The organism is Chryseobacterium ureilyticum, from assembly GCF_900156735.1.
Classification (GTDB): domain Bacteria; phylum Bacteroidota; class Bacteroidia; order Flavobacteriales; family Weeksellaceae; genus Chryseobacterium; species Chryseobacterium ureilyticum.
In genome coordinates, this window is the sequence record NZ_FTOL01000002.1 from 230,687 (window position 1) to 346,029 (window position 115,343).

Annotated in this window: 102 protein-coding genes and 1 tRNA gene (2 of these 103 running past the window's edge); 61 read left to right on the forward strand and 42 right to left on the reverse strand. The window is 34.6% G+C overall.

Features of this window, described 5'->3' with window-relative positions; genetic code table 11:
• From BW983_RS07270 to BW983_RS07280, 3 genes are all read right to left on the reverse strand, one after another.
• A protein-coding gene (locus tag BW983_RS07270) for a DUF1801 domain-containing protein (protein ID WP_076551220.1) crosses the window boundary here: on the reverse strand, positions 1-35 show its 5' portion. 421 nt of this gene lie to the left of the window's left edge; the window shows 35 of its 456 coding nt (coding positions 1-35); its start codon is at positions 33-35; its stop codon lies off the left edge, out of view.
• A 159-nt stretch (positions 36-194) separates the two neighbouring features.
• Positions 195-650, reverse strand: a complete 456-nt coding sequence (locus tag BW983_RS07275; RefSeq protein ID WP_076551222.1) for a T9SS type A sorting domain-containing protein — start codon at positions 648-650, stop codon at positions 195-197.
• Positions 607-1,917, reverse strand: a complete 1,311-nt coding sequence (locus BW983_RS07280) for a fibronectin type III domain-containing protein (protein ID WP_167369970.1) — start codon at positions 1,915-1,917, stop codon at positions 607-609. The genes BW983_RS07275 and BW983_RS07280 overlap by 44 nt, the downstream gene beginning before the upstream one ends.
• A gap of 310 nt (positions 1,918-2,227) precedes the next feature.
• Here BW983_RS07280 and BW983_RS07285 point away from each other — a divergent pair, with 310 nt between their 5' ends.
• From BW983_RS07285 to proC, 8 genes are all read left to right on the forward strand, one after another.
• Positions 2,228-3,433, forward strand: a complete 1,206-nt coding sequence (locus BW983_RS07285) for a pyridoxal phosphate-dependent aminotransferase (RefSeq protein WP_076551226.1) — start codon at positions 2,228-2,230, stop codon at positions 3,431-3,433.
• Between the two features lie 14 nt (positions 3,434-3,447).
• Positions 3,448-3,930: a hypothetical protein gene (locus BW983_RS07290; protein WP_076551228.1), complete on the forward strand. Its 483-nt coding sequence runs from the start codon at positions 3,448-3,450 to the stop codon at positions 3,928-3,930.
• Between the two features lie 4 nt (positions 3,931-3,934).
• Positions 3,935-4,948, forward strand: a complete 1,014-nt coding sequence (gene murB, locus BW983_RS07295) for a UDP-N-acetylmuramate dehydrogenase (RefSeq protein ID WP_076551229.1) — start codon at positions 3,935-3,937, stop codon at positions 4,946-4,948.
• Between the two features lie 139 nt (positions 4,949-5,087).
• Positions 5,088-7,841: a TonB-dependent receptor gene (locus BW983_RS07300; protein ID WP_076551231.1), complete on the forward strand. Its 2,754-nt coding sequence runs from the start codon at positions 5,088-5,090 to the stop codon at positions 7,839-7,841.
• A gap of 21 nt (positions 7,842-7,862) precedes the next feature.
• Positions 7,863-9,092: a DUF4876 domain-containing protein gene (locus BW983_RS07305; protein ID WP_076551232.1), complete on the forward strand. Its 1,230-nt coding sequence runs from the start codon at positions 7,863-7,865 to the stop codon at positions 9,090-9,092.
• A 21-nt stretch (positions 9,093-9,113) separates the two neighbouring features.
• The gene (locus BW983_RS07310; RefSeq protein WP_076551234.1) at positions 9,114-10,646 is read left to right on the forward strand and encodes a DUF6850 family outer membrane beta-barrel protein; all 1,533 of its coding nucleotides are present in this window, start codon (positions 9,114-9,116) and stop codon (positions 10,644-10,646) included.
• 2 nt (positions 10,647-10,648) lie between these two features.
• The gene (locus tag BW983_RS07315) at positions 10,649-11,797 is read left to right on the forward strand and encodes a cytochrome-c peroxidase (protein ID WP_076551235.1); all 1,149 of its coding nucleotides are present in this window, start codon (positions 10,649-10,651) and stop codon (positions 11,795-11,797) included.
• A 207-nt stretch (positions 11,798-12,004) separates the two neighbouring features.
• Positions 12,005-12,808, forward strand: coding sequence for a pyrroline-5-carboxylate reductase (gene proC / locus BW983_RS07320; protein WP_076551237.1), 804 nt, complete (start codon positions 12,005-12,007; stop codon positions 12,806-12,808).
• On the opposite strand, the gene BW983_RS07325 is transcribed toward proC, so the two are convergent.
• Positions 12,789-13,211, reverse strand: a complete 423-nt coding sequence (locus BW983_RS07325; RefSeq protein WP_076551238.1) for a VanZ family protein — start codon at positions 13,209-13,211, stop codon at positions 12,789-12,791. The two genes, proC and BW983_RS07325, sit on opposite strands and share 20 nt — an antisense overlap.
• 55 nt (positions 13,212-13,266) lie before the next feature.
• Here BW983_RS07325 and lnt point away from each other — a divergent pair, with 55 nt between their 5' ends.
• Complete coding sequence (gene lnt / locus BW983_RS07330) at positions 13,267-14,901, forward strand: apolipoprotein N-acyltransferase (protein ID WP_076551240.1); 1,635 nt, start codon at positions 13,267-13,269, stop codon at positions 14,899-14,901.
• A 280-nt stretch (positions 14,902-15,181) separates the two neighbouring features.
• Here the strand turns inward: lnt and BW983_RS07335 are convergent, their stop codons facing one another.
• Positions 15,182-16,900 (reverse strand): T9SS type A sorting domain-containing protein, encoded by a 1,719-nt coding sequence (locus BW983_RS07335; RefSeq protein WP_076551241.1) that lies wholly within the window; start codon positions 16,898-16,900, stop codon positions 15,182-15,184.
• A gap of 242 nt (positions 16,901-17,142) precedes the next feature.
• Between BW983_RS07335 and rpmB the strand changes: the two genes are divergently transcribed.
• The 6 genes from rpmB (at position 17,143) to BW983_RS07365 (ending at position 19,608) form a co-directional block, all read left to right on the forward strand.
• Positions 17,143-17,385: a 50S ribosomal protein L28 gene (rpmB, locus tag BW983_RS07340; RefSeq protein WP_002976757.1), complete on the forward strand. Its 243-nt coding sequence runs from the start codon at positions 17,143-17,145 to the stop codon at positions 17,383-17,385.
• A gap of 6 nt (positions 17,386-17,391) precedes the next feature.
• Positions 17,392-17,574, forward strand: coding sequence for a 50S ribosomal protein L33 (gene rpmG / locus BW983_RS07345; RefSeq protein WP_027373683.1), 183 nt, complete (start codon positions 17,392-17,394; stop codon positions 17,572-17,574).
• A 20-nt stretch (positions 17,575-17,594) separates the two neighbouring features.
• The gene (locus tag BW983_RS07350; RefSeq protein WP_065722020.1) at positions 17,595-17,744 is read left to right on the forward strand and encodes a DUF4295 family protein; all 150 of its coding nucleotides are present in this window, start codon (positions 17,595-17,597) and stop codon (positions 17,742-17,744) included.
• A 153-nt stretch (positions 17,745-17,897) separates the two neighbouring features.
• Positions 17,898-18,305 (forward strand): RidA family protein, encoded by a 408-nt coding sequence (locus tag BW983_RS07355; protein ID WP_228408981.1) that lies wholly within the window; start codon positions 17,898-17,900, stop codon positions 18,303-18,305.
• 15 nt (positions 18,306-18,320) lie between these two features.
• Positions 18,321-19,274, forward strand: coding sequence for a signal recognition particle-docking protein FtsY (gene ftsY / locus BW983_RS07360; RefSeq protein ID WP_076551244.1), 954 nt, complete (start codon positions 18,321-18,323; stop codon positions 19,272-19,274).
• Between the two features lie 73 nt (positions 19,275-19,347).
• Positions 19,348-19,608, forward strand: a complete 261-nt coding sequence (locus tag BW983_RS07365) for a GlsB/YeaQ/YmgE family stress response membrane protein (protein WP_076551246.1) — start codon at positions 19,348-19,350, stop codon at positions 19,606-19,608.
• Between the two features lie 71 nt (positions 19,609-19,679).
• Here the strand turns inward: BW983_RS07365 and sppA are convergent, their stop codons facing one another.
• The gene (sppA, locus tag BW983_RS07370) at positions 19,680-21,443 is read right to left on the reverse strand and encodes a signal peptide peptidase SppA (protein WP_076551247.1); all 1,764 of its coding nucleotides are present in this window, start codon (positions 21,441-21,443) and stop codon (positions 19,680-19,682) included.
• A gap of 20 nt (positions 21,444-21,463) precedes the next feature.
• Between sppA and folK the strand changes: the two genes are divergently transcribed.
• The 6 genes from folK to fmt all read left to right on the forward strand — a co-directional run bounded on the left by folK (position 21,464) and on the right by fmt (position 29,273).
• Entirely contained in the window at positions 21,464-21,880 is a 417-nt protein-coding gene (folK, locus tag BW983_RS07375) for a 2-amino-4-hydroxy-6-hydroxymethyldihydropteridine diphosphokinase (protein ID WP_076551249.1), read from the forward strand.
• A 12-nt stretch (positions 21,881-21,892) separates the two neighbouring features.
• Positions 21,893-23,008 carry a flagellar motor protein MotB gene (locus tag BW983_RS07380; protein ID WP_076551250.1) on the forward strand — a complete coding sequence of 372 codons (1,116 nt, stop codon included), beginning with the start codon at positions 21,893-21,895 and terminating at the stop codon, positions 23,006-23,008.
• 45 nt (positions 23,009-23,053) lie between these two features.
• A complete protein-coding gene (locus BW983_RS07385; RefSeq protein ID WP_076551252.1) occupies positions 23,054-24,577 on the forward strand; it encodes an OmpA family protein in 1,524 nt (507 codons plus the stop codon).
• Positions 24,578-24,792: 215 nt separating this feature from the next.
• On the forward strand, positions 24,793-26,229 hold the full coding sequence (locus BW983_RS07390) for an OmpA family protein (protein WP_076551253.1): 1,437 nt from the start codon (positions 24,793-24,795) through the stop codon (positions 26,227-26,229).
• Positions 26,230-26,306: 77 nt separating this feature from the next.
• On the forward strand, positions 26,307-28,214 hold the full coding sequence (locus BW983_RS07395; protein WP_076551255.1) for a RecQ family ATP-dependent DNA helicase: 1,908 nt from the start codon (positions 26,307-26,309) through the stop codon (positions 28,212-28,214).
• 105 nt (positions 28,215-28,319) lie between these two features.
• Positions 28,320-29,273, forward strand: a complete 954-nt coding sequence (gene fmt / locus BW983_RS07400) for a methionyl-tRNA formyltransferase (RefSeq protein WP_076551256.1) — start codon at positions 28,320-28,322, stop codon at positions 29,271-29,273.
• 64 nt (positions 29,274-29,337) lie between these two features.
• Here the strand turns inward: fmt and BW983_RS07405 are convergent, their stop codons facing one another.
• From BW983_RS07405 to BW983_RS07420, 4 genes are all read right to left on the reverse strand, one after another.
• Entirely contained in the window at positions 29,338-29,919 is a 582-nt protein-coding gene (locus BW983_RS07405) for a Crp/Fnr family transcriptional regulator (protein WP_076551258.1), read from the reverse strand.
• A gap of 61 nt (positions 29,920-29,980) precedes the next feature.
• Positions 29,981-30,529: a hypothetical protein gene (locus BW983_RS07410; RefSeq protein ID WP_076551259.1), complete on the reverse strand. Its 549-nt coding sequence runs from the start codon at positions 30,527-30,529 to the stop codon at positions 29,981-29,983.
• Between the two features lie 244 nt (positions 30,530-30,773).
• Positions 30,774-31,895 (reverse strand): 3,4-dihydroxy-2-butanone-4-phosphate synthase, encoded by a 1,122-nt coding sequence (gene ribB / locus BW983_RS07415; RefSeq protein WP_076551261.1) that lies wholly within the window; start codon positions 31,893-31,895, stop codon positions 30,774-30,776.
• A 69-nt stretch (positions 31,896-31,964) separates the two neighbouring features.
• Entirely contained in the window at positions 31,965-32,969 is a 1,005-nt protein-coding gene (locus BW983_RS07420) for an LLM class flavin-dependent oxidoreductase (protein ID WP_076551761.1), read from the reverse strand.
• A 324-nt stretch (positions 32,970-33,293) separates the two neighbouring features.
• Here BW983_RS07420 and BW983_RS07425 point away from each other — a divergent pair, with 324 nt between their 5' ends.
• Positions 33,294-34,142 (forward strand): M12 family metallopeptidase, encoded by an 849-nt coding sequence (locus BW983_RS07425; protein ID WP_076551262.1) that lies wholly within the window; start codon positions 33,294-33,296, stop codon positions 34,140-34,142.
• Between the two features lie 36 nt (positions 34,143-34,178).
• Here the strand turns inward: BW983_RS07425 and BW983_RS07430 are convergent, their stop codons facing one another.
• The gene (locus BW983_RS07430) at positions 34,179-36,305 is read right to left on the reverse strand and encodes a helix-turn-helix domain-containing protein (protein ID WP_076551264.1); all 2,127 of its coding nucleotides are present in this window, start codon (positions 36,303-36,305) and stop codon (positions 34,179-34,181) included.
• A gap of 82 nt (positions 36,306-36,387) precedes the next feature.
• Here BW983_RS07430 and BW983_RS07435 point away from each other — a divergent pair, with 82 nt between their 5' ends.
• Entirely contained in the window at positions 36,388-36,840 is a 453-nt protein-coding gene (locus tag BW983_RS07435; RefSeq protein WP_076551265.1) for a hypothetical protein, read from the forward strand.
• Between the two features lie 103 nt (positions 36,841-36,943).
• Here BW983_RS07435 and BW983_RS07440 read toward each other — a convergent pair whose 3' ends face one another.
• On the reverse strand, positions 36,944-37,480 hold the full coding sequence (locus BW983_RS07440; protein ID WP_065395062.1) for a gamma carbonic anhydrase family protein: 537 nt from the start codon (positions 37,478-37,480) through the stop codon (positions 36,944-36,946).
• Between the two features lie 165 nt (positions 37,481-37,645).
• On the opposite strand from BW983_RS07440, the gene BW983_RS07445 reads away from it, so the two are divergent.
• Genes BW983_RS07445 through hemH form a run of 3 tightly spaced genes read left to right on the forward strand, consistent with a single transcriptional unit; the run spans position 37,646 to position 40,112 of the window.
• Positions 37,646-38,524, forward strand: a complete 879-nt coding sequence (locus BW983_RS07445) for a NifU family protein (protein WP_076551267.1) — start codon at positions 37,646-37,648, stop codon at positions 38,522-38,524.
• A gap of 10 nt (positions 38,525-38,534) precedes the next feature.
• Positions 38,535-39,071 (forward strand): NADPH-dependent FMN reductase, encoded by a 537-nt coding sequence (locus BW983_RS07450; protein ID WP_076551268.1) that lies wholly within the window; start codon positions 38,535-38,537, stop codon positions 39,069-39,071.
• 6 nt (positions 39,072-39,077) lie between these two features.
• A complete protein-coding gene (gene hemH, locus BW983_RS07455) occupies positions 39,078-40,112 on the forward strand; it encodes a ferrochelatase (protein ID WP_076551762.1) in 1,035 nt (344 codons plus the stop codon).
• A gap of 73 nt (positions 40,113-40,185) precedes the next feature.
• On the opposite strand, the gene BW983_RS07460 is transcribed toward hemH, so the two are convergent.
• Together BW983_RS07460 and BW983_RS07465 are read right to left on the reverse strand one after the other, a co-directional pair.
• Positions 40,186-42,141, reverse strand: a complete 1,956-nt coding sequence (locus tag BW983_RS07460; RefSeq protein ID WP_076551270.1) for a M4 family metallopeptidase — start codon at positions 42,139-42,141, stop codon at positions 40,186-40,188.
• 330 nt (positions 42,142-42,471) lie between these two features.
• The gene (locus BW983_RS07465; RefSeq protein WP_065395066.1) at positions 42,472-43,686 is read right to left on the reverse strand and encodes a type IX secretion system plug protein; all 1,215 of its coding nucleotides are present in this window, start codon (positions 43,684-43,686) and stop codon (positions 42,472-42,474) included.
• A 71-nt stretch (positions 43,687-43,757) separates the two neighbouring features.
• Between BW983_RS07465 and BW983_RS07470 the strand changes: the two genes are divergently transcribed.
• Positions 43,758-44,396, forward strand: a complete 639-nt coding sequence (locus BW983_RS07470; RefSeq protein ID WP_076551271.1) for an MBL fold metallo-hydrolase — start codon at positions 43,758-43,760, stop codon at positions 44,394-44,396.
• 228 nt (positions 44,397-44,624) lie between these two features.
• On the opposite strand, the gene BW983_RS07475 is transcribed toward BW983_RS07470, so the two are convergent.
• Genes BW983_RS07475 through BW983_RS07485 form a run of 3 tightly spaced genes read right to left on the reverse strand, consistent with a single transcriptional unit; the run spans position 44,625 to position 49,818 of the window.
• Entirely contained in the window at positions 44,625-47,081 is a 2,457-nt protein-coding gene (locus tag BW983_RS07475) for a TonB-dependent receptor (protein WP_076551273.1), read from the reverse strand.
• 23 nt (positions 47,082-47,104) lie between these two features.
• Positions 47,105-48,586 carry a trehalase family glycosidase gene (locus tag BW983_RS07480; RefSeq protein ID WP_076551274.1) on the reverse strand — a complete coding sequence of 494 codons (1,482 nt, stop codon included), beginning with the start codon at positions 48,584-48,586 and terminating at the stop codon, positions 47,105-47,107.
• A 2-nt stretch (positions 48,587-48,588) separates the two neighbouring features.
• The gene (locus BW983_RS07485; protein ID WP_076551276.1) at positions 48,589-49,818 is read right to left on the reverse strand and encodes an MFS transporter; all 1,230 of its coding nucleotides are present in this window, start codon (positions 49,816-49,818) and stop codon (positions 48,589-48,591) included.
• A gap of 123 nt (positions 49,819-49,941) precedes the next feature.
• Between BW983_RS07485 and BW983_RS07490 the strand changes: the two genes are divergently transcribed.
• Positions 49,942-50,805 carry an AraC family transcriptional regulator gene (locus BW983_RS07490; protein WP_076551278.1) on the forward strand — a complete coding sequence of 288 codons (864 nt, stop codon included), beginning with the start codon at positions 49,942-49,944 and terminating at the stop codon, positions 50,803-50,805.
• A gap of 259 nt (positions 50,806-51,064) precedes the next feature.
• Here BW983_RS07490 and BW983_RS07495 read toward each other — a convergent pair whose 3' ends face one another.
• Complete coding sequence (locus tag BW983_RS07495; protein WP_076551279.1) at positions 51,065-51,619, reverse strand: thioredoxin family protein; 555 nt, start codon at positions 51,617-51,619, stop codon at positions 51,065-51,067.
• A 290-nt stretch (positions 51,620-51,909) separates the two neighbouring features.
• Here BW983_RS07495 and BW983_RS07500 point away from each other — a divergent pair, with 290 nt between their 5' ends.
• The 4 genes from BW983_RS07500 (at position 51,910) to BW983_RS07515 (ending at position 58,910) form a co-directional block, all read left to right on the forward strand.
• On the forward strand, positions 51,910-52,506 hold the full coding sequence (locus BW983_RS07500; protein ID WP_076551281.1) for a TetR/AcrR family transcriptional regulator: 597 nt from the start codon (positions 51,910-51,912) through the stop codon (positions 52,504-52,506).
• A 368-nt stretch (positions 52,507-52,874) separates the two neighbouring features.
• A complete protein-coding gene (locus BW983_RS07505; protein WP_076551282.1) occupies positions 52,875-54,035 on the forward strand; it encodes an efflux RND transporter periplasmic adaptor subunit in 1,161 nt (386 codons plus the stop codon).
• Between the two features lie 141 nt (positions 54,036-54,176).
• Positions 54,177-57,362: an efflux RND transporter permease subunit gene (locus BW983_RS07510; protein ID WP_076551284.1), complete on the forward strand. Its 3,186-nt coding sequence runs from the start codon at positions 54,177-54,179 to the stop codon at positions 57,360-57,362.
• Between the two features lie 135 nt (positions 57,363-57,497).
• Positions 57,498-58,910 carry an efflux transporter outer membrane subunit gene (locus BW983_RS07515; RefSeq protein ID WP_076551285.1) on the forward strand — a complete coding sequence of 471 codons (1,413 nt, stop codon included), beginning with the start codon at positions 57,498-57,500 and terminating at the stop codon, positions 58,908-58,910.
• A gap of 32 nt (positions 58,911-58,942) precedes the next feature.
• On the opposite strand, the gene BW983_RS07520 is transcribed toward BW983_RS07515, so the two are convergent.
• Positions 58,943-59,572 (reverse strand): LbetaH domain-containing protein, encoded by a 630-nt coding sequence (locus BW983_RS07520; RefSeq protein ID WP_076551287.1) that lies wholly within the window; start codon positions 59,570-59,572, stop codon positions 58,943-58,945.
• Between the two features lie 4 nt (positions 59,573-59,576).
• Positions 59,577-60,506, reverse strand: coding sequence for a tRNA (adenosine(37)-N6)-dimethylallyltransferase MiaA (miaA, locus tag BW983_RS07525; protein WP_076551288.1), 930 nt, complete (start codon positions 60,504-60,506; stop codon positions 59,577-59,579).
• A 287-nt stretch (positions 60,507-60,793) separates the two neighbouring features.
• Here miaA and BW983_RS07530 point away from each other — a divergent pair, with 287 nt between their 5' ends.
• The 4 genes from BW983_RS07530 (at position 60,794) to BW983_RS24600 (ending at position 63,635) form a co-directional block, all read left to right on the forward strand.
• Positions 60,794-61,651 carry a YicC family protein gene (locus tag BW983_RS07530; RefSeq protein ID WP_076551290.1) on the forward strand — a complete coding sequence of 286 codons (858 nt, stop codon included), beginning with the start codon at positions 60,794-60,796 and terminating at the stop codon, positions 61,649-61,651.
• Positions 61,652-61,732: 81 nt separating this feature from the next.
• Entirely contained in the window at positions 61,733-62,296 is a 564-nt protein-coding gene (gene gmk, locus BW983_RS07535) for a guanylate kinase (protein WP_076551292.1), read from the forward strand.
• A gap of 104 nt (positions 62,297-62,400) precedes the next feature.
• Positions 62,401-63,420: a quinolinate synthase NadA gene (gene nadA, locus BW983_RS07540; RefSeq protein ID WP_076551293.1), complete on the forward strand. Its 1,020-nt coding sequence runs from the start codon at positions 62,401-62,403 to the stop codon at positions 63,418-63,420.
• A gap of 56 nt (positions 63,421-63,476) precedes the next feature.
• The gene (locus BW983_RS24600; protein WP_438561440.1) at positions 63,477-63,635 is read left to right on the forward strand and encodes a bacteriocin-like protein; all 159 of its coding nucleotides are present in this window, start codon (positions 63,477-63,479) and stop codon (positions 63,633-63,635) included.
• A gap of 54 nt (positions 63,636-63,689) precedes the next feature.
• On the opposite strand, the gene BW983_RS07545 is transcribed toward BW983_RS24600, so the two are convergent.
• The 4 genes from BW983_RS07545 to BW983_RS07560 form a co-directional block, all read right to left on the reverse strand.
• Positions 63,690-63,893: a bacteriocin-like protein gene (locus BW983_RS07545; RefSeq protein WP_065395080.1), complete on the reverse strand. Its 204-nt coding sequence runs from the start codon at positions 63,891-63,893 to the stop codon at positions 63,690-63,692.
• Positions 63,894-63,923: 30 nt separating this feature from the next.
• The gene (locus BW983_RS07550; RefSeq protein ID WP_076551295.1) at positions 63,924-64,136 is read right to left on the reverse strand and encodes a hypothetical protein; all 213 of its coding nucleotides are present in this window, start codon (positions 64,134-64,136) and stop codon (positions 63,924-63,926) included.
• 47 nt (positions 64,137-64,183) lie between these two features.
• The gene (locus tag BW983_RS07555) at positions 64,184-64,363 is read right to left on the reverse strand and encodes a bacteriocin-like protein (RefSeq protein ID WP_076551297.1); all 180 of its coding nucleotides are present in this window, start codon (positions 64,361-64,363) and stop codon (positions 64,184-64,186) included.
• Between the two features lie 63 nt (positions 64,364-64,426).
• On the reverse strand, positions 64,427-64,621 hold the full coding sequence (locus BW983_RS07560) for a bacteriocin-like protein (protein WP_076551298.1): 195 nt from the start codon (positions 64,619-64,621) through the stop codon (positions 64,427-64,429).
• Positions 64,622-64,955: 334 nt separating this feature from the next.
• Between BW983_RS07560 and thrA the strand changes: the two genes are divergently transcribed.
• From thrA to BW983_RS07610, 9 genes are all read left to right on the forward strand, one after another.
• On the forward strand, positions 64,956-67,406 hold the full coding sequence (gene thrA / locus BW983_RS07565; protein ID WP_076551300.1) for a bifunctional aspartate kinase/homoserine dehydrogenase I: 2,451 nt from the start codon (positions 64,956-64,958) through the stop codon (positions 67,404-67,406).
• A 10-nt stretch (positions 67,407-67,416) separates the two neighbouring features.
• Complete coding sequence (locus BW983_RS07570; RefSeq protein WP_076551301.1) at positions 67,417-68,337, forward strand: homoserine kinase; 921 nt, start codon at positions 67,417-67,419, stop codon at positions 68,335-68,337.
• A gap of 19 nt (positions 68,338-68,356) precedes the next feature.
• Positions 68,357-69,661: a threonine synthase gene (gene thrC, locus BW983_RS07575; protein WP_076551763.1), complete on the forward strand. Its 1,305-nt coding sequence runs from the start codon at positions 68,357-68,359 to the stop codon at positions 69,659-69,661.
• A gap of 5 nt (positions 69,662-69,666) precedes the next feature.
• Positions 69,667-70,035, forward strand: a complete 369-nt coding sequence (gene folB, locus BW983_RS07580; protein WP_076551303.1) for a dihydroneopterin aldolase — start codon at positions 69,667-69,669, stop codon at positions 70,033-70,035.
• Between the two features lie 33 nt (positions 70,036-70,068).
• A complete protein-coding gene (locus BW983_RS07585) occupies positions 70,069-71,433 on the forward strand; it encodes a DUF4403 family protein (RefSeq protein ID WP_076551304.1) in 1,365 nt (454 codons plus the stop codon).
• Positions 71,434-71,474: 41 nt separating this feature from the next.
• The gene (locus tag BW983_RS07590) at positions 71,475-71,972 is read left to right on the forward strand and encodes an RDD family protein (RefSeq protein WP_076551306.1); all 498 of its coding nucleotides are present in this window, start codon (positions 71,475-71,477) and stop codon (positions 71,970-71,972) included.
• A 59-nt stretch (positions 71,973-72,031) separates the two neighbouring features.
• Positions 72,032-72,102, forward strand: a tRNA-Cys gene (locus tag BW983_RS07595).
• Between the two features lie 865 nt (positions 72,103-72,967).
• A complete protein-coding gene (locus BW983_RS07605; RefSeq protein WP_076551309.1) occupies positions 72,968-73,195 on the forward strand; it encodes a glutathione synthase in 228 nt (75 codons plus the stop codon).
• A gap of 276 nt (positions 73,196-73,471) precedes the next feature.
• The gene (locus tag BW983_RS07610) at positions 73,472-74,302 is read left to right on the forward strand and encodes a glycosyltransferase family 2 protein (RefSeq protein ID WP_228408982.1); all 831 of its coding nucleotides are present in this window, start codon (positions 73,472-73,474) and stop codon (positions 74,300-74,302) included.
• A gap of 390 nt (positions 74,303-74,692) precedes the next feature.
• Here the strand turns inward: BW983_RS07610 and BW983_RS07615 are convergent, their stop codons facing one another.
• On the reverse strand, positions 74,693-75,136 hold the full coding sequence (locus tag BW983_RS07615) for a hypothetical protein (RefSeq protein WP_076551312.1): 444 nt from the start codon (positions 75,134-75,136) through the stop codon (positions 74,693-74,695).
• 338 nt (positions 75,137-75,474) lie between these two features.
• Between BW983_RS07615 and BW983_RS07620 the strand changes: the two genes are divergently transcribed.
• From BW983_RS07620 to BW983_RS07655, 8 genes are all read left to right on the forward strand, one after another.
• Positions 75,475-76,032, forward strand: a complete 558-nt coding sequence (locus tag BW983_RS07620; protein ID WP_076551313.1) for a glycine zipper domain-containing protein — start codon at positions 75,475-75,477, stop codon at positions 76,030-76,032.
• Between the two features lie 53 nt (positions 76,033-76,085).
• A complete protein-coding gene (locus tag BW983_RS07625; RefSeq protein WP_076551315.1) occupies positions 76,086-77,720 on the forward strand; it encodes an LIC_10190 family membrane protein in 1,635 nt (544 codons plus the stop codon).
• 50 nt (positions 77,721-77,770) lie between these two features.
• Complete coding sequence (gene aroC / locus BW983_RS07630; RefSeq protein WP_065395093.1) at positions 77,771-78,841, forward strand: chorismate synthase; 1,071 nt, start codon at positions 77,771-77,773, stop codon at positions 78,839-78,841.
• A gap of 17 nt (positions 78,842-78,858) precedes the next feature.
• On the forward strand, positions 78,859-79,422 hold the full coding sequence (locus BW983_RS07635) for a thioredoxin family protein (RefSeq protein WP_076551316.1): 564 nt from the start codon (positions 78,859-78,861) through the stop codon (positions 79,420-79,422).
• Between the two features lie 10 nt (positions 79,423-79,432).
• The gene (locus tag BW983_RS07640; RefSeq protein ID WP_076551318.1) at positions 79,433-79,972 is read left to right on the forward strand and encodes a TlpA family protein disulfide reductase; all 540 of its coding nucleotides are present in this window, start codon (positions 79,433-79,435) and stop codon (positions 79,970-79,972) included.
• A gap of 83 nt (positions 79,973-80,055) precedes the next feature.
• Positions 80,056-80,397: a YkvA family protein gene (locus BW983_RS07645; protein ID WP_076551320.1), complete on the forward strand. Its 342-nt coding sequence runs from the start codon at positions 80,056-80,058 to the stop codon at positions 80,395-80,397.
• Positions 80,398-80,519: 122 nt separating this feature from the next.
• Positions 80,520-81,899: an orotidine-5'-phosphate decarboxylase gene (gene pyrF / locus BW983_RS07650; RefSeq protein ID WP_076551321.1), complete on the forward strand. Its 1,380-nt coding sequence runs from the start codon at positions 80,520-80,522 to the stop codon at positions 81,897-81,899.
• A gap of 53 nt (positions 81,900-81,952) precedes the next feature.
• Positions 81,953-84,775 (forward strand): gluzincin family metallopeptidase, encoded by a 2,823-nt coding sequence (locus tag BW983_RS07655; protein WP_076551323.1) that lies wholly within the window; start codon positions 81,953-81,955, stop codon positions 84,773-84,775.
• A 57-nt stretch (positions 84,776-84,832) separates the two neighbouring features.
• Here the strand turns inward: BW983_RS07655 and BW983_RS07660 are convergent, their stop codons facing one another.
• From BW983_RS07660 to BW983_RS07670, 3 genes are all read right to left on the reverse strand, one after another.
• The gene (locus tag BW983_RS07660) at positions 84,833-85,642 is read right to left on the reverse strand and encodes a lamin tail domain-containing protein (RefSeq protein ID WP_076551325.1); all 810 of its coding nucleotides are present in this window, start codon (positions 85,640-85,642) and stop codon (positions 84,833-84,835) included.
• Between the two features lie 169 nt (positions 85,643-85,811).
• Positions 85,812-86,768 carry a T9SS type A sorting domain-containing protein gene (locus tag BW983_RS07665; RefSeq protein ID WP_076551326.1) on the reverse strand — a complete coding sequence of 319 codons (957 nt, stop codon included), beginning with the start codon at positions 86,766-86,768 and terminating at the stop codon, positions 85,812-85,814.
• 92 nt (positions 86,769-86,860) lie between these two features.
• Positions 86,861-87,643 carry a T9SS type A sorting domain-containing protein gene (locus tag BW983_RS07670; RefSeq protein ID WP_076551328.1) on the reverse strand — a complete coding sequence of 261 codons (783 nt, stop codon included), beginning with the start codon at positions 87,641-87,643 and terminating at the stop codon, positions 86,861-86,863.
• A gap of 151 nt (positions 87,644-87,794) precedes the next feature.
• Here BW983_RS07670 and BW983_RS07675 point away from each other — a divergent pair, with 151 nt between their 5' ends.
• The gene (locus BW983_RS07675; RefSeq protein WP_084184378.1) at positions 87,795-91,022 is read left to right on the forward strand and encodes a hypothetical protein; all 3,228 of its coding nucleotides are present in this window, start codon (positions 87,795-87,797) and stop codon (positions 91,020-91,022) included.
• 78 nt (positions 91,023-91,100) lie between these two features.
• On the opposite strand, the gene BW983_RS07680 is transcribed toward BW983_RS07675, so the two are convergent.
• The gene (locus BW983_RS07680) at positions 91,101-92,876 is read right to left on the reverse strand and encodes a T9SS type A sorting domain-containing protein (protein ID WP_076551329.1); all 1,776 of its coding nucleotides are present in this window, start codon (positions 92,874-92,876) and stop codon (positions 91,101-91,103) included.
• Between the two features lie 196 nt (positions 92,877-93,072).
• On the opposite strand from BW983_RS07680, the gene dusB reads away from it, so the two are divergent.
• Positions 93,073-94,068, forward strand: coding sequence for a tRNA dihydrouridine synthase DusB (gene dusB, locus BW983_RS07685; protein ID WP_076551331.1), 996 nt, complete (start codon positions 93,073-93,075; stop codon positions 94,066-94,068).
• A 54-nt stretch (positions 94,069-94,122) separates the two neighbouring features.
• Here the strand turns inward: dusB and deoC are convergent, their stop codons facing one another.
• From deoC to BW983_RS07710, 5 genes are all read right to left on the reverse strand, one after another.
• Positions 94,123-94,866 carry a deoxyribose-phosphate aldolase gene (deoC, locus tag BW983_RS07690; RefSeq protein ID WP_076551333.1) on the reverse strand — a complete coding sequence of 248 codons (744 nt, stop codon included), beginning with the start codon at positions 94,864-94,866 and terminating at the stop codon, positions 94,123-94,125.
• A gap of 4 nt (positions 94,867-94,870) precedes the next feature.
• Positions 94,871-95,341 carry an Lrp/AsnC ligand binding domain-containing protein gene (locus BW983_RS07695; RefSeq protein ID WP_002976659.1) on the reverse strand — a complete coding sequence of 157 codons (471 nt, stop codon included), beginning with the start codon at positions 95,339-95,341 and terminating at the stop codon, positions 94,871-94,873.
• A 28-nt stretch (positions 95,342-95,369) separates the two neighbouring features.
• The gene (locus tag BW983_RS07700; RefSeq protein WP_076551334.1) at positions 95,370-96,305 is read right to left on the reverse strand and encodes an endonuclease/exonuclease/phosphatase family protein; all 936 of its coding nucleotides are present in this window, start codon (positions 96,303-96,305) and stop codon (positions 95,370-95,372) included.
• A gap of 377 nt (positions 96,306-96,682) precedes the next feature.
• Complete coding sequence (gene trmD, locus BW983_RS07705) at positions 96,683-97,354, reverse strand: tRNA (guanosine(37)-N1)-methyltransferase TrmD (protein ID WP_065395107.1); 672 nt, start codon at positions 97,352-97,354, stop codon at positions 96,683-96,685.
• On the reverse strand, positions 97,351-98,613 hold the full coding sequence (locus BW983_RS07710; protein WP_076551336.1) for an NAD(P)/FAD-dependent oxidoreductase: 1,263 nt from the start codon (positions 98,611-98,613) through the stop codon (positions 97,351-97,353). Before BW983_RS07710 ends, trmD begins: the two co-directional genes overlap by 4 nt.
• 65 nt (positions 98,614-98,678) lie before the next feature.
• Between BW983_RS07710 and BW983_RS07715 the strand changes: the two genes are divergently transcribed.
• The gene (locus tag BW983_RS07715) at positions 98,679-99,542 is read left to right on the forward strand and encodes a glycoside hydrolase family 25 protein (RefSeq protein WP_076551338.1); all 864 of its coding nucleotides are present in this window, start codon (positions 98,679-98,681) and stop codon (positions 99,540-99,542) included.
• Between the two features lie 156 nt (positions 99,543-99,698).
• Here BW983_RS07715 and BW983_RS23705 read toward each other — a convergent pair whose 3' ends face one another.
• Together BW983_RS23705 and BW983_RS07730 are read right to left on the reverse strand one after the other, a co-directional pair.
• Positions 99,699-101,354, reverse strand: a complete 1,656-nt coding sequence (locus BW983_RS23705; RefSeq protein ID WP_084184380.1) for an alpha/beta fold hydrolase — start codon at positions 101,352-101,354, stop codon at positions 99,699-99,701.
• A 135-nt stretch (positions 101,355-101,489) separates the two neighbouring features.
• Entirely contained in the window at positions 101,490-102,002 is a 513-nt protein-coding gene (locus tag BW983_RS07730; RefSeq protein WP_065395110.1) for a 5' nucleotidase, NT5C type, read from the reverse strand.
• A 304-nt stretch (positions 102,003-102,306) separates the two neighbouring features.
• Between BW983_RS07730 and BW983_RS07735 the strand changes: the two genes are divergently transcribed.
• Entirely contained in the window at positions 102,307-104,202 is a 1,896-nt protein-coding gene (locus tag BW983_RS07735) for an ABC-F family ATP-binding cassette domain-containing protein (protein ID WP_076551341.1), read from the forward strand.
• Positions 104,203-104,267: 65 nt separating this feature from the next.
• Here BW983_RS07735 and BW983_RS07740 read toward each other — a convergent pair whose 3' ends face one another.
• Positions 104,268-105,323, reverse strand: a complete 1,056-nt coding sequence (locus BW983_RS07740) for a Gfo/Idh/MocA family oxidoreductase (RefSeq protein WP_076551343.1) — start codon at positions 105,321-105,323, stop codon at positions 104,268-104,270.
• A 184-nt stretch (positions 105,324-105,507) separates the two neighbouring features.
• Between BW983_RS07740 and BW983_RS07745 the strand changes: the two genes are divergently transcribed.
• The 3 genes from BW983_RS07745 (at position 105,508) to BW983_RS07755 (ending at position 109,226) form a co-directional block, all read left to right on the forward strand.
• Complete coding sequence (locus BW983_RS07745; protein ID WP_076551345.1) at positions 105,508-107,784, forward strand: TonB-dependent siderophore receptor; 2,277 nt, start codon at positions 105,508-105,510, stop codon at positions 107,782-107,784.
• Between the two features lie 90 nt (positions 107,785-107,874).
• Positions 107,875-108,390 (forward strand): hypothetical protein, encoded by a 516-nt coding sequence (locus tag BW983_RS07750; protein ID WP_076551347.1) that lies wholly within the window; start codon positions 107,875-107,877, stop codon positions 108,388-108,390.
• 245 nt (positions 108,391-108,635) lie between these two features.
• Complete coding sequence (locus BW983_RS07755) at positions 108,636-109,226, forward strand: outer membrane beta-barrel protein (protein WP_076551349.1); 591 nt, start codon at positions 108,636-108,638, stop codon at positions 109,224-109,226.
• A 103-nt stretch (positions 109,227-109,329) separates the two neighbouring features.
• Here BW983_RS07755 and BW983_RS07760 read toward each other — a convergent pair whose 3' ends face one another.
• Positions 109,330-109,965 (reverse strand): peroxiredoxin, encoded by a 636-nt coding sequence (locus BW983_RS07760; RefSeq protein WP_076551351.1) that lies wholly within the window; start codon positions 109,963-109,965, stop codon positions 109,330-109,332.
• Between the two features lie 98 nt (positions 109,966-110,063).
• Here BW983_RS07760 and BW983_RS07765 point away from each other — a divergent pair, with 98 nt between their 5' ends.
• Positions 110,064-110,954, forward strand: a complete 891-nt coding sequence (locus BW983_RS07765; RefSeq protein WP_076551352.1) for a mechanosensitive ion channel family protein — start codon at positions 110,064-110,066, stop codon at positions 110,952-110,954.
• Positions 110,955-111,377: 423 nt separating this feature from the next.
• On the opposite strand, the gene sucC is transcribed toward BW983_RS07765, so the two are convergent.
• The 4 genes from sucC to BW983_RS07785 all read right to left on the reverse strand — a co-directional run.
• Positions 111,378-112,568 (reverse strand): ADP-forming succinate--CoA ligase subunit beta, encoded by a 1,191-nt coding sequence (gene sucC / locus BW983_RS07770; RefSeq protein ID WP_034694875.1) that lies wholly within the window; start codon positions 112,566-112,568, stop codon positions 111,378-111,380.
• Between the two features lie 167 nt (positions 112,569-112,735).
• Positions 112,736-113,611 carry an aspartyl protease family protein gene (locus BW983_RS07775; protein WP_076551354.1) on the reverse strand — a complete coding sequence of 292 codons (876 nt, stop codon included), beginning with the start codon at positions 113,609-113,611 and terminating at the stop codon, positions 112,736-112,738.
• A 142-nt stretch (positions 113,612-113,753) separates the two neighbouring features.
• A complete protein-coding gene (locus BW983_RS07780) occupies positions 113,754-115,031 on the reverse strand; it encodes a chloride channel protein (protein WP_076551356.1) in 1,278 nt (425 codons plus the stop codon).
• A 2-nt stretch (positions 115,032-115,033) separates the two neighbouring features.
• Positions 115,034-115,343 carry the 3' portion of a DUF423 domain-containing protein gene (locus BW983_RS07785; protein WP_076551358.1) on the reverse strand. 77 nt of this gene lie beyond the right edge of the window, so the window shows 310 of its 387 coding nt (coding positions 78-387); its start codon lies off the right edge, out of view; its stop codon occupies positions 115,034-115,036.

A 115,343-nucleotide genomic window follows, 5' to 3' on the forward strand; every position in this document is an offset into this window, starting at 1 on the left:
AGATAATCTTCTAATGAGGTTGATAAAATTTGCATTTTCAGTAAGTTTTTAGATTTTAAAATTAAAAAAATTATTAATTACTTGTTTTTTTAAAAGAATAAAAATTGATATTCACCATGTATAACCGCCCTATATCATAAAAAAGCGGCAATACAAAAATGTACTGCCGCCCAACTTTACTTACACTAAAAAAATTATTTCTTTATTGTTTTTACAGTAGATTGAGAGCCATCCTTAAAATAAAGGGTAACAAAATACAATCCTGAATTCAGTTTACTTAAATCTAGTTCTTTCACAGCTCCTTCAACAGTTGACACTACTCTTCCTGAAGTATCAGCTACCATTACAGACTTTACATCTTTCGCATCTGTTATATACAGAATATCTTTAAAAGGATTAGGATGAACTTCTGCCTTCTTTGCTTGGCGATTTACCTCTGAAGTACTTAACTGGGCTGTTTCTACAGTAAAATCATCTACATAGAAATTATAATCTAAACTGTTATTTACAGCACCTGAAGTTCCATAGAATGCAAATATTGTATTCGCACCTGTATTAGCTGTCAGATTATAAACAAATTCAGTGGCAGTATTAGACGGAGCATTATTAGGTCCCCCATGATTCCAATATTGTCCATGTAGTTCCTCCATCTTCTGAAGCCATAAAATGGACAAGATCATCATCGCCCATCGCTGAAGCAGCAGTTCCTGAATAAGTGGAAACAGCATATTTAAATTTCACTCTATATCCTCCTGCTGAAAGATTAAAAGGTACCGTTTTAAGCCAGCCGATTCTGTTGTTGGAATAAATATTCATGTGTGCGGAAGGTCCGTTAGCTGCTACATTTAAGAAATTACGCGATGCCCAAAGTGGTTGAGAAGTAGTACCTGTAGGTCCTGTATCCGGGCTTCCTCCTGTTAAATTGTTTACCCAACAATTTCCAGGGAAGGAACTAAAATCATTAGTATATGAAGGAACAATAGATCCACACATTGTTGTAAATGATTTTGGGAATGACCATGCACTCTTACTTGTAGCACCTGTACAATTTGTTCTTACCCAATAATAATAAGTAGTACTTGGAGATAAATTGGTAAGAGTATAAGATGTTCCCTGAACATCAAAATGATTTGGAACTGTTGCAGCCGTAGGAGAAGTAGAACTTGTGCTATAATAAATATCATGACTTACCCCCGGATTTCCTGCAGGCATTGTCCATGAAATTTCAGCTGAATTTGAAGTTACAGCGCCGGTTGGTGACAAGGTTGGTGCAAGGCAGCTCGTATAGGCATCTGCTGAAAAAGCAAACACATTCATTACCCCTGCAGTATTTGTTTTTGTTACTGTTACACTTTGAATAGGTTTTGTCTGATTAGCAGCATCAATCGTTAAAGCGGTCTGATATAATCTTGGATTTGTACTACTGGATTCCAAAACATTTGTAGTTCTGAGAATCCTTCCAATTCCCTGAATGGCAAAACCACTCCCATCATACCAGTCTGAAATACTCTGCCCTGTAAAAGTCTGCGTTGTATTATCCGTAAAATTTACAGTAATATTTACGGTAGACGCTCCACTACCGCTGGTAGAAAGCATATAAAGCTTAAAAGCTGCTATAGGAGTCGTAAATGTAATTGTTCCCGAATTACTCCCTGCTGCAGAACTACTAATTTTCAAAGAATTATTTCCAAAATAATCTCCCAACTGAAAACTTAATCCCGCTGTAGATGCCACCACCGAATTAACGATTCCATTCGAAGGAAGACCATAAGTAAGTGGTGTACTGCTTGATGTCAACTGAAAATCTCTCGATACAAAAGCATAAGAAACCCCATCTACATCAGTTGTTGTAGAGGTCATAGCTGAACCTACTCCATTAGCAATTACATCTTGGGTGTATCCCGAACTAATCGGCATGGTTTGAAAATTTTGTGCTATCAAAGATGAAGCTGAAAGAAGAGCAATCGCGGGAATTACTCTAGAAAATAAATTTATTGTCATTTTATTCACATTTGTGGTGAAAATTAAGAAAAATATCAATATAAAAATATATTTTTTAATAAATATTCAAATAATTATCAAAAATTAACTTAACATATACATTAATAAATTAAAATTATTCACTTTGGAAAAAGGTTTTTACAGCATAATTAAGAATGATCTTCCTTCTCTTAATTTTATTATTGAGAAATTAAATCCTATTTTTGTCATACAAATTTTTTGAACAATGCCGAATATTTCAAACAGAGCACTTCATATGCCGCCATCGCCGGTAAGAAAACTGGTTCCCTTTGCGTTACAAGCAAAACAAAAAGGAATAAAAGTATATCACCTAAATATCGGGCAGCCTGATATTGAAACTCCGGAAACTGCTTTAAATGCTTTAAAGAATATTGATCTTAAAGTATTGGAATATGCGCTTTCTGAAGGGAATATCGAATACAGAAAAGCCCTTACAGAATATTACCATTCATTAGGTTTTTCAGATTTAACACCGGATAGCTTTATTGTTACTAATGGTGGATCTGAAGCACTGAACTTTGCCATCTCTACACTATGTGACGAAGGTGATGAGGTGATCATTCCAGAACCTTATTATGCAAACTATAATGGTTTCACAAGTACATTTGACGTAAATGTAGTAGCGGTACCTTCTACTATTGATACAGGTTTTGCATTACCTCCAATTGAAGAATTCGAGAAAAAAATCACTGAAAAAACAAGAGCAATTGTAATCTGTAACCCAGGAAACCCTACAGGATACCTTTACACTCGTGAAGAGCTTCAAAAACTTTCCGAAATTGCTTTAAAATACGACATTGTAATCATCTCTGACGAAGTATACAGAGAATATGTATATGACGGAAAACAGCAGATCTCAATGCTGGATTTCCCTGAATTAAGCGAAAACTGCATCATTATCGACTCAGAATCCAAGCGTTATTCTATGTGTGGAGTAAGAATCGGATGTATGGTTACCCGTTCTCAAAAAATCCGTAATGCAGCAATGCTTTTTGCTCAGGCAAGATTAAGCCCTGTTCTTTTAGGACAGATTGCAGCGACTGCAGCACATCAGAATGATGGTCCTTACATCAGAGCAGTAAGAGAAGAATACACTCACAGAAGAAATGTTTTAGTAGACCTTTTAAATGCTATTCCTGGGGTAATCTGCCCTAAGCCAAGAGGTGCTTTCTATTGTGTTGCTGAACTTCCGGTAGATGATACTGAGAAATTCGCACAATGGTTGTTAGAGAAATACTCTCTGAACAATGAAACCATCATGGTAGCTCCGGCAGGTGGATTCTACAGCAACCCTGAACTGGGTAAAAAGCAGGTAAGAATTGCTTACGTTCTAAAAGAAGAAGATTTAAAGAAAAGTGCCGAAATTCTGAAAGAAGCTTTAAAAAAGTATAGAGAAGAATTCAGCCTATAAAAAATTATATTTAAATGCCGACAACAAAAAATACTTATCTGAAAATATTTTTTTCGATTCTTTTGCTGTCGGCATTTTTTTCTTGTGATCAGCCCAAGCCCCAAAAAAAGGTCAGCAAGAACCCAAACGAGATCAACTTTATCAGTTTATCCAATGTAGGAGGGCAACTTGGCAATTACAGGATTATAAAAGTCACCAAAGACTCCATCAGTGCTGAAATGGGATTGACAGCCAATCAGACTCATAAAAAATGGGTATCTACAATCAGTCCTGAAGCATGGAAAAAACTGACCTCATCCATCAATATCAAAGATCTGGATTATATCAAAAGTTCTCCAAGTGTACAACCTGTAGACGGAGTTGATGAAACCTTCCAGATCCGTACTCCAAAAAAATCGCACCTGTACGTAAATTCCTATGTGGATACGGTACGTTACAAGCAACTTCAGCAGATTAAAGAGCAATTAGACCAAATTCTTCCAAAAGAATACAAATAAAAACATGCAAGAAAATTTTTCCTTAAAACCTTACAATACATTCGGCGTAGATGCCAAAGCAAAATTCTTCATTAAAATCCATAACATTGAAGAATTAAAAGACGCTCTCAACTTTTCAAAAGAGAAATCTCTGTCACTTTTATTTTTAGGAGGCGGAAGTAATATTCTTCTGACAAAGGATTTTGATGGTCTTGCTATTAAGCTTAATTTAAGAGGTATTTCCGAGGAAAATCTTAACGACAATGAAGTTCTGGTTACGGCAAAAGCAGGAGAAAACTGGCATGAATTCGTGATGTTTTGCCTGAGTAAAAACTATGGTGGACTGGAAAATCTTTCTTTGATTCCTGGAAATGTGGGGACTTCTCCTATGCAGAATATCGGAGCTTATGGAATCGAAATTAAAGATGTATTTGTAAACTGTCAGGTATTAGATTTAGAAAATCAGACTGTAGAAACTTTTGATCTTGAAAAATGCAGATTCGGATACAGAGATTCTATTTTCAAGCAGGAAGGAAAAGGAAAATACATCATCCTGGAAGTTACCTTTAAGCTTACCAAAGAAAATCATCATATTAAAACTGAATATGGCGCTATCACTTCTGAACTACAGAATCTGGGCATTGAAAAACCTACGATTCAGGATGTTTCTCAAGCGGTAATCAATATCCGACAAAGCAAACTACCTGATCCTAAGCAAATAGGAAATGCGGGAAGCTTCTTTAAAAATCCTACGATTCCTTTGGTCCAATTTGAAGCTTTACAGCAAAAGTTTGAAAATATTCAAGGGTATCCTAACGGAGCGATGGTAAAAGTTCCTGCCGGATGGCTGATTGAGCAATGTGGATGGAAAGGAAAACAAATAGGGAATGTAGCTTCACATAAACTTCAGTCTTTAGTAATCATCAATGCTACTGGTACCGCTACCGGAAAAGAAATCTTTGATTTTTCCACTGAAATCATCAATTCTGTAAAAGAAAAATTCGGAATAGAACTCGAAAGGGAAGTGAATATTATATAACTTCCACATCAGATTATATAACATTATCCGGATTATATTTCTGATTTTTGTCTTATTATTTTAATTTATTCTAAATAACTATTGGTCAGCATTATTATATTTAATAATTTTGCCACCTGCTTATTTAGAATAAATAAAAATGAATAGATCTTTATTTTTTGTTTTCATTTTGCTTTTCAGCATACAGTTTGTACAGGCTCAAAGTGAAAAATCACAATTGAACATCACTGTTTTTGACGAAAACAATAAAGAATTGGGAGGCGCTTCTGTTACGATTGACCAAATCTCTCTAACCACCGATAAAAATGGTAGCACCGGAATTTCCATATCTAATGGTAAATATCACGTAAAAGTTCTTCACCCAAGTTTCCAGGAAAAGGAACTGAACATCACCCTTACTTCATCTCAAAATATCACAATTAAGCTTCAACCGATTAATAAATTGGAAGAAGTAGTTGTATTTTCTAAAGAGAGTAAAGGCTTAACAACGAAGTCTGTTATTGACAAACAGGCAATGCAGCATTTACAACCTTCAAGTTTCACAGATTTAATGGAACTTCTTCCGGGAGGGCTTGCCAAAACACCTGTCTTAAGTTCTACCAACAGAGCCACTTTAAGAGAAAATACAGGGACATATTCAGGAAATGACTACAATACCTCATCGCTGGGAATTCAGTTTATGATTGATGACAATATCATCAATTCTAATGCAGATATGCAGGTTTCACTGGATAAAAGTCAGTTTTTGGAAGCTCCTAAAAGCAGAGAAACAACGACTTCAGGAGTGGATATGAGAACAATTTCCACCAATGACATTGAAAAAGTGGAAGTTATCCGAGGTATTCCTTCAGCAGCCTATGGAGATTTGACTTCCGGACTGATCAAAATAGAACGTAAAATAAACGCTTCTCCTTTACAGGCGAGGTTCAAGGCGGATGGCTTCAGCAAGCAATATTATGTGAGCAAAGGTTTTAAGATCAATGATAAATGGAATATAACTGCCAGTACAGATTTCCTGGATTCTAAATCTAATCCTACCGATGATTTTGAAAATTACCAGCGTATCACGGCTTCCATTCGTTCAAAGAAGATTTCCACATTATGGTCAAGACCTTTGGAATGGAGATCAACTATTGATTTTTCCACGAATATTGACAATAAAAAGTATGATCCTGATAACGGATATCCTTCTACAGACAAGTATGAGTCCAACAATAAAAGAATCAGCTTAACAAATAACTTCATCTACCAGCTGGATAAAAGTTCTTTTTTCAATAAATTAACTTTGAACACAGCGATTCGTCAAGGCTTTGAAAAGATAGAACAGGTAAAACTGGTTCAATTATCTGGTCCCCGTGCTTTTTCACTTGCAACTGAACAGGGTGAAAACGTAGGCTATTTTCCAGACCTCCGATATATTGCTGAATTTTCCACAGAAGGAAAACCTTTAGATATAACGGCTTTTTTACAGGCAAACGGAACAAAGAAAACATTCGGAATTACTCACCAGTATGAAGCGGGACTTGATTGGAGATATTCAAAGAACAATGGTAGAGGTCTTCAATACGACATGAGAACACCCCCTTCTGCAGGCACAGGAATTACAAGACCCAGACCTTATAATGATATTCCGGCATCTAGTCTTTTGGCAGCATTTATGGGTGATCAGATGAGCTATGCCGTTGATCAGCATAAATTTACATTGTATGCAGGTTTGAGATTATCTAAAAATCTGGGAATCGATAATTCTTTTGCCATCAGTAAAAAGATTTTTGCGGAACCTAGATTGAATTTCCAGTACAGCCTTCCTCACCTGATGATCAATAATTATCCTTTAAAAACAGATGTTACATTAGGATACGGTCTTTTCTATAAACAACCTACTCTATTGATGCTTTACCCAAATAATGAATATTGGGATTATACTCAGCTGAATTATTACCACAATGATGCACAATACCGATATGTCAACTTCATGACTTATATTCAGTCAAGAGAGAACAAGGAAATTGAGGCAGCAAAAAGTATTAAGAAAGAAATCCGTTTAGATCTTGCCTATAGAAATCATGAGTTCTTTTTGACCTATTTTAAAGAAAATATGACCAATGGATTCCGTGCTATGGATGAAACAACCGTTCATCACTATAAACAATATGATGCTACAAAAGTAGATCCTTCTCTATGGACTTCTAACGGACCTGATTTAACGGGTGTACCTTATGAAATGAGAAGAATTTTCGGAGTTTTTTCTACAACAAGAAATGGTAGTGAAACCTTAAAGCAAGGGATTGAGTTTGGCTATACTTCACCAAGAATCAAGGCAATCAATACGAGATTCACTTTCACGGGGGCATGGTTTAAAACACAATACAGAAATTCCACTCCTTTTATCTGGAAACCTACGGTAAGTATTGGTGCAGATGGCTATCCATATTACGGTATTTATAAGAATGATTTTGGATATGTGAATTCCAATTTAAATTACAACCTGCTTATAGACACCTATCTTCCAAGTCTGGATATGATTGTATCAGCTTCTATACAGGGAAGTTTGTATGATCATCAGCGAAACGACAGAAGAATTGCTGAACCTATTTCTTATTATGGATTGGATGGCGTGGCACATCCTTTTGTAGAGGCGGACAAAACAGATATTTATAAACAATGGCTGGTAAGAAATGTTTCCGTTTCAGATAATTTGGACAGGCTTACCACCTTTACAATAGCAGGAAACATAAAAGTTACCAAAAGTATTTATAAAGCTCTTCGTACTTCTCTATTTGTCAACAGACTTTTTAACTATGGTGCTCCTTATACCTTCAACAATGTAAAAGTTTACAGAAAAAGAATGAATACACCATACTTCGGAATGGAATTAAACTACAATTTTTAAACATATCAAAAGTTAAGTAACATGAAAAAAAGAATTTTACTATTAAGTTTTGTAGCCATGATGGGTACTGCATTTACAGTGACATCATGTACTGATGATGATTTCGGGGTACAAACCGGACAAAACGGGGTGTTAACTTTATCTTTTACAGGAGAAAATATTGCCTCTTATGAAAATCTGGATATTGAAGTAAGAGAAGTAAATACAGGTATTGTTATTGCTGAAAAAAGCCAAAAAGCTAGTTCTGTTTCTATAGAAGTTCCGCATGGTTCTTACAAAATTATGGTAAATGGTAAGGTAGTAACCAACCAAATGGAAACTACTGATGCAGCTGGTTCATCCAGTGTAGATATTACCAAACTTGTGACTAATGTTACAGTTCCTTTATACTTTAAGGCATTTCATGAAGACTTTATCATCGAAGAGGTATTCTTTACAGGAATCAAAACTCCGGATGGTAAAAACTACAACTCAAGCCGTTATTTTAAAATTGTAAACAACACGGATAAAGTTTTATATGCAGATAACCTGATCATCGGACAATCACAGTTCATGACAACGGAAGATGATAATCCTACACCGTACGATTCTAACCAGTATTTTCCTGTAAAAGGAGTCTTAGTTTTACCAACCCAACCAGGAGGATATGCTGTACAACCAGGAGATTTTATTGTAGTAGCAGACAATGCTATCAATCATAAAGCACAGACAAGTACAGCTTTTGATCTTCACAATGCAGACTTTGAATATCCTTCAAAAGCTCCGGCACTTGGACAAGTTGACAATCCTGCTGTACCTAATGCAGAAGTTGTTTTTACTACAGCAAAAGATATGTTCATCATGCATAACAGAGGATTTGAAAGTTATGTTATTGCCCGTTTTCCAGCAGGAGAATCAAAAACAACATTCCTTCAAAACCGTAAATATGATTTCAGCTATATCAATTCAGCCGGAAACGTTACCAAAAGAAGTGTTTATTCAATCCCGAATTCATGGATCATAGACGGTGTAAATAACAGTGTTCCTACCAAGTTTGTACATACATTAACTTCTCCTAGTATTGATGCAGGATGGACTTCTGCCGGTACAATAGATAGCGACCCGAACCGTTTCGGAAAATCTGTAAGACGTAAAATCATCGGAAAAATGGGTGCTGGCAAAAACCTTTATATGGACACCAACAATTCATCCAATGATTTTGTGAAAGATTCCGAAGCAAGTTTAAAAAACGGTATTGTTCATCCGGAATAATACAATCCTTTTCAATACATTATGCTAAATATAAAAACATCTTTCTTTCTGTTACTTACCAATATGTGTTTTCTTTCTGTGAAGGCACAGGACAGCATCAGTCTTTTTAAGACGATCAACAATCAGTATGATACGGAAAGAGATTTTAAAGATAATTTCTTCTCAAACCCGGCTTCAATGTCGGGTTATAGCCCATCTTCATTTTCAGAATTCAGTGTCGGATATCATAAAAACGATAAAAAAGTTTATCGTCAACAATTGGGAAATGGCGATAAAGGGTTGACTTTTGAAGCAAAATCATTTCAAAAATTAAAACCCAACCGATATGTCTGGGGAAATGCAAGCTACCAGAACCTGAAAACCGGACTTGTAAGATGGAATGAATCATTAGACTACGATCGTGTAACTCCTTACATCATCGCCGATTCTGCCGGTGGAAAATTGAACGTTGAACGTTATCAATTTACGGGTGGATATTTACAAAAATTCAAAAAATGGACTGTTGCTGGGCAGGTAAGCTATCTTGCTCAAATGGGGTATCGCGCAAAGGACCCGAGAATGAAAAGTACAACTTCTGATCTGCGTATAAAAGCCGGGCTGAATTATAATATTTTCAGAGAATATGAAATAGGAGTTTTTGGAGAATTTAATAAATATACCCAAAACAATTCTATAACTTTCCAAAGCTTACTGGGAAGACCTTATACTTATCAAATGACGAGTTTCGGGTTTTCGAATTATCTTTTTAACGGAAGTAGTAATCCCAATACTGTTTTTGAAGAGTTTGCTTATAAAGGAGGTTTACAGATCATGAATAAACAGGGAAAAGATTTCTATCTTCAGGCTGCTTTAGGCAGATCCAACAATATTAAAAGCTATGTCAACAGCCTTTCTTCCAACATATTTTTTGATCTTTCCGATCTGGAAAATAAAACTATTGAAGTAGAAGGCGCCAAATTTTTCAGCATTAATGAAAAAAACAGATTTGGATTTTTGGCAAACTTTTCCTCTTCTGTAAAGACAGGTTCCGAGTACGGTTATTCGTTAAATACAGCAAGTCTCCAACAGATCCTAAAAAGAAAATCATATCGAAAGGAAGATTACATTACTTCTGTAAAAGGATTTTATCAATACAATCAGGAAACCTATTCTATTACAGCAACTCCTTTTTTCGCCTATGAAGAGATCAAAGAAAGAAGACTTTACCCTTCTGCAGGACAGAAATTTGTATACTCCTATTTCGGAATCAATGCGGATTATAAACAACAGATCAAGGAAAATCAAATCCTGACAATACAACCCTACTTCTCACAAAGAACAGTGGGTAAAACAGTGAATGCTTTCACCTCTGCCGGAAATGCTGCTGTGGATGCGTGGATTCTTGAAGACTATATTTTTCAGGCAAGTGATATTACGACTTTCGGTGCTTCGGCAAGATATGATTTTAAATTACAGAAACTTCCTGCGTTCTTTGTATGTGCTCAATATCAGTCTCAGAAGATTCAGAAAAAAAATAATAATTTTGTGGGTGCAAGCATAGGGATAACGTTTTAAACATGAAAAAACTAATATACTGGGGATTAGGTGGAATATCAATGATTTTATTGAGCTTTACACCTAAAGTAAACCAGGATTTACTGGACCTTCAGGATCCTACCATTGAAGATATTGTTAAAAGCTATAAAAAGGCAATTTCAGAATGGCCAAAACCAACTATTGATTATGGTGTAAAATGGCAGGAATTTGCTCCTATTAAAACAGATTCCACATTTTTTGAGGAACAGGACAAACCAAATGTTATTCTTGGAAAAACATTATTCTTTGATCCGAAATTATCCCAATCCAACCAGATTTCGTGCAGTTCATGCCATGACCCGGAAATGGGTTGGTCAGATAGACGACATGTAGCATTAGGAAACAATCACCTTCAAGGTAACAGAAATACAATATCATTGTACAACATCTCAGAAAGACAGTTATTTTTCTGGGACGGAAGAGCAAAAACTCTTGAAGAACAGGCAGCTGGTCCATTGGGAGCACATCACGAAATGGCAATGGATGTGAAGACCTTACCAGCTAAAATTCAGGCATTAAAAGGATATAAACCTCTTTTCAAAAATGCATACGGTGATGAAAAAGTCACTTATGACAGAATCGTAAAAGCAATAGCAGATTTTCAGAAAACGATTAAAAGCCAGCCAAGTCGTTTTGATAAATTCCTTGAAGGAAAATACAACGCGATGTCTGATGAAGAAATCTACGGGATGCATATTTTCAGAACAAAAGCGCGCTGTATGAACTGTCACAGCGGGCAATACCTTACAGACGAATCTTTTCATAATATTGGTTTAACGTATTATAAAAGAAAATATGAAGATCTTGGACTGTATAATATTACCAAGAAAGCTGAAGATGTAGGTAAATTCAAAACACCTCAGCTGAGAGATCTTCTGCTTACACAGCCTTGGATGCACAACGGATTATTCGGCGAACTGGAAGGAGTAGTCAATATGTACAACAGTGGAATGCACATGATAGATCCTTCTCCTGAAGCCAAACAGCAGGACCCGCTTTATCCTGTAACGGATCCTTTACTGAAGCCATTAAAACTTACCAAAGAAGAAAAAAAAGCTTTAGTCTCTTTCCTGGAAGCTCTTTCCGGAACAAAATATAAAATGAGGAGACCAGAATTTCCTGTAGAATAAAAAAGGTCCGGCAAATGCCGGACCTTTTTGCATGGAAACTGGAGGATGGAAGTGAGGAATACATTACACGTTCAATAACTCAATTACTTTTGATACATACTTTAACATCAAAATGATTTCCATACTACAATAAACTCCATCTTCCTAGCTCAGCCCTCTTTCCTATCACAATAAAAAACATTATTTTCGTTAAAAAATCAGCACAGCATGAAAATAGCTATTTTGGGAGCCGGAAATATGGGATTGTCCTTTTCAAAATCATTTTTGAAATACGAGCTCATCAAACCGGAAAATCTTCATCTTATTACCAGAAGCAAATCTAAGATCTCCAAAATAGCGGAAGAATTCCCCAAATCCAAAACATCCACTTTTGATGAGGTAACAGAATTAGATGCCGACTTAATCATCATTGCTGTAAAACCTCCGGATTTTCAAAATGTTGTCCAAAATATTCAGTTTAGATTAAAGGAAAATCAGATGGTATTATCCATCATGGCAGGGATCAATATTGAAAAAATTCAAAAATCATTAAACCATCCCTTAGTTGTAAGAGCTATGCCTAACTCTCCTACTCTTTTAGGAATGGGAATCACGGGTTATACAGCAGCAGAAGGAATTTCTTTCAGCCAGCTTATCAATATAGAACGATTACTGAACAGCACAGGAAGATCAGTGTATCTGGAGGACGAAAATTTATTGGATGGTGTTACTGCACTTTCAGGAAGTGGTCCTGCCTATTTCTACTACATCATTGATGCAATGATCAAAGCCGGAATCGAAATGGGAATTGAAGAAAACCTTTCAAAACTTCTTGTAAAGCAGACGATGCTTGGAGCTTATCATCTGATCAATAATTCGGAAAAGAATCTTGAAGAGCTTATTAAAGATGTGGCATCCAAAGGCGGAACTACTGAAGCGGCATTAAAAACTTTCGAGGAAAATCATTTCAAAGAAATTTTAAAACAAGGAATCCTAAATGCTGAAAAACGAGCTAAAGAACTAAATTCCTAAACTTTTTTTCAATAAATCTGCAAAGTAACCAACCTAAATATACCCCAAAAGTATTCAGGATGATATCGTCTATCTCAAATATTCCCATCCTTGTAAAATATTGAAGTGCTTCTACAATGGTAATGGCTGGAATAAAATTAAGAACAAGAGTCTTTAAATCTCTCAGTTTGGGAAAAATCCATCCAAGAAAACCAAAGGGAATAAACATTACTATATTTCCAAGAACAATCATTACAATTTCCTTCCAGTCTCTTACTCCCTGTATAAAATTGATGGTAGAAAATATAGGTTCTACTGTAATCAGGTTATCATCATACTGAAATCTGCCCATCCCGAGAAACATCAGGTACAGCAAAAACAATGTATACGGAACGATAACAGTTTTATATATTTTCTTTAACATCAGATGCTAATATATTCATTTCAAAAACATTAAATTTGTATGTTAAAATAATTTAATGAAATACGTTCTACTTACACTTATTTCAGCAATGCTGCTGTCGGTCTCTTGGCCTACTTATGGAGTTCCGTTTTTTATATTTTTTGCTCTTGTTCCTCTTCTAATGATGGAACATGGAATTTCAAAATTTTCAAGTTATAAAAGAAAAGGCTGGGTCGTTTTCGGACTCTCTTACCTTTGTTTTATCATCTGGAATATTGTCACTACCGGATGGTTGTACGGTTCCAAAAACCCGGATGGAAGCCATTCTATGATGGCAGTTGTCTTTCCGGTGCTTGTAAACTCCCTTTTGTACTCGTTGGTTTTCCAGTGTTATCATTGGTATAAAAATGCACAGGGAACCTATTGGGGACTTGGATTCTTTATCGCTATTTGGATGAGTTTTGAAAAATTTCACCTGAATTGGGAACTTACATGGCCATGGCTGAACTTAGGAAATGTATTTTCAGATTATCCTAAATTGATTCAATGGTACGATACTTTAGGAGCAACTGGTGGAAGCTTCTGGATTCTATTAATCAATGTTTTAATTTTCTACACTGTAAGAACGTGGGAAGCCGGAAGGAAGAAAAAAGATCTGATCAAAAACTCTTCTATCATTGCCGCTTTAATTGCAATTCCGATGATCATTTCAGTGATTAAATACAATAGCTTTAATGACAAGCCAATAGGACAGGTCAATGTACTGATGCTACAACCCGATCTTGATCCTTACGCTGAAAAATATTCCAAAGACAGTTTAACGATTGAGCAGGATCTCCTTGCCCTTGCAGGAAAGAATTCTACCACAAAGATTGATTATTATATCGCTCCGGAGACTGCACTTCCGGGCAGAGGCTCAATTTCTGAAACAGGCTTTGAAAAAAGTTTACTGATCAACAATGTAAAAGAATTTTTATCCCAACATCCGGGGTCCGTTTTCGCGACGGGAATATCTTCACACCGTTTGTACTTTAACCCTGCGGCATTGCCTAAGGAAGCTTATCAGATCAATTCCGGTGTGTGGGCAGAAAGTTATAATACAGCAATCCAAATTGCACCACAGCAAAAAGTTCAGGTATATCATAAAGGTAAACTGGTTCCGGGCGTTGAAATTTTCCCTTATATGAGTGTTTTAAAACCTATTCTGGGAGATGCAATGCTTAATCTGGGAGGAACAGTAGCTTCTCTGGGAACCGATAAAGAAAGACTGGCATTTTCTAACCCTTACAACAAAGGAAAAATGGCTCCTATTATTTGCTACGAAAGTATTTATGGAGAATTTGTAACTGATTATGTAAGAAAAGGCGCCAATTTCCTTGGAATTATGACCAACGACTCATGGTGGGGCGTTACAGAAGGACATAAACAGCTTTTATCTTATGCAAAACTGAGAGCCATTGAGACACGAAGAGAAATTGCCCGTGCTGCAAACAGTGGTATTTCAGCGCACATCAATGCAAAAGGTGAGGTAGTAGCTGACACTTTCTATGGTGACCAAACAGCATTATTTGCAAAAGTGAATCTCTATGAAGACTTGACATTCTACTCAAGAGCAGGAGACCTTCTTTCAAGATTTTCAATGTTTGCTTTGGGATTCTTATTGTTCTATTATCTGATTAAATGGTTTCAGGCAAAAACAAAGAAAGCTTAATTTTTAAGTAAATTATACCAATAAATATAGTCTGCGTTATCTGCAAGATCTGAGAACATATATTCTCGCTGATTAAGCTGATAACGCAGATTTTTTATTAAACACTAATTGCAATTGCACAAATTTCTACCCAAATAACCACAAACATCTGTGCAGATCTGTGAAATCTGTGGGAAATATTTAACGATATTTTCATGAAGCTCCCCCAACAGCTTATCACAATAAAAAAGAGAAGCCAGCTGGACGTCTGACTTCTCTCAAGATAGAATAAATGATTCAGTTATTTAATAGTAAGTTTTTTGGTAGTTATTTCATTTTTTATCTTCAGTTTTAAAAGATATACTCCTTTTGGTAAATGAGAAACATTAATAGACTGATCTCCGTTTAATGTTGTATTTAGTTTTCTTCCATCCATTGAATAAATTTCAGCCTCCGAAACTTTATCGCCTTTGATGTAAACCTTATCAGAGGTTGGGTTTGGATAGATAACAAGTTGCTGTTTTGCAAAACTACTGGTAGATTCTTTCGTTGATAATGTACCTAATGTAGAAGCGTCCGAATATACTTTTGAAGCATCTATAGACCTTACACTCCAGTAAACATTCTCAACTGACGGATCTAAATCCAGGAACCATGAAGGTGTTGTTACTACATACTTAGCAATATCCTGTGCTCCTTGAGTTGATCCTACTTTTATTTCATAACGTAATGCATTTGTTGGAGTTTTATCATCCGTTGCACCACTCCATGTAAAATTAAATCTGCTTCCGTTCTTAGACACGTTAAGCTGAGTAGGAGCTGTTGGTTTTGCATTCGTAGTCTGAGCATTATTTTTAAAAAGCTTAGTAAGAGAAGGCATATCCTGACTTGACCAATCAAACCCTGACAACAATACATCCAGATGATGATCATTATTAAAATCAAACAATTGTACCACTCCTGGACCGCCAAGATTATACAATCCTGATGTTGTTCCTTCAGTGAATGTCTGACTAGCCACATTATATAAATAAGTTTTTACAACCGCATTAAAATTAACGTCTCCTGAAATTATAAAATCATAATATCCATCATTGTTTAAATCACCTACGCTTACAGAAGCTTCTGAAATATCAAATGAATTCATCTGCTGAGTCACAAGATTTCCTGTTCCATCATTCATTAAAACAGCCATATAAGGATCATCATTAGGGTCTTTTCCTACAACAACAAGATCCTGAAAACCATCCGCATTAAAATCTGCTACCTCCAGTTTACCGGAAATCAGAGAATCAAGACTCTGAGTATGAACCAATGTTCCACCCTGATTCATATATACTTTAGACACCGGATCTCCATTGATATCTGAACCTATGACAACAACATCCAAAAGCTGATCATTATTAAGGTCTACTACCTTAAAATTTCCGTTCTGAGTACCATCCACCCAGTTTTCAGTCATATCAAACCCAAGTCCTGTATTTTTATAAAAATCGATGGTATTTCTAAATCCTCCTCCATGGGCAGATTGAGTTCCATTCAAGGCGTAATCAGATTTTCCATCATGATTAAAATCAAAAACCTCTATAGAGCCGTAAATTTTCCCGGGAAGTTCCGTTTCTTTAATAAAGCCTACTCCCGTATTTTTAAATCGATATTGTTTATAATTCACAATATCCATATAGCTCTGCCCTGCAGAAATAATATCCATCAACCCATCATTATTGTAATCAATGAACTTTACATCTCCCAGGTGCGTCACATCCCCTCCAAAATCAGTATAAGGCTGTAATGTTGTACCATTATTCTGATATACCTCATTATAGGTAGCATCCGGCTGTCCGTCCCCATCAGAATCTATGGCACCATTGACTACAATATCCAGCGTACCGTTATTATCAACATCAGCAATATCAGCCGCAGAAAAATAAAAGTTATTCATTCCGGTTTGTACCTCAGTAAAACTCTGAGCATACAGACCAACTGGAAGCATAGACAATAGAATATAAATTCTCTTCATATTGTTTTTATTTAGATTAATTAAAAACAAAGATAGAATATTAAATTCTCTGTTTGAAAAAAAGCCTGCATGAAATATATCAGCACTGATTTTCTGCTATATCCCGGAAATTCGGGTATTTTAAAAAATCAATATTATTAATCAGCCACTTATTTACAAATATTTTCCAAAAGATTTGTCTATCTAAAAAATTCTTCGTTATTTTGCACTCTCAAATATTATACAAATAAGAACATCGAGATATGTCAAGAATTTGCCAAATAACAGGAAAGCGTGCAATGGTTGGTAACAACGTTTCTCACGCTAATAACAAAACGAAGCGTCGTTTTGAAATTAACTTATTAGAGAAGAAGTTTTACCTTCCAGAGCAAGATAAGCACGTTACACTGAAAGTATCAGCTCATGGATTGAGAGTGATTAACAAGATTGGAATCGAGGAAGCTATTGAAAGAGCTACTAGAAACGGATTGATTAAAAAGAATTAATAGATCATGGCAAAAAAAGGAAATAGAGTTCAAGTAATCCTTGAATGTACAGAGCACAAAGAAAGCGGTATGCCAGGAATGTCTAGATACATTTCTACAAAAAATAAAAAGAACACTACAGAGAGATTAGAGCTTAAAAAGTATAATCCTGTTCTTAAGAGATCTACCCTTCACAAAGAAATTAAGTAATTTTTAAATAATAACTTACCATGGCAAAGAAAGTAGTAGCAACCCTACAAACCGGGTCAAAAAAAATGACTAAAGTGGTGAAAATGGTGAAGTCTTCTAAATCAGGAGCTTACGTTTTCGAAGAAAAAGTAATGAATGCTGATGAAGTAGATGGTTATTTGAAAAAATAATTAATACTTTGTTTACAATATAAAAAAACTACTCATATTTTGGGTAGTTTTTTTGTTATCTTTGTTCACCAGATTATTAATCAGTGAAATATGAAGAAGATTTTCGTTTTAATATGTATAATCAGCTTTCAGCTTTCATTCAGCCAGAAAACAATGAACACAATAGAATATAAAAGTTCTTCAAAGGTTTTCAGCATTCCCGGATTATCACAATCAGTAAGTATTGATTGTGGAAACTCCAAAATGATTTTATTATCTGGTCAGGTTCCTTTAAATTCAGAAGGAATCTTGGTGGGAAATAATGTAGAGGAACAAACACATCAGATTTTCAAAAACATTGAAAACATTTTGAAAGAATATGGAGGTACAGGAAAAGATGTTGTCAAACTTGGAATCTTCATTACAGACATCTCAAAAACTCCTGACTTCAGAAAAGTTAGAGATCTGTATGTCAATCTTCAAAATCCTCCTGTAAGCAGCCTTGTAGAAGTAAGTAAGCTTTTCAGAAATGATGTGTTGATAGAAGTAGAAGCCACAGCAGTGATTAACAACAAAAAATAAGAATAAACTAAAACTATGAGTTGGTTTAAAAATATTTTCAAAAAGGAAGAAAAAGAAACTCTGGATAAAGGATTGGAAAAATCCAGCCAGGGATTCTTTGAAAAAATGACGAAGGCCGTAGTCGGTAAAAGCAAAGTAGATGACGAAGTTCTGGATGATCTGGAAGAAGTACTGATTGCATCTGACGTAGGCGCCTCCACAACCATCAAAATCATAGAAAGAATTGAAGAACGCGTTGCCCGTGATAAATATGTTGGGGTAAGCGAACTGGACAATATTCTTCGTGAAGAAATTTCAGGACTACTGCTTGAAAATCCTCATGCAGGGACAGGAAATATCGATACTACAAAAAAGCCATATGTAATTATGGTAGTTGGGGTAAACGGGGTTGGAAAAACAACCACTATTGGAAAACTTTCTCACCAGTTCAAATCTGAAGGGAAGAAAGTGGTTCTTGGAGCTGCGGATACCTTCAGAGCTGCAGCAGTTGATCAGCTTGTTATCTGGAGTGAAAGAGTGGGTGTTCCTATCGTAAAACAGGAAATGGGGTCCGATCCTGCTTCTGTAGCTTTTGATACCGTACAAAGTGCTGTTGCTCAAAATGCAGACGTTGTTATCATTGATACCGCAGGAAGACTTCACAACAAGATCAACCTGATGAATGAGCTTTCAAAAATCAAAAGAGTAATGCAAAAGGTAATTCCTGATGCACCTCATGAGATTCTATTAGTTCTTGATGGTTCTACAGGACAAAATGCATTTGAACAGGCAAAACAGTTTACAGCAGCTACAGAAGTAAATGCTTTAGCAGTAACAAAACTTGATGGAACAGCAAAAGGAGGTGTTGTAATCGGTATCTCAGATCAGTTCCAAATTCCGGTAAAATATATTGGGGTAGGTGAAAAAATGCAAGATCTGCAACTTTTCAATGGTACGGAATTTGTAGACTCATTCTTCAAGAAAAGATGATTTATATCATGTTTTCCCTTATCTTAGTATAACAAATCAATTTTAAATATTAACAGTTAAAAAATTTGCAACTATGGGAATTATAACATGGATTTTATTCGGTCTTATTGCAGGTGCAATTGCTAAACTTATCATGCCTGGAAGTCAGGGAGGAGGTTGGTTAATTACCATTATCCTTGGAATTGTTGGAGCATTTGTAGGAGGAGCTATAGGAGTTTACATTTTACATTGGGGAGACGTCACCTCATTCTGGAATCCAAGAAGCTGGATTCTCGCTATCGGAGGAGCTTTAATTGTGCTCTGGATTTACGGAATGGCAACAAAGAAAAGTTGATGTAACATTAATAAAAAATAAAATCCCGGATCTGAAATTCAGATCCGGGATTTTTGTACAATATAATTTAGTTAGTTGTTGATTCTAATCTGGTAAGGCATTTCCATTTTTACCTCAGACTGTAATTTCTTATCAGTGATCTGCTGTAAGATCTCATAGTTTGATTTACCAATCTTATTCTTGATAATTCTTGCAGAAACATCCTCTTCGTTCAGATCTTTAAATAACTGTTCAAAAGGCGACATTTTCTTAGGGAAAGATTCTACGTGGTAAGATTTCACTCCAGCTTTCTGTGCAGCGAATTTCACAGCATCATTTAATGTTCCAAGCTCGTCTACAAGACCGATTTGCTTAGCACGAACTCCGCTCCATACTCTACCTCCACCTACATTATCAATCTGTTCAAATGTTTTCTTTCTGTTTTGCGTAACAAAATGTACAAATCTTTTATAAGTACCTTCCACACTTCTTGTCATCATATTTACTCCATAAGGTGTCACACCGTTTAACCCTGAATAATACATAGAATTTGCATTGGTTGCTACAACATCCGCACGGATTCCGTTTTTGCTTGCAATATCTTTATAATAAGGCATCACACCGAATACTCCAATAGAACCTGTAAGTGTATTGGGTTCAGAATAAATTTTATCAGCCGCCATTGCTACATAATATCCTCCAGATGCAGCATAATCACCAAATGACACTACCAAAGGTTTTTTCTTTTTCAATTGTTGAAGTTCAAATAAAATTTCATCTGAAGCATTAGCACTTCCTCCAGGTGAATTAATTCTCAAAACAACCGCCTTTACTTTATCATCTTCCTGAAGCTTTTTAATATACTTCACATATTTTTCAGAATGAATATCATTATACTGATCCCCATTATTGATAGATCCTGAAGCATATAAAACAGCTACCTTCTCTCCTGTCGTATCTTCTCCTGCATAAGAGCTGATATAATTAGCTAAAGAAATTTTATTCAGCTTTTCTTTATTATCTTTTATGCTCAGCTTAGTCTTAAGCATATCTTCATACTCTGTTTTCTGAACCAGTTTATCTGCCAGTTTATATTTTAATCCCTGCTCAGGAATCATTCCGTATAAGCTGTCTACAATTGTTTTGAACTGAAGTGTATCAATTTTTCTTGATGCAGCCATTTTATTGGATGTATTTTTCCAAAGGTCATTCAAAAGAGTACTCAACTGCTCTTTATTTTCAGGAGAAATATCATTTCTTAAAAAAGGCTCTACTGCCGATTTGAATTTACCATGACGGATTACTTCAATACCAATACCATATTTATCTGCAAAATCTTTGAAGAAAGTCACCTCAGTAGCAAGTCCTTTTAACTCTATCCCACCTGCCGGGTGAAGATAATACTGATCAGCAACAGATCCTAAATAATAAGCAGATTGTGAAACTCCATTTCCGTAAGCATACACAAACTTTCCACTTTTCTTGAAATCTTCAATAGCATTTCTAAGATCATCAATTTGGGTCAGACCTGCATTAAGCTCATCTGCCTCAATACTGATTCCTTTAATATTATCATCAGTTTTAGCCTTATTGATCGCCTCCAACGCATCATATAAAAGAATATTTTTATTCTGCTGTCCGCTTATTCCAAATAATCCCATCTCCTCTTCCGTAGGACTATCAATTATGCTGGTCTTTAAATTAATGGTTAGAATCGAATTCTTTTTCACTGTAACAGACTTATCACTTCCCATAGAACTGAACACAAGCATCATAATGAAAAAGACGAAAAATACAGCAAAAAGTATAATTATTGCCACTATATTTGCCAAAACATTTTTAAAGAAACTTCTCATAAATCAATCAATTTTCTAATATGTCGCAGCAAAGGGTCGTTTTGTTACTAGGAAGTAACCTTGGAGAGCAAAAAAAAAATATTGAGCTTGCTTTACAGAAAATAAGGGATGCAGGAAACCACATTTCACAGATTAGCGAATTTTTAATGTCTGATCCTGTAGAGTTTGCCAGTTCTAATATTTTTTGTAATATTGCAACAATAATATTAACGCATCTTTCACCAATTCAACTGCTTGATTGTATTAAAGATATTGAAGTTGAAATGGGAAGAATTAATGATTCAAAAGTAACAGGTGGTTACACAGACAGAGTTATAGATATTGATATCATTAAGTACAATGAATTAATTTTTAAATCAGAAAGATTAGAAATCCCTCATAAAAAACATCTTTTTGAAAGGGATTTTTCGAGAATATTATTAAAGGATTTTATTTAAAACATAAAACATATGAAATTAGGTTTATTATTATTGGCTACAACTTTGCCAATTGCAGCTTTCGCTCAGAACAGCAGTACTACAGTAAACTCTTCTACTGAGTATCCTAATACATTCTCTTCAGGTTCCGCAAATGTACAGCCTTTTGACAATAAAGCCAGACGTTTCAGAGACTGGTCTATTTCAGTTGGAGGAGGTCCTGCATTTATGGTTCACTCAGATCTTAAATCTCTTCGTGGCGATAAGACTAACTGGGGATACAATGCTTACGTAAGTGTAGATAAACAAATTTCTCACGCTTTCGGTGTAAGCTTAATGTATACAAGAGGAGAAACTAAACAGACAGGTCAACTGCCAGGAGCTGCTGGTGTAACTGCCGGAGTAGCTACTGCAACAACGCAATTTGACCAGTTTTCTTTATTGGGAGATATTAACTTCTCTAACCTCTTCAGAAGAACAGATAATCATTCTCCTTACAGATGGGCTTTCCATGGATATATGGGAATTGGTGTTCAGGGTTACAGAACCTCATTGCATGACAATGATGAAAACAGATGGAGCAACAATCCGAAAAGAGTTCCTTTATTCATTAAACAAGATATTGATATTAACTCAATCTTCTATCAGGGAGGTATCGGTTTGAAATATAATGTTTCAAAACTTATTGATGTTGAAGCCAGAACAATGTACATCATCAGTGGTGATGACGAGTTCGATGGTGGTGGATGGGCTGATCCAAATGATTACGAGCCTTCTACACCAGGTTCAAAATACAATATGCTTAACGCAAGAAGATCTGATAATGCATGGACAGTAAGCTTAGGTGTTTCTTTCAAATTAGGAAAGCAACTTTCTCACCTTGCTTGGCATGATCCGCTTCAGGAAGCATACTACAGAACAAATGTTTTAGAAAATGCTACTACTGACCTGGTTGTTTGCGAAAAAGGAGATGCTGATAATGACGGAGTATGTGATGATTGGGACAGACAGCTGGATACTCCTGCAGGAGCAAGAGTAGACGGTGCCGGAGTTGCTTTAGATATGGACCTTGACGGAGTTATTGACCTTTATGACAAGTGTGTAACTGTTCCAGGACCTGTGGAAAACAACGGATGCCCTATCAAATAGTTAAAAATTGTTGTAAGAGAACAAAATCAAAATAAATAATACACGATGAAATTAAGTTTAGCAATTGTTGCATTTGCTCTAGCAATCCCTGCTGCCAGCTATGCACAAGACTCAACTGCAGCTACCAGCGGAGAATATCCTAACACGTTTTCTTCCGGATCTGCCAATGTTTCCCCATTTACCAACCAATCCAAAAGATTTAACGATTGGTCTATCTCAGTAGGTGCAGGTGTTCCACTAATGCAGTCATCTGATTTAACCTCTATCAAGAATGGTAATGGTAAAAACCTTTTTGGATATTCAGCATATGTAAGTATTGATAAAGCGATCACTCATGCATTTGGGATCAATTTACAATACGACAGAGGTGAAACCAGACAAGGATGGTTCAACACTAAAGATGCTGCACCTGATGCTGCAGCTGTAGGAGCAAGAACTCAATATGATGCAATCTCAATCTTAGGAGATGTTAACTTCTCTAACCTTTTGAGAAGAGTTGACAATCATTCTACGTACAGATGGGCTTTTCACGGTTATGCAGGTGTTGGTACAATTGCCTACAGAGCTTACCAGAAAGACATCAAGGGACAGAGATTAATGACTGAAATTAAACCTTTCCAATTAGGATCTATGTTTATGCAAGCCGGTGCAGGTTTGAAATTTAAAGTAAACAGAAGAATCGATATTGAAGGTAGATTAATGTATGTAGTAACAGGTGATGATGAATTCGATGGTGGTGGTGATGCATACAGCGCTATCAACAAACGTTCGGAGCAAGTTTCTGACAATTTCTTCAATGCAACTTTAGGTCTGTCTTTCAAATTAGGAAAACATGACTCTCATGTAATGTGGCATGACCCACTTCAGGAAATCTATTACAAACTTGATGTTTTGGCTAACAAAAACCAGGATATTGAAGTATGTAAAAAAGGAGACGCTGATAATGACGGAGTATGTGACGATTGGGACAGACAACTTGATACTCCTGCAGGTGCAAGAGTGGATGGTGCCGGAGTTGCTCTTGATACAGACTTAGATGGTGTTATTGATCTTTACGATAAATGTGTAACGGTTCCGGGACCTGTGGAAAACAATGGTTGTCCTGTAAAAAAAGATAACAATCAAACTGCAGTAGAAGTAGAAAAAACTCTAAAAGATATTTACTTCAACTTCAATAAAGCTACAATCAGACCGGAGTCTAACAGCAAACTTGATCTTGCAGCTTCCATTATCAAAGAAAACGGTGGTAATTATTTACTAACGGGACACACTGATATTAAAGGAAATGCAGCATACAATCTAAAGTTGTCTAAAGAAAGAGCTGCTGCTGTAGTAGGAGCATTAGAAACCAGAGGCATCAGTGAAAATGTACTGAAATCAAGAGGTGTAGGTTCTGCAGAAGCTACAATTCCTGCTTCAGCTTCAGATGCCGAAAGATTAGCAGACAGAAAAGTAACAGTGAGATTTATAGAAAGCTCTGAATGGAATTCTATTAAAAAGAAAGACTATGAAGATGCTCCTGTAAAAAAGCCAGTAAAAAAAGCAACAGCTAAGAAAAAGAGAAAGTAATTTCTTACTATAACAGATCTAAACCGAAAAGAATCCTTCTTTTCGGTTTATTTTTTTTCTACTACGATTTTTTTTAACTACCTTTATATCATTTTCGGGGCAATAGGTACTGAATGAGCAACATACAGACCATATTATTCTGAAAAAAATTAATACAAAATCACATTTCAACGTAAAAAATCATTTAAAATAACTTAACTTAAAAAAATAACACTATGAAATTAAGTTTAGCAATTGTTGCATTTGCATTGGCTATTCCTACCGCCAGCTATGCACAAGACTCAACGGCAGTTTCAAATGGGACCTACCCTAATACGTTCTCGTCCGGGTCTGCCAATGTTTCCCCATTCACCAGTCAATCCAAAAGATTTAATGACTGGTCTATTTCTGCTGGGGTTGGAGTTCCACTGATGCAATCATCAGATTTAACCTCTATCAAGAATGGTAACGGTAAAAACCTTTTTGGATATTCGGCTTATGTAAGTATTGATAAAGCAATCACTCATGCATTTGGGATCAATTTACAATACGACAGAGGTGAAACCAGACAAGGATGGTTCAATACTAAAGATGCTGCACCTGATGCTACGGCTGTAGGAGCAAGAACTCAGTATGATGCTATCTCACTTTTAGGAGATGTTAACTTCTCTAACCTTTTGAGAAGAGTTGACAATCATTCTACGTACAGATGGGCTCTTCACGGTTATGCAGGTGTTGGTACAATTGCCTACAGAGCTTACCAGAAAGACATCAAGGGACAGAGATTAATGACTGAAGTTAAACCTTTCCAGTTAGGATCTATGTTTATGCAGGCTGGTGCAGGTTTGAAATTTAAAGTAAACAGAAGAATCGATATTGAAGGTAGATTAATGTATGTTGTAACCGGGGATGATGAATTCGATGGTGGTGGTGATGCATACAGCGCTATCAACAAGCGTTCGGAGCAGGTTTCTGACAATTTCTTCAATGCAACTTTAGGTCTTTCCTTAAAACTAGGAAAACATGAATCTCATGTAATGTGGCATGATCCACTTCAGGAAATCTATTACAAACTTGATGTTTTGGCTAACAAAAATCAGGATATTGAAGTATGTAAAAAAGGAGACGCTGATAATGACGGAGTATGTGATGATTGGGACAGACAACTTGATACTCCTGCAGGTGCAAGAGTGGATGGTGCCGGAGTTGCTCTTGATACAGACTTAGATGGTGTTATTGATCTTTACGATAAATGTGTAACGGTTCCAGGACCTGTGGAAAACAATGGTTGTCCTACTACAACTACAGGACCTGTAGTGGAAACAGAAACTAAATTGGAAGGAATTGAATTTGATTTAAATTCAGACAGAATTTTACCATCAAACACTCCAATTCTAAACAACGCTGTAAATTACATCAATTCTTCAAACGGAGCTTATAACGTAATTGGTGCTACTGATACAAGAGGTACTGATGCTTATAACCAAAAGCTATCTCAAAGAAGAGCAAACAATGTTAAAAATTATCTAATTAAAAATGGTGTTCAATCTGGTAAATTAAACGCAGTAGGTAAAGGTGAAAAAGACCTTAAATACCCAGAGTGTGAGCCAGCAACTAAATGCCCTGAATGGAAAAACAGAGCAAACAGAAGAGTTTACTTTGAAGCTAAATAATAAGCTAATTAATTTATTATATAAAAGTCACGCATTGCGTGGCTTTTTTTGTCATAATACTTTCTTATTTTTACAGCATGATTTCTCCACAGGATTTTCAAAAGCTAAAATATGATACTCTTAAGTATTTCTGGGGTTATAGTGACTTCAGAGATTCTCAGGAAGAAATTATCAATGCTGTTATCAATGAAAAAGATACCTTAGTACTTTTACCTACAGGTGCCGGAAAATCTCTATGCTATCAGCTCCCCGCTTTACTGAAAGAAGGAACGTGCCTTGTCATTTCACCACTTCTTGCATTAATGAAAGATCAGGTAAATCAGCTTAAATTCCGTGGAATAGAAGCAGAATATTTGTCTTCAGAATTGGATGAATATGATGCTGAAACTATTTATAACCGTTGTAAGGAAGGTTTAACAAAGTTACTTTATGTGTCTCCTGAACGATTAACAAATATCCAGTTTCTTCAGAATATTGAGGAAATTGAATTATCATTTATCGCTGTAGATGAAGCACACTGTATTTCTGAATGGGGACAGGATTTCCGTCCGAGTTATCAGAATATTAAAAATTTCAGAAGCAATAATCCTGAAATCCCATGTCTTGCATTAACTGCTACAGCAACACCGAAAGTTCTTGAGGAGATCAAGAATAAGCTTGAACTGAGAAAACCTTCTGTCTTTCAGAAAAGTTTTAAAAGAGATAATATCAAGATCTTTACAGAAGAAGTTGCTGATAAATTTCAGCGTGTTCTTGATATTCTAAGGTACAATACAGACTCTGGAATTGTATACGTAAGAACCCGAAAAGAAGCCGAACTACTTGCTGAATTTCTGAAGAAAAACCAGCTGAAAAATGTAGATTATTTTCATGCGGGATTAACTACAAAAGAAAAAAACACAAGACAAAATACCTGGAACAATAGTGATAATCATGTCCTAATATCCACCAATGCATTTGGAATGGGAATAGACAAAGACAATGTAAGATTTGTTCTTCATTACTCTCCTGCTGCTTCTATAGAAAACTATTACCAGGAAATTGGTAGAGCAGGAAGAGATGGAAAAGAAAGTTTTGCGTTCATGCTTTGGAACCAGCAGGAATTACTGAACTTTGATCAGGTTTTAAAAAATCAAACACCAAATAAAGCTGAGTTTTTAAAGATCATCAGCTACCTCTACTCCATTTTTCAGGTAGCAGAATTTGAATTACCAGAAAGAGTCTTTCAGTTGAATTCTGTCGGAATACAAAACTTCACAAGGCTTTCAAAAGCAAAGATCAATAATGTCCTTAATTTCCTTCATAATCAGGAAATTATTTATTACAATGATAATAAAAGCCTGTCTTCACTTGAATTATTTATCAAGGCAGATGAAATAGATCAATTACCACAAAAAGATGCCTATTTCTTAGAACTCTTACTCCGTACAATGTCCGGAATCACTACTCACAAAGTAATGTTCAGCGAGCAACAGGTAAGTAATAAAATCGGAGTAAGTATTCCTTTGATAAAAGAACGATTAAAAGAGCTTCAACAGAAAAGTTATCTTGAATATATTGACGGAGCCCTATCAAGCATAAGATTTCTAAAGCCGCGTGATGAGAGAGCCCTAAATAATGCCTACTGGAAACTCTTTGAGCATATTCAGCGAAATAAGATCCAGAAATGGGAAGAAATGAAATTTTACGTACAAGATAAAGACTATTGTAAAATGAAACTCATCCTAGCTTATTTTGGTGAAAAAAATTCAAAAAACTGTGGACAATGTTCTGTTTGTGAAAAGAATAAACAGTCTATTTTCGGGAAGAATATTTCTCAGCAGATCATCAATTTGCTGGCAAAAAAATCATCAACCATTGAAGAACTTTCTGTACAATTAAGTTATCACTCTAAAGAAAGTATTCTGGAAAACCTTATTTTCCTTTTAGATTCTGGAAAAGTAAGAATGCTCAATTTCAGAACTTATGCACTAAATCATGAGTAATAAGCAGTAAACAATGGGGTAATAAGATGACAATTTCACCTCCTATTTCCTCGAATCACACCCCTCAAACCTCGTAGATCGACTACAAAAACTTATCTTTGTAGTATGAAATCATTGAAAGTCGTTTTTTTAGGTACTCCTGAGTTTGCAAAAACTTCTTTGGAGGCTATTCATCAATCTCATCACCAGGTAGTAGGTGTAGTAACTGTTGCTGATAAAGCAAGTGGACGTGGACAAAAAATCAATCAGTCACCGGTAAAAATATATGCTTCAGAAAATAATCTTCCAGTTTTTCAGCCAGAAAAATTGAGAAATCCTGAGTTTTTAGAAGAGCTTAGAAAATTAGAGGCAGATGTTTTTGTTGTAGTAGCTTTCAGAATGATGCCTAAAGTACTTTTTGAAATGCCAAAAATGGGTACATTCAACCTTCATGCTTCTTTACTTCCTGATTACCGAGGAGCTGCTCCTATCAACTATGCTGTAATCAATGGTGAGGAAACAACCGGAGCTACAACATTCTTTATTAATGAAAAAATTGATGAAGGAAATATTCTTCTTCAGGAAGAACTGGTCATCTTACAGGATGAAAATGCAGGAAGCCTTCACGACAGATTAATGGGAATGGGTTCAGAATTAGTTGTAAAAACATTGGATGGATTAGCTGAAAATGCCATCGAAGAAAAACCCCAACCACAGGTTGAAAATCCTAAAAATGCATATAAAATTTTCAAAGAAGATACCAAAATCAATTGGGATGCTCCTTCAAAAACAGTTCATCAGTTTATCCTTGGAATGTCGCCTTATCCGGCTGCTTTCACAACTTTAAAAATCGAAGATGAAGAGAAAGGATTGAAAATATTCAATGGTAGATTTGAACTTTCCGATCACGGAAAATATTCTTCAACGCTTGAAATTTCAAAACATGAATTCAAAATCTATACGGAAGACGGAATTTATTATCCTTTGGAACTTCAGTTAGAAGGCAAAAAGAGAATGATGGTGAAAGATTTCCTGAATGGTTTCCGAAACTTCGAAGACATTTCTTTAAAAGACGATTAATACATCAACATATGCAATCCCAAAAGCTTTCAATACTTTTGGGATTTTTTATGCTTAAATTTTCTTAGCTTTTATTAACAATTTTCCTTCGTATTCTACTAATAAACTCAGGAGTCACACCTAAATAAGCAGCTATCTGAATATTACTTAGACGATGAGCTATCTGTGGGTAATCCTGTAAAAATTCTGTATAACGCTCCTCTGAAAGTTTGCTTAAATTATCAATAATTCTACGTTGTAATGCTATAATCCACATTTGAAACTTCACTCTCATCAATCTTTCAATTTCCGGCATTTCATCATAGATTTTTTCCTTATCTTCTCTTGCAATCAAAAGAATTTCACTGTCTTCCAGCGCTTGAATATTAAGTTTTGAAGGTATCTTATTAATGAAACTGTCAATATCAGAAATCCACCAATTTTCGATACCGAAATAAACTATTTGCTCACCGGCATTTCGATCAGTATGGAAAATTTTAAAACATCCACTCACTACAAACCCTTCAAATTCACAGATATTTCCCTCCTTTAAAAGAAATTCTTTTTTCTTTAATTTCCGATACTGAAAAGCATTGCAATATTTCTCAAGCTTTTCATCTGAAATATCAATATATTCTCTAATGTGTTTTTTTAAAGACTCTGTCATGATTTAAAAATAAAAAAAGGTTTAGAAAAATCCAAACCTTGTATTGTTCTTTAATTTTATTCTATCTATTCTGTTTTCTTTTTATAGCTAGGGCTATCAACTCATTTCCCATGATATTTAAAAATAGAAAACAACCTCCGTAATAGATACAAACTAGTAAAAAATACAAAAGAAATCCATTTAAATTTTTAATATAATCAGCAAAATAAGAAAATAATATAAGTCCAAAAAACATCATTCCAATCATAAAAATAAGATAGCTTTTAATAAAAATTTCTTGGCTTTTACTAACGGCAACATACAGTTTACCTTCTTCATCTTCTTTTAAAAAATTGGTGATTCTATATAATTGTTTATCTGTTACATTACCACCTAATCTATTTTTAAATTCCTGAATCTTCATCGCAAAGTTTACTGTCACATTCTTTCCTGTTACAAGCATTAGCTGACCTTCGACGACTAGATTCTTAAATGGCTCAGGAAGATCATGTTCTTTAATCATCGTAAACAGCTTATTATTATAATCAGTTTCTTTCTCTTTTTTATTGGTAGACATTAAAAATAATTTGTCTAAAAAGTTCATTACCCATTGAAAAACTTCTTTTTTCATATTAATTTATTGTTAAATATTATTACTACCTAATTTAAAATAAAAAACAGAATCTCATCAAAAACAACTATAAATCAATTAATTAAAATAAAATACACAATATTTTAAATATAAAATAGCCGATATTTATAGAAATATTAATTAAACAAAAAAAATGACTTGAAATATTTCAAGTCATTTTTATCATAATGAACAATAATAATGCTTTATTGCTAAGCAATTTCACTATTAACCTTTCATTTTATTATAGTTGTACCAACTCAGTAACTTCTACATCATAGCCTCCAACCTGAGGTTTGATACTAGGGTTTTGAGTGATTACTTTAAACTTATTGATTCCTAAATTCTTTAATATCTGCGTTCCAATACCATAATCTCTGTAGTTGTACGCTAAAGTAGGATGTTGCTCCTGCCCGTCCTGATAATTCAGGAACTGCTGAAGTTTTCTTAATGTATTTTCAGAATTTGAAACGTTATTGATGAAAATGATAGCTCCTTTTCCAGCTTCGTTCACCATTCCTGTTACTTTTTCTAATAAAGGTTTTTCACCGTTATTTAATCTTGTCAATACATCGAAGTATGAATCTGAAGACTGTACTCTTACTAAAACAGGTTCATCTACCGTCCATGCTCCTTTTGTCAATGCAAAGTGGATCTGATCGTTAGAAGTCTCTCTGAAAGCATAAAAATCAAACTCACCGTAATGCGTTTTCACTTTTTTCTCTTCAAGTCTTTCTACAAGGTTTCCTTTTTTAAGCTGATAGTGGATCAGGTCTTCAATAGAAACGATCTTCATATCATGTTTTTGAGCAAAAGCATGAAGCTCAGGTAAACGAGACATTGTTCCATCTTCGTTCATAATTTCACAAATAACACCGCCTTCTTTTAATCCTGCTAAATGAGTAAGATCAATTGCTGCTTCCGTATGTCCTGCTCTTTTCAATACTCCTCCTTTTCTTGCACGAAGCGGGAAAATGTGTCCAGGTCTCATGAAGTCTGTAGGCTTGGATTTTTCGTCCATTAAAGCTAAAATTGTTTTTGCTCTGTCTCCGGCAGAAATACCTGTAGAAGTTCCGTTTCCTAAAAGGTCAACCGATACTGTAAAAGCAGTTTCTTTAGGATCGCTGCTTCTGCTTACCATCACCTCAAGTCCTAGCTCATCACATCTTTTTTCTGGAAGCGGCATACAGATAAGTCCTCTTCCGTGAAGCGCCATAAAGTTGATAATTTCTGGTGTTGTAAGTTCTGCTGCGCAAAGAAAATCTCCTTCATTCTCTCTGTCTTCATCATCTACTACTATGATTATTTTCCCATTTCTAAGGTCTTCAATTGCCTCTGGAATAGTATTTAATTTAATATCAGACATTTTTACTTTTTATTTGTGTGCAAAGATACTCATAAAAATAAGCATCTGCCAATTTATATGAATGGTTTATTACGCTTTGGATAAGGAGTTCACTGCTTCTCTGATGATCTCGTAAGATCTTAATCTTTTCTGATGATCGTAAATATGAGAATTGATCATCAGCTCATCCACATTGAATCTGTTTTGGAAATCTTTAAGTTTCTCCTGAATCTCCTCCTGATCACCAATAAAAGTATGTCTTAATTTCTGTAAAACCATTGACTTCTCCATAGGTGACCAGATCTCATCCATATCATCTACAGGTGGTGCAAAAGGCTTTCTGTCGTTTCTTATAATATTGATGAATGCCTGAAATAATGTTGTGGAAATTTTATGAGCTTCTTCTGAGGTATCCGCTGCAACTCCATTGACACAGGCAATAATATAAGGTTTGTCCAGATATTTTGAAGGTTCAAAATGTTCTCTGTAAATTTTAAAAGCCATCTCCATCTGTTCAGGGGCAAAATGTCCTGCAAAAGCATATGGTAAGCCGAGTTCAGCCGCAAGCCATGCACTGTCTGTACTTGATCCTAAGATATAAATCGGGACATCTAATCCTTCTCCGGGAATAGCACGAACCATAGCATCGGAGTTTTCTTTAGAAAAATACCTTTGAAGTTCAAGAATCTGTCTTGGAAACTGTTCATTGATCATAGCCGGATTTCTTCCTAATGCCTGAGCCGTCAGCCCATCAGTTCCAGGTGCTCTACCTACCCCAAGATCAATTCTTCCTGGGAAAAGAGATTCCAACGTACCGAATTGTTCTGCAATAATTAAGGAGCTATGATTCGGAAGCATAATTCCTCCCGATCCTACTCTGATTTTTTTTGTTCCGTTAGCAATAAACCCTATCAAAACAGAGGTTGCAGAACTGGCAATGCTTTCCATATTATGATGCTCAGCCAGCCAGAATCTTTTATAGTCTAAATTTTCAGTGTGATTGGCTAAAGATAAGCTATCCTGAAAAGTATCATGAATGCTTTTTCCCTGCTTTACCGGGGCAAGGTCTAAAACAGAAATTTCAAAATTTTTCATATTGAGTAAATTTTCTAAAGGTGATATTGAATCTCCTTTTTTTAAATTGGATTTAAAACCATACAAATGTAAGACATCTGAACTTCATTAGTTACTTTTTGTAATTAATAGGATCTATGGATGACTTCAGGGAAAAACTATTGGAATTGAATTTTTATTAATTTGATTTTGACTATATAATTTTTTAATTAAAATTTTACATCAACATCAAGGCTTGTACTTTTACAATCTATCAATGAATAATATTAACATTTTAACAAAATAATTCAATATTAAGAGAAATATTATTTATATTCGTAATAACAATTTGAAAAAATCTTTATTATGAACAGAAAATCTTATGACTTGTCTTTTCAAAAATTATTGACAAAAAGAACCGTTTTTATGAGTATTATTGTTGCTGCAACATTTACATCCTGTAATAAAAATAGTGAGGAGCTGGCAACAGAAGCCCAAACCACAGCAGCAAATGTTGAAAACCTGAGAAAAGGTCAGCTTGGAGGTCAGGAAATTACTTACGAAAGAAAGAACGGGCTGAATTTCTTCGAGGGAGATATGGTTCTTTCGGACCAACAACTGACTGAAGGTGGTGCATCTAACAGAGGTGGTGCTACCTATTCAAGATGGCCAAATCGTACTATTTACTATACCATTGCCGGTAATATGGGTTCCATTAATGTCAATAAAATAAATACTGCGGTTAGTGAATACAATTCTAAAACGAATGCGCGTTGGGTTCAGCGTACCAATCAATCTAATTATGTAGAATTTATTTTCGGAAGTTCAAACGGATCAGATGGTTGGGCTCACATCGGATATCAGGGAGGAAAACAGACTATTTCTCTGGATCAATATATTTCTGTGGGATCAGTAATCCATGAAATGGGGCACACCGTGGGTCTTTATCATGAGCATTCCAGACAAGACAGAGATCAGTATGTGAGTATCCAATGGAATAATATTCAGGATGGACAGGGATATAATTTCAACAAGTACAATTCAGGAACAGATATAGGTCCTTTTAATATCAATTCTGTGATGATGTACTGGCCAACGTCTTATTCTAAAAACGGATTACCTACTATTAAAAGAGCTGACAATACAAATTTCACTTATAACAGAACCGGCTTTACAACGGGAGATATTAACACAATCAATGCAATGTATCCTTAGTTTTTAAGTTTGATACAAAAAAAAAGGAAAAGAACTTTATGAGTTCTTTTCCTTTTTATAGTTATAATGATTGATCAAAATTCGGATCTCATTAAATTCAAAATCATTAGGTAATGCATTCTTCCACTCTGTTAATGTTTCGTGTGGATTTTTATAAAATTCAGTTTCAAAAGCTTTGATCTTATCTGAAGTAATAACTCTTGAAATATCCAGCAATCCCTGCTCTGCAAACTTGGCAAGATGTCCGATTACCGTTTCTTTTACCAGACCTCTTTCTAGTGCAATCTCACCGATGGTTTTCCCCTCTTCAAATAACTGGAATGTCAGTACTTGTGATGGCACTTTAACAATCTTCATGCTTACTTCTTTATCATTCTTCTCATCCAGAAGTCTGGTTTCCAAAAGATGAATGTCTTTTAAGTTATTCAGGTATTCTTCAATATCTTCCAGCCAGCTTTTAACTTCTTCATTGTATTGTTTCAGTCCTTTTGCTCCTTTTATTTCTGCATAAAATTCTTTTAAAGGATCGAAAATTTTGTTTCTGGTTTCGGTAAAAAAGAAATTTACAGCTCCTTTGGATTTACTTTCAATCTCAGTCCATTCTTCTTTTTGTGCAATAAAATTGTTGACCTTCTGAAAAATGATACGTTCCAACTTTTCAAAGATTTTTCCAAGATTGGTAGCTTCATGCTTCAATTGCAGATAAAGCTGATTAGCTTTAACGTGATCTATATTTTTGGTAGTGATGGAAAGCTTGTTCCACTCTTCCACTTCTTTTAAAAACCATATACAATCAACAGTACGAAGAACTTTTCTGATACTGTAATCGTACTTCTCCTGATTCAGAATAGCTTCTACATTATCATTGGCAACCGTATCACTATGGAAATGCAGAATTCTGTTATCTTTAAAAATAACTTCAGGTGTGATTTTAGATTTTAAAACAATACCTTCCAGGGTTCTACAACGTGACAATGCTACATAGACCTGCCCTGCTGTAAAACTTTTCCCTGCATCAATGATCACTTTATCAAAAGTAAGTCCTTGACTTTTATGAATGGTAACTGCCCAGGCAAGTTTTATAGGAAACTGCTCAAAACTTCCTAAAACTTCTTCTTTAATCGTTTTATCGGTATCAAGGAAATATTTTTTCTGTTCCCAGGTTTCTCTTTTTACAGTGATTTCTCTTTCACTTTCGTCCAGAACAACACGAATTTCATTTTCATCCAACCCAATGATTTCTCCCAGCTTTCCATTGAAATATTTCTTTTCTCCGGAAATATCATTTCGAATAAACATGATCTGAGCGCCTATTTTCAATTCTAAAAACTGCTCATTCGGAAATTGATTTTCTTTAAAATCACCTACCAGTTTAGCTTCGTAAGTTTGAGCATCAACTTTTATCTCTGTTAATTTCTCCTGGTTTATTTCATCCGCCATTTTATTGTGAGAACACAGATAGACGTAAGATTCTTTACCCATATCAAAATTGGGATCGTATCTTTTATTAAGATGGTCAAAATCAATATTGGCTACATCTCCATCACGAATTGCATTTAATATTTCCAAAAATTCCTGATCAGACTGCCTGTAAACTTTCGTCAGCTCGATGGTAACAATCGGAATATCTTTAATTGCATGACTATCAAAGAAGAATGGTGAATCATAATACATTTTCAGGATATGCTCATCTCTTACCACAGGTGGAAGCTGAAACAAGTCTCCAATGAAAAGCATCTGTACTCCTCCAAATCTTTGATTATTCCTTCTGATAAATCTCAAAGAAAAATCCATCATATCCAGAACATCAGCCCGCAACATGGAAACCTCATCAATAATAATGATCTCAACCTCTCTTAAAAGCTTAAGTTTATCTTTTCTATATTTGAAATGGGGCATCAGATCGGCAATATTATTTGCCAAACTGGTATCTATCCTTTCTGTGGTTGGCAAAAAGGTTCTTAGTGGTAATCCGAACATGGAATGAATGGTCACACCACCTGCATTAATCGCTGCAATTCCTGTAGGAGCAATTACAATATGCTTTTTCTTTGTTCGTCTTACAAAATCGTTAAGAAATGTGGTTTTCCCTGTTCCCGCTTTCCCGGTTAAGAAAACACTTCTGTTCGTATACTCTATTAAGTCAAAAAAATGATTGTTCATCGTTGTCAAAAATACGGAAATGAATTTGAATTTCTTACCTTGGCATAAGTTTTGAAAATTCTTAAAAAGAAAAAAGTCTATTGTGAAAAAAAATTTACTATCTATTCCTGTAATAGTATTATGTACTACTTTAATGTTGGTTTCCTGTAATACTTCGAAGCATCTTAACACTAATCTTCCTATTGATATTACCGATAGACCGGCAGATGAAGACAGTCAGAAATATGATCAGGCTCAGTTAGATAGATTAAAAGCATCCATTGAATCCGAAGCTACTGGAGAAAAATGTAAGAATGCCAGCGAATGGACTTTTGCAGCAATGGGTGTAAAATCTTGTGGCGGACCTCAACAATACATTGCATATCCAAAGAAAATAGAAGCTTCTATTCTTCCGAGGATCAATGAATATACTGATAAAGTGAGGGTTTTTAATGAAAAATATAATATCGTATCAGATTGCGTGATGATAACACCTCCTACTTCTATTAAATGCATCAAGGAGGAAGCAAGACTTATCACTCCGGACAATAATTAAAAATAAAGCAAAGGTTCTATATCAAATCAATACTAAGACTTGATATACAAAGCTCTGTCAGAAGACAGAGCTTTTGTTGTTTCATATTAAAGTTAAAGAAAATTTACAATTCGTAGTCTTTTACATTTTCTTTATACCATGATGAATATTTTACATAGTTATCTGCAATTCTGTTCACCTCGCCTTCCAATAACTGTGCATTGATATCTTTAATTTTTTTAGCAGGAACTCCACCCCAGACTTCCCCGGATTTAATATGTGTTCCTTGAGTAACTACAGATCCTGCTCCTACAATTGAATTTTCTTCAACCAGACAGTCATCCATCACAATTGCTCCCATTCCGATCAGTACATTATCTTTAATTGTACATCCGTGCACAATTGCGTTATGTCCGATAGAAACGTTATTTCCTATATTCAAAGGGTGTTTCTGATAAGTACAATGCAGCATTGCATTATCCTGAACATTTACTTTGTCTCCCATTTTAATATAGTGAACATCTCCTCTGATCACTGCATTATACCATACACTACAGTCTTTTCCCATGGTAACATCTCCAATAATAGTAGCTGTTTCAGCTAAAAACGTATTCTCTCCGATCTGTGGTATTTTCCCTAAAAGTTCTTTAATAAGTGCCATAGTTTTAATTTGAAAATTTGAAAATGAGCTATTTGAAAATAAGATTTACTACCATTTTAATTCCGGTATATAACTTCTAAATTAAAGCGATAGCAAAAATCTAACTCTCAATTTCCAGCTTCTAACTTCTAATGCGTATTTTTGTATCTCAAATTTAACGAAAAAATGCGTACCGTACTTATAGAACCAACTGAAAACCCAAAAGTGATGAAATTTGTAGCAGACTACAACTTGATTCCGGGGTCTTTAGAGCTGGACAGAAATTCAGATATTTCAGAAATTCCTTTAGCACAGGAACTTTTCAATTATCCGTTTGTGGAAAGAGTTTTCATTACGGCTAATTTTGTAGCTGTGGCAAAACAGGATACCATCGAATGGGAACACGTAGCTGAAAGTCTGAAAAATGTAATTGAGGATGAATTATTGGCAAATCCGAGAATTTATCTTCAGAAGAAGAAAGAAATGTATCAGATTTATTCTGAAATGACCCCTAACCCGAATGTAATGAAGTTTGTTTCCAGCAAACTGCTTATGGAAGGTTTTGTGGAAGTAAAATCAAAAGAAGCTGCTGCTGATGTTCCTTTGGCAGAGGCTATTTTTAATGAATTTGATTTTGCAACTGAAGTTTTCATTTCGGATAATTTCGTAGCTGTTACCAAAAATCATTCTGTAGAATGGCATGAGGTAATGATTACAGTTCGTGCTCTTATCGCTGATTATCTTCAAAACGGAGGGGAAATTTCAAAAATAGAGCCTCACAAACACGAAAATCCTGTAGAAAAAATTCTTAACAGAGATTACACCGAAGATGAGCAAAAAATTTCTGATATTTTAAATGAATATGTAGCACCTGCTGTAGAAAATGATGGTGGAAAAATTTCTTTAATGGAATATGATCAATCCAGCAAAACGGCTAAAATGCTTTTACAGGGAGCATGTTCAGGATGTCCGAGTTCTACTGCTACTTTGAAAAACGGTATTGAAAATATCCTGAAGCAATTCGTTCCGGATCTTGTAGAAAGAGTGGAAGCAGTAAACGGATAACATTTACTTCATGACCGCTCGCAAAAAAATTCTGGTCATTATCGGAAGTGCAACAAAGAATTCCAGCAATCAAAAACTGATGGAACAGGTATTGGATAAAAATCCTGATATTCTTTTTCAGATGTATGATGATCTTTCTATTCTTCCCCATTTTGATACATCATTAACAGATGTTGATACGCCGGACGAAATAGTGAAGATCAGGAAATATATTGAGAATTCATCAGGAGTTATATTTTCTACCCCGGAATATATTTTCAGTATTCCCAGCAGATTAAAAAACTTACTGGAATGGTGTGTTTCCACCAATGTATTTTCAGAAAAACCTGTTGCATGTATCACAGGTTCTGCCAGCGGAGAAAAAGGTCATGAAGAATTATTATTGTTATTAAATACTCTCGGAGCCAAAACAGATGATAAACATCAGCTGTTAATAAAGGGAATAAAGGGTAAACTTGAGTCTGACGGCTCAGTTGAAAACAATACCTTTGCTAAAGTATTACAATTGGTAACAGATTTTGAAAAGTCTGTTTCATCATTAAAATAAAAAATGTTGAGTAAAAAAGGAATTTTATTAGTCAATCTTGGATCGCCAAAATCTACGGCTGTAAATGATGTAAAAGATTATCTTGATGAATTTTTGATGGATGAAAGGGTAATTGATTACCGATGGATCTTCAGAGCTCTTCTTGTTCAGGGTGTTATTTTAAAAACAAGACCTGCCAAATCTGCCGAAGCTTATAAAACGGTATGGACGGATGAAGGTTCTCCTTTGATTTTCATTACGGAAAGAATTCAGAAAAAGCTTCAGAAAGTAGTGGATGTACCTGTGGAAATCGGGATGAGATATGCTGAACCTAGTATTGAAACCGGAATTCAAAAATTGGTAGATCAGGGAATTTCTGAGATCGTTCTATTCCCTTTGTACCCTCAATATGCAATGAGTACTACGGAAACCGTTATCGAAAAGGCTGAAGAAGTAAGAAAGAAAAAGTTTCCAAATATAAAGATCAATTATATTCAGCCGTTTTATAACAGGGATATTTACATCAACTGTCTGGCTGAAAGTATTAAGGAAAAGCTTCCTGAAAATTTTGATGCTTTACAGTTTTCTTATCATGGAGTTCCGGAAAGACATATCTATAAAACAGATCCTTCCAAGACCTGTAAAATTGATGATGCCAACTGTATCAACAGCCAGGTGGATACACACAATGCATATTGCTACAGACATCAGTGTTATAAAACAACTGAAGCTGTCATTGCTAAAATGGGACTTCCAAAGGAAAAAACGATTATCTCTTTCCAGTCAAGATTAGGAAAAGATAAATGGATTGAGCCTTATACGGACGAAACGTTGGAAACAATTGGCAAAAAAGGAGTGAAAAACTTAGCTATTGTGTGTCCGGCATTCGTTTCAGACTGTCTTGAAACATTGGAAGAAATTTCTGTGGAAGGTAAAGAACAGTTCATGCATGGAGGTGGAGAAAATTTCCATTATATTCCTTGCCTGAACGATGAAGACCGATGGATAGAGGTGGTAAAAACACTTTGCGAAGAGAAACTGAATGATTTTTATTTAGTATAATCATTTACTTATAAAATATAAAAAGCCCACAGAAAATTTTCTGTGGGCTTTCTCTTGAAATATATTAAGATTGTTATTTTTTGATTAAGTTTCCTGCTTTCTGCCCGTTTACTGTTACAATATAAACTCCCGGAAGCATATTAGATGGAAGTTTTATGTTCAGTTTATTTACACCGTCTGTTAAGGTTACTTTTTCAGAAATTTCTCTTTTTCCTGTCAGACTGGTCAGTTCTACAGTTCCTTTTCCTTCCTTACTTTCAAATGCTATAGTAAACATATCTGTTGCCGGATTCGGGCTGATAGTAAATAGAGATGCATTATTTGCCGATGCAACAAGTCCTGATGGAGAAGTACCTCCACCAACACCTACAGCATTCCAGGCATTGGTCACCTGCGTTACTTCATTACTTCCTGCTCCGTAAAGATCTGCAGCCGCTTGTAAAGAGTATGTTCTTGCATTGGCATAAGTAGATGTTGAAATCAGATAAGTTGTTAATGTTCTGTAAGCAATTGCTGCTGCTTTATCCAATCCGATTCCTGAAACATTATAAGCGAAACCTTTATCATTAGTACCAGATCCTCCTGTTACCAATAAGTAATACCAGAAATTTAAAACTCCTGAATTGGTATGAACGCCACAATAGTCATTAGCCTGGCTAGGACTTGCACATCCAGAAGTGGTAGTCGCTTTCCAATAGGTTCCCAAATAAGTATCCGGTTGTCCATAAGCATTAGGATTCGCCATATCTCTGATGACATAACTGAAATCTTCTCCTAACGTCCAGCTTGCCTGTGTAGGTCTTGCCCAACGTTCTATAGAGTTTCCGAAGATATCGGAGAAGCCTTCATTCAATGCTCCTGATTCTCTTTGGTAGACAAGATTAGCTGTTTTTGAAGTCATTCCGTGGGCAATTTCGTGTCCGCAAACATCAATAGCTGTCAACGGTTTTCCTCCGTTCGTTGAAGAACTTCCATCTCCATAGGTCATTCTTGAACCGTCCCAGAAGGCATTAAAGTAATTGGTAGAATAGTGAACATATGATTTGATTGCAAAATGGTTGTTATCAATACTCTTTCTTCCGAATTTTGTATAAAGATAATCCACGGTCATTTCTGCTCCCCAATGTGCGTCAGTAGCGTATTGATCTTTGTTGGTATTTACATTATTCCAAACATTATCTGTATCTGTAAAGTCTACAGCTGCTGAATAGCTGGTCCCTTTCTTTAAATTATAAGTTTCTACAGGAGTTCCTCCGTTTCTTCCTGTTTCTCTTAGTCTATAGCTCCCATTATAGGAATCGGTAACAATATTTCTATTTCCGCTGTAAGCCGTTGTAGCTGTTCCCGGAGCATTCACATCATGAATGATAGCATCTACTCCCAGTACTTTTCCATTTTTTGCATCTACAAAAACATATTGTCTGCTCAATGGTTTTTCTGAATAAATATCGAATTTATAAGCTAATCTCAGATCATTCAGTTTTTCATCAGTAGGATCTGAATAATAAACCAATTCCCCTTTTGGAGCGAAACTTGCGCTGGCATCATTGGTTTCTTTTTTAATGAACTCCTCTTCATCTTTATTTTGCCATTTATAAGATTCTGCTCCTACAAATGATAGAGCACTTTGTAAAGCGATCTCTTCTGAAAGATTTGCTTTTCTCTCAACAGCTTTGGGAACATTCAGCATCCATTTTCCTGTTTGCCCTACAATTTTACCGTTTTTGGTCTGTACAGCCATCATTCCATACTCTACCGGAATATCATTAACAGTTTGTTGAAATCTATGAGTTTCAAACCCTAGCTGATCAACCTCATTACCTAATTTACGCGATTGTCCGGGAGAAAGTCTTTGTGATGTTTCATCAAATAAAACCGGACTTCCTTTAAATTCAGGTCCGTTTTTATCAAATCTCATAAATTCTGCGTGTAAACCGCTTTTTCCAGGAATTAGTTTTGATGGTGTGTTTTGCCCAAAAACAAATGAGCATGCAGCAACGCTTACTGCCAAGATAAATTTTGTTTTCATAAAAATATTTGTTAAGTGTGATGACGAATGTATAAACTTTTCTCTACAAAAACACTATACTAATGATTAAAATTCAATTGATATTATAAATCAATAAACAAATCACAATAATGATTTTAAAAAGAAGCGAAATATTTAAAAATAATTTTATTATTATAAATATTTTTAATTGAAAAATTTAATAAAAATCAACTTTTTGTGAATTATTATTTTCATTATGTTTCATATTATAGTGAATATAATTCGTGAAAATTTATATCTTTTGTAAAAAAATAAAGGCTATCTTCAGTAAAGACAGCCTTAAATTGTATCATTAAGTTTTTAACATTGTTATCTTCTCACAGGAGTTCTGAATTCTCCATATCCCATTAGCCCATCATAGTTCCTTCCAAAAGGAGCATAATATAAAAATGCCTGATAAAGGTTTTCCGTCTGCCAGAAGTTACCGTTCACTTCACCAAAGTCAAGAGGTCCGTCTCCCTGCTTTGTAGCTAATATGTAGTTATAGAAACCTTGCTTCATAAATATTTTAGCAACATACTGTTTGCCTGCTGCATCATATTGCATCTGATTTTCTTTGCTTGGCTGAAATCCATTGAAACCTCCCAAGATATAAATATCCTTATCTACAGGATCAGATTCCAGATAGAAATATACCCATGAGTAATCAGCTTCTCTTTCAGCATCTCTTTCTCTTCCCAGGTCATTTCTTCTGTAATACCATGCACCATTTACATCGGGTTGATATTGGTAATTCAATGGAAATGCCCATACCGGATGCAGATAAGTATGATTAATATCATCTTTTACCTCTACAGCGCGAACCATATCTGCTGCAATCGTCATATTTTTATTATCGAAATAATAAAATTCATTGTCTCCCGGAAAAGCAAGATTCATCTGCTGGAAAAGTAACTGATTTCCTAAAACCGTACTTGGTTTAAGATTAGAAATAACCATATTAGGATTATTATTCTGCATCACATTCATACTCATAGAATTTACATTCGACGAAAGATCACCTGCTTTTGGAGTAGCTTTTACTTCTACCCTTTGGTTGATATTAGGTCTTTTTGCATCTGCAATTCTTGAAATATTTAACCCCAAAGATGCCATATCTTCTACTAAATAAAAACGTCTTTTGAAAAGAGGTCTGTCTGCAGAATCTTTATAAACAATCAGTTCATAATTTCCTGAGATTTTGGGTTTCATATTATCATTAGGAAAAGTCAGTTTATAGTGTGTATAAGCCTGAAGTGTATTGAATGAATACTGAAACTTATCCAGAAGCCCGTTCAGATTTCCGGTGGCAAATTCTGTAAAGAAGAGATTATCGTCATTCCAGTTTCTGTCGTAATGTTTAATGGTATATCTATAAATTTCGCTGCCATTGGTAAGATCATCAAAACTTAAAACCAATTGTTCACCGAATTTAATTACCGGAGTTTCATCATTCGTCTGTGGGTTGAACAGCTGGATACTTTGGATATTTTGTCCATAAACCAGTCCACCCAGGGAAAGTAAGAGTATTCGCAAAGTTTTCATTATGACGAAGATAACGAAAAATAGCCATTTTCTTAATAATATCGTATTTTTGAATAAAAAATAATCAGCTTATGCTTCAGATTCAAGGTTTCGTATTCAACTTTGCAAGCGAAAACACGTATGTTCTTTACAACGAAAATAAAAATGCCTGGTTAATTGATCCGGGAAATAAGAGTGAGCAGGAAACGAATGCCATTGATCAATTCATCAAAGAAAAAGGACTTAAAATTGAGAAAATTCTTTTAACCCATGCACACATTGATCATGTTTTAGGACTTCAGTGGGCTTTTGATACTTTTAAAGTACCTGTTTATCTGCATAAGGAAGATCAGGAAGTTTTAGATATGCTTCAGGCTAGCGGAATGAGATTCGGTTTTCCTGTGGAACCGGTAAAAGTAGATACCATATATATCAATGAAGGTGAAGAACTGGAGCTGGATGGTGAAAAGTTCAATATTTATCATGTTCCGGGACATTCTCCGGGAAGCGTTGTATATCACAATGAAAATCAGAAATTCATGATCTCCGGTGATGTTCTTTTTGAAGGAAGTATCGGAAGAACAGATCTTTATAAAGGAAATTATGAACAATTGATTGACGGTATTAAAACAAAACTTTTTGTGCTTGATCCTGATACACAAGTATTTTCCGGTCATGGAAATCCGACGTCAATTGGGTTTGAGAAGCAATATAATCCTTTTTTTAAATAGACGAAGATTAAGTTTTAGAGTGTACGCGTTTTACATATTCTGCGAATGGATTAATTTTATTTCCCACAGATTACGCAGATTGACACAGATGTTTGTGGTTATTTGTGTGAAGATTAGTGTTGTTTGTGTTTAAGAAAAATCAACGTTATCCTCGAGAGAAATAAAAATAAAATAAAAAAACCGTCAGAACTAAGTTCTGGCGGTTTTGCATTTATAAAAAAATAGAGTTTAAAAGTCTAAAGTAATTGAGGCCCTTGCGGCGGCTCCCATAATAGGTCTTGCCATTCTTACATTGGTTCCTGACACAGTCTGAGATCTTGGATCACCTTCTGTAATTCCAATCGTATTGAAAATATTGGTTCCATCTACAGCAAAACGTATTTTGCCAAGCTGATAAGACATTCCCGCTCCAAACTCCGTGAATGATGGCAGAATATTATCTTCCGTATTCCCTTCATTCTGGAAACGCTTACCATAATAATTCATGCTTATATAAGCTCTCCAGTCTTTTGTGATATTCACAGCGGGAGAAATATTAAAATAGAACTTAGGAATTCTTCTTACAACATTCCCATCATAATTAAAAGTAGAACCGTCAGCATTTCTTCCTGTAAAGTCTTTGTATTTCGGATTTTGAATAGTTCCGTTGAATGTTATCTCAAAAACATTATTGAACAATCTTGCAAAACCTTCAATTTCTACCCCAAGATTGGTCGTATTGGCAAATTTATTCTCAGAAGTTCCGTCTGAATAAACATCGGTAAATGAAAGATTCTTCAGTGCTGAATAAAAAGGGATCACCGCAATATCAAAAGTACGGGAATAGTATTTATATCCTACTTCCAATTGATTAGTCTGTACAGGTTTTACTGCATCCAGATTTCCTATATTATTATAGTATGCTTCTTCATTCGGAGATCTGAAACCATGAGAGAAACGCGCGTATACTGCATTTTCACGATTGATCTTATAATTGGAAGCAAGAGTATAGGAAACTTTATTGATGTCGTAATACCAATATGTAAACTGATTTCCCAGCACATTCATATGATCGTCTGCTGTTGTGGTATCAAAACCATGAGTCCCGTCTACTGTTAATCCTGAATTATTAAGATTAGCTGTTGTAGTATTCACTTTATATCCTTTGTAAAAATCGCGGCTGTATCGGATTCCTCCATTAAAACTTAAAGCATCGGTTACGTTATAATCCAAGTTTAAATAAAGGTCATTCAAACTTCCCTGAATCTGCGAATCTCTAAGTAAAGTAGACATATCGGTAACTCCGTTATACGTTTTAGAATAGCCTACACTGCTTGAGCTGAGGGATGGATCCACTAAATTCAAGAGTTCAGGTCTATCCGTAGCTGTTGTCAGAATGTTACTCCAGTTCCAGTATTGATGAGATTTCCAGTTTGATTTATAAAAGCCAGCCGTCACATTTCCTTTATCAAATTTATAATTGAACTGTAAGTCATTCACAAAGTTATTCATCTGCTTATCGATAGCCCAGAAACCAAGTTTTTGTACAAATTGAGGATCAACCACTGCTCCACTGCTTACCAATGAATATTGATAACTGGTCATTCCCATTCCTCCTTCATCTATTGGTTTAGTTGCAAAATCAGAAGCCGTTTTTGGTGCTCCAGCAGGAAAGATTCCAGTGTAGTTCATATTAATATTGGTGTATCTCGTTTTATTTAAAACAGTGAAATTACCACCCAGATCATATTTAAACTCAGCTCCCAATACATCTACTTTCGGATGGATTCCGTCTTCAAGATTTCTGCTGAAAAATCCACCTCCTGCCTGTGGGATATTCAACTGGCTGATGGCTCTGTAGCTGTAGGTTCCATAATTTGGATCAAAGCCTTGGAATCCTTTTAATTTTTCGCCATCCTGCGTTAAAGGAATCGGAAGGAAGAATGTATTTCTATCGTCTAGTTTTTTATAGTAAACCTTAGCATATCCTTTATCAAAGACATATTTCAGATTCATTCTGATTTGCCCGCCATTATTGGCTTTGAAACCTGTTTTTCTGATTCCGTCATCACTTCTGTAAAAACCACCGACATTGAAAAATAATTTATCTTTTACCAAAGCTCCACCCACATTAAGGTCAGTACGCATTAAACCATAAGTACTGGTTTCAAGTTTTGCTGTACCTTTGAAATCATTGGTTCCTTCTTTAGTTATAAAATTAATAAGACCTCCCGTAGAATTATTGGCATAAATAGAACCTGAGCCTCCTCTCAAGGCTTCCAACCTGCTCACGGAATTATCTACACGAAAAAAGTTATCGGCATTCGCAAATTGAAGTGCCCCATCCTCAAAAACCGGCAGTCCGTCTTCCTGAACCTGTACAAATTCATAAGCTCCGGCAGAAGGAATTCCCCTTGCAAAAAGATTGTTTCCAACTTCACCACCTGAAGTTTCTACAGCAAAACCAGGAACGCGTTGCAATAAAGCTGCCGCACTGATTGGATTTTGCTTTTGTATTTCCTTTGAACTGAATGTTGAAATTGCAGTACTGGATTCTATTTTTTTCTTCGGATTCGAATTTCCTGTGATAACGATCTGATCAATGGAGGAAACTTTTACAGAATCTTGTGGAGTCTCCTGTGCATAAGCATTATTGAAGTACAATGTAGCTGTAGCGGCGAGTAAAAAGATTGATTTTTTTTTCATAGCCCTATTTTTTATTGTTAGTTTCAGTTTTGTTGTAGTTTTAAATACACTCCATTCGTCCAACCGAACCCATCCTGATTGGGATATTCCCCGCCTCCTGCTATCGTTTCTGTATCTAATGCATTGTATTTTTCCATTAATTTTCCAGTGTTTTTGTAGACTCTTTCTACATTAGAACACCAGTTATTTTTTATTTTTTCTGCTAAATCATGATAACCATAATTTTTCATTGCCTTAAAGCCAAGCCATTGGTAAGGTGCCCAGGCATTAGGTAAATCCCATTGTTGCCCTGAATTTTTCGTCGTGGTTACAAGTCCGCCCTGGTATAAAAATTTATCAGAAATAGCTTTTGCAGCAGCATCTGCCTGTTCCACATCTGCAATTCCTAGAAACAAAGGGTAAAGAGCAGCAATATGTTCAGACGGTGTATTTGTGTTTTTTTTGATATGATAATCTTTGTACATCTTTGTCTTTTCATCCCAGAAGTATTTGTTGATCATCTGTCTTCGGCTTGCTGCTCTTTCAGTAAAAAAACTTTCTTTTTCTCCCAACCCCTGAAGTGCTGAAGATTTTGCCAATGTAGTTTCCAAATGCCATAAAAGACAGTTCAGATCTACTTCAGCAAGATTCAGTGTTTCAATGGTCTGGATATGTTGTCCGTCTGCAAACCATCTGCTGGAAAAATCCCAACCGGATTCACAGGCGCTTCTTATATTTCTGTAAAATTCATCACCTGAAGCATTCTCCTGATCTTCAATATCGATTAAATAGCTTTCAGGACGAGGCTCATTTTCTGCATCATAATATCTGTTCAAAATATCCCCATCAATAGTTTTTACTACTCTTTTTACTCCTGAACCCACTTCTGCATCTTCTTTTCCATTCATCCAAAACTCATACTCTTTTTCTAAAGTATCATGATATTGAGTATAAATGGTTTCATCATTTTTAGTATCAGCAAGAAGATCAAGCATCAAAGAAAAATAAGGAGGTTGAGATCGGCTTAAAAAATGAGTCCTGCTTGCATTAGGAACAAAACCTACATTCTGGATGAGGTAAGAACAGTTTTCCACAATATTCTCCATCATTTCCACTCTTCCGGAAACCTGTAGTCCTAACATAATAAAATAGCTGTCCCAATAGAAAAACTCATTGAAGCGACCTCCCGGAACGATATATGGTTTTGGTAATTTTAAAAGTGTTCCTTTTTCTTCATAAGCAGTTCGGGTCAATTCATCCCAAAGTTTTTCAATATGTTCTTCGATCGGAAGATGATCTTCTCTTTGGATGGAAACTTTTGCTCCTAAAAAATCAAAATGATTCATCACAAAATCTTTCAGATCAAAACCTTCTGAACCTTTATCCTGTTCATATTTTGCATTGATTTCAGCAACCGGAAATAACGGAACTGCATCAGTCATCATTTTCTGATCTTCAAAAATGGCTGATCTCTGAACATCATCAAAAAGAGTTTGGATATCGTGGATGTAAAGCTGATTATTCATTATTATTTTTTAGGATTAATTTTTAATTTATTCATGAAAATTGCTGAAATAATCAACAATGAAAGCGGAATCAAAGACAGATAAAAAGCCTGCTGTCCACTGAATTCCTGAAAGACAAAGCCCGTAATAATAGAACCTATTGTTCCCCCAATTGCAGAAAAAACTACGATCAATCCGGACATTGCACTATGTAAATATTTAGGGATAGAAGCTAGGATGACAGAATTTATACTAGGATAAATCGGAGCCAGCAAACCTCCCATTAATGGAAACAAATACACTACTAATGGAGCATTCAGCCAATTGGTTGTGGTGTCAATATGAATATTATGCGTCAGTGGAAGCACTAAAAGTAGGCTTACTGTAAAACCAATTACACAAAATGAAACCACATAAATCCAACTGAATTTTTTAGAAAAGAACCCTGACAAAAATCTTCCTAAAGCAAAAGCTCCTGCCAAAACGGCTCCTGCCTGAATACTCATGGAAGTAGGAACCTTTAAAATTTCTTTATAAAATGTAGGAGTCCATGTTTGGAAGCTTTGTTCCACCAATACAAAAAGGAAAGCACACAACAAAAAGCATAATACTTTTTTATAGCTGAACAAACTTGCACTGTTTCGTAAGTCTCCCAATAGATCTGTTTTCTCACTTTTTGCATCTTTTTCATTCAGTTTTGAAAAGAATAAGAATAAAAATGATAATGTTGAAAGAACTCCCAATACCCAATATACATTCAGCCAGTGAGTAGATTTCGGATTATGGTCATCAATATATAAACTGAATAAAAGATTTCCTGCTAACACCCCAATCATGAAAAATCCTTCCAAAAATCCCATAAAACTGGAATGTTCCTTATCTGTATCCGTTACCAAACCAATAGAAGTAAACACCGATATTTTGATCAATGCAAAGGAAACTCCTACGATTCCAAATAGTAATTTGAAGAACCAAAATTCATTGGTAAACGGCATCACAAAACACATTCCGCTTACCAGAAATAAAGCAATCAGCATTGAATTTTTGATCCCGATCTTAGGAAGAAATGAAGCCAAAATAAATGAACAAATAGCAATCGGGAGGTCCTTAAATCCTTCCAATATACTGGCAGATGATTTTGAAATTCCAAAGTTCTGCTGTACCTGCAAAATGACAGTTCCCACAGAATTCAAAAGAATTGCGAAAACAAAATAGTTTAAAAATAAAACCGCCTTTATGTTGAAATTTTTCATTCGGATCATTTCTTGACGGCTAAGATAGAAGCATTTGTGTTAACGATAATTTAACACAATAAATCAATATTTGAACAATATTAATATATTTAGTATTTTTAGTGATTAAATATGATTAATTAAATGAAAGTTACTTTTGAAAGAGTAATTCCCAATGAGAAAAGTTCGTTCCGTACGATTCACAACAACTCTCCTATTTCAGAATTCAAATGGGAATATCATTATCATCCCGAAATTGAATTGGTCTGTGTGATTTCCGGGAGTGGAACCCGACATGTAGGCTATCATAAAAGTAATTACACCAATGGAGATCTAGTCCTTATTGGTTCCAATATTCCTCATTCTGGATTTGGATTAAATTCTATTGATCCGCATGAAGAAATTGTACTTCAGTTCAAAGAAGAAATTCTTCAGTTTCCTCCACAGGAAGTGGAAGCACGGTCAATTAAAAATTTACTGGAGCTTTCAAAATATGGTATTCATTTTCATCATAAGGTAAAAAAAGCAATGCTCCCGAAATTAAAGCTCATGCTTGAATCGGAAGGATATAAAAGATACTTATTGCTTCTTGAAATTCTTTTCGAATTATCTCAATGTGAAGACTATGAACTTCTGAATAAGGAAATCATGCCTTACACTATTATCTCAAAGAATAAAACCCGTCTTGAGAATATTTTCACTTACGTAGAACATCATTATGATAAGGAAATTAATATTGAAGAGGTCGCTAAACTTGCCAATCTGACTTTACCTGCCTTTTGTAATTTCTTTAAAAAAGCAACTCAGATTACCTTCACAGAATTTGTGAACCGTTACCGAATTAATAAAGCATGTTTACTGATGGCACAGGATAAACCGATTTCAGAATGCAGCTATGCTTGTGGTTTCAATAATGTAACCTATTTCAATAGGATGTTTAAAAAATATACAGGGAAAACGCCTTCTGAGTTTATTAAGAATTATTCTCATAATAAGGTGAGTGTGTAATTTCCCCACAGATCTCGCCGATTTCACAAATGTATGTGTTATAAAACCTAATGAAATTATACACCCTCAAAAGATCTGCGTAATCTCCTAAATCTGTGAGAATATTATAATAACCACTAATTCACGAATAAAAAAGAAATCGTGCATTATTAGCAAATAAAAACTGATAAAAGGCTGAGCAATAATCTGTGGGAAATAAAAAAAGCTGTCCTAAAAAGAACAGCTATATATTATAATAAATAAGAATCGATAACCGAAACTATTTCCATTTAATATTACATCCCATACTTGGTCTTTGAATTTCTTCCTGAGCTTCTCCAGCTAAAAGGTTTTCAAATGCAATAATCAAATCTTCTCCGGTAACATCTTTATTATTTCCAGGTCTTGAATCATCCATCTGACCTCTATAGACAAGATCCAATTTATCATCAAAGAAATAAAAATCAGGAGTACAAGCTGCATCATAAGCTTTTGCTACTGCCTGACTTTCGTCGAATAAATAAGGAAAATCAAATCTTCTGTCGATTTGGAATTCAATCATTTTTTCTGGAGAATCATCCGGATATTTTTCAATATCATTAGCATTGATCGCAATGAATTCAATTCCTTTATCATTATAATCTTCGTATAATTCATTGATCTTATCAATCACATGAAGAACAAACGGACAATGGTTACACATAAAGATTACCAATGTTCCTTTTTCTCCTTTCAGCTCTTCCAAAGACTGAAGTTCATTCGTTTTTGACGGGTTTGGAAGCTCAAAAAACGGAGCTTTTGTACCTAATGCCAACATATTTGATGGAGTATTCATATCCTTTTTCTTTAGTTTCACAAAGATAGAAATTTCTTTGGTTATATGGTAAGGAAGATAGGGGCTGGAAAACAGAACTTATTCTACCCAATATATTTATTGAGTAAAGCTATATACTTTATTAATTTTTACAATAATTTAAAATCAATGCATCTCATCTGCTTTCAGTTCTCGTTTTTACATCTTTCAATTTATTTCTAAAACCTTCTTTTTTCATTAAATTTAAAATAAGGTTTGGAAGATAGCTTCAAAAGTTTGTAGTTTTGCTAACACTGTTAGAAAAGAATATCATGGGTCTACATGAACGTCGTCAAAGAGAAAAAGAATCCATACGTGCAAGTATCTTGCAGGCGGCATTCACTTTGGCTAAATCTGAAGGCTGGGGATCACTTTCTATACGTAAAATAGCAGACGCTATTGAGTACAGTGCGCCCGTGGTATATGATTATTTCGAAAATAAGGAAGCTATTTTATTTGAAATTTCATTGGATGGCTTTCACAAATTACATATAGAATTATTAAAAGCTCAGCAGAAGCACAGTACACCTGAAGAACAACTTCTTGCTATTGTTGATGCTTATTGGAACTTTGCTTTTAATAATAAGGAATATTATCAACTAATGTTTGGATTGGGAATGCAATGTTGTGGAAAAGGACAGATGAAGAAAGAATTTTCATCATTCCAGGAACTTATTTACGAATGTACCTATAACATTATTGAAAAGAACGGATCGAATACGGATAATGCTTGTCATATGTCTCATGCCCTATTTTCAGCGGTGCATGGAATGATCTCTATCATGATGATGCGTACAGCAGATATTCCCTCTACTATGAATAAATCGACTTTAGATGAAACAGTTTCATCTTTTATTAAGTCTTTGTAATATTTTTTTGAATCAAAAATTAACACCGTTAGGAAAATTAACATTGAATTAATAAGCTCAATTGTTAAAATCATAATTTAAAAACAAAAATAAGCTATGCAAAACTCTACTCCATTTAATTGTTAAAGAATTTTTTTTCATTACAAATTAACACTGTTAGTAAAATTAACGCACATTGCACCTCACATCTTCATATACTTAAATACATTAAAACAATTTTCAATTATGGAAACAATCGACATAATCGAGCATTAAAAATTCTGTAATTTTTTTTGAACAAATCATTAACACTGTTAGGAAAAAAAACAGCATTTATTAGAACGAAACATTACTTAAATCTAACACTTCATTAAAAAAATTAAACCAAAATGAAAATACCTGGAAAAACAAGGTTTATTGTACTTATTTCAAGTATAATTCTTTTACAGAGCTGCACAAAGGCTGCAGAAGGATCTAATTCCGCACCGCCAGCTCCTGAACTTCCGGTTTATACCGTTATCACCTCTCCTGCTACCACTTATCAAGAATTCCCAACTGCTTTGGAAGGAAAAAACAATGTGGAAATCAGATCTCAGGTGGATGGATATCTTGACAGAATTTATGTAGAGGAAGGAGCTTATGTAAGAGCCGGACAACCTTTATTTAAAATAGATTCGAGAAGTTATGGCGAGCAGATGAATATGGCTCAGGCTAATCTTCAGGCAGCAAATGCCAATATACAGAAAGCTAAAGTAGAAGTTGACAGGCTTCAGCCTTTGGTTGCTGCGAAAGTAGTTTCCGATGTACAGCTAAAAACGGCAAAAGCCAATTATGAAGCGGCAGTAGCTGCAGCTTCACAGGCTAGAGCATCTGTAGGAAGCGCAAGAATCAATGTAGGATTTACCACCATTACAGCACCTGTAAGCGGATATATTGGAAGAATCCCATTCAAAAAAGGAAGTCTGATCTCCAGAACAGATCCTAATCCTTTGACTTTATTATCGGATATCAGTGAAATTTACGCGTATTTCTCTTTAAGTGAACTTGATTTTATTGCTTTCCAGAATAAATATCCGGGAGCTACTTTAGAAGAAAAACTTAAAAATATGCCGATGGTAGACTTGGTAATTGCTGATAACAGTACTTATCCTGAAAAAGGAAGACTGAGTATCGTAGACGGACAGTTTGATAAAACAACCGGAGCAATCAGTGTACGTGCCATTTTCCCAAATACCAACGGATCATTAAGAACCGGAAATACGGGAAGAGTTCGTATGCCTCAATTGATTTCAAATGCAGTGGTAATTCCTCAGGAGTCAACTTTTGAAATTCAGGATAAAACGTATGTCTATGTAATGGGTAAAGATCAGAAAGTAACTGGAAAACCAATCAAAATATCCGGAAAAACAGACAGTTATTATTTTATTTCTGAAGGACTTACACCTGGAGAAAAGATTGTCTACACCGGAATCGGAAACCTGAAAGACGGCGCTTCCATCAAACCGAAAGCCATCTCTTCAGACAGTTTATTGAGAGCAAAACCTTTGTAATAACTATTTAAGAGCAGTTTAAACCTCATCTTTTTAGCCCTTAAGTTTTAGGAATCATTATCAATTCATCGATTTTATTTTCAACTAAATCAACTTAAGTGCATTAAGAAGTGTTTAGACAACATTAAAAATAAACTTCTTATGTTAAAACAATTTATAGAAAGACCGGTCCTTTCAACGGTCATCTCCATCATACTCTTATTATTGGGAGCTTTGTCTCTCTTTAATTTGCCTATCGCACTCTTCCCGGACATTGCTCCGCCGAGTGTTCAGGTAACGGCTTTTTATCCGGGAGCAAATGCTGAAGTAGTAGCACGTTCAGTAGCAACACCTATTGAAGAAGCTGTAAACGGTGTGGAAAACATGACGTATATGACTTCCAACTCAAGTAATGACGGTACTATGACCTTGAGCGTTTTCTTTAAGCAGGGATCTGATCCTGATAATGCTGCCGTAAACGTACAAAATCGTGTATCCAAAGCAATGAGCCAGCTTCCTCAGGAAGTGGTACAAGCAGGAATTTCCACACAGAAAGTTCAGAATAGTATGATCATGTTTATGGGATTATCCAGTGAGGATCCAAAACAATATGATGAGCTTTTCTTACAGAATTATCTTAAGATCAACGTAATTCCACAGATTCAGCGTATTCCAGGAGTTGCACAGGCGCAGGTTTTCGGAACCAGAGATTACTCTATGAGAATCTGGCTAAAACCAGATAGACTGGCTGCCAACAATCTTTCTCCACAGGAAGTTTTGAATGCCATTAAAGACCACAACCTTGAAGCTGCTCCAGGACGTCTTGGGCAGGGAAGCAAGGAAACTTATGAATATATCCTTAAATATAAAGGTAAGCTGAATAAAGGTGAAGACTATGAAAGCATCGCCATTAAAGCAAATAGCGACGGATCATTCTTAAGATTAAAGGATGTTGCAAGAGTAGAATTCGGTTCTTACACCTATACAGCAACCAACAGAGTAGACGGAAAACCGGTTGCGGGATTTGCCATCCTTCAAACTGCAGGTTCCAACGCAAATGAGATCCTTACTGAGATTGAAAAGCAGGTAAAAGTAATGGAAACCTCTCTTCCAAAAGGAGTGAAGCCTATTATCATGTATAATTCCAAGGATTTCCTTGATGCTTCTATCCATCAGGTAGTAGAAACATTGGTTATTGCATTCATTTTGGTATTTATTGTAGTGTATATTTTCCTTCAGGATTTCAGATCAACTTTAATTCCAGCCATTGCAGTTCCTGTAGCGATTATTGGGACTTTCTTCTTCCTTCAGTTATTTGGGTTCAGTATCAATATGCTTACTTTATTTGCTTTGGTACTTGCTATCGGTATTGTAGTAGATGATGCGATTGTAGTAGTAGAAGCCGTCCATTCCAAAATGGAACAGACGGGAATGCCTGTAGAACATGCAACGATGAACTCTATGAGTGAAATCTCAGGAGCGATTATTTCCATTACATTGGTAATGTGTGCGGTATTTATTCCTGTTGGATTCATGCAAGGACCTGCCGGAGTTTTCTACAGACAGTTTGCCTTTACATTAGCTATTGCTATTATGATCTCCGCAGTAAATGCATTGACATTAAGCCCAGCATTATGTGCCTTATTCCTAAACGATCCTCAGGGAGAACACGGTGAACATGGTCATAAAAAAGGTTTTGGAGCGAGATTTTTCAATGCATTTAATGCCAGCTTCAACAACATGACTAAAAAATATATTTATAGCCTTAAGTTTTTAATTAAAAATAAATGGGTAGCCATTGGAGGTCTTGTTGTGATAACAGCTGTAAGTATTTTCATGATTAAAAAAGCTCCTTCAGGATTTATTCCAACGGAAGATCAAGGATTTGTACTTTATGCAGTAAATACTCCTCCGGGAAGTTCATTAGAAAGAACCCATAATGCTACCGCGCAGATTGATAAAATTATTAACGGAGAAAAAGCAACCAATCACCTTTGGGTAGCGGATGGAATGAACTTCATCAGTAATGCCAATGCTTCTCCTTACTCTGCGGGTTTCATCAAACTTAAAGATTATGATAAACGTGGAGAAATGAAAGATCCTGATCAGATTGCTGCTACTTTGACAGGAAAAGTAAGCCAGGTGAAAGATGCCAACGCCTTCTTCTTCAACTTCCCAACTATTCAGGGATTTGGTAACGTTTCCGGTTTTGAATTTATGCTTCAGGATAAAACCAACGGATCTTTTGAGCAATTGGGAACAACAACTCAACAGTTCATTGGTGAATTGATGAAACGCCCGGAAATTGCATTTGCCTTCACAACCTATGCAGCCGGAAATCCACAATATACGATCAATGTAGATACGGATAAAGCTAATCAGCTAGGAGTTTCTGTAACAGAATTAATGCAAACCATGCAGATTTATTACGGAAGTAGCTTCGTTTCAGATTTCAACAGATTCGGAAAATACTACAGAGTAATGGCTCAGGCGGACATTCCTTATCGTACGGATATTAATTCCTTGGAAGGAATTTATGTTAAAAATAAATCTGGAGAAATGGTTCCTGCCAAGACTTTAGTGACCTTGAAAAGAACGTTCGGTCCTGAAACAGTGACGAGAAACAATCTATTCAACGCTGTAACGATCAATGGTACACCAAAACCTGGATATAGTACCGGAGATGCCATCAAAGCAGTTGAAGAAGTAGCAAAACAATCTTTACCAAGAGGCTATGGTTATGAATGGACAGGAATTACCCGTGAAGAGATCAAAACTGGTGGGCAAACCACTTTTATCTTCCTTTTAAGTATCCTTTTTGTTTATTTCTTATTGGCAGCACAGTATGAAAGTTACATCCTTCCGTTTGCTATTATTCTAACGATTCCAACAGGAATTTTCGGAGTATTTGCCTTCACAGGGCTGGCGGGAATTGATAATAACATCTATGTACAGGTTGGATTAATCATGCTGGTTGGATTATTGGCTAAAAATGCCATCCTGATCGTAGAATTTGCTGTACAGCGAAGAAAAGCAGGAAGATCATTAATAGAATCTGCTCTTCAGGCATCAAGATTACGTTTAAGACCTATCTTAATGACCTCTTTTGCCTTCATTGTGGGTATGCTTCCTCTGGTTTGGACACAAGGTGCTTCTGCAAAAGGAAATCATTCCATCGGATACAGTACTGTAGGAGGAATGCTCACAGGAGTAGTATTCGGGATTTTCATTATTCCGGTAATGTATGTTGTTTTCCAGTATCTGCATGAAAAAATGCCAAGCAGAAAGAAAAAAAGACTTCTGAAAAAACAAATGGAGGAAGAACTTTTAGCTTCAACGATTAATTAAATGATACAGAAGAAGGGTTTATAAATCACAAAATATTTTTAGAATAACACTTAAGTAATTTTAAACTTAAAAACATCTGTATAATCTGTGGTAGACAATAAACCTCAACATTATTTAAGTCATTAAACCAAAACTATGAAAAGACTAAAAAATATTATATTAACATTCGCCATAGCTTTAGGATCTGTTTCGTGTGTGTCAAAACTGGCATACGCGGAGCCAGATCTCCCGCTACCAGAAAAATTTCAGTACACAGCAACTGCTGATACAGCAAGTATTGCCAATCTGGAATGGAAACAGTTTTTCAACGATCCTATTTTACAGGAACTGATTGAAAAAGGAATTAAAAACAATTATGATCTTCAGATTGCCTTAAAGCAGGTTGCTTCTTCACAGGAAAAACTGAAACAGGCAAAATATATGCAATATCCTGATGTTGGTTTTGGAGTAGCAGCTCAGATTTCAAAGCCTTCAAAAAACAGCATGAACGGACAAAGCTTGAATTTATTTTTAGGTCAAAGTCATGTTGAAGATTATAACGCAGCTTTTAATTTATCATGGGAAGCAGACATCTGGGGAAAAATTAAAAACCAACAGGAAGTTTCAAGAATGCAATATCTGCAGACCTATGAAGGTTCAAAAGCTATTCAGACACAAGTAGTAGCGGCAATTGCTCAAGGATATTACAACCTTTTGATGCTTGATAAACAATTAAGTATTGCAAAATCTAATTTAGAATTGAGTAATAACACCTTGATGATCACACAAAAAATGTGGGAAAGCGGAGACACAACATCTTTGGGAGTGCAACAGGCTAGTGCTCAAAAGCAGGCAACAGAACTTCTGATTTCACAATTGGAACAGAATATTGCCATACAGGAAAATGCTTTAAGTATCCTTGTTGGAGAAACCCCTAATAAAGTCAACAGAACTATCGAAATGTCTGACACTTCCTTACCTCAGAATATCATGGCTGGACTTCCCGCAGCAATGGTAAGCCGTAGACCGGATGTACGTCAGCAGGAATTGGTTCTACTGGAATCTAATGCCATGGTTGGAATTGCACAGGCAAATATGTATCCTGCGTTAAAGATTACAGCCAACGGTGGAGTGAATTCTTTTAAAATTGATAACTGGTTTCAGATTCCGGCATCATTATTTGGGTCTGTCTTAGGAGGAATTACACAACCTATTTTCCAGAAAAGACAACTGAAAACAGATTTTGAAGTAGCAAAAATTCAGAGAGAGAAAAATGTATTAGCATTCCGTCAAGCAGTTTTAAATGCTGTAGGCGAAGTTTCTGATGCATTGGTTTCTAATGAAAATTTAAAAGTTCAGGAGCAAAAAGCAAATGAGCAATCCACCACATTAAAAGATGGAATTAAAAGTGCACAACTTCTTTACAGAGGAGGTTCAGCCAATTATCTTGAAGTGATTACCGCACAAGGAAATTCTCTTCAGGCAGAATTGAACCTTGCTTCCATTAAAAGACAAAGATTAAGCAGCATTGTAGATTTATACAGAGCGCTGGGCGGCGGTTGGAAGTAGTAAATTTAATTATATTGTTTGAGATGCGGTCTTTAGGGACTGCATTTTTTATTTTGCTGAAGTACCTGTTCAACTAATTCTAATCTTTTAACAATCGTTTTTTTATGTAAAATAGTTCCTGGAGATAGAACAGCATTGGCTCCAATTTTAGAATCATCCCCTACCAATGATCCAAATTTATGTATATCAGTATATATTACTTCATCATTATAGATCACTGAAATATTTTTCTCTTCTCTTTCGTTAAAATGATTCGCGCAAATAGATCCTGCTTCAAAATTTACATTCTTACCAATAATACTATTTCCAATATAATTAAAATGGGCTGTAGCAGAATGATCAAGAATTATAGATTGTTTAATTTCAGAACTTGGTCCAATATTTACAGATTTACCAAGAAATATAGGTCCTCTCAAATAAGCATACGCTCCTACTCTACAATTTTCATTGATTATTATGGTTCCTTTTAGAATTGCCCCCTCTTCTATGTCTGCAGATTTATGAATAGCAATATTTCCATTGATAATATAATTCTCTGATAAGGTTTTTAATTTTTCAATTAATAGTACATCTAACTGATTGGTTATTTCCCATGGAGATTTATTTTTGGTGTTAAAGACTTCAGCATCGAAATCACTTATAAAATCCTTTACTTCAATCATAATATTACTGCTTTGTTAGTTTTATCTGAGTTAATATATATTCAATCAATTGGACATAATCCTCTTGAGAATATCCAACTTGTAAATAATGAATATCATCAGCCTTCCTATACCATGTCAATTGACGTTTGGCATATCGACGGCTGTTCTTTTTAATCTCAGAAACGGCAAAATCAAGATCCCATTCTCCATCAAAGTATTTGAATAATTCAGAATAACCAACCGTATTCAAAGCAGTCAATCCTTTGAATTTCTCTAAGCCCCTCACTTCATCCAAAAGCCCCTTTTCCATCATAATATCAACTCTTCGGTTGATTCTGTCATACAATTCTTCTCTTGGTGCTTCAATCCCTATTCTAATCACATTGAAATCTCTGGAATCCTGGGAAACAGCAATCTGTTCAGAATATTTTTTATCCGTTTGCCAGATAACATCTATAGCACGTAAAAGTCTTCGGTGGTTGTGAATATCCACCACTCCGAAATACTCAGGATCTAATTCTTTTAAAATTTCCTGAAGTTTTTCTATTCCTTCCTCATCCATGATATTCTGAAGTTTCTCCTGATTTTCAATATCAGCTTCAGGCAGATCATTCAGTCCTTCAATCACTGCTTTTTCATACATCATACTTCCGCCAACAAGAATGACGGTATCATGATTTTGGAAAAGTTCATTAAGTTTTTTCAGGGCATCTTCTTCATATTGCCCGATGGAATAGTATTCTTCTACGGAAAGATTTCCGATAAAATGATGAGGTGCTTCAGCCAGCTCCTCGTCAGAAGGTGATGCTGTTCCAATTTTCATTTCCTTAAAAAACTGTCTGGAATCACAGGAAACAATCTCAGTGTTGAAATGTTTTGCCAGATCAATTGCCAGTTTTGTTTTACCAATTCCGGTGGGTCCTACTACAGAAATTAAATTTTTCTTTTTCACAGCGCTAATTTACAAAAATGGGTTTATTTCAATTTTTATTTTTAAATACAAAAAGCTACGAATTGTTTTGAACCATTCAAATTTCAATGAAGAAGTTGAGAATATTAAGATAAACTTCCCTTTTAGCATAATGCTTATAAAAATCTATCCGATTTTTTTCTTAATTAAACTTAACGGCTTAAATATTTTTCAAAGTTTAAAATTAAATAACCAGAACCTTTATGTTGAAATTTCATTGTATTACATTATACACTTAAATGTTTATCTTTGTAGAACAATAAAAAACTATGATTTTATCAATGACCGGCTTCGGTAGAGCCGAAGGTGTTTTTGAAGGAAAAAAAATAACAATAGATATTAAATCACTGAACAGCAAGAGCTTTGATTTAAATATTAAAATTCCTTTACGTTACAAAGAAAAAGAATTTGAGATCAGAAAAATTCTTAATGATAGAATTATCCGTGGAAAAGTAGACTGCTACGTAAACCTGGAAAACCTTGAAGAATCTAATGATGTGAAAATTAATAAAAGTTTAATTGATTCTTACATCAAGGAGCTTAAAAATATTGCATCAGACGGACCTGATTTCGAATATCTTAAAATGGCAGTAAGAATGCCTGATGCTATTACCTCAAGACCTGATGAACTGACAGAAGGTGAATGGGAATCTTTGGCACAGATTGTCAATGCTGCTGTTGATCGATTTGAAGAATTCAGAAAGACTGAAGGAAGTATTCTGCATGAAGAATTAAACAGAAATATTCAGAATATAGACAAATATCTTGGTGAAGTGATTCCTTTCGAAGAAGAAAGAATTGTAAGCGTTAAAGAACGTTATCAGAAGTCTCTGAAAGAATTTGAAAATGTAGATGAAACCCGTTTCTATCAGGAAATGGCTTATTTCACTGAGAAACTTGATATTTCAGAAGAAAAAGTAAGACTTACTCAGCATTTGAAATACTATAAGGAAGTAATGGATAATGAATCTTTCAACGGAAAAAAACTGGGCTTTATTTCTCAGGAAATCGGAAGAGAGATCAATACATTAGGTTCCAAAGCCAATCATGCCGAAATTCAGAAACTGGTTGTGAAGATGAAGGATGATTTGGAAAAAATTAAAGAACAAACGTTAAACGTGTTATAGTTTCAGGGAACGAAATCTTTGGGTACAATTATCATATAAAGGTAATTCCCAGCTCGAACCCTAAGCTCGAAACTCAAAAATATGGATAAAGTAATTATATTTTCAGCGCCATCTGGAAGCGGAAAAACTACATTGGTAAAACATTCTCTGGAAACATTTCCTGAACTTTCATTTTCAATTTCCTGTACGACAAGACAGCCAAGAGGAAGTGAAATTCATGCCGTGGATTATCATTTTTTATCACCTGATGAATTCAGACAAAAAATTTCAGAAGATGCATTTGTAGAATATGAAGAAGTATATACTGACAAATATTATGGTACTTTAAAATCTGAAGTAGAAAAAATCTGGAATCTGGGAAAAGTTGTTATTTTTGATGTAGATGTAAAAGGAGGAATTTCCTTAAAAAAATACTTCGGAGAAAAGGCTTTATCTATTTTTATAGAACCGCCTTCCATTGAAGAATTGGAACGAAGATTGATTTCAAGGAATACAGATGATGCAGAAACCATCAAAACCCGTGTAGCAAAAGCAGAAGAAGAACTGACCTATGCCAGCGAGTTTGACAAGATTGTTATAAACACCGATCTGGATGTAGCTAAAAAAGAAATAGAAAGTTTAATAAAAAGTTTTATCAATAATTAATGGCTGGAAAATGAGGTCAGAGGATGCAAGTAATGTACTTTCATCAATATCTAACTTCTAATTTCTAACCTCTATTCTGATAATAAAAAAACATTGAGGTTGATATGAGTACCGAAACATTAGAAAAAGCTAAATCTGCAATTCCTGTAAAAGGATTTCTGGATATAAAAGATATAGCCATTCCTCAGGGAGAAGAATTGGTAAAAGCCATTCTTAAACTTAAGGAAGAGAAAAACGCTGTAATTCTTGCCCATTATTACCAACCGGGAGAAATTCAGGATATCGCAGATTTTCTTGGGGATTCTCTGCAATTGGCAAGACAGGCAAAGGAAACCAACGCTGATATGATTGTATTCTGCGGAGTACATTTCATGGCAGAAGCAGCAAAGATCCTTAACCCAACTAAAAAAGTAGTTTTACCTGATACCATGGCTGGATGCTCTCTTGCAGACGGCTGCTCAGGAGAAGGATTAAGAAAAATGCGTGAACAGCACCCTAATGCTTTAATTGCAACATACATCAATTGTAATGCAGAAACAAAAGCAGAAAGTGATATTATCGTAACAAGCTCAAACGCTGAAACTGTAATTGAAGCTCTACCAACAGACAGACCCATCATTTTTGCGCCCGATAAAAACCTTGGAAGATATTTATCTAAAAAGACAGGTCGCGATATGATTCTTTGGGATGGTAGCTGTGTGGTACACGAAGCGTTTTCAATGGAAAGAATTGCTCAGCAGTTAGCAGATAATCCGGATGCAAAACTGATTGCACACCCAGAAAGTGAAGAAGCAGTTTTAAAGCTTGCTCACTTCATTGGTTCTACTTCCGCCCTATTGAATTTTGTAGAAAAAGATGACTGTCAGAAATTCATCATTGCTACAGAAGAAGGAATCCTTCACGAAATGAGAAAACGTGCTCCACACAAGGAGTTGATTCCTGCTTTAGTTTTTGATGAAAGCTGTAACTGTTCAGAATGCTTCTATATGAAACGTAATACAATGGAAAAATTGTACTTATGTATGAAATATGAGCTTCCTGAAATTCTTATCGACGAAGAATTAAGATTAAAAGCATTGAAACCTATTGAGGCTATGCTTGATCTTTCTAAAAGCATAAAATAATTTCTTTTTGCTTTCAAATATTTTTTATATTTAGGATTCAAACTAATAATAAAAATATGAGAAATTTAAAGAAATTAAACAGAGAAAGTCTTAAAAATGTAAACGGTGGATCGGAAAGCTGTAGCTACTGTGGAATACGTGAAATTTGCGCCATAGGATGCTATGGTCAACCAATATGTCTCCCAAAAGGACCATACTTCCCTACTGACTGTTAAAAAATAAAGCACTGTTTTTACAGTGCTTTTTTATTTCCGATAAACAGATACTTTTTAAGATACTCCGCCATCCATACACTCAATACTTACAATTACACATGCTTTGCAGTATAAAGGAAGTGCCTGATATGCACTGCAAGGAGCATCATTAGGTCCGGTTCCATAAGTAGTATTTCTTGGACATCTATTACAGTTTGATCCTATTGCTCCGTTTACTTCTCCAAGCTCTTTTCTATTTAATTTCTTTAAATTTTTCATAGTAGTTTTAATTTTTTGATGTTAATATTTTTATCTGTTATAAAAGTCAGAATAATCAGGACCATAGCAATCTGCGCTTACATCTACACAGTTTCTGCATTCAGGTGATAATCCCCAAAAGCTCATACAGCTATAAGTGTATTCAGGACCATCACCATAGTTTCCAGAAGTTGAACATCTGCCGCACCCATTCATTTGAGCACCTTTGATCATTTTAAGTTTTGTTCTTGATATTTTTTTCATAATGCTTATTTTTAAAATTAAGTTTGATACAGCTATCCCGTCTTTACTTACAGCATTGGATCATAACATGTTCCTCCCGGTTTTAATGAGCATCCCCATGCCGTTGATCCGCCTCCTCTCATAAAACATACATATTGCTCCCCACCACAAGTATCAATCTGAAACTGTGTAAAACCACCATTGACACTTTTCTGTTGTTCTCTTGATAATTTTTTAATTGCTTTCATATTATTTTAATTTTGATGTTATAAATAAAAAGCACTGTTATACAACAATGCTCTTATATATTATTAAAAAGGTTCAAAGCATTCCATGCTTGCCAATACTCTACGTTTACAGCATTCTGGCAAACCGTGAAACTCTGCACATGATTTCGGCTGATTTGGTCCATAAGGTCCTTCCGGACAATTTTCATTACAATCCCAAATTCCTCCTCCATTAATGGCTTTCAAGTTTTCTCTTTTAATCTTTTTTGAATTTTTCATGGTTTTTATTTTTAATTTAACATTATAAAAGTAAGATTTTTAATCAATTATACAAACTATTTCTCCTAAAAAGGATTTATTATTTTATTATGTTAAAAGTTGGCTATTCCGAAATAATTTGTACATTTGTTTCGTTACAATGAATTTTCTAAGAAACATATCTGATATTTCTGCCCTGAAACTACCTATTTCAGGCATATCTTCTGTTTCTACATTCACAACTACAACGACTACCCCATAAAGGGGTAAATTTTCACATATTATTTCCGGTGCCCTGTACTCTTTTTTTAAAGAGTAACACTTTCATTTTTTCCTAACCTCAAATCAATAATTGATGAAAATTTTAAAATTCGGCGGTACATCAGTCGCCAATTCTCAGAATATTCTTTTAGTAGAGAACATTATAAAAAAAGAGTCTTCAAAAGACAGAGTTGCAGTCATTGTATCAGCACTTCATGGAGTAACAGATCTACTCATTCAAGGTGCTGAAAATGCTTCTGAAAAAAATGGCAGCTATCTTCAAAAACTTAAAAGCATTGAAGAAAAACATTTACAACTTGTTAAAGAGCTTATCCCTATTTCTGAACAAAGTTCCTTACTAAGTTTTGTTAAAAAACACTGTAATGATATTGAAGATTTGTACAACGGGATCTATGTTCTTGGTGAACTTACAGACAGAATAAAGGATAAAATTGCTTCTTATGGAGAATTCTTATCGTCGAATATTATTGCAGCAAGGCTTCAGCATCAAAGCTTAGATTGCGTATGGATGAATTCTTCAGAGCTTATAAAAACTAATAGCAATTTTACCAATGCAAAAGTAAACTTTGACCTTACTGAAGATAACATTAGCAAATATTTTGATCAGTACCAAAACCAAATCATCATTGGTCCTGGATTCATCGCATCTGATGATCAAAACCATATAACAACACTGGGACGAGGCGGTTCAGATTATACTGCGGCAATTATCGCAGCAGCAGTAAACGCTAAAGAGCTTCAGATCTGGACAGATGTAAGTGGAATGATGACTGCAGATCCTCGCTTAGCCTCTCATGCTAAACCTATTGCAGAAATATCTTATCATGAAGCTATGGAGTTGTCACATTTTGGAGCAAAAGTTATTTATCCGCCTTCAATTCAACCGGTGATGATAAAAAACATTGATCTTAAAATCAAAAATACTTTCGAACCTGAAGAATTGGGAACATTAGTTTCTCATAATTTGAACATTTCCGAAAAAGAAAAGCAACAGCTTGTTGTAGGGATTTCAAATATGGGTAATATTGCTTTGCTTACTCTTGAAGGCAGCGGAATGGTTGGAATTCCCGGAATTTCGGCTAAGCTTTTCCAATGCCTGAGCAATGAAAAAATTAATGTTATTCTGATTACACAAGGATCTTCTGAACATTCAATTACTATTGCTATTCATGAGAAAGATATGTTGGCAGCAGAAAATGCAATCAATGTTTCCTTTGCAGATGATATTCAATTAAAAAGAGTTGCTCCTGTTAATATTGAAACCGGTCTTTCCATTCTTGCATTGGTTGGAGAAAATATGAAAAGCAGAAGTGGTGTAAGCGCTAAAATGTTTAGTTGTTTAGGTAATAATGGAATCAACATAAGAACTATTGCGCAAGGCTCTTCCGAAAGAAACATCAGTGTTGTTATTTCTGAAAATGATGCTAAAAAAGCGGTAAATGTTCTTCATGAAGAATTTTTTGAATCCGAAATAAAACAAATCCATCTTTATATCTGTGGAACCGGAAATGTAGGAAACAAACTTATTGAGCAGATTTACGAGCAGAATCAATACTTAAGGGAAAATCATCTCATTAACTTAAGAATTGCCGGGATTTCCAACAGCCGAAAAATGTTTTTTGCGGACAGAGGAATTTCTAAAGATGAATATTCTAAATGGAATGAACTTGGAAAAGAAGCCTCAGCAAAAGGTTTTGCGAAAGAAATTATATCCCGAAATCTCAGAAATTCTGTTTTTGTTGACATCACAGCAAGCGCGGAAGTTCCGGAAGTTTATGAAAGTTTATTAAAAAGAAGCATCAATATTGTAGCCTGTAATAAAATTGCAGCCTCATCCGATTTTGAACAGTATAAAATTTTAAAAAACACCGCAAGAAATCATAATTGCAGCTTTCATTTTGAAACCAACGTAGGCGCAGGGCTTCCTGTGATAGGAACAATAAATGATCTTATCAAAAGTGGAGACAAAATAACTTCCATTGAAGCCGTACTAAGCGGAACACTAAATTTTGTATTCAATAATTATGACGGAAGTAGAACATTTTCTGAAGTAGTAGCCCAGGCTCAAAAAGAAGGATATACAGAACCGGACCCAAGATTAGATTTATCCGGAACTGATGTGGCTCGTAAGATTTTGATTCTTGCCAGAGAAGCCGGTTATCCGCTACAGTTTGAAGAAATTGAAAACATTGGATTTTTACCTGAAGCTTGTATGCAGGGCAGTGTAGAACATTTCTATGAAAAACTTACGGAATATGAAGATCATTTTAAAGCCTTGTTTTTAAATGCTCAGAAAGACGGGAAAATATTGAAATATACCGCTGAGTTTAAAGATGGTAAAGCAAAAGTAGGCTTACAGCACATTGCTCCGGGAAACGATCTATTCCATCTTTACGGGAAAGACAATATTATTATTTTTAAAACATTAAGATACTCCGAACAGCCATTGGTGATAAAAGGAGCCGGTGCTGGAGCTGAAGTAACCGCAAGCGGCATTTTTGCAGATATTATTCGTTCAATTTAAAAACATAAATATGAAAAAAGTAAAACTAAAAATCCCGGCTACTGTAGCTAATCTTGTTTGTGGGTTTGATATTCTGGGTATGGCAATTCATGAGCCTTATGATGAAATGGAGATCGGATTACTGGAAACTCCTGAGGTTATTATAAAACATAAAGATCAGTTCGGACTTCCTGAAGAACCGTCTAAAAATGTTGCAGGGATTGTGCTTTTAAAAATCCAGGAGCATTTTAACTTACAAACCGGTTTTGAAGTTATCATTCATAAACATATAAAACCAGGTAGCGGGCTCGGCTCCAGTGCGGCTAGCGCCGCCGGAGCCGCACTGGGAGCTAATATTGTACTAGAAAATATCATGTCAAAAGATGAGATGGTACATTTCGCCATGTTTGGAGAAGAACTTGCCTCGGGAGTGCGGCATGCCGACAATATTGCACCTTGTATTTATGGAGGAATTACGTTAGTAAAATCAACAAGTCCAATAGATATTATTCCTTTGAACTCCCCCGATTTGTTTGTAACAGCAGTACATCCTCAGGTAGAAGTAAAAACATCCGATTCAAGACAGATACTCAAAAAAAATATCACTTTAAAAAGTGCAGTTGAACAATGGGGAAATATTGCCGGACTGGTAGCCGGAATTCAGAAAAATGATTTTGCACTGATCGGAAGAAGTCTAAATGATGTCATTATAGAACCTGTACGAAGTATTTTAATTCCTGGATTTGATGACGTTAAAAGGAAAAGTCTTGAAATGGGAGCTCTTGGTGGTGGAATTTCAGGATCAGGACCTTCTATCTTCATGTTAGCAGAACAAAAGGAAACTGCTGAAAAAATTGCAGCACTTATGAAATCAATATATGATGAAATGAAGATCGAAAGCTTTGTATATGTTTCAAAAATAAATCCAGTCGGGATTGAAATCATTGAATAACCTAATCACATTAAAACAAATGAAATACTATAATTTAAAGGACAGTCAGGAACAAGTTAATTTCAAGACTGCAACCATAAAAGGACAAGGTAAAGACAAAGGATTATTTTTCCCTGAAAACATTCCCCAATTTGATGAAAAATTCATTCAGAATCTTTCACAGTATTCTGATGAAGAGATCGCTTACCAATGCATGAGAAGTTTTATTAATGATGAAATTCCTTCAGAAGTATTAAAAAACATTATTACTGAAACCATTAGCTTTGATATTCCATTGAAAAAAATAAATGATAAAATATCAATTCTGGAACTTTTTCATGGTCCTACCCTAGCCTTTAAAGATATTGGCGCAAGATTCATGAGCAGATGTTTATCTTACTTTTTAAAAGATCAGGATAAGAAAGTTACTGTCCTTGTAGCTACTTCAGGTGATACAGGTGGTGCTGTTGCAGATGGTTTCTACAATCTTCCCGGAATTGATGTTGTGATTCTATATCCTAAAAACAGAGTAAGCCCCGTACAGGAAAAACAACTTACTGCATTGGGAAAAAATATTTATGCACTGGAAGTTAACGGAAGTTTTGATGATTGTCAGAGTTTAGTAAAACAGGCTTTTTCTAACGAAGAAATCAACAGTCAGTTGTTTTTAACATCCGCCAATTCAATCAATATTGCAAGATGGCTTCCTCAGCAAATCTATTATTTATTAGCTTTAAAGCAATGGCAGCAATTAGAAAAAGAATTACCCGTAATATGCGTTCCAAGCGGGAATTTCGGAAATATCTGTGCCGGGCTTCTGGCTCATGTACGAGGTCTTCCGGCTGAGCATTTTATTGCAGCCTGTAATTCTAATGATATTATCCCTCAATATTTCAAAACAGGGAATTTTAATCCTAAAAAAGCTGTTGCCACTTTATCTAATGCGATGGATGTAGGAGATCCCAGTAATTTTGTAAGAATTCTGGAACTTTTCAATAATGAATTTGATGCTTTAAAAAATAAAATTTCAGCATGCACTATTGATGATCAAAAAACCATGCAGACAATTACGGATGTTTATGAAAAACACCAATATATTCTTGATCCGCACAGTGCTGTTGCATTTGCTTCATTAGAGCAATATCTTAAAGAAAATCCAGGTAAAAAAGGATTCATTTTAGGAACAGCTCACCCAGTAAAATTCCCTGAGGCAGTAGAAAAAGCCGTTAAAACAAAAATTGAGATCCCTGCATCTCTTAATGATCTGATGAAAAAGGAGAAAAAAACTATTGAAATAAATTCAGATTTTGAAGAATTAAGACGATTTTTGCTTAGTAAAAATTAGAAACAATGAGCAAGATATACCTTGAAGATGTAAAAATATATGCCTACCATGGAGTTTTACCTGAAGAAAACATTATTGGCACCTATTATATTTTAAATGTAGAACTTCACACCGATCTGTGGAAGGCTTCAGAATCTGATGATCTGAATGACACCATAAGCTATGCAGACATCAATGATATCCTACATAGTGAAATGAAGATCAAATCAAAACTGCTGGAACATGTGGCAGGAAGAATTATTTCAAAAATTCATGATCGTTTTCCGCAAATAGATTATATCAAGCTTAAGCTCACCAAAACAGCTCCGCCAATGCAGGGAGAAATGAAAGGTGCTAGTATTGAGTTGGAAAAAGGATTCAAACCTGAAAATTAAAATTATTATTTTCGCTTTATAAAAAATACAAAATTGAGACTCTTTAAAATATTATTTCTAGTAGTATGTATCAACGCTTTTGGTCAATCCGGCGTTGATAATCAGTTGGCAAATTATAATTTCCCAAAGATAAAATCCAGTATTACCATGCCTGTGACAATTCCATTATCGGAACTCAGCAATATGATCAATGCTTCTGTAAAGGATCTTGTCTATCAGGATGATTCCTACACGGATAACAATAATGATCAGTTTAAAGTAAAAGTCTGGAAAACGAGACCTATCCGTTTGGTAGGAGGAACAAGCCAAAACCTTTTGATTGAAGTTCCGTTAAAAATATGGGCAGAAAAAGGACTTGGGACCCTGGGCGTTTACACCTATCAGAATACTACGTTTGAAACGGTAATGTCATTCAATACGACTGTGACTTTTAAAAACAACTGGACAATTACCACCAGCACCCGACCTAACGGATTCCGATGGGTAACAAAACCTGTATTGGATTATGGAAGAATACAGATCCCTATCACACCTATTGTTGAAAAAAGCCTTAAGGAACAACAGGAAAAATTCTGTAAAACCATCGATCAGCAAATGGCTACTCAATTGAATTTTCAACAATACGCTGTGATGGCTTGGAATACTTTTTTACAACCATTCAATATATCTGAAGAATACAATACCTGGTTAAAAATAAGCCCTGTAGGTGTGAATATTACTCCGTTGAAATTCTATGGAAATCAAATCAATGCAACCCTTGGAATTGATATTTATTCAGAAACCTTTACCGGAAACAAACCAGCTGCTTCTCTACCTGTAACTTCAGCGACTAATTTTAACTTTTCCCCTACTGTTGCAGATAAGTTTATATTACAAACTACCGCAAATATTCCTTTTACGGAAGCTAGTAATATGGCAAGAAAAACATTTTTAAATAAAGAATTTGACATTCGTGACTCAAAGGTAAAAGTAACAGACATCAGAGTATATGGAGTGGATGACAGAATCATAATTGAAGCTCAGACAGATGGTTATATCAAAGGAACTTCTGTCATTTCAGGAATTCCTGTTTATGATGAAGCTAAAAGGAAAATTGTTCTTTCTGATACCAAATTCAAACTGAAAACAATGAATATTCTTCAAAAAACGGCATCCGTTCTATTTCAGGGGAAAATTATTAAGATGATTGAAGAAGAATATGGAATTCCCACACAGGAACTCGAAGAAACCTCTAGAAAAAGTATTGAAGAAGCTTTCAATAAAGAATATTATAAGGGTTTAAAAATAAGTGGAAAGGTATTTAACCTAAAGCCAAGCAAAATCCTTCTTAACAGCACAGGAATTACTGCTGTTATTGATACTAATGCTACATTAAAACTTCTTGTTAACGGGTTTTAAAAACATCAATAAAACCCAACTTAAAAAACTAATAACCAACCATGAAAAGAATTTTAAATATTGTTGAATACAATAAGGCTTCATTATGGATTAGACTTGCCAATAATTTCATAGATGTTATCATTATATATATTATCAATTATCTACTCTCCATTATTTGCCATTTTCTTTATAAAATAACTTCAATTGAATTGTTCTACTTCTATAATAATGGAAGCCTTTTATGGGGATTATTTAGAGGAAATATCAACTATCTCCTTTATTATTTTCTAATGGAAAAATATTTAGACGGGAGAACTATTTCAAAGTATATTACAGGAACCAAAGTAATCAGTACAGATGGTACCCAACCAACTACCCAACAAATCTTGTACAGAACTCTTTCCAGAATTGTTCCTTTTGATGGACTCTCTTTTCTTGGAGTAAACGGATGGCATGATAGCTGGAGCTATACACGTGTAATTAATCTAAAAAATTATATGACTGAAATTCAATCAAAAAGCGAAATTGATAGTCTGGGAAAGAAAGAAATTGCATAAAAACTTTGGTTTGTATAGAAATTTAGCTATATTTGCACACCTCAAAAATGGTAAAACATGGTACTTTGGCCGAGCGGCTAGGCAGTGGTCTGCAACACCATCTACAGCGGTTCGAATCCGCTAGGTACCTCACAAAACCTCTAAATTTTATTTAGAGGTTTTTTTATGCACATTCTTAAATAAAACCAAGTTCGGGTTTTACGGAAATCCACAAAGCATATTATTCTTTTTTCTACAAACTTGCATATAAAGCCTACCCATGAAAAAAGTAAAACTGCACACCATAAGAAAATAAAGAGACTATCCCAACAGCAAGTAGCAACATTATTCCCACCGAAGTATTCCTCTACAGCAGAAAAGAAAATCCGCAAGCTTACATCGCTCAGCTCGAAAAAGAAAATATTGCCTTCCATGAGAAAATCGAAATATAAAAAAGCATTCTCAACAACTAGCAACATCTTTCAATATAAAAGCCTCTCTATTTCCGTGGAGAAGCTTTATAAATAATACAAAAAGTAATGATGGATAGAAAATTATCTGTTCAAAGGTAACAACAAGAATACCTAACCTTTTATGAGTAGCGTCATATAGGCAAAAAAAAATCCTCGGAAATTCCGAGGATAAAAACTAATAACCATGAAAACTCAAATTAAACATGAGTTGCGTTTGTATATTGAAAAATCGTGCCAATATTTACAAATTTCAAAAAAATAACTACTTTTTTTTTCAAATTCACTTTTTAACTATTACATTTAAAAACATAAATTAACATACATTAAAAAAAAATAATCAATATTTAATAAATCTAAATAACAAATAAATACATCAAGAAAAAAATACATGAAAATTATATAATTAAAAAAAAATAACATTTTAATTAATTAGTAAAATGAAATAAATTTAACAAAGACCTTCACTTCATATAATCATCCTATAAAACTCACTATTTGGCATAATTTATTCTTCTATTTACTAAACCCTCTAAATTGAAAATCATGTCACACAAAAATTTCAACACAACAGATTTTACAGAAAATAGTGAAAAACAATACCAGATTGAGTTCAAAATAAATGAAATAGGTGAAGGCATCAATCTTATTGTACAGAAATTAAATGAAAAAGGAGAATACGAAATGATACAGGCTCCGGTACATAGGCTCAATGACAGCATATTTATAACATGGGACCATCCTTTTGATGGCAGAATTCTATTTGATGAATAAAATATGAGAGCATCACAACCAAAAAGCCTCCCGAAAGAGGCCTCAAAAAACACAAATGATGAAAAAAAATTTTATATCAGAAATAAAATCAATTTTTTAATTCCTTCCCGAAATTAGATATAATCGTTTTATTATATTTATGACTACACTCATAAAGTGTTAATATTATTTCTTATCACCTTATAATATAAGAGAAAAAAGCATATATCCTATGACCAAAAACAAAGGTTTAATGCTCAGAATTTAATATATTTACATAAATTAACTCAAAATATTGTGATAAAATTTTCTATACTTATAGCCAACTATAATAATGGAAAGTACTTTAAGGACTGCTATAATTCGTTAATCAATCAGACCTACGAAAACTGGGAAGCCATAATTGTAGATGATGCTTCAACAGACAATTCTATAGAAATTATACAATCCTTAATAAAAGACGATCCCCGCTTCAGAATATACCACAACTCTATTAACCAGGGATGTGGTTTTACGAAAAGGGAATGTATGGAATATGCAAATGGAGAAATATGTGCCTATCTTGATCCTGATGATGCACTATACCCCGAAGCTATAGAAAAAATAATTCAAGAATTTACCGTTCAAAATTATATTGTAGCATCTTACTCTCAAATGATGCTATGCAATGATGCGCTGGTTCCTGATAAAGTTTTCGCCAGCACTAAGCAAATATACAATGATCGTTATTTCTTCAACTGTCCTATTCAATTCGCACACTTTTTCGCTTTTAAAAAAGATACTTATCTCAAAACCTCCGGGATCAATCCAGAGTTAAAAAGTGCAGTTGATCAGGATCTGTATTTAAAAATTCTTGAACATGGTGATGTAAAATATATTAAAGAACCTTTATATTTATACAGGCTTCATGCAAAAGGGATTTCACAGCAAGCCGCAAAGCAAAGCGCGAAAGTTTCATTTGCAAAAGTGATCCACGAGACGATGAAAAGAAGAGGAATCAAAAAAATAAATAATCAGACAGTCCCTGAAAAATATGCTGATCCTCAGGAAATTTTTCAGCTTTTGGACTATCAGACCAACAAAATCCATCGTCTGATTAGCAAAATAAAAATTACCTTAAAACTTTAAAATAATAAAACTCCTCATTTTGAGGAGTTTTTGTTATCATAAGGATAATATGGAATAGAAAATGTTTCTCTTAGATTCTGATTCAAATTTACCCAATTTATATCCTCAATAATATGAGTAGGATCATAAACCCATATCATTAATTGTGTAAAATCTCAAAAGAAAAGGCCCCCATTCAGGAGGCCCAAAAAACACAAATGATGAAAAAAATCTATTTAGAAAAATCCAAACAGAATATCGTCATATTATTCACATTTATCTTTGGATCATTTTTTTAAATAAAATTTCAACATATGATAAACGGAACAACGTATTATAGTCATGATTTGATAAAAAAATCCTCTTTTCGAGGATTGGTAAATTTAGACAAATATTTTTGTTTTCACAAAGTTATTCTTCCCATGTAATCGGAACATATATCGTGATATACCCGTCTGCATCTAAATTTTCATCAGAAACAGCAGCAACTATCGTTCCATAACCTACCCAGCCACCTTGTCCCTGGATTCCTGAAAATTCATAAGTTCCCTCCGGAAGATCTTCTTCAGAAAATTGCGGAAGCGCACGGTCGTGATATCTGTCACTAAAATACTCTTCACCTGTAACCGTATTCTTTGCAACAAATCCTCCAAGATCAAATCCTGAACCTGAAAGAATCTTTGTTCCGCTCTTAGAAAGAAGCCCATAACGAACAGGGTAAGTCTTTACCACTTTCTTGTCTGATACTTCTGAACGAACTTTTGATGGACCTTCCACTACATCTGTGGAAGAAAACGAAGTAGTAACAGCTAATAATCCAATAACAGCTGAAACTGTAAAAATTGATTTTCTCATATTAAAGTAATTTTGTTGTTCAAAAGTAATCAATCTAAATGAACTCAATAAAAACTCTTGATTAACTAAAAATTACAAATACAATGAAATAAAATTTCGTAGCCAAAAAGAAAACGATAATGAATCTCTCTTAAAAAGATTATTTTTTATGCCCCTCACAAACTTCATACCCAAATCCTCAAAATATGCTTTCTTTAAAGGAAATTTATAAAGATTTTAAATGAATAGGTTCTTTTTCACTATAAACTTTAACTTTCTTTAACTAAAATTTGGCTCCATAATTGAGAATAAAAATAAAGCTAAAACCGTTTTGGCTTAAGCTTATTAAAATTTGAATTATGAAAAAGATAGTAGCAGCAGGTTTTTTATCTGTTTTTTTGATAACAGCCTGCAAGAAGGATGACAGAACTGCTGAGAAATCACTGGAACAACAAAAACTTGAATTCCAGGCAAGACAGCTTGATATTGAAAGACAAAAACTAGCCATTGAAAAGGAAAAACTAGTGTATGAAGCTCAGAAGAAAGCAGACAGTATCTCTGAAAGCAAAAAAGCAAAAGCAACTGCTGAAAATAATTCAAAGCCTAAAGTAATCAGAGAAACAAGAACTGTATATAGAGACCGAAGTTCTAATTCTAACTCAGGAGGTGGCAGTAACGGTGGATATGCAGATAACGGAAATGGTTCTTCACAAGGTACAACTCAGAAAAAAGGAATGAGTAAAGCTGCTAAAGGAACTATCATTGGTACTGTAGGAGGCGCAGCAGCCGGTGCTATCATTGCTAAGAAAAACAGAGGACTCGGAGCCGTGATAGGTCGTGTTGTAGGTGGTGCTACAGGATATACAATCGGTAGATCACAGGATAGAAAGGACGGAAGAGTACAACCCCGCAGATAATATTTTTTCACAATAACATATAAAGATTGCTTATTTTTAGGCAATCTTTTTTTATGATACTGCTTATTTTTTCTTCCATTTTAATTATTTCAGCCTTAGCAGGACTGGGAAAGATCATGGAAAATATTTTCGGTACTTTATTTACTGACGTGTCTGGGAAAATTTTATCCGGAATTATGGGGATAAGCATTCTTTGGACTTTAATTTCTTTTCTTATTCCTTTAAATATTTATGTAGAAATCATTACAATTTCGCTAGGATTACTCTATTTTTTCAAGGAAAAGCTTTATCTGGAATTTTACAGATTTACACGAAAAGATTTTTTCTTAGGAGCCATTACCTCTATCATCATTTTCTTTGCCGGTTCGTTTTATCCTTATATTTTAGATCATTTTGGGTATTACGTTCCAACGATCAAATGGATTACGGAATATGGATTAATTAAAGGCATATCGAATCTTGATCTTATTTTGGGACAAATGTCGATGTGGCATATCTTTCAGGCAGGATTTTCAAATTTTTCTGATCCATTTCTAAGAATAAATTCTATCCTGCTTATCATTTACACCTTCTATATTATTGAAAGGAAAAGCTGGATTCAGCTGTGTGCTTTACCTATATTCCTCTTGTTTTCTCAATCACCAAGTCCGGATCTGCCTGTGTTGATTTTTTCTTTAATTATTTTAAATGAGATTCTTGTAGGAAATAAAAAAACTGCCCTACTCTTTGCTTTTTCGGCTTTTGTTTTTGCTATAAAACCTACGATGATCTGGCTGCCAATATTAGTATTCCTTTATAATATTCTTATATTGAAAGCGAATAGTAAAAATTTACTTTTTGGAAGCTTGATTTCAGTACTGTTCTTTATTAAAAACATCTGGACATTCGGTTATCCTGTATTTCCTGTAGCATTTGCTGATCTTGGTTTTTCATGGAAACCTAATCCTGAGGTATTAAAAATCTCTTCTCAATATGCTATTATGAAAACCTATGATATGCAATATTCTTATGAAGAAATCCAAAGGTTCTCAACAATTGATTATATTAAAAACTGGTTCTTTTTAAAAGGTATAAAATCAATAATCAATATATTTTTAATCATCAGCTTAATTTCTTTTTGTCTGTTTGCATGGATCAAGAAGAGAAAACTGATAACACTGATCTGTATTTCATTATTAATAAAAAGTCTACTCGTTTTAATATTCTCCGCTCAATACAGATTTTTCATTGATGTATTCATCGTAATATTCTTTGTTCTGTTTTATGAGTTTCTTGACAAAAAAAAATCCATTATTATTTTTTCGGGGCTTAGCATATTATGTATTTCATTACTTTCTTTTCCAAACCTTATTCAACAATACGTTCCAAGCTTCAGACTTGGAAACTTCATGACCGGATTTAAACAGAAACAACTTTATCAACCTTCTGTTTATCAATACAAAAAATCTGATCATTTTAAGGTCGGGGATCTTCAATTCAATGCTTCCAAAAACTATCCTTATAATTTTGACACTCCTCTTCCTGCCATCTCTCGAAGCTTTATTTACGATGATATCAATGCCAGAATTTTCCCTCAACCTATTGATAAAAATAATATTCGCAAAGGATTTATCTGGAAAAGAATGACTTCCGATGAGAAAAGAGAAGCAGAAAGTGTGATTAATGCTATCGAAAACGTTGATAAATAGAACAAATCCAGAAACTTTATTATCTGAAGAAAAAAAGGTAATTTTGTATCATGTTCAACACATTAGGTAATCTTCTTAGTCTTACAACATTTGGAGAAAGTCACGGAGTGGCTTACGGCGGTATCATTAATAATTTTCCGGCTGGTTTAGCGGTAGATCTTGAAAAAGTTCAATATGAACTGAACCGAAGAAAACCCGGACAGTCAGCTATTGTTACACAAAGAAAAGAAAGCGACACAGTAAAGTTTCTTTCAGGAATCTTTGATGGAAAAACTACAGGTACGCCCATCGGTTTTATCATTGAAAATGAAAATCAGAAATCAAAGGATTATGACCATATAGCTGGTGCATATCGTCCTAGTCATGCAGATTTTACATACGATCAGAAATTTGGGTTCAGAGATCACCGTGGCGGAGGGAAATCTTCTGCAAGGGAAACGATGAACTGGGTTGTGGCAGGAGCTCTTGCCAAGCAGCTTTTACCGGAAATTGAGATCAATGCATACGTTTCGTCTGTAGGTGATATCTTCTGTGAAAAACCCTATCAGGCTCTTGATTTTTCTCAAACGGAAAGCAATGATGTACGTTGTCCGGATGCTGAAACAGCAGAAAAAATGATTGCCAGAATCAAGGAAATCAAAAAAGAAGGAAATACGATTGGAGGAACCATTACCTGCGTAATCAAAAATGTTCCTGTAGGAATTGGTGAACCTATATTTTCAAAACTTCAGGCAGAATTGGCAAAAGCAATGCTGAATATCAATGCCTGCAAAGGATTTGAATATGGAAGCGGTTTCTGTGGTGCAAAAATGACAGGAAAGGAGCATAATGATGCCTTCAATACAGACTTTACTACAAAATCAAATTTATCAGGAGGGATTCAGGGAGGAATTTCCAACGGAATGGATATTTATTTCCGTGTGGCATTCAAACCGGTCGCTACTATTTTAAGACCTCAGGACAGCATTGATAAAGATGGGAACCCTGTGATTGTAGAAGGAAAAGGACGTCATGATCCATGTGTGGTACCAAGAGCAGTTCCCGTAGTGGAAAGCCTTGCGGCATTTGTACTGGCAGATTTATTTTTGATCAACAAAACAAGAAATATCAATAACTTTTAACATAAATATTTTTGGTAATGGAAAATTACTGGGATAAAGGAATTTCATTTGAAGAATATCTTCAGATTGCAAAAGAAAGATTAGAAAATCCAGCTAACGAACAGGAAGCTGAATATAAACAATATTACGAACTTGGACTTCAACGCATGGACAGAACTGTTAAAAAGTATGTTCCGGATGAAGACCAAAGAAAAGAACTGGAAGCTAAAAACTTTGACGGGAAAATTCTCGTAATCTCTGAAGCTTGGTGTGGTGATGCCAGTGCAACGGTTCCTGCCCTTTTTAAATTCTTTGAAGGTCATAATGACATCAGAGTTTTTCTAAGAGACAGTGATAAAAGCCTAATCAACAAATTTTTAACCAACGGTACGGAATCTATTCCTAAAGTTCTTATTTTAGATAAGGATTTTAATGTAAAACATTCATGGGGACCACGTCCGAAATATGGTTATGAGTTATTAATGAAATACAAAGCAGATCCTGAAGGATATCCAAAAGATACTTTCTACAATGACCTGCAGATTTATTATGCTAAAAACAGAGGTAAAGATGCCGTTCAGGAAATCTTAGATCTGTTATAAAAAACAGAATATGAAAAAAGGTATCATTTATATTATAATAATTGCCGTTATTGGTATCGTGGCTTTCATACCAGGAGTAAGGGATTTTCTGAAAAATCAGTTTTTCCCTATTGCTACTATTGAAAATGCTGTGCATATCAATGAAGAAGATTATGACATAGACCTTAAAGGTATTAATGTTCCCAGCACGAACCTTAAAAATCTTAAGGATAAAGCTGTTTTCCTAAATTTTTGGGGAACCTGGTGCCCGCCATGCAGAAAAGAGTGGCCAAGCATTCAGAAATTATATGAGACAAGAAAGGAAAATGTGAACTTTGTACTCATTGCTATGAATGACAAAGAAGAGGATGTAAGAAAATTTTTAAAGGAAAATAATTATACGGCTCCGGTGTATATCGCTCAAAGCCCTATTTCTGAAAAGATTCTTCCAAAAGTATTTCCTACTACTTTTCTTTTAGATAAAACAGGGAGAATCCTTATCAAGGAAGATGCTTCAAAAGATTGGGACTCAGAAACTGTGCATCAGTTTATTGACAATATCATCAAATAAATTTTAACTAAATTTTATAATTTGTTGGTACAGGATTTGTGAAATTTATACTGTTAAAAAATTTGTTTAAATCCAAACACAAAATGAAATATTCAAAATTAAATCTTGCAAAAGAAGCCATCAATCACAAGGGCTTTGTCAAAAAGATCCCTGATATTTTCAGAATGGTAAAATTATGGAGAAAAGGAGTTTATCCTATGAAATCCATTGACATTATTCTTCCGCTCTTAGGAATTTTGTATGTCATTTCTCCTATTGACCTTCTTCCTGAATTTGCCATCCCGGTCCTTGGAGTAATGGATGACCTTGCCGTTTTATCCCTTACGATTCCAAAGCTTATCAAAGAGGTAGACAAGTTTTTACTTTGGGAAGCTGAACAAAAATATAAGGGCACTCAAGTCATTGATGCCGAAATCGTAAAATAATAGTTTATTATATTTTTAAAACCATTCTGAGTACTTCAGGATGGTTTTTTATTAAGCAAATAGGCGATAAATTTTTAAGCCTTATTTCAAATCCTTAAATTTGCAATATCTAATAAAAAATAATGGAAAGTAAAAAAGAATTCTTCTTAGAGTGCTACAAGCTAGGAATCATTAAATTTGGAAGGTTTACTTTAAAGAGTGGTATAGAAAGCCCTTTTTATGTAGACTTAAGACCATTGGCTTCCGATCCTAAAATCTTAAAAAATCTTGCTAATTATTTATTGGAAATGCTTCCATTGGATAATTTTGATTTAATCTGTGGAGTTCCTTACGCAGCTCTTCCTATGGCGACTGCCATGTCATTGGAAAGCTATATTCCATTAATTATTAAAAGAAAAGAAGCGAAAAGCTACGGTACCAAAAAATTGATTGAAGGTATTTATCAGAAAGGGCAAAACTGCCTATTGGTAGAAGACGTGATCACTTCCGGAAAATCTTTACTGGAAACTATTCCTGAAGTAGAGCAGGAAGACCTTAAAGTTTCTGATATCGTAGTGGTATTAGACAGAGAACAAGGTGGAAAACAACTACTGGAAAGTAAAGGATACAGAGTACATACTCTTTTCAATATTTCTGAAGTGTGTGGAATTCTTCAGGAAACTGGTGAATTGTCTGATGAAGAAGTAAAGAGAATTCAGGATTTCTTATTGGGGAATCACATTCAGTTTGAGGAGGAAACCAGAGCATCTTATGAGCAAAAATTGAGTAATGCTCAACATTCTGTTTCTAAAAAATTATTGGAGACTGCTTTGGCAAAGAAATCGAACCTTATTGCGTCTGCTGATGTTACAACCACTCAGGAATTACTTGATTTTGCTGAAAAAGTAGGTCCTCATATCATTGCATTAAAGACGCATATCGATATTATTTCTGATTTTGAATATGAAAAGACAATCACTCCTCTAAAGGAAATTGCAGCAAAACATCAGTTCTTATTAATGGAGGACAGGAAATTTGCAGATATTGGAAACACTCAGGAATTACAATTCACAAGTGGAGTTTTCAAAATTACTGACTGGGCAGATTTCGTAACATCTCAGGTAATTGGTGGCTTTGAATCACTTGACTGCTTCAAAAATGTAGGAGTAGTAGCAATTGTCGGCATGTCATCAAAAGGAGCATTAACCACAGCTAGCTATCGTGAGGAAGCTTTAAAAGTAGCAGCATCTCACCCGAATGTAATAGGTGGAGTATCTCAGAATAAAATCCCTGAAGATCTTTTATTATTCACGCCAGGAGTAAATCTTGCAGATTCAGGAGACGGAAAAGGACAGCAATACAATACTCCGGAACATGTTTTCAAAACTTTACATACAGATTTCATCATCGTAGGAAGAGGAATCTACAAGTCTGAAGACCCTGCCGCAGCTGCAGTTACTTATAAAACTGAAGGTTGGAATGCGTATATTAATTCTTTGGAAAAAAAAGCAATTCAGAATTAAAATTCTAGAAAGTATATACAAAATAAGTTATATTTGAGCTTTATCACGGATATTTGAAAAAGATCAGCCTTTGCCTTATTTTGTTTTGTGGAATTATTCAGATTTCCGCACAGAATGACAGTATTTATATTGGAGCGAAACTGTCTCCTGACAGAAAAACCTTTGAGGTAAACCAGGAAATAGTTTACTACAATCATTCAGACAAAGACCTGAATACTGTAAAACTTCTGAATTGGGTTTCCGCATATAACAGACGGGGAACCTCATTAGTCTACAGAAAACTGGAAGACAGGAATAATGATCTGCATTTTGCAAAAAATGATGAACTGGGAAAACTTCTTGAACTGAACATTAAAAATTCAGAAAACCAGGAAATTCATGTCGATACAATTACAGATGAAAATCTATTTATTCCTCTGAAAAACGCATTAAAACCAGGCGAAAGCATTACATTGCAATTACAGTATAGGATGCAGCTTCCCGATAAAAAATTTACGGGATATGGTACATCTGCACAGAATATTGCATTAAAATATTTCTTTATTGTTCCGGATCGTTTTGATCCGGACAATATTTCCCCGAGAAATTACCACGATATTGAAGAACCCGTAAGCTTTAATACATTCTGGACTATAAATTTTGATATTCCGGTGAATACTTTCATTGAGGGTAACTTACCACAAATCCAGATGAATTCTTTTAAAGGTTACCTTGATTCAGACCCAGAGTTCTCAATTTCCTCATATACTTCTCCTATCATAAAAGTCAATGTTGACGGTACAGATACAGAAATCAAATTCGGCTATAATCTTAAGCCTGATGAAAAACAGAACCTTGAATTTTATCTACCTCTTCATTTAAAGTTTTTAAAAGAAAAAATCGGTTCTCTACCTAAGAGTCTCTTTATTTCAGATAAGTTCAGAGCAAAGGAAGATTTTTTCGGGAATAATGATATTACTTTTTGGAAATTCAGGTTCCAATTGTTTACAGACGCAGAGAAAACAGATCTTGATTATTTTGGAATTATCACGAAAAAAATTCTTGATGAAAACATTATTGCTGATAAACAGAAAGATCACTGGTTTAAAAATGGTTTGAAATCATATCTTGAGATTCAATATCTGAAAAAGTTCTATAAAGACACTAAACTTCTGGGAACTTTGCCTGAATCCAAGATATTTGGAATCAAGCCTTTAAAATTCTTTCATGCTTCAAAAGTAAAACTTCTGGATCGATATGGGCTTGCCTATCAATATATTATGCTTCAAAACCTGGATCAGAAAATAGATGAAGATTTTGGAGTATTGAGTAATTTCAATGATATGGCGATAAGCAGTTTCGAAACAGGAAGTCTGTTCAATTATTCTGCTGATAAAATAGGAGATCAAACGTTCAATGAACTTATAAAAAACTATGTTTCACAGAATACCGGAAAGAGAATTGATCCCGATGATTTTCTGAAGGACCTGGCTCAAAAGGAGAAAACAACCAATTATCTGTCTCAGTTTTTCAAACAGAAAAACAGAGTCAATTTTAAATTGAAACGTATTACAAAGGAAAATAATTCGCTGCAAATTAAAATTGCTAAAAATACAGATGCGCCTATTCCTGTAAAACTTGAAACTGAAACCAGAAACGGAGAAAGAAAAGCATATTGGATAGAAACAGAGGAGAATGAAAGAAGCAAGGATTTTTCATTACCTGCATCAGATAATATTTATAAAGTCACCTTAAATAGCGGTTATATTTTCCCAGAATCAAGCTACAGAGATAATTTTCTTTATGCAAAAGGAATATTTTCGAATACAAAAAAACTTAAGCTTAAGCTAATAAAGGATATTCCTAATCCTGAATACAACGAAATTTACATCAGCCCAAGAGTACGTTTTAACAATACGTATGATAAATTTTTACTTGGAGTTAATTTAAAAAATCAGTCATTCTTTGATCAAAAATTTCTGTACTCATTTACTCCAACTTACAGTACCGGAACAGGAAAATTAACTGGTTCAGGAGCGGTTTCCTACTCTTTTCTTCCTGCTGAAAGCATTATACGAAGTCTTACGTTTGGAGTTTCCGGGTCTTATTTTCATTATGATTATGATCTTGCTTACAGAAAAGCGTCTGCATTTTCAACATTAAGCTTTAGAAAGAATCCAAGGAGTACGGTAAGCAGAAGTATCGGATTTTCTTACAATTACTTTGAAAGAGACCTCAGTCCGATCATGATAGCCAATGACGATTACAAAAAATACAATCTTTGGGGGCTTGGCTATAGCTACAGTGACAGCCAGATGATTCATGAAAAAAGCCTGAGCCTGAGTACACAAGGAATGGAAGATTTCAATAAAATTACGGCAGAAGGATTTTACAGATGGGAATTTGCTCCAAAACAAAAATTGAGTGTTCGTTTATTTGCCGGATACTTTTTAAGGAACGATACCCGAAATAATTTATTTAATTACGGAATTTCAAGGGTTTCCAACTATACATTTTCCTATAATCTTTTAGGAGAAAGTGCCAGCAGCGGACTTCTTTCACAGCAGTTTATCCTTGCAGACGGTGGATTTAAGTCTTTTCTTCCTGGAAGTGTTAATCACTGGATCACGTCTGTGAATGTAGATTCCAGTATCTGGAAAATATTCCATGTGTATGCGGATGCTGGAGTATATAAAAATAAAGATTTTCCAACAAAATTCATTTGGGATAGTGGCATCAAAGTAAGAATCATTCCTGATTTTCTTGAAGTGTATTTCCCTATACAGTCTTCATTAGGATTTGAACCTTCATTTAAAGATTACGCCAAACGTATCAGATATACTTTGGTTCTAAACCTAGGTTCCATCATCAATGCGGCAAGACGAGGATGGTATTAATATAAAAAGAACTGCTTATGATAAGCAGTTCTTTCTTTTTCAATAGGTATGTAAAAACTAATCTTTAATAATCTTTTGTGAAATAGGAGCATTATTAATGGTTCCCGTCACAATATAAGTACCTTTTGGAAGGTCTGTAATATCAAGATTTAAGGCAAATTTTGTAGGAGATTTTTTCACCACCTGCCTGTATGAATCATATACTTTGACATCTTTGATTTCCATATCAAACACTACTTTTCCATCTTTTACAAAAGGATTTTGTATGAAACCAGATTTCCCCATCCCTTCTGCTGAGAAGTCCACCCTATTATCACTATTATTTTCAAGAGTTCTTCTGATAGCCGTTGATGCTGTTGGAGACGGAGCTGGACCGTCACCTTTAAACTGATCTGCATTAGCTCCATAGCCTACAAAATCCAAGACATTGGATGAATCAGGATTTGCAACCTGAATAATATTTCCCGCTAATGCAACTTTCCCTGATGTATTTGAAATTTTTATTCCAACAGATTTATTAGGGGTTCCGTCAAAATTTTTAATGGTGGTAGCTATAAAATTAGGTGTGGGCAGATTTTCTACTCCACCTTCAATAGCCGCTTCCTGGATAAGATAAGTTTCATTGGGACCTAAAGTAAAATCCGGTAACGTGTGATATTGAGTAAATGCCCCGATTGCTGGGGCATATTGTATGCTTGCCCCCGTTAAGGAAACCAATGTTGTCCCTATATTTTTAAGAACAATATAATTATTTTTAAAAACAGACCCGGAACTTTCGTTACCTCCATAGATTTCATTGATAACAATCTGTGCATTTGTAAATGCTGTCATCAGTACTAATCCGGCAATAGTAAAGATTTTTTTCATCTCAATATTTTTACAGGTGATTGTGGTAAAAACAACAAAAACGATACCACAAGATTGGGAAATATACAATAAATATAGGATATACTCATTGTCATAATGAAGTAATTACAATAAAAAAATCCAGCCATTTCTTCGAAATGTCTGGATTCTATTTTTATCTAAAAACGAATTAGTCTTTTAAGATTTTTTGAGATACTGCTTCTTTGTTTACAGTACCTGTTACGATGTAAGCTCCTTTTGCTAATTCAGCAACGTTTACAGTTCCGTTTTGTTTTACAGAAGCTTCTTTTACTACTTGTCCGAACATGTTGAAAACTTTTACATCTTTCACATCAGCTCCGAAAGTGATTTCGTTGTTTTTTACGAAAGTGTTTTTTACAAAACTTCCAGCCTTACCTGTTTTTACATCTGAAACACTCAAAGTTTCAGTATATATTTTTGCAGAAAGATTTCCAATAGAAAGATTTCCTGTTCCAGAAGTTGCACTTCCACTTTGTCTTATAGCAACACCACCAATTGTTGCTGGAGAAGTTCCTAATCCTGCAGTACTTGTAATTAATGGTTGTGAATTGATTTGTAAAGTAGCCGTATTTGTACCTGCTGTATTATCAATAATATAAGTAACCGTAATATTAGCAGGAGTTCCGTAAGGAATTTCAGTTCCATAAGTAGGTGTAGGAGCAGGAGTTCCTGATGGTGCAAATCCATTATTTAAGATTCCCAAAGAATATCCAGTTGCAGACCCTTTAGCAAAAAGTCTTGCATTAAAAACTCCTGGGCTAGTACCTGAAGACACTGTAAACATTAAGAAATAATCACCTGCAGTTGTACTTAAACCCGCTGCACTTGCAGCATTAATTGTAGCTGAATACTCTGCTTTACTAGATCCTGTAGGACTAACATTAAAAACTGATGAGAATGCTTTGTTAACATCTTCGCTGTTTCCGGCTGTTAATTGGGCTACACTCCCATTAGCACTTAGCTGTCCCGGTGTTCCACTGTGAGTAGTCCATCCGTTTGCATTAAGAGCTCCTGTAAAACTAAAGTTTTCAGATAAAACGGTACTTTGTGCATTTGCAAAAGCAGCAATTGCTACAACTCCTAAAATAGTAAAGATCTTTTTCATAAAATAATTTTTTTTAAAATTTATAGAATAAAAATACAAAAAAACCGTTACTTAAAAAAGCAACGGTATATATTTAACAATTAGTTAATTTATTACTTTTTAATAATTTTTTCTGAAACAATTTTTCCGCTTACAGTTCCAGTAACGAAATAAATACCTTTTTGAAGTTCTGTAACATTTAATGCTCCATTTTCAGAAACTGATCCTGTTTTTATTACTTGACCGTTTACATTGAAAATCTTTACATCAGATTTTACTCCAAAATAAATTTCATTATCTACAGAAGTATTTTTAACAAAAACTTTTTTAGATTTAGTTACATCAGAAGTTGCTAACGAAGCGGCAGTTCCTGTTATCCTAACATCATCTAACCTCCATTCTACGTCGTTTGTCCCTGTGAATTTAACTCTTAAATTGGATGTTGCTGGGATAGTTCCTGTAGGATTAATGTAAAGCCAATTTGAAGTACCATTCCCTGTAGGTCTTGTGTAAGAAAGTAATGTCCAATTAGTTCCATCTACACTCACTTCTATTTTCAATTCATTATTAGCAGAAGCTGATCCTTTTCTTTGCCCTAAAAAAAGTTGAATATTCTCATAATTTGAGGTATTTATTCCTGAAATTATGAAAGTTTCATCAGTTGCATTAATCATTACGTTAGCACCTCCTGAAGATTGTGCATAACCAGATGAAATATTAGTAGCTCTGACATCACCACTTCCTTCATAGCTTATCGGATTGGCATTTTGAAAAGTATTAGCTGCAATAGTCTTTGTACTGGTAGTAGTACCCATATTTTCAGAATAAATAGTAGTTTGGGCAAACGCTACAGTTGTAAACATAGCTGTTGCCAATAACGAATAAAGTTTTTTCATGATTATAAAATTTTAATAATTAATAATTTCGGAGGCTAAATTACATTTATTTTTTCCGCCTTCACAATAATTAAATTAAATTTCTGTTAATAATAGTTAGACCTTCACTGTTAACATTTTTTAATTATTTTTACGAATTATTTTTCAGGACTTGCGGAAATTTATTATACTATTCGTATTCTTCTTTTTAGGCGTATTCTCAGGAAATGCTCAGGTCTTTTCGTGGAAGAATCCCAACGTTCCAGAAGACAGTATTAAAAAGGACAGTATTCTTGCGGCAAGGCTTGAACAGGATATTTTTGCAAAAGATACACTTGATTTTATCCGTACCAATAACAGAGTCATTATTGATGAAGCTGTACTTGCTAAAAATGATAAAAAAAGGTTTTTAGGAGAACTCAACTCTAAAGGTTCTATTATCCGTGGAATCACTTTTGGTAATAACCAAGGACAATCTGTACAAAGTTCCATGGATCTTCAGATTTCCGGGCGACTTTCTAAAGATGTTACTATTTTAGCCAGTATTTCAGATCACAATTTACCTATTCAGGCTGACGGTTATACACAAACACTTGAAGAGTTTGATAAAATTTACATGCAGCTTAATATTAAGGATAAATCGATCCTTAGAGCTGGGCATTTGGATCTTATGGAGGCTAAAAATTACTTTGCCAAGTACCAGAGAAGAAGCATGGGAATTCAGTTTCAGACAGAAATGGGTAAGGAAAATAAAACCTTTTTAGATATCTCTGCAGGAGTAGCGCGAAGTGAATTTCACAGAATCCGTTTCCAGGGGGTTGAAGGAAATCAAGGTCCTTATCGTCTGACAGGAAAAAACGGAGAACAGTTTATCACCCTGATTTCCGGTTCTGAACAGGTTTTTATTGATGGAATTTTAATGAAGCGAGGAGAAAACCAGGATTATATTATCAATTATAACACAGGTGAAGTAACCTTTACCAGTTTCCGTCCTATTTTCCAACAGAATTTCATCACGATTTCTTATAACTACGCTAACAGGAATTATTCAAGGTATTTATTTACCGGAAAGATTGAGCATCAAAGAGAAAAGTTCAAAATCGGATTGAACATGTTCATGGAAAATGACAACAAAAATGCACCTCTTGCTTTAAGCTTGTCTAAAGAAGATGAACAAATTCTTGCCAACGCCGGAAATGACCCTAATTTGATGTATGCACCGTCAGGGGTTATTACGGAATATGATGTTAATAAAATTTTATATCGTTTAAATCCAGCTGGGAATTTTTATGAATTTTCTACAGACCCTAATGAAACATTATATCAGGTATCTTTCACTTATTTCGGAGCAAATTTAGGAGATTATAAAACTGCACAAACTACTAATAACGGACGTGTTTTTGAGTATGTAGGTCCTAATGCCGGAGATTACAGAGCCGTAAGAAAACTTCCTTCCCCTCAAAAATCACAGGTCTTCTCTCTTAACTCTGAATATCTGTTGAATGAAGGTAAAATAGGCGCAGATATTTCTTTAAGTAACTATGATGTCAATCTATTTTCATCTAAAGATTCTGATCAAAATACAGGATATGCATGGCGTATTTTCGGGAACAAGAGTTTTACAAAAAATTCATGGAAGGGAACTCCAAGTTTTGAGTATCAATACATAGACAAGCAATTCCATATTCTGGATCGTATCAATGATGTAGAATTTTCCAGAGATTTCAACCTTACACAGGAATTTAATAAAAAGACTCAAAACAGATTTATCTTCAGCTTTTTAAATAAATGGAATAATAAATCTACTTTAAATTATCGTGTCAATTATTTAAATGAACAAGACTCCTACAAAGGTTTAAAAAATGACCTGGATTTTGGCTGGCTTACGGGACGCTTCTTTACCAAAGGAAACCTTTCTTATCTGAATACAAATGCTACACTCCAAGACACCAAGTTCATCCGAGGTGGTGTATCTACAGAATTTACCGGAAAAAAAGGCAGCTGGACCATCGGTGGAAGTATGGAACACAATGAAAAGAAATACAATGATACCCAATTAATGGATGTTACCAGTTTCAGCTGGAAAGAGCTTTTTGTACAAAAGAAAATCGGAGACAGTACGCGTACAAAATTACTTGCAAAGGTATACATGAGAGATAATGACTCAGTACGTGATAACAGGCTTCAAAATATGAATAATATTTTGGGGATCATGGCAGAAAGTCAGATTATCAAAACAGAAAGAACAAGCTTAAATGCTTTAATCCATTATAGAAAATTCTTCTATCAAAGTGCAGAAGGTAATGTATCAAGAAATAATGATTTCGTTGTCGGAAATTTACTTTATAATCAACAGCTTTTCAAAAATGGAATGAGACTTCAGGCTTTCTACGAACTTGGGAACGGACAGGAAGCTCAGAGGGAATTCCAATATATTAAAGTAACTGATGGGCAAGGTGTTTACAAATGGACGGATTATAACGGTGATGGCATTCAACAGTTGGATGAATTTGAAATCGCAGAATATTCTGATTTAGCTCAATATATAAGAATTTATACAAATTCAGTAAGATATATTCCTTCCAATAAAAACAAACTGCAGCTTGCATTATTTGTAAATCCGGCAATCATCCTTAACTCAGAGAATGCATTTTTAAAGCGTTGGAATTTTAATATCTCTTTGAATTCTCAAAATTCCTTCTATAAAAAAGATAAGGTTTTAGTCCTTAATCCGTTTGAAAAAAATAGTGATCAGATTCTTAAAAACCAAAATATTTTAGCGTCTGTACAGTTTAATCCAACGGAAAAATCCGGATGGAACGGAAATTATAGATTCATCACGAATGATAACCTTATTAATGCCAATTTCAGTAATGAAGAACGTGAACAGACTTCTCATTTTCTGAATATGGGGTATTGGTTCAATAAAGAATTTAGGGTAGACTGGGAAAATTCCGTCCATGATATCAAAAACTCTTCACAACTTTTTGCAACAAGAGATTTTCATTTGAGTAATTTTGAAACCAAGCCTAAAGCTACTTACAAATTTACGGATGCTCTTCAGGCAGAACTTTCATCTGCTTATCGTCAGAAGCAAAGACTGGACGGAGAAGAATTACTAAAAGCGTTTGATGTTACCGGAACCATCCAATGGGAGTACAGAAAAACTTCTATTCGTGGAAACTTTTCTTTCATCAATAATAATTTCACTGGAAATAATTTCAGTATCGTAGGAAACCAGATGCTTGATGGACTGAAGCCCGGAAAAAATCAGGTTTGGAGTGTATTTATTCAGCAAGCTCTTAATTCATTCATTCAGTTAAATTTAAATTATGAAGGAAGAAATTCTGGAGAAAGAACAATTCATATTGGAAGTATGCAGGTAAAAGCGAGCTTCTAAAGAACCGGCATCAATCTATTTAAATTATATAAAAATCCCCGATATTGGAATATCGGGGATTACTTTATGAATAAGTTTTTATTTTTTAATGACCTTAGTAGACTCTGATCCTCGCTCAGTATTTACTTTTAAAATATAGACACCTACTGGTACTTTTCTCATATCTACAGATGCTTTTTCAGCATTTACAACTTCATTTATAACTCTCTGCCCTGAAATGTTATATATTTCAACATTTCTGATTTTTCCATCATTGTTAATATAAAGATAATCAACAACAGGATTTGGGTAAAGATTTATCTTCTTTTTAGATACATCGTTGACAGCCATTGATTCTACTGTAAATTCAAAGGCTCCAAGATCTGGTGTTGTTGCATTTCTTGTATTTCCATCAGCATCTAAAGTTATTCCGGCAATCGGAGTTCCTTTATTGTCTAAAGCTGCATTTCCTGAATTAGATATGTGAAAATCCGTTGTAGATACAAATACAGGTAAAACGTTCAGAGAATTGGTATTTCCTCCGAATGCAGTTTGGATATCAGCAAGGGTAGCTTTTGCAGCGCCTCCAATATACCCTAGGTTAGTTCCTGAAGAAAAGTAATTATTATTGTTAATATTAGAAAATATAGTATTAGGTGCGGCAGAATAAATTACGTATTTCTCTCCAGTTTGAGTCTGGGAATTTACGAAGATATTATTCCTTATATCTAAAGCTCCGGCAGCTGTAATAGGCGTACTTATATTTAATGCTGCAGGTCTCCCCGCCACGGATTGGTTAACATTCATCACTATGGTATTGTAATAAAGTTTAAAACCACCACCGTTACTAATTGCTATCCCATTTCCATTATCAGCAACGGTACCACCGCCATTGTAACCATATCCTGCAACTCCACTTACTATATTATTATATACTGAAATATTTGAAGCTATATTGGCTGAATTCAAATAGATTCCGGCTGCTCCATATCCTGCGGTATTTGTACTTCTAACCTCGGAAATCTTATTATTGAAAACATTTCCATTCAAAACGTTAGCACCAACCAAAATTCCGGAGGCAATAGCGGTAGAAGTAGGTACTAATACAACACCGGTAATTGTATTTCCACTAATTTCAAAGTTCTGGGCATGTTGCAAAGCAATTCCTCTGAACAGCATCTTATCAGCTATTACTGTAGATCCTATAACATTATTTTTAATAATATAGCCACCCGCCGTAACCGTTGCATTACCTATAGCAAATATACCATTCTGAGCCCTTACAATAGTATTATTAATAGCTGTAAAGTTATTATTGGAAACCTCTGCTGCTCCTAATGTAGATCCGGCTATAATAATCCCAGCTATTGTTCCTGTAGAACTAGATCCTGCAATATTTGTGTTTTTTACAGTAATATTATCAGAACCGTCTGTTGCAGTACTTGTTATTACAACAACAGCGGGTGATGTTCCTGTAATAGCCGTAAAAGTATTGCTAATGGTTAGATTTCTTGAAGAAGTTCCATTATTGCTTCCTTCAATCGTTAAATTATCACCTCCATTCACTTTAATAATACCTACAGGACTTGCTCCTGAAATAGTAGCATTTACCCCTGTTGCAGGCTTTACCAGCACAGAAGAATAATTCGAAGTACCAATGCTGGCATTTAGAACGGCAGTAGCAGTTTCCGTTACGTCAGCAGTAATATCAATTGTAATAGCCCCTTGATGTGTCCCTGCATTAATAGCGTCAAAAGCACCCATTAATGTAGTATAAGTTCCCGTAGTTGTACCTGCCGTAGCTGATAAACTAACCTGTGCATCTAATTCAGATGCTGCAAGACATGTTACTAAGCAAAGTAAAAGTTTGTTCATACTTATTAATTTTATTATTAAATATATAAAAACATTTTCATTAAAAATCAAAAATAACTGAAAATCAATCAAATAAAAAGGAAATAAATTAAACAAAATTCACAAAAACCCTATTAATAGATACAAAAAACACAAAACACAAAAAGTCATTTAAATAGTATAAAATCATTTTTTTAGAATTTCGTAAATTTGCATCATGATAAAAATAGGCAACATAGAACTGCCGGAATTTCCACTTTTGCTGGCTCCAATGGAAGACGTAAGTGATCCTCCGTTCAGACGTTTGTGTAAAATGCATGGCGCAGACTTGATGTACTCGGAATTTATTTCTTCCGAAGGATTGATTCGTGATGCAATCAAAAGCCGTAAAAAGCTGGATATCTTCGATTATGAAAGACCTGTAGGTATACAGATCTTTGGGGGTGATGAAGAAGCTATGGCAATGTCTGCAAGAATTGTTGAAACTGTAAACCCTGATCTTGTTGATATTAACTTTGGTTGTCCGGTGAAAAAAGTAGTATGCAAAGGAGCCGGAGCTGGAGTATTGAAGGATATTGATCTTATGGTTCGCCTTACTAAAGCTGTAGTAAGCTCTACCCACCTTCCTGTAACAGTCAAAACCCGTTTAGGATGGGACAGCACAAGCATCAACATTGATGAAGTAGCAGAGCGTCTTCAGGAAACAGGAATTAAAGCCCTTACTATACATGCAAGAACCCGTGCACAGATGTACAAGGGAGAAGCAGACTGGGAACATATTTCAAGAATTAAACAAAATCCTAATATTGAAATTCCTATTTTCGGAAATGGTGATATTGATTCTCCTGAAAAAGCATTGGAATACAAACAAAAATACGCTTGTGACGGAATTATGATTGGACGCGCTGCGATTGGTTACCCTTGGATATTCAATGAAATTAAACATTTCTTTAAAACAGGTGAAAACTTGCCTGTGCCAACTATTTCAGACCGTCTTCTAGCTGTACGTCAACATGCTGAATGGAGCGCTGAATGGAAAGGAGAGAGATTAGGATTGGTTGAAATGAGACAGCATTACAGCAATTATTTCAGAGGAGTTCCTCACTTTAAAGAATTCAGAAAAAGATTCCTTGAAGTATTCACATTAGAAGAGATGGATGCTTTAATTAAAGAAACCCAAAAATTCTACGAAGAATATCAGGAACAGGTATAAAATAAAAAAACCATCAAATTTATTTGATGGTTTTTTTATTCTTTTGAATCTATTTTAATATCCTTCTGATGAAGATTCGTTTTTAATCAATGCTAATGCTGAAGAGGTTCCGATTCGCTTTACACCCATGCTGATCATTTTTTCAGCATCTTCTGGAGTTCTTACTCCTCCGGCAGCTTTTACAGGAAGTTTCCCTGCATTGTCAAGCATAATTTTTATTCCTTCAAATGTTGCTCCGTTAGGTTTCCCATCCTCAGTTTTGTAAAATCCTGTTGAAGACTTTACAAAAATCTTAGACCATTCATTTTCAGAGAAATTTTCTTCTGCCCAGGTAGAAATATTTTTAGTAAGATCAGCAATTTGCACATCAGTTAAAGCTGCAATTTCAATGATCCATTTAGCAATTTTATGGTTGTCTAAAGCCAGCTTTGTACATTTTACAAATTCTTCTTTTACCGATTCTGTTTCTCCCTGAAGATATGCATTATAATTAATTACAAAATCTAATTCATCAGCTCCGTCTTCTATTGCTTTTGAAGCTTCAGCAAGCTTTTCATCAATTGAATACGTTCCTTCGTGAAAGCCTATTACAGTTCCTACTGCAACATTTGAATTTCTCTCCTGAATATATTTTTTGATTTCCGCTACATAATCCGGTCGGATCATTACGGCAAAAATACCATTATCAATAGCTTCCTGAGTAAGTTTTTTATCAATTTGAAGTGTTTCTTCATTCGAAATACCTGATTGTTCTGGTGTTTTCAGGTAGGTTGAATCCAAATATTGGGCTATGTTCATATCGTTATACTTTCAATTGTCTGTAAATACCTTGTTCCAAAGATATAAAAGTTTCTGTTCTTGTTACCCCCTTCAATTTTTGAAGTTTGCTAAGGATTTGCATCAAATGATCATTATCCTTACAAAGAACCTTAAGGAATATTGTATAATTCCCTGTTGTATAGTGCGCTTCTACCACTTCATTAATATCGTGTAAAGATTTTACTACTTCAGGATAATGACTTGGCTGATCTAAAAATACACCGATATATGAAATTACTTTATATCCGATTTTTTTAGGATTAAGGAATGAAATTGAATTCTCAATTACCCCAGCGTGTTCAAGTTTCTTAATTCTTTGGTGTACTGCTGTTGTAGAGATTCCTACATTTTTAGAGATGTGTGCTAAAGATGTTTTAGCATTATCCATCAGCATGTAAATAATTTCCTTGTCAATTGAATCTAAGTGATAGCTTGTGTTGCTCGAATTTTTCATTTTCTACTTTTTTATTATTTATGTTTTTTTACTGTAAGCTTTTAAACTTTACAAAAACCGGAAAATGATCACTGTATCCGCCTAAGTACCGTGTACCGGCATAGGTTCGGAAAGGTCGACCTTCAAAATTTCTGGTTCTGCTGCTGATTTTTTCAGAGTTAAATATACAGGCTTCCTGAAAAGCCAGTACTTTATTGTCAACAAGGGATTTTGACATAATGATCTGATCATACAACAATCCAGATTTATAATGAAAAGTAGAATAATTTCTTGTAGAAAACAACTCTTGAAAAGGGTTTATCAAAACCTTCTCATGATTATTGTCATAGAGAATTTGAACTAAATTTTCATCATCCGGGTTTTCGTTAAAATCACCACACAATATTACATGTTCCTTATCTTCATCTACGATTTTCATGATCCGTTGCCGGACTTCATTAAGTATAAAGGCTCTTTTGGGTTTATTGATATCTTTTTCGCGCTTAGAGGGAAGGTGCGCAATAAAGACATTAATAACTTCGTCTTTATATTTAACCTTTGAAAAAAGTACGTCTCTGGTTGTGTCGTAATTTCCTGTGTTTTTATTTATAATTTCAAAAAAGAAAGTAATGGTTTCAGAATCTATAACCTCTACTTTATTTTTATCATATAACATGGCAACATCTACTTTTCTTTCATCCATTGAATTGTAATGAACAATTCCATATTCTGAATTAAAAGGTTCTAGTTCCACAAGATCTTCCAAAACTTTCCTTCCGGAAACTTCGGATAATCCTATTATAAATGGTAGTGTACCGTTTTCCTCCTTCATCAGTTGAAATACGTGAGAGATCTTAAAAAGCTTGTTTTTATATCTTCTCTCGTCCCAGTTCCTTAAACCTGATTTTGTAGGATCTAATTTATGTACAGGTTTAGGGTCAGGTAAAAATAAATTTTCAACATTATAAAAAGAGAACAGTTCCATCAACACAAATTTCTATACTTTAATTTTAATATGTTCTTTTTCTAAATGTAAATTTATTTATTTTTCATCAAAATTCATTGAATCTTCTACAATACCTATTAAATCAATTTCTAATAAGAAATCGTTCAAATATAGTAAAAAATACCAATAAAACTACTTTTAGGGAATTATATTTTCAATTATTTAACAAATCTATTCAATATATCAAAATCAAAACAATATATAAAACGTCGAAAAATTAAAATAAAAAATCAAATTACAACAAAAGAAACTAATATTTTTCTTATATTTTAAAATAATAACAAATATTATTCCATTTAGCAAGATTATAAATTGAACACATAAAAATTAATATTTAATGAATTCAAATATATTTTTTACAACAGATCCGGACGTTTTTCTTTGGTAATTCTCACCGCTTCTTCATGACGCCATTCTTCAATTTTCCCAAAATTCCCACTTAAAAGTATTTTAGGAACATCTAAGCCTTTATAGCTTTCCGGTCTTGTATAAATGGGTGGTGATAGAAGATCATCCTGAAAACTATCTGTCAAAGCACTCTGTTCATCATTCAAAACTCCAGGAAGTAATCGTATAATAGAATCTGCAAGAACGCATGCTGCAAGCTCTCCTCCGGTTAAGACATAGTCTCCTATTGAGATTTCTTTGGTAATATGAAGATCTCTTACTCTTTGGTCTATTCCTTTATAGTGTCCGCAAAGAAAGATCAGATTATTTTTTATTGAAAGAGAATTGGCAATCTTCTGATTCAGTGTTACTCCGTCCGGAGTCAGATAAATAACCTCATCATACTCTCTTTGAGATTTAAGTTCTGAAATACATTTATCCAATGGCTCTACCATCATTACCATTCCTGCTCCACCACCATAAGGTTCATCGTCTATTTGCCTGTGCTTATTTATAGCCCAATCTCTCAGATGATGAAAGTGTACTTCTACCAGTCCTTTATCCATTGCTCTCTTCAAAATAGAGGTCTTAAACGGACTTTCCATCAATTCTGGAAGTACGCTTATTATATCAATTCTCATTGTAATGTTCCGTTTTTCTTAGTCGGTATAATAATTAATCTTAAGGAAGAATCCTTGTTGATATAGCTCCACATCCAGTTGAAGAATATGGCTAGCTTATTTCGAACGCTCAAAATTAGCATTAAATGGAGAAACATCCAGAAATACCATGCTAAAAATCCTTGAAATTTTATAAATGGTAGGTCTACAACGGCTCTGTGCTTTCCAATGGTTGCAAGTGAACCTCTATCTTCATACTCATATTCTTTCCATTCACCGGCATTTTTCTTTAATAGGTTTCTACCTAAATTTTTTGCCTGATTAATGGCTACATTGGCAACCTGAGGATGTCCTTGCGCATACCTTGGAGTTTCCATGTAAGCGATGTCTCCGATTGCATAAATATTATCGTACCCTTTTATTTTATTGTAACGATCTACAATATATCTGTTTCTTACTAATTTTTCTTCAGGAAAACCGTCAATCACATTTCCTGTAACTCCAGCTGCCCAAATGACATTATTGGAAGGAATCTCCTTGCCGCTTCTTAGATGAACTTTATCACCGTCATAGTCTGTAACAACTTCTCCGCTCATGAATGTAACGCCAAGATCTTTGAGATATTTTTCAGATTTTTCCTGTGCTTCGCTGCTCATTACCGCAAGTGGCTTTTCTGTAGAACTCACAAGAATGATCTTCAGCTGATCGAAATTCATGTAAGGATAATCTCGTGGAAGAATATCTTTTTTCATTTCGGCAAAGGCTCCTGCCAGCTCTACACCGGTAGGACCACTTCCTACGATAACAATATTCCAGTTACCATCGTCGCTTCGGCTTTTTTCAATGATTAGTTTTTCGAAGGTCATCAGAACGTGATTTCTGATACTAATAGCTTCCTGGGTATTTTTCATTCCGAACGCTTTTCCTTCGAGTTCTTTGTTACCGAAAAAATTAGTTTTACAGCCTGTGGCGATGATCAATTTATCGTAAGTAAATTCTGCTTCATCGGTAATGACCTTATTGTTTGCAGCATCAATTTCTTTTACTTCCGTCATCCGGAACTGGGTGTTTCTGGATTGCTGAAAAATCTTTCTGAAAGGAAAGGAAATATTGGAAGGTTCTATCCTCCCGGAGGCTACCTGATAAAAAAGCGGCTGAAACATATGATGATTCACCCGATCCAGAACAATGACCTTTTTGTTCTTGTTATTCAACGTTTTTGCAAGCTGCAGCCCCGCAAATCCTCCTCCAATAATGATGATTTTTTCGCGTGTTTCCATAATACACAAATTTACTGATTTTATTTAGCATTTAGTAGTGAAAAAAGTTAGTTTTGCAAAACTTTATGACACAAAAAAAGTACACCAAAAAAACTGCCAAACGAATCCATAAGAACCGACGAAAGAATTATTTTTTCCGTCGTTGGGTGATATTAGCAATCTTAATAGTGGCTTTAATTGGTACTGGATTTTACCTTAAACAATCTGTCAGTTACTACTATGCTTTGTACTTTAATAAGTTTACCCACAAAAAGCTTCACAACAGTGAAAAGGAAAGTTCCAGAATTCAAAGGATTTTAGCGAATAATCTTGATAAAACGTATGGCTTTGATGTTTCTCATTATCAAAATAAGGAAGATATCAAATGGGATAGCCTCAGCATTGGCAACAGAACAATTCCACTGGAGTTTGTAGTCATGCGTGCTACGATGGGAAACCGTAGTGCTGATAAGCATTTTGATGAGTTTTGGGAAATGGCAAAAAAACACGATCTGATTCGGGGTGCTTATCATTTTTACAGGGCAGATGAAGATCCGGTGATTCAAGCCAATAATTTTCTTGCTAATGTAAAATTGGAAAGTGGTGACCTTCCTCCTATTTTGGATATTGAAAAAATCCCGAAACGTAAGACTAATAAGAAATTGGTAGAAGATTTAAAAGTATGGTGTAAAATCGTGGAAGAAACTTACGGCACCAAACCGATCATTTACACCTATTATCATTACTATAAAGATTTCCTGAAGGGTGAATTTGAGGATTATCCGTTGTGGCTTGCCAATTATAATGATGTTCCTACTCCATCTCCCGATAGCCAATGGGATTTCTGGCAATTTACCGAAAACGGAATTGTTCACGGAATCAATACTAAAGTAGATCTTGATATTTATAATGGTAATTCATGGTCTTTGAAAAGACTAACGTTGGATTGATAAGAAAAGATGATTGGTTCAGGAAAATGGAAGTTTAAAAAAATAATTTTAAGTTTTGTTTTCCAATTATTGGAAAAAAGCTCCTTTTAATTTCAATGTTGAAATCAAAAGGAGCTTTTTAAACTTCCAGCCTCAATCTTCCTTCTTCTTGTTTATTTATTTCTTTCCAAGGAAACTCAGAATATCTGCATTAAGCTGATCCGGTTTTTCATAAGGAACCATATGAGTGGTATCTTTATAAATTTTCATTTCAGCATTTGGAATTTGTTTGGAAATAAATTTTGTATGATCCGGCTTGATAACATCTCTATCCCCAGCAATGACGAGAACCGGGTTTTTTATTTTATTTAAATCATCTTTACTGATATTAGGCTGCGTTAGCATGATCTTTAAAAGCCTTCGCTCCCTAAATGTTTCTTCAGGAGCCATATCATTCAGCTGCTTCATTTGATTGGTAAAACGCTCGATAAGTTTATCTTCTACTCCTTCAGGAAAAGTATTAGCTCCAATGGTTACAAGCTTATTAAGACGTTCTGGATATTTCAGTGCAAATTCAAGCCCTGTACATCCACCATCGCTCCAACCTACAATATTAATTTTATCAAGCTTCAGTTCATCTGCTAAAGCTTTTACATCGTCTGCAAATAATTTATAGGTAAAATCCCTCTTAGAGGTATCTTTACTTTTCCCCTGCCCTCTTGTATCTATAGCAATTATTTTATATTGTTTAGACAAAACCGGAATTTGCTGATAGTAATCTTTAATACTTCCTGAATTTCCGTGAAGCAATACGAAAGGCTCTCCTTCACCATATACTTCATAATAAAGATCTGTATCTTTCAGTTTTACATATTTTCCGGCAGATTCATTTTTACCATATATGGACTGATTGGCTTCTTCTATATTTTTTGAATTATCCGCCAGCCAGCCCTCAGAGATATCATCATCTGCATATCCACCATAATCATCTTTTGAATCCTTACTGTTTTTATCCACTTTTACATCAATATTTATAGCAGGAGCAGCAATGGACATTTTCATCCAGTCTCCGTAAAATTCTCTAATAAATCCCGTTCTGAACAATGCAGCACTGATTTTAATATTTCCATCAAATTCTTTTAAGAACTGAATTCCCACGAAGAATTTTCCCTGAACCCAGATATTACGGTCATTAACATCTAAAGTAAAGGTTCCGTCTTTTATCATATCTTCAGTAAGGGCAATGGTAATTTCTTCATCCAGAATATTTTTATCGGGAAGACCATTTTTTTCACTGTAGATACTGTATCGCATCAAAACTGGCTCAGTAGAATTATAACGTGCTATATTCAGGTTGATGTTTCTGATCTTTGATCTTTTCTTTGTATTAAATTCCAGAGCTGTTTCTCCCAGAAAATCTTTTCTACCCGTTGCCGGATTTACAAAGTAGGTAACACTTTTCGTTTTTGTATTTACTCCCCAGTTTTTATCAACAAGCTTTTTTGCTTTAATAGTAACTTCTTTAATATTTTTAGTTTTCTCATTTAAAAATATTTTCTGCTGGTCGTGCTTTTTAAAATTTTCTATTGTTTCTACATACGAATCATATCCCGGTACTTCAATCTTTATTTTTTGTTGTGGATCAGATTGAGAAAGATCGATTGAAAAGTTTCCTTTACCGTCAGAAATAGTTCCGGTAGTTTTCTTTTCTACTCCTATTTTCACATAAGGAATAGGTTGGTTCTCATTTTTAGAAATAATAGTTCCTGAAATGACTTGCGCATTCAGAATAGAAGCTGTACAAATAAAGAATAGAGCTTTAAGTTTTCTCATGTTAAAAGTTTGATGCAAACTTATTTATTTTGAAACACCAACACTCATAATATCTTATTAAAATAAATCTTGTTTTAGTTAAAGTTATTTTAAATCATCAAGGTTTTAGAGTAATTATTTAAAAACCTGAAAAGCTTATAGAATATTCATAATTTCTTCCCATGAATTTACACGCTCGTAAGTTTCGTTTTCGATCAGCTCATTATGAGGTTGCGTAAAAATCAGTCTTTGTCCGGAAAAATGATCTAAATTCTTTGGATAATCATCAATCATTACATCTCCTGACACTACTTTCTTACTTCCACACAATACAATCTGCTCCCATGTAATGAATGGAAAATGCTCAGCAAGCCAGTCATATTTCTCTCTTAGACTGTTTGGAAACTCCATCCCTGCAGAAACAATATACAATTCATATTTATTATTCAGGTATTCCATTGCTTCGCGACTGCCTTCCATTACAGGTAATGTTCTGAAAAAACCTATTTCATTCACGTGTTTTTTTCCATTGGGGAAAACTTCCAGTTCAGGTTTCCCTGCTGTTTCACTGATTTCAATCTCTTTTCCTGTATCTCTTTTTTCAAACTGTGCCAGCTGATGATAAACATCTGCCATTACTCCATCCATGTCAACGATTACTTTTTTCATTTGCTTCAAATCAGATTTAATATTTATTATGTTATAAAGTTGAGAGTCTGGCGCTAGAACTTATTGAGTTGAAAATACAACCCGATTTTTTAAAGATTATTAAACTTCTAGCTTCTCATCTCCAGTTTCCAGCTTCTTATTTATACCATCAAATTTACCGAATAGTTTTTGCAGACAATGAACACAGTTTATTAAAAAATTATAAATATTCATCCTCATAGAGGATACGCCGGAAAGTTTTATGGCTACATTTTTCGTATTTTTGCGATTCAGTTTAAAATTAAAATCAAACTATTAATTTCCAATGAATTACGTTTCTGCAGAAAATCTTACCAAATCCTATGGCATCAAAGTTTTGTTTGAAAACATTACTTTTCACATTAATGAAGGAGACAAAATTGCTATTGTTGCCAAAAACGGAAGCGGGAAATCTACCCTTCTGAAAATTTTAATGGGTAAAGAAATTGCGGATAGCGGAAATGCGATTATTAATAAGGATATCCAGGTAGTTCTGTTTGATCAGGAAATTAATTTTGATCCAAAACTGACTATTGACGAGTTTATGATGACTTTAGACTCTGAACCTATTCTTGCCTTAAAGAATTATCACAAGTCTCTGCATTCTACAGATCATGCTTTTATTGAAAAAGCTCTTGCTGATATGGAAGCTCACAAAGCCTGGGATCTTGAAAATGAAATGAAACAGATTCTTTCCCAACTAAAGATCACCGATCTTGAAGCTAAAATGGGAACGCTTTCCGGGGGACAGATCAAACGTGTAGCTTTGGCTAAATTATTGACAGAAACCAGAGCTGAGCACAAGCATACATTGCTTATCATGGACGAACCTACCAACCACCTTGATGTGGATATGGTAGAATGGCTTGAAAATTATCTGAATAAAGCAAAAATCACATTATTACTCGTTACCCACGACAGATATTTCCTTGACAGTGTTTGTGATATTATCTGGGAAATGGAAGACGGAAATCTTTATGTTCATAACGGTTCTTATGCTACGTACCTTGAGAACAAAATGATTCGTGAGGAAAACACAAACGCGACCATAGATAAAGCTAACAACCTTTACAGAAAGGAACTTGAATGGATGCGAAGACAGCCTAAGGCTAGAACTACAAAGTCAAAAAGCAGAATTGACGCTTTCTACGAAACAGAAAAGGTTGCTAAAACCGACACCAGAAAACAAGGTCTTGAGCTAGATTTTGAAATGAAACGTCTGGGAAATAAAATTCTTGAGCTTAAAAATATTGACAAAAGTTTTGGTAACAAAGTTTTATTAAAAGATTTCAGCTATCAGTTCCAGCGTGGGGAGAAAGTAGGAATCATCGGAAAAAATGGCGCCGGAAAATCTACGTTACTGAATATCATTCAGGGATTGGAAACAATTGACAAAGGGGAAATTGAAACGGGAGAAACTATTTCTTTCGGATATTTTGCTCAGAAAGGTCTTACTTATAAAGAAGATGAGCGCGTAATCGACTTCATTAAAGAAATTGCTGAATTTTATCCTTTGGCAAACGGGAGAAGTCTTTCTGCATCGCAGTTCCTGAGATTATTCTTATTTGACGACCAAACACAATATTCACCAATTTCGAAGCTTTCAGGAGGAGAAAAAAGAAGGTTACACCTGATGTATATTCTTTATCAGAATCCTAACTTCCTAATCTTTGATGAGCCTACGAATGATCTAGACCTACCTACATTAACGGTTCTTGAAAACTTCCTGCAACAATTTCAGGGGTCTTTGATTATCGTTTCCCACGACAGGTATTTCATGGATAGAATTGTAGACCATGTTCTTGCTTTTGAAGGAGATGGAAAAATAAGAGATTTTGTTGGAAATTTCTCAGAATATCGTGAAGCAAAAAGCCGTGAAGATGCTTTGGAAAAGAATTCAACTTCAAAACCTGAACCTGTAAAAGAAACCGTTGCTGCCCCTGCGAATACTTCAGCTACCAATTCTCAAAAAAGAAAATTAACCTTTAAGGAACAAAGAGAATTAGAAACGATTGATAAAGAAATGCCTGAACTGGAAGAACAACGTGCTAAAATTTTAGATCAGCTTAACAATGAAACTGATTATGAAAAAATTGCCAAACTGTCATCAGAGCTGGAAACCGTTTCTGAAAAACTGGAGAACCACGAGATGAGATGGCTGGAGCTTCAGGAATTGTTATAAAAAACATAAGTTATAAATTAGGTCAGAGAGTTAAACTTTGACCTAATTCATAACTCATTAATTATCTACAATACAACTACCTTTTCTTCTTTTGTACTTTCTAAAGAAGCATCTATGATCTTCATATTCTGAATAATTTCTTTTCCCGGAGATGGCAAAGGATATCCAAAAACAATATGCTCATAAATCTGCTGGTAATAATTCATATAATTTCCAGCCTCACTTGAAGTGATTACTCTTTCTATTTCGGAACTTTCATTCAAATAGTTTAAAATCCCATCTGCTTCTTTCAAAGGCTGCATCCATTCGCTACCATAAACAGGAATAGCTCCTGCAACTAATTCAGCTTCCTGATTATCGGTTCTCTCTTGTAAAAAGCTTCCTTTATCACCAAAAATTTTATAGGCATAATGATCTTCTTTAGCAAACACTGAAGATTTTAATCTTACTCTCAGGTCATTTTTATAGAATAATAGAATCTCAAAATAATCATTTGCAAAAGCAGGTCCTTTCATAGAAAATACATCTGCAAACAATTTTTCAGGATAACCAAAATATTGCACTGCCTGGTCTACAAGATGTGCTCCCAAATCATGTAATGAGCCTGAACCTATCTGGTCCGGACTTTCTTTATGCTGCTTTCCACTTGGAGTAGTTCGGAATCTGTCAAAACGAATTTCAGCTTCTTTGATATTTCCAAGTTTTCCTTCATTTAAAACTTTTTGTACCTGTAGAAAATCCCTATCAAATCTTCGGTTTTGATATACACTCAGAAATAATCCTTTTTCTTCTGCAAGCTTTACCAACTCTTCTGCCTCTGCAACATCTACTGTAAATGGTTTTTCAACAATAATATTTTTTCCGGCTTCAAGAGCTTTTTTTGCATACTCATAATGAGTCTGAACCGGTGTATTAACAATCACAAGTTCTATATCTGCATTTTCAAGCATCTCGTCCACCGAACGATAGATGGTAGCCTCGGGATATTTTTCTTTAGACTCCTCTTTACTTCTTTCTACTACGGCAGAAATAAAAAATCCCGGATGTTCCTTTAAAAACGGTGCATGAAACACCTTCCCGCTCATTCCAAAGGCACAAAGCCCAGCTTTTACCAATTGCATATTTATAAATTTTAAACAAATATATTCATAAAAAACGCTGAAATCCTCAGCTACCACAATGATAGAAATAATCCATGTATTTCAACTTAAAATGACATGACAAAAATCATAAATTAATTTTTATTCATTCTAAACAAATACTTACATTTGCGCCTTATTTAAAACTGTTCTACATAAAAATAAAATGAAAAGACAACTACTATCTTTAGGTCTTCTATTTACCGCTGTTTCATTAAGCGCACAGCTTAAAAACGTTGAAGCAGATACTATCAGAACCCAAACTATTGAGGACATCAATCTTCACAAAACAGGAAATCCAAACCAAGCTAAGCCACTTTCTACAAAGTCGAAACTTACGATAATGGAAACTCCACAGCCTATTGCTATTGTTACTCATGAAATCATTGAGCAGCAGCAGGCAAAACAATTGAGTGATGTTCTACAAAACGTAAACGGAATGTATGTGACTTCTTCAAGAGGAAACTCACAGGACAGTTTTGGTGGACGAGGTTTTATCTTAGGAAATGACAATATTTTCAAGAACGGGTCAAGAATAAATAGTGGAGTTTTCCCTGAAGTAAGTGGTCTTGAAAGAGTAGAAGTTTTAAAAGGAGCAAACGCAATGCTTTATGGAAATACTGCTGCCGGAGGAGTTATCAATATGATTACGAAAAAACCTAAGTTTAATTTTGGCGGAAGTATAGGATTGAATGGCGGAAGCTGGAATACTTATAAACCAACAGTAGATGTTTATGGACCTTTATCTAAAAATATTGCTTTCAGAGTAAACGGAACTTACGAATACGCTGAAAGTTTCAGAGATGTTGTACAATCTGAAAAGTATTACTTCAATCCATCATTTTTATTTAATTTAAGTGAAAAATCTCAATTAATTGTTGAGGCAGATTACCTTAAAAATAACTTCACTCCTGATTTCGGACTTGGATCTATTACCGAAAAAGACCAAAGCTATAGATTGAATGATAATATTTCCAGAAACGTTTTCTATGGAACAGACTGGCAATATCAGAATGTACAGCAAGCTTCAACAAATGTAACATTCAATCATCAATTTAACGAAAGATGGTCTTTGAACGCTACTGCATCTTATCAAAACTATACGAAAGATTATTTTTCTTCTGAAAGAGTACAATGGATATATGATAAAACTGCAGATCCTAACAGATTATCTTGGAAAAGACCTTTTGGTAAAACTTACAACGAACAGAATTATACTTCTGCACAAGTAAACATCAATGGTGAGTTCAATACAGGAAAAATCAATCATAAAATTTTAATTGGTTCTGATGCAGATTATAGTCAGGCAGATGCTTACGCTTATACCGTTACAGACCCAAAAAACCTTCTTTATTTAGATGATCCTTCAACATGGGGAAATATTGGTATGCCCAATTCTACCCTTACTACAAGAAACAGAATCAATACAAGAAGAATCGGAATCTATGCACAAGATTTTATCAGCTTAACAAAACAGCTAAAAGTAATTGCTGGATTAAGATGGTCTTATGTAGAAAATATGCCAACATTGACTACCCGTTTTGCATCCAATGAGAAGTTTGAAGTAGCAAATTCTTCAACTTCTGATAATGCATTTTCTCCAAAGGTAGGTTTGGTTTATGCTCCTAATGAAAACCTTTCTGTATTTGCAACGTATACTAATTCGTTTGCTTCAAACTCAGGATATACTTCAGATCAATTTAATACGGTAAATACAAATCAACTTCCTGCTGACATCCAAAACCAATTGAATGCTTTATCAAAACAAAGTATAAAGCCATCAACAGTTGATCAATACGAAATTGGTGTTAAAAAGAATTTCTGGAACAATGCTTTAGCTGTTAATTTAACAGCTTACCAGATTATGTACAACAATTATTATCAAACATATTGGTTCCCTTCTAATACAAATGGAGCACCGGTAACTTCAACAGATACCAATCTTAAAGAATTGGCAGGAAATATGAGAAGCCGTGGTGTGGAATTAGACATTACAGGAAATCCAACAGAAAACTGGTCTATTATCGGAGGTTTCTCTTATAACAATTCTGTTTATATTGATACTCCTGAAAAAGGATATATTGAAAACCAAAGATTAGTAAGAACACCTGCTACAACAGCAAATGCTTCCGTTTTCTATAAATTTACAAACTACGTAAAAGGATTAAAAGTTGGGGCTGGAGTTTATTATATCGGAGACAGAATCGCTGGATGGAATGATACAAAATCTACCAATACAAGTAGAAACAATGTGACTAGAATGTTTGATCTGAAAGACTACACGACTGTTTCTCTTTCCGTTGGCTACGAGTGGAAAAAATTCTCTATCCAAGGAAGAGTGGGTAACCTATTTGATGTTGTCAACTACAACGTACATGAGAATTACTCAGTAAACCCAATCATGCCGAGAAACTATTATTTTACATTGACCTACAAACTGTAGAATTAAATACATAATTACTTCTTTATTAAAAGTGGAAATTGCATTTTTGCAGTTTCCACTTTTGAAATTTAAAAACAAAACAAAAACGATATGGATAAGATTAAAGACACAAGAAGTTTCATGAGAATCACACACCGATATCTGGGGTATTTCCTTGCCGGTATTATGGCAGTGTATGCAGTAAGTGGAATCATTTTGGTCTACAGAGACACAGACTTTCTAAAGAGTGAAAAAAAGTATGAAAAGACTTTATCTGCCAATCTTTCAGAAAAGGAACTAAAAAAAGAACTGAAGATGAAAGGTCTTGAAGTAGAAAAAACTGAAGGCTCCGTTCTCCATTTTAAAAAAGGAACTTATGATTCAGCAACAGGTATCGCTAAATATTCAAAAATGGAACTTCCTTTTGTACTGGATAAAATGGTTTCTCTTCACAAATCACAGTCTAAAGATGCAATAGCTCCTTTAAGTGTATTTTTTGGAGTGGCACTGTTCTTCTTTGTTATTTCAAGCTTCTGGATGTTTAATCCTAAGACAAAGGCTTTCAAACGTGGAATAAAATTTACTATTGCAGGATTGATCATTTCCATCCTCCTTCTGTGTATTTAAATGTAAGAAAATAAAAAAAGAGATTGAAAATTCTATAAAATTCAATAATTTATCTTTTTCACCTTCTACCTCATAACGTTTACAATTGTGAAATATTCAATAAATATGTTAAATTAAATAATTCTATATCATTGATATTATTAACATTAATTTAGAAAAATTACCTAAAATTAAGAGTCTGGCACATTTATTGTTTTTTCTATAATTCGTGAATAATAAACATTTAATTATTAAAATAATAAATTATGAAAAAACTTATTTTAACAGGAGTATTAGCCGTAGCAGGATTAACAGCAACTGCAAACGCTCAGATTCAGAAAGGTAATTGGATGGTAGGGGGTAACCTTGCAGGTGCTAATTTTGGATTAAATGAAGGTGCAGGATATGATTTTGCTATTCAGCCAAAAGGAGCTTATTTCATTGAAGACAATTTAGCAATTGGGGGATATGTAGATTTAGGCTTTAAAGGAGCTAAAGATGCACCAACAACTTTTACATATAATGTAGGAGCATTAGGACGTTACTATCTTAATCCGGGAGAAAAAGGAGTGAATAACTTACTTCACCACGGAAGATGGTTCCTAGAAGGTAACGTAGGTGTTGGAGGAATGTCTATCTCTAAAGGAGGTTCTTCTTCTAACGGTCTTAACTTCGGAGTTGGTCCAGGTTATTCATACTTTATCACACCAAACATTGGTCTAGAAGGTCTAGTAAAATATGATGCTAATGCAGGATTCGGAAGCGGAGGATATACTAACAAAATTACTTTTGGTTTAGGATTCCAGATTTATCTTCCAACGTCTAAAGCTAAACAAATCATCAACGACGTTAAGTAATCAATTATTGATACACTTATAAAAAAATTGAAATCGCCCCGAAATTTTATTTTCGGGGCGATTTTCGTACAAATTAAAACTAAACTATAAAAAATCAAATAAATCATATATTAGGTTGAGGCGTATACCTCAGATACGGCTTTATCTCAAGAACACCTTTTGGGAATTTCTTCCTGGCATCTTCAGTAGAAATTGTTGGCGGAATAATCACCTCATCTCCACTTTCCCAGTTAACAGGAGTTGCTACCTGATAATTATCTACAAGCTGTAATGAATCCAGAACTCTTAGGATCTCATTAAAATTTCTTCCTGTAGAAGCCGGATAGGTAATAATCAATCTTACTTTTTTCTCTGGATCTATAATCAATAACGAACGAACGGTAGCTGTGACAGATGCATTAGGATGAATAAAGTCATATAACTCTGATATTTTTCGGTCTTTATCTGCTATGATAGGAAACAGAACTTCTGTATTTTGAGTTTCATTAATATCCTTAATCCAATTCTGGTGATCTTCTACTCCATCTACACTTAATGCAATTGCTTTTGTATTTCTTTTTTCGAATTCAGTCTGCAGTTTTGCCGTATATCCCAGTTCTGTAGTGCAAACCGGTGTATAATCTGCAGGATGAGAAAATAAAATTCCCCAAGAATCCCCTAAATAATTATAAAAATTGATGTCACCCAAAGATGACTCTGCCTGAAAGTTAGGTGCTATATCTCCTAGTTTGATTGACATAATATTTTGCATTTGTTAGTCTACAAATTTAGTAGACTTTTTGATATGAGCAAAACTTTTCTTTAAAAATTTATATCTTTAATGTAAAATTTTTATTCATGGAGAAAACCGGTCTCACCTATGTAGATCTTGTTTATAAGGTATTGGAAAGTTGGTATGTAACATTTGCAAAGCTTACCCCGAAACTGATTGTGGGAACTTTAGTCTTTACATTCTTTCTCATTACCAGTAAATATTTAAGCCAGGTTGCTGTAAAATTATTTCATAAATTCTTTCCTAAAAGCCAGAAGGAAAGTTCATTAGTAACTTTAATCAGTATTTTCAGATTCCTGATTATGCTGCTTGGTACATTCATTTCCCTTGAAATAATGGGCTTCAGTGGATTTCTTTGGAAGTTTATTGGAAGTTTGGGAGTCGCCGGGGTAATTGCCGGGGTTGCTCTGAAAGATTTGGTATCAAGTATATTTTCAGGAATGCTAATTGGTATTGATAAAGCTTTTAAAGTAGGTGATTATATTACCATCGGGAATCACTCAGGAACGGTACAGGAAATCGGTTTCCTCACTACAAAGATACTTACTGACGATGGAAAGAAGGCTTATATTCCGAATCAGGTGGTTTTTAATGCTCCGTTTTATAATATTACGGCATCACCACAACGTCGTATCATTTTAAATTTTGAAATTCCTGCTGATGAAGATATCAGTAAAGCACAGAAAAGTATCCTTGAAGTGGTTAAAAATCTAGACAATGTGGATAAATTAGATACTGCAGAAGTAATTTTTACAGATTTAAAGCAAGGCTCATTTAATCTTCAGGTGAAATTCTGGATCAAAGTAGGCGCTAATCTAGCTCAGGTAAAAAGTAAGGCTTATGTAAATATTAAAGAACGTTTTGATATGGATAAAATCCAACTGGTTACACCTACAAGTATCAGTATTACAAATGGAGAAAATAATTTGTCTGAAAATCAAAATCAAGATAAATAATAGATTTTTCCCACAGCTCGCCTAATAACAAGCTGCTTCAAATGATTGGAGTGGCTTTTTTGTTGGTAAACACAAAGGCGCTAAATTTTATATTTATACGAATAATTTTAAGGCTCAAAGATTTTATCTGCGATAAAATTTTATACTGCTTATAATAGCCACAAATGCACGAATAATTTTATTTGTGTATAAATCTATGTGCCTATGTGGTTAAAAATTCAGAACCACATAGGCATATAGAATATATATTTCAGTGATAGGTCTTAAAGTTGGAATTATAATAGTATAACCTCAAAAAATTCGTGCATTCGTGGCAGAGAAAATATCTTTGTCTTCTTATGGATTCCAGAAAAAACAGTGTTTGCAAACAAAAAAACCGCTCCAAAACTGGAACGGTTTCTTATTTTATTTAAAAATTTTAGATTAAGCTAAAACTTCTTTTACTTTGTTTGCAGCTTCTTCTAAAGTAATTGCAGAGTGAACTGGAAGACCAGACTCATCAATTAATTTTTTAGCTTCTACAGCGTTAGTTCCTTGTAATCTTACGATCAATGGAACCGGAAGGCTACCCATAGCTTTGTAAGCATCTACAACTCCTTGAGCAACTCTGTCACATCTTACGATACCTCCGAAGATGTTGATCAGGATAGCTTTTACGTTTGGATCTCTTAAGATGATTCCGAAAGCAGTTTGTACTCTCTGAGCATCAGCAGTACCACCTACGTCAAGGAAGTTAGCTGGGTTACCACCTGATAATTTGATGATATCCATAGTTGCCATTGCAAGACCAGCACCGTTTACCATACAAGCAACGTTACCATCCAATTTTACGAAGTTAAGACCAGCTTCACCAGCTTCTACATCCATTGGATCTTCTTCTCTTGTATCTCTTAATTCAGCTAAGTCTTTGTGACGGAACAATGAGTTGTCATCTAAAGTTACTTTAGCATCTACAGCGATAATTTTGTTATCAGAAGTTTTCAACACTGGGTTGATTTCGAAAAGAGATGCATCAATACCTGTATAAGCATTGTAAAGAGAAGAAATAAATTTCACAAATTCCTTGAATGCATTTCCTTCAAGACCTAGGTTGAAAGCAATTTTTCTAGCCTGGAATCCTTGAAGACCGATAGCTGGGTCAATAAGTTCGTTGTGGATTAAGTGAGGAGTTACTTCAGCAACGTGCTCAATATCCATTCCCCCTTCAGTAGAATATACGATTGTATTTTTCCCTTCAGCTCTATCTAAAAGAATAGAAACATAAAATTCTTTAGTTTCAGATTCTCCAGGATAATAAACATCTTCTGCAACCAAAACAGAGTGTACTTTTTTACCTTCAGCAGAAGTTTGTGGAGTTACCAACTGCATTCCGATGATATTCTGAGCGTTTTCTTTAAGTTTATCCATGTTTGGAGAAAACTTAACACCCCCACCTTTACCACGACCACCTGCGTGAATCTGTGCTTTTACAACCCAAGCCTGAGCTCCAGTTTCAGCAGTCAATTTCTCAGCAGCTGCTACAGCTTCATCTACGTTGTTTGCAACAAAACCACGTTGGATAGCTACTCCATACTTTGATAAAATCTCTTTTGATTGATACTCGTGAAGATTCATATTATTTTTATTATTTTATTTTAATATTTAAAGGTTGACAAATTTACTAAAAACAGATGAAATATCAATTTTTATTTTAAAGAAAGCAATGCTGTTCAAAGAAATTTAAAGGAGATAAAAATCATGTTTTCGGGTATAAAAAGTGAACTTAGCCTAAGTTTCATTTTTTAATCCACAATTCCGAATTTTTTATTTATAAAATCAATGATAATCACTTTGTCCATGAAAAATACATTTCCAATAATTCCGTCAATACCATCCTGTTTCAAGGAAAAATAATCTTCATCTGTGTACCAAAATTCATTTGTTCTAAAATTCTTATTCCCAATCTGAATTTTCTTATCTGTCTCAACAGCTTTTACAACCAAAGGGTTATTAAAATTTCGAATATTTAATTCTTCTTTGAATTTAGATTGACTGATCAGATCTGCAAAGTTCTGTTTATAACTGATAATCGGAAATATACTTGCTCCACTGTCATATTGAAACCTATATTCTTTACCATCAATTTTCAACGGAAGGATAGGTTTATGATTTTTGATTTCAATGTTTACAAAGTCAGCCCGCGATTTCAACTTTTGATCTAATTTATCGCTTACTGTTATTTTTTTATTGGGAAAATCAATCACCAGATATTTGTTCTGAAAGATATCTGCTCCTACGACACCACACACTTCTCCCTGATCAAAATTTAAAATCCCCTGTAGCTTATAATTTTTTACAGCATATTCGTTGATATTAAAATTTTGGTTCTCAATAAAAAACATTTTATGACCGGCTGCTTCAGAAGTTGGATCTATCTTTTTAGCTTTCATAAATTCCGCATTCTCAAAACATTTATCATAGATCAATGTATAATTGGCTCCGAGATCAAAATGAAAGGGGTAGGTTTTATTTTTGATGGTAAAAGGAACGCTCATGGCAATATTTTCAATTAATTTATTCCCAATAGAATCTTTTTCCCATTTAAAATGGATGGTTTGTGCGTTCAATGCTACAGATAAGGTTAGAAGTATTGATAAGACAATGGTTTTTAGTTTCATTTTTTTTAATTGTGGATAACTTTCAAATATGAGAAGATTTATGATTTTCACCAAAGCTTTATATCATTATTAACTCATCTTTAACTCAAATAAAAAAAGCTCTTCAATTAAGAAAAGCTTTATGATGATGTGATCATTTATATTATTCTTCAGATAATTTTTCTGACTGTGATCCGATAAACGGAATTTTTGGTGCCAGAAAATATCCTGTAAGACTAGCGAATAATATCGGAACAAAGTAGGTAAAACCTGTCAATGTTCCTAAAATAATGGTTGTACTCATCGGCGTTCTCGTTACACAGGCATTAATTGCTGCCATGCAACTCACAATTGCCAGAGTTGTATCCACACTTGGAAATAAATTATGGATAATTAATCCCAACGTTGTTCCCACAAAGAAAAGCGGGATGATAAAGCCACCTCTCCATCCTGAAGTTACAGTAATGGCAATGGCTAAAATTTTAAACACAAGAATTAAGATCAGGAAATTCAATCCGAAGTTCCCGCCAATTAACTGATTGATCTCATTGTGCCCAAAATATCTTGTGATTGGAAAATTGTAAGCTATAATTCCCAGAATGATTCCTCCCACAAATGTTTTGATGTAGATAGGAAACTTTCTGTATTCAAAAACTTTTTTGAAAAATTTCACTACGAAAATGAAGATCCATCCAAAGAAAGTTCCTACGATTCCAAATAAAGTTGCGTATAGAAAATCGTATACTCCGGTGTAATGATAAGCCTTCAAATTCCATGTCGCTCCAATTCCCAAGTGAATAATCAAAGCAAATATCAGGTAACTGAAACAGCTTGCCACCAACGCAGGAATAATGGCTTTATAATATTCTACAGCATGTTTGTGATGTAAAATTTCAAGAGAAAAAAGACTTCCTCCAAGTGGTGCGCCAAATAACGCTGTAAATCCGGATGCCATCCCAGCAATGCTTAAAGAGCGTAATTCTTCACCTTTTAGTCTGAAAATTTTTCCCAACCAGGTTCCGGTAGATCCGGTAACCTGTACCAAAGGTGCTTCCGGTCCCAAACTCCCTCCTGATGCCACACAAAAAAGTGATGAAAGAATCATGGAAGGATTATTTTTCGGTTCCAATTTTCCTTTATTAAACCTGATATTATTTACAATCAGGTGAATTTCTCCGGGATCACCAATAAAGTGAATAACCAGCCCAGCCAGCAATCCACAAATCGCCATCGTTGGAATGACCTGCCACCCTTGAAAGTGTGTCAGAAACTCAGTGAAGTGCTCAAGTACGATCCAATATCCACCGGCAATAATTCCACCTACAAGACCGGTAATTGCCCACATGAAAAAAGTACGGCTAAACACAAATGGATTGAACTTAATCGGTTGATCCAAAAGGTTGAACGTTCTTATAAGCCGTCTTCTTCTGTTAATTTTCATCCTTAAATTTTGTTTTTAGCAAAATAAAGAATCAGCATTCCCCAGCTCAGGATCATGAATAATCCTCCAAGCGGAGTGATTGGTCCTAAAAATTTAAGATTAACACCCAAATAGTCCTGCATACTCAGGAAATAAATACTTACGGAGAATAAAATTGTCCCGGCAATCATTAAAATTGAAGTCCATTTTTCTGTGGAAGTTTCAAATTTTAAAATATATCCGATGATTAGCAGGAAAAAAGCTGCATACATCTGATATCTTACTCCGGTTTCAAAGCTTTCCAATCTTTCTACCGATAATATTTTCTTTAAT

What these genes read in the sequence shown, in the direction of transcription:
- BW983_RS07500 (WP_076551281.1), top strand. Translation starts at nt 51,910, where the DNA reads ATGGGTCTACATGAACGTCGTCAAAGAGAAAAAGAATCCATACGTGCA.
- BW983_RS07665 (WP_076551326.1), bottom strand. Translation starts at nt 86,768, where the DNA reads ATGAAAAAGATCTTTACTATTTTAGGAGTTGTAGCAATTGCTGCTTTT.
- BW983_RS07425 (WP_076551262.1), top strand. Translation starts at nt 33,294, where the DNA reads ATGAACAGAAAATCTTATGACTTGTCTTTTCAAAAATTATTGACAAAA.
- BW983_RS07625 (WP_076551315.1), top strand. Translation starts at nt 76,086, where the DNA reads ATGATACTGCTTATTTTTTCTTCCATTTTAATTATTTCAGCCTTAGCA.
- nadA (WP_076551293.1), top strand. Translation starts at nt 62,401, where the DNA reads ATGAGTACCGAAACATTAGAAAAAGCTAAATCTGCAATTCCTGTAAAA.
- BW983_RS07505 (WP_076551282.1), top strand. Translation starts at nt 52,875, where the DNA reads ATGAAAATACCTGGAAAAACAAGGTTTATTGTACTTATTTCAAGTATA.
- BW983_RS07615 (WP_076551312.1), bottom strand. Translation starts at nt 75,136, where the DNA reads ATGAGAAAATCAATTTTTACAGTTTCAGCTGTTATTGGATTATTAGCT.
- BW983_RS07410 (WP_076551259.1), bottom strand. Translation starts at nt 30,529, where the DNA reads ATGAAAAAAGAAGTTTTTCAATGGGTAATGAACTTTTTAGACAAATTA.
- ftsY (WP_076551244.1), top strand. Translation starts at nt 18,321, where the DNA reads ATGAGTTGGTTTAAAAATATTTTCAAAAAGGAAGAAAAAGAAACTCTG.
- deoC (WP_076551333.1), bottom strand. Translation starts at nt 94,866, where the DNA reads ATGAACATAGCCCAATATTTGGATTCAACCTACCTGAAAACACCAGAA.
- BW983_RS07465 (WP_065395066.1), bottom strand. Translation starts at nt 43,686, where the DNA reads ATGAAAACTTTGCGAATACTCTTACTTTCCCTGGGTGGACTGGTTTAT.
- BW983_RS07645 (WP_076551320.1), top strand. Translation starts at nt 80,056, where the DNA reads ATGAAATATTCAAAATTAAATCTTGCAAAAGAAGCCATCAATCACAAG.
- aroC (WP_065395093.1), top strand. Translation starts at nt 77,771, where the DNA reads ATGTTCAACACATTAGGTAATCTTCTTAGTCTTACAACATTTGGAGAA.
- BW983_RS07450 (WP_076551268.1), top strand. Translation starts at nt 38,535, where the DNA reads ATGACCGCTCGCAAAAAAATTCTGGTCATTATCGGAAGTGCAACAAAG.
- thrC (WP_076551763.1), top strand. Translation starts at nt 68,357, where the DNA reads ATGAAATACTATAATTTAAAGGACAGTCAGGAACAAGTTAATTTCAAG.
- BW983_RS07715 (WP_076551338.1), top strand. Translation starts at nt 98,679, where the DNA reads ATGACACAAAAAAAGTACACCAAAAAAACTGCCAAACGAATCCATAAG.
- BW983_RS07470 (WP_076551271.1), top strand. Translation starts at nt 43,758, where the DNA reads ATGCTTCAGATTCAAGGTTTCGTATTCAACTTTGCAAGCGAAAACACG.
- BW983_RS07485 (WP_076551276.1), bottom strand. Translation starts at nt 49,818, where the DNA reads ATGAAAAATTTCAACATAAAGGCGGTTTTATTTTTAAACTATTTTGTT.
- BW983_RS07620 (WP_076551313.1), top strand. Translation starts at nt 75,475, where the DNA reads ATGAAAAAGATAGTAGCAGCAGGTTTTTTATCTGTTTTTTTGATAACA.
- BW983_RS07475 (WP_076551273.1), bottom strand. Translation starts at nt 47,081, where the DNA reads ATGAAAAAAAAATCAATCTTTTTACTCGCCGCTACAGCTACATTGTAC.
- BW983_RS07740 (WP_076551343.1), bottom strand. Translation starts at nt 105,323, where the DNA reads ATGCAATTGGTAAAAGCTGGGCTTTGTGCCTTTGGAATGAGCGGGAAG.
- BW983_RS07750 (WP_076551347.1), top strand. Translation starts at nt 107,875, where the DNA reads ATGGATAAGATTAAAGACACAAGAAGTTTCATGAGAATCACACACCGA.
- BW983_RS07660 (WP_076551325.1), bottom strand. Translation starts at nt 85,642, where the DNA reads ATGAAAAAAATCTTTACTATTGCCGGATTAGTACTGATGACAGCATTT.
- BW983_RS07735 (WP_076551341.1), top strand. Translation starts at nt 102,307, where the DNA reads ATGAATTACGTTTCTGCAGAAAATCTTACCAAATCCTATGGCATCAAA.
- BW983_RS07365 (WP_076551246.1), top strand. Translation starts at nt 19,348, where the DNA reads ATGGGAATTATAACATGGATTTTATTCGGTCTTATTGCAGGTGCAATT.
- rpmB (WP_002976757.1), top strand. Translation starts at nt 17,143, where the DNA reads ATGTCAAGAATTTGCCAAATAACAGGAAAGCGTGCAATGGTTGGTAAC.
- proC (WP_076551237.1), top strand. Translation starts at nt 12,005, where the DNA reads ATGAAAATAGCTATTTTGGGAGCCGGAAATATGGGATTGTCCTTTTCA.
- BW983_RS07355 (WP_228408981.1), top strand. Translation starts at nt 17,898, where the DNA reads ATGAACACAATAGAATATAAAAGTTCTTCAAAGGTTTTCAGCATTCCC.
- rpmG (WP_027373683.1), top strand. Translation starts at nt 17,392, where the DNA reads ATGGCAAAAAAAGGAAATAGAGTTCAAGTAATCCTTGAATGTACAGAG.
- BW983_RS07765 (WP_076551352.1), top strand. Translation starts at nt 110,064, where the DNA reads ATGGAGAAAACCGGTCTCACCTATGTAGATCTTGTTTATAAGGTATTG.
- BW983_RS07760 (WP_076551351.1), bottom strand. Translation starts at nt 109,965, where the DNA reads ATGTCAATCAAACTAGGAGATATAGCACCTAACTTTCAGGCAGAGTCA.
- lnt (WP_076551240.1), top strand. Translation starts at nt 13,267, where the DNA reads ATGAAATACGTTCTACTTACACTTATTTCAGCAATGCTGCTGTCGGTC.
- BW983_RS07520 (WP_076551287.1), bottom strand. Translation starts at nt 59,572, where the DNA reads ATGATTGAAGTAAAGGATTTTATAAGTGATTTCGATGCTGAAGTCTTT.
- BW983_RS07695 (WP_002976659.1), bottom strand. Translation starts at nt 95,341, where the DNA reads ATGAAAAATTCGAGCAACACAAGCTATCACTTAGATTCAATTGACAAG.
- BW983_RS07635 (WP_076551316.1), top strand. Translation starts at nt 78,859, where the DNA reads ATGGAAAATTACTGGGATAAAGGAATTTCATTTGAAGAATATCTTCAG.
- BW983_RS07350 (WP_065722020.1), top strand. Translation starts at nt 17,595, where the DNA reads ATGGCAAAGAAAGTAGTAGCAACCCTACAAACCGGGTCAAAAAAAATG.
- BW983_RS07315 (WP_076551235.1), top strand. Translation starts at nt 10,649, where the DNA reads ATGAAAAAACTAATATACTGGGGATTAGGTGGAATATCAATGATTTTA.
- BW983_RS07280 (WP_167369970.1), bottom strand. Translation starts at nt 1,917, where the DNA reads ATGCCGATTAGTTCGGGATACACCCAAGATGTAATTGCTAATGGAGTA.
- BW983_RS07510 (WP_076551284.1), top strand. Translation starts at nt 54,177, where the DNA reads ATGTTAAAACAATTTATAGAAAGACCGGTCCTTTCAACGGTCATCTCC.
- BW983_RS23705 (WP_084184380.1), bottom strand. Translation starts at nt 101,354, where the DNA reads ATGAGAAAACTTAAAGCTCTATTCTTTATTTGTACAGCTTCTATTCTG.
- BW983_RS07680 (WP_076551329.1), bottom strand. Translation starts at nt 92,876, where the DNA reads ATGAACAAACTTTTACTTTGCTTAGTAACATGTCTTGCAGCATCTGAA.
- BW983_RS07430 (WP_076551264.1), bottom strand. Translation starts at nt 36,305, where the DNA reads ATGAACAATCATTTTTTTGACTTAATAGAGTATACGAACAGAAGTGTT.
- BW983_RS07590 (WP_076551306.1), top strand. Translation starts at nt 71,475, where the DNA reads ATGAAAAGAATTTTAAATATTGTTGAATACAATAAGGCTTCATTATGG.
- BW983_RS07745 (WP_076551345.1), top strand. Translation starts at nt 105,508, where the DNA reads ATGAAAAGACAACTACTATCTTTAGGTCTTCTATTTACCGCTGTTTCA.
- BW983_RS07275 (WP_076551222.1), bottom strand. Translation starts at nt 650, where the DNA reads ATGGAGGAACTACATGGACAATATTGGAATCATGGGGGACCTAATAAT.
- BW983_RS07440 (WP_065395062.1), bottom strand. Translation starts at nt 37,480, where the DNA reads ATGGCACTTATTAAAGAACTTTTAGGGAAAATACCACAGATCGGAGAG.
- BW983_RS07460 (WP_076551270.1), bottom strand. Translation starts at nt 42,141, where the DNA reads ATGAAAACAAAATTTATCTTGGCAGTAAGCGTTGCTGCATGCTCATTT.
- sppA (WP_076551247.1), bottom strand. Translation starts at nt 21,443, where the DNA reads ATGAGAAGTTTCTTTAAAAATGTTTTGGCAAATATAGTGGCAATAATT.
- BW983_RS07325 (WP_076551238.1), bottom strand. Translation starts at nt 13,211, where the DNA reads ATGTTAAAGAAAATATATAAAACTGTTATCGTTCCGTATACATTGTTT.
- BW983_RS07550 (WP_076551295.1), bottom strand. Translation starts at nt 64,136, where the DNA reads ATGAAAAAAATATCAAGAACAAAACTTAAAATGATCAAAGGTGCTCAA.
- folB (WP_076551303.1), top strand. Translation starts at nt 69,667, where the DNA reads ATGAGCAAGATATACCTTGAAGATGTAAAAATATATGCCTACCATGGA.
- BW983_RS07605 (WP_076551309.1), top strand. Translation starts at nt 72,968, where the DNA reads ATGTCACACAAAAATTTCAACACAACAGATTTTACAGAAAATAGTGAA.
- BW983_RS07515 (WP_076551285.1), top strand. Translation starts at nt 57,498, where the DNA reads ATGAAAAGACTAAAAAATATTATATTAACATTCGCCATAGCTTTAGGA.
- trmD (WP_065395107.1), bottom strand. Translation starts at nt 97,354, where the DNA reads ATGAGAATTGATATAATAAGCGTACTTCCAGAATTGATGGAAAGTCCG.
- BW983_RS07755 (WP_076551349.1), top strand. Translation starts at nt 108,636, where the DNA reads ATGAAAAAACTTATTTTAACAGGAGTATTAGCCGTAGCAGGATTAACA.
- BW983_RS07670 (WP_076551328.1), bottom strand. Translation starts at nt 87,643, where the DNA reads ATGAAAAAACTTTATTCGTTATTGGCAACAGCTATGTTTACAACTGTA.
- sucC (WP_034694875.1), bottom strand. Translation starts at nt 112,568, where the DNA reads ATGAATCTTCACGAGTATCAATCAAAAGAGATTTTATCAAAGTATGGA.
- BW983_RS07560 (WP_076551298.1), bottom strand. Translation starts at nt 64,621, where the DNA reads ATGAAAAATTCAAAAAAGATTAAAAGAGAAAACTTGAAAGCCATTAAT.
- thrA (WP_076551300.1), top strand. Translation starts at nt 64,956, where the DNA reads ATGAAAATTTTAAAATTCGGCGGTACATCAGTCGCCAATTCTCAGAAT.
- BW983_RS07555 (WP_076551297.1), bottom strand. Translation starts at nt 64,363, where the DNA reads ATGAAAGCAATTAAAAAATTATCAAGAGAACAACAGAAAAGTGTCAAT.
- fmt (WP_076551256.1), top strand. Translation starts at nt 28,320, where the DNA reads ATGAAATCATTGAAAGTCGTTTTTTTAGGTACTCCTGAGTTTGCAAAA.
- BW983_RS07305 (WP_076551232.1), top strand. Translation starts at nt 7,863, where the DNA reads ATGAAAAAAAGAATTTTACTATTAAGTTTTGTAGCCATGATGGGTACT.
- BW983_RS07775 (WP_076551354.1), bottom strand. Translation starts at nt 113,611, where the DNA reads ATGAAACTAAAAACCATTGTCTTATCAATACTTCTAACCTTATCTGTA.
- murB (WP_076551229.1), top strand. Translation starts at nt 3,935, where the DNA reads ATGCAAGAAAATTTTTCCTTAAAACCTTACAATACATTCGGCGTAGAT.
- BW983_RS07380 (WP_076551250.1), top strand. Translation starts at nt 21,893, where the DNA reads ATGAAATTAGGTTTATTATTATTGGCTACAACTTTGCCAATTGCAGCT.
- BW983_RS07285 (WP_076551226.1), top strand. Translation starts at nt 2,228, where the DNA reads ATGCCGAATATTTCAAACAGAGCACTTCATATGCCGCCATCGCCGGTA.
- pyrF (WP_076551321.1), top strand. Translation starts at nt 80,520, where the DNA reads ATGGAAAGTAAAAAAGAATTCTTCTTAGAGTGCTACAAGCTAGGAATC.
- BW983_RS07300 (WP_076551231.1), top strand. Translation starts at nt 5,088, where the DNA reads ATGAATAGATCTTTATTTTTTGTTTTCATTTTGCTTTTCAGCATACAG.
- BW983_RS07640 (WP_076551318.1), top strand. Translation starts at nt 79,433, where the DNA reads ATGAAAAAAGGTATCATTTATATTATAATAATTGCCGTTATTGGTATC.
- BW983_RS07570 (WP_076551301.1), top strand. Translation starts at nt 67,417, where the DNA reads ATGAAAAAAGTAAAACTAAAAATCCCGGCTACTGTAGCTAATCTTGTT.
- BW983_RS07310 (WP_076551234.1), top strand. Translation starts at nt 9,114, where the DNA reads ATGCTAAATATAAAAACATCTTTCTTTCTGTTACTTACCAATATGTGT.
- BW983_RS07290 (WP_076551228.1), top strand. Translation starts at nt 3,448, where the DNA reads ATGCCGACAACAAAAAATACTTATCTGAAAATATTTTTTTCGATTCTT.
- BW983_RS07495 (WP_076551279.1), bottom strand. Translation starts at nt 51,619, where the DNA reads ATGAATACTCCATCAAATATGTTGGCATTAGGTACAAAAGCTCCGTTT.
- BW983_RS07480 (WP_076551274.1), bottom strand. Translation starts at nt 48,586, where the DNA reads ATGAATAATCAGCTTTACATCCACGATATCCAAACTCTTTTTGATGAT.
- BW983_RS07395 (WP_076551255.1), top strand. Translation starts at nt 26,307, where the DNA reads ATGATTTCTCCACAGGATTTTCAAAAGCTAAAATATGATACTCTTAAG.
- BW983_RS07405 (WP_076551258.1), bottom strand. Translation starts at nt 29,919, where the DNA reads ATGACAGAGTCTTTAAAAAAACACATTAGAGAATATATTGATATTTCA.
- BW983_RS07710 (WP_076551336.1), bottom strand. Translation starts at nt 98,613, where the DNA reads ATGGAAACACGCGAAAAAATCATCATTATTGGAGGAGGATTTGCGGGG.
- BW983_RS07490 (WP_076551278.1), top strand. Translation starts at nt 49,942, where the DNA reads ATGAAAGTTACTTTTGAAAGAGTAATTCCCAATGAGAAAAGTTCGTTC.
- BW983_RS07385 (WP_076551252.1), top strand. Translation starts at nt 23,054, where the DNA reads ATGAAATTAAGTTTAGCAATTGTTGCATTTGCTCTAGCAATCCCTGCT.
- gmk (WP_076551292.1), top strand. Translation starts at nt 61,733, where the DNA reads ATGGATAAAGTAATTATATTTTCAGCGCCATCTGGAAGCGGAAAAACT.
- folK (WP_076551249.1), top strand. Translation starts at nt 21,464, where the DNA reads ATGTCGCAGCAAAGGGTCGTTTTGTTACTAGGAAGTAACCTTGGAGAG.
- ribB (WP_076551261.1), bottom strand. Translation starts at nt 31,895, where the DNA reads ATGTCTGATATTAAATTAAATACTATTCCAGAGGCAATTGAAGACCTT.
- BW983_RS07390 (WP_076551253.1), top strand. Translation starts at nt 24,793, where the DNA reads ATGAAATTAAGTTTAGCAATTGTTGCATTTGCATTGGCTATTCCTACC.
- BW983_RS07700 (WP_076551334.1), bottom strand. Translation starts at nt 96,305, where the DNA reads ATGGAACTGTTCTCTTTTTATAATGTTGAAAATTTATTTTTACCTGAC.
- BW983_RS07730 (WP_065395110.1), bottom strand. Translation starts at nt 102,002, where the DNA reads ATGAAAAAAGTAATCGTTGACATGGATGGAGTAATGGCAGATGTTTAT.
- BW983_RS07420 (WP_076551761.1), bottom strand. Translation starts at nt 32,969, where the DNA reads ATGAAAAATTTTGAAATTTCTGTTTTAGACCTTGCCCCGGTAAAGCAG.
- BW983_RS24600 (WP_438561440.1), top strand. Translation starts at nt 63,477, where the DNA reads ATGAGAAATTTAAAGAAATTAAACAGAGAAAGTCTTAAAAATGTAAAC.
- BW983_RS07445 (WP_076551267.1), top strand. Translation starts at nt 37,646, where the DNA reads ATGCGTACCGTACTTATAGAACCAACTGAAAACCCAAAAGTGATGAAA.
- BW983_RS07780 (WP_076551356.1), bottom strand. Translation starts at nt 115,031, where the DNA reads ATGAAAATTAACAGAAGAAGACGGCTTATAAGAACGTTCAACCTTTTG.
- BW983_RS07530 (WP_076551290.1), top strand. Translation starts at nt 60,794, where the DNA reads ATGATTTTATCAATGACCGGCTTCGGTAGAGCCGAAGGTGTTTTTGAA.
- BW983_RS07335 (WP_076551241.1), bottom strand. Translation starts at nt 16,900, where the DNA reads ATGAAGAGAATTTATATTCTATTGTCTATGCTTCCAGTTGGTCTGTAT.
- dusB (WP_076551331.1), top strand. Translation starts at nt 93,073, where the DNA reads ATGATAAAAATAGGCAACATAGAACTGCCGGAATTTCCACTTTTGCTG.
- BW983_RS07545 (WP_065395080.1), bottom strand. Translation starts at nt 63,893, where the DNA reads ATGAAAAATTTAAAGAAATTAAATAGAAAAGAGCTTGGAGAAGTAAAC.